Source organism: Palleronia salina, from assembly GCF_900141995.1.
Taxonomy (GTDB): Bacteria; Pseudomonadota; Alphaproteobacteria; order Rhodobacterales; family Rhodobacteraceae; genus Palleronia; species Palleronia salina.
The window spans coordinates 38392-148364 of record NZ_FQZA01000001.1 but is presented as its reverse complement, the minus strand read 5'-3'; the positions used below and the strand labels follow the sequence as shown (position 1 = coordinate 148364).

The window sequence follows — 109973 nt, the reverse complement described above, 5'->3', positions numbered from 1 at the left end:
TGACGAAATACAGGCTCTCGTCGACCCGCAGCGTGACCAGCGATGGATCGGTCTCGACGGTGTGGCGGTGGATGTTGCGGAAATGCTCGGTGCCGGGCACGCGCCCGACCTCGGCCACGTGGGGGCGCGATGTCTTGTAGAGATGCAGCAGCACCGAGATCGCCACGCCGGCCGCCACGCCGATCTCGACGCCCAGGCCCAGGGTCAGCAGGATCGTGACGGCCACCGCGCTGAAATCGGCGCGGCTATAGCCCCAGGTCTTCTTCAGGATCGACGGGTCCACGAGGCTCAGCACCGCGACGATGATGGTCGCGGCCAGCGTGGCGTTGGGCAGGAAATACACCAGCGGCGTCAGGAACAGCGCGGCGAAGGCAAGGCCGATGGCGGTGAAGGCCCCCGCCGCCGGCGTCTCGGCGCCCGCGTCGAAATTCACGACCGAGCGTGAGAAGCCACCGGTCACGGGAAAGCCACCGGTGAACGCCGCGCCCAGGTTCGCGGCGCCCAGGCCGATCAGTTCCTGGTCGGGATCGATGCGCTGGCGCTTCTTGGCCGCCAGTGTCTGGGCGACCGAGACGGATTCGACGAAGCCGATGACCGAGATCAGGATCGCCGGGACCAGCAGCGCGCCCAGAAGGTCGGGATCGAATCCCGGCAAGGTCAACGGTGGCAGGCTTTGCGGCACCTCGCCCACGATGCGCACGCCGCGGTCGGCCAGCCCCAGGGCCCAGACCGCGACGGTGGTCGCCACGACGGCCGCGACCGGGCCGGCCTTGGTCAGGATATCGGCCGGCAAGGACGGCACGCCCAGCCCGCGCAGGGTGGGCTTGAGGTTCTTGCGCGTCCAGAACAGGAACGCGGTGGCCGCTACGCCGATCAGGACGGTGATCCAGTTCACCTCGGACAGGTTCGAGAGCATCGAGCCCAGCATTTCGGGCAGCGTGTGCCCGTGCGCGGTGACCCCCAGAATGTGCTTGAGCTGGCTGGTGGCGATCAGAAGGCCCGACGCGGTGATGAACCCCGAGATGACGGGATGGCTGAGGAAATTGGCAAGAAACCCCAGCCGGAACAGACCCATCAGCACCAGGAACCCGCCCGACAGGAAGGCCAGCGTCAGCGCGGCGACGGCATAGCCCGCGGTCCCCTGCTCGGCCACCTGCCCCACGGCGGACGCGGTCAGCAACGACACCACCGCGACCGGCCCCACCGCCAGGGCGCGGCTCGTGCCGAAAATGGCGTAGAGCACGATCGGCGCGATCGAGGTGTAGATCCCGGCCTGCGGCGGCAGCCCCGCAAGCAGCGCGTAGGCCAGCGATTGCGGGATCAGCATGATCGTCACGATCACCGCGGCGATCAGGTCGTTCGACAGGGCGCGCCGGTCATAGCTCCGGCCCCAGTCGAGAATTGGAAGGTACTGTCGGAAACTCGGCATCGTGCACTCACAGTCTGTAAAGGGCGGTCAGGGGCGCGCAGGGCCCCCGACCGCCACGGTCGGGCCGCAAAGGGAGAGTCCGGCCCGAATGAAGGGGCCGGTCACTCGGCCGCGACGTTCAGTGGCTCGGGCCTGGCCATCCATTCCTTGCCCTTCAGCATCGCCTGCCAATAGATCGGCGGAAGCAGGCGCTCCTTCAGGAACCAGGCCGCGCGCGACGGCTTCGTTCCATCCAGAAGCGCCTTGGGGAAGGATGGCTTCAGCGCACCGCCATACCCGAACTCGGCCAGCACGATCTTGCCCCGCTCGACGGTCAGCGGGCACGAACCGTAGCCGTCATATTGCGCCACCGCCGAACGGCCCGCGATGTCCGCCACGATATTCGCGGCCACGGTCGGGGCCTGCTTGCGTGCGGCCGCGGCGGTCTTGGCATTGGGCGCGTTCATCGCGTCGCCCAGCGACCAGATGTTGTCGAACGCCTTGTGCCGGAGCGTCGCCTGGTCGACATCGACCCACCCGGCCGCATCGGCCAGGGGTGAGACGCGGATGAAATCGGGCGCCACCTGCGGCGGGCACACGTGGATCATGTCGAAATCGACCGTGACCTCGGCCGGCGCGGTTTCGGGCTTTGCCACGCGGAAGGTCGCCCGCTTGGCCGGTCCGTCGACAGCCACGAGGTCGTGGAAGAAATTCAGGGTCGCGTCGTATTTCTCGACGTAGCGCATGAGCGCGGGCACGTAATCCTTGACCCCGAACAGGACGCCGCCCGCGTTCATGAACTGGATGTCGATATCCTTCAGCACGCCCCGCCGGAACCAGGCGTCTCCCGACAGGTACATGGCCTTCTGCGGTGCGCCCGCGCATTTGATCGGCATGGGCGGCTGGGTGAAGATCGCCCGGCCCTGTCTCATGCTCTTGACCAGCTCCCACGTGTAGGGCGCGAGGTCGTATCGGTAGTTCGAGGTCACCCCGTTCCGGCCCAGCGTGTCTTCCAGCCCTTCGACCTTTTCCCAGTCAAGCTTGAGCCCCGGGCAGACGACCAGCCGGTCGTATTTCACCACGCGGCATCCGTCGAGGATGACGGCATCGTTTCCGGGCTCGAAGGCGGCGACGGCGGCCTTGATCCAGTGCACGCCCTTCGGGATCAGGCTGCCCATGGTCTTCGCCGTGCTTTGCGCGTCGAAGATGCCGCCACCCACCATGGTCCAGCCGGGCTGGTAGTAATGCACATCGGCGGGGTCGATCACCGCGATCTCCAGCCCCGGCTTCCGGGCCTTCAGGCTGGCGGCGACCGAGATGCCCCCGGCCCCTGCCCCGACGATGACCACGTCGAAATGCGCGTCGCCGGTGTCGGTGGGCGTCCTGCCGCCATTGGCGATCCGGCGGGCGACGCCGTTCATGTCGTAGCCTGCGGCCTTGGTCGCCGACAGGATCTCGGGCATGGGCCGCTTTCCGGCTTCGCGGAAGGACCAGAGCGTGGCCGACCGCGTGCCGCTGCGGCAATAGGCCAGCACGGGGCGCTGCAGCTCGGCCATGGCGGTGCCGAACGCGGCCACGTCCGCGTCGGTGACCATGCCCGACGGGACCGGGACATAACGGGCCTCGATCCCCGCCTCCCTGGCGGCCGCCGCGATTTCTTCGAACGACGGCTGATCCGCGCCCTCGCCGTCAGGGCGGTTGCAGATGATCGCGCGGATGCCCGCCGCCTTGAGGGCCGGCATGTCGCCGGTCGCGATCTGCGGGCTGACCGAGAACGTGTCGGTGATCTTATTCATGTCCATCTGGGGCTCCTCCGTGCCTGCCCGTGGCGGGGGTGAAAGGCCGCTCACCCGCCGGGACGGATGAGCGGCTGGCGGTCGCTTACAGGCCGTTGATCGGCACCTTCAGCATCGGGTTGCCGTCCTTGTCGCGCGGCACTTCGCCGGCGCGCATGTTCACCTGCAGCGACGGGATGATCAGCCTGGGCATGGCCAGCGTCGCGTCACGCTCGGTCCGGAACTTGACGAATTCTTCCTTCGTCTTGCCGCCACCCACGTGGATGTTGTGGGCCTTTTCGTCGCCCACCGTGGTCTCCCACTGGATGTCGCGGCCATTGGGGCCGTAATCGTGGCACATGAACAGCCGCATGGCGTCGGGCAGCGCCAGGACCTTCTGGATGCTGTCGTAGAGCTCGCCCGCGTCCCCGCCCGGGAAATCGGCCCGGGCCGATCCGCCGTCGGGCATGAACAGCGTGTCGCCCACGAAAGCCGCATCTCCCATGACATGCACCATGCAGGCCGGCGTATGGCCGGGCGTGTACATGGCGAAAGCGGTCATGTTGCCCACTTGGTAGGTGTCGCCATCCTCGAACAGCGCATCGAACTGCGATCCGTCGCGCTGGAACTCGGTGCCCTCGTTGAACACCTTGCCGAAGGTGTCCTGCACCACCATGATCTTCGATCCGATGCCGATCTTGCCGCCCAGCCTGGCCTGGATATAGGGCGCGGCGCTCAGGTGGTCGGCGTGGACATGGGTCTCGATGATCCACTCCAGGCTCAGCCCCTGGCGCTCGACCTGGCGGATCAGTTCGTCGGCGTGATCGTAGGTGATGCGCCCGGCGGCGTAGTCGATGTCCATGACGCTGTCGACGATGGCGCACGCGTTCGAGGACGGATCCTTCACGATATAGCTGATCGTGTTCGTGGCCTCGTCGAAGAAGGCCTGGACGTCCGGCTTGATGTCCATGTTCACGGGATAGGTGGTCATTTCATCTGCTCCTTCTTAGGCGGGCGGGCCGTTCTTGGCCCCTGCCCCTTTGCATCATCATGTCGTGGACCGCGGCCTCGCCGCCTGTCGCCTTCTTCATGCCGAGACCCTCCGGACGAATGGCGCCGTCGTGCCCCGCGCGATCAGGAGCCCCGCCACCACTGCGGCGACGAACAGGAAGACCTCGACCCGGCCGGTGCCAAGCGCGGGCAGCGAACCGCCCGGGCAGAATCCGGCGATGCCCCAGCCGATGCCGAAGACGGCCGCGCCGCCGACGAGTTTCGCATCGATGGCGCGCGCGGTGGGCAGGCTGAAGGCGCTGTCGAAGACCGGCGCCGCGCGGCCGAAGACCAGCTTGTAGCCCAGAAAGGTCGTCACCAGCGCACCGCCCATCACGAAGATCAGCGACGGATCCCACGCCCCGGCGATATCGAAGAAATTCAGGACCTTCGCCGGGTTGGCCATGCCCGAGATCGAGATGCCGACCCCGAAGACCAGTCCGACCAGGTATGTTGCGAGAAGTTTCATTCTCAGCCTCCGATCACGTGCCGCAGGACGAAGACCGTCGCGAAGGTGAACGCCATGAAGGTCACGGTTGCGACGATCGAGCGCGGGCTGAGACGGGCCATGCCGCATACGCCGTGCCCCGAGGTGCAGCCCGACCCCCAGGTCACGCCCATCCCGACGATGATGCCACCGATGACCAGCGCCCCCGTCGAGACGGGGACCTCGACCGCCGGCATCTCGCCCATCACCAGCCAGATGGCGGCCGGGCCGGAAACCATGCCGGCGAGCAGGGCCGCGCGCCACGCGAACTCGGCGCCCGAGGCCGGGAAGATGACACCCGACAGCACGCCGGTCGCGCCCATGACACGGCCGAGCGTCAGCATCAGCAGCGTCGCGGCCAGGCCGATCAGGACGCCGCCGGCCAGCGACGCCCACGGGGTGAAAACGGTCTCGATCATCAGCAGTCCCGGCAGGTCTTGAGCCCGACGACGCTGTAAAGCGGGCAGTTTCCGACAAGCGCCGTCAGCGTGAAGATGCCCGCGACGACGATGGCGCCCCAGAACAGGATCCCGTGGCCCAGCATCGGTGTGGCGAGGGCGAGGATCAGAAGGACGGCGGCAACGATCAGGCGTGCGCCGCGGTCGAGTTTTCCCATATTCGTGGACATGTCTCTCTCCATCCAGAATCGATGGAACAGACATGGCACGGGTCGGTCGTGATCCTTGGTGACTTGGTCACAGACTCCGGGAAAAAACCGGCCCGATCGCGCGTCAGACGTGCGCGCCCGCCGATTTCACCAGCCGCGCCAGCCCTTCCTTGCCGGTCAGATGGACCTCGCCGCGCGATTGCTCGACCCAGCCGCGGCGGTGGAATTCCGACAGCGTGCGCGAGATGACCTCGCGCGCCGTTCCCAGTTCCGTGCCGAGCGCGGCGTGTGTGGCGTGGACCACGCCCCTGTCATCCGCGAGCTCCAGCAGACGCGCCGCAAGGCGCACATCCATGCGCTGGAACACGATGTCGTCGATCAGGGTGAACAGGTCCGTGATGCGGCGCGAATAGGCGGTGAAGACGAACTCGCGGAACACGGGCGATTTGCCCACCAGGCTGTCGAAGGTCTTGCGCGGGATGGCGACGGCGCGGACATCGGTCTCGCTGATCCCCTCGGCCGCGTAATCCTCGAAGGCCAGCATGCAGGCCGTGGTCAGCACGCAGCTTTCGCCCGCATGGACGCGATACAGGAACACGTCCCGCCCCGTGTCGGATTTCTGCTGCACCTTCACCGTCCCGTCGAGCAGCAGCAGCAGGTTGTCGGCCGTCTGCCCCGGCGCGAAGATCTGCGCACCGGCGGGCGCCGTGACGATCTGGCTTCCGGCCTCGAGCTCGGCCCTTATATCGGCGGGAAGCCGGGTCAGGCCGGGGAACGTGTCGATCCAGGTGTCGGGCATGGGCGGCTTGTCCTCGGGCGGTGTGGGGGGCGGCGCGGCGGGCCGACAGGATCGGTCTCCATGCTGCACGCCGCGGGGCCGACTTCAAGGATCGGGATCATCCGCGTGGCGGTCTCGGCACCCTCCGCCGGCCGTCTCCGCGGACCCGCTCGCCATTAGCCACAAGGTTGATTGGCGGGCCACCCTTTCGACCACGGCAACCTCTTCCTACGTGAATCCATAGGCAAAGGAGGAGAGCATTGACCGACAATCCAACCCGACTCCCGCCCATCGACCCGGACCGCGCCGCCATCATCGCGCGCGCGGGCGGCACGATCGACGCCCTCGACCCGATCGGCGCCGCAGTTTCCGGCATCGACCTGACCGCCCCCGAGGCGATCCCGCCCGAGGTGGTCGAGGCGCTCGAGCACGAGATGGCCCATCGCGGCTTCATCGTCTTTCGCAACGAATCGGAACTGTCGCCCGACGACTTCCTGCGCGCCAGCGTCCTGTGGGGCGGGCGCGAGCTGCACAGCACCCACGGCGTCCACCCGCAGACCCCCGGCGGCAACCCGCATATCTTCCGGCTGTCCAACGACGAACGCCACGGCATCCCCGATGTCGGCCCGCAATGGCACAACGATGGCAGCTTCCTGCCCGCCACCTTCTCGCACGCGGGCTATCACATCATCCGTCCGGCCGAGAACGGCGGCGGCACCCATTTCGCGCACCAGGGGCTGGCCTTCGACGCCCTGCCCGCCGACAAGCAGGAGCGCTGGCAACGCCTGTTCTCGGTCAACTCGGCCTCGGGCGTCGTGCATCCGCTGGTGCACCGGCACCCGGTCTCGGGGCGCAACTCCATCTGGCTGCACCTGGGCATGACCGGCGCGGTGCTCGAGAAACTTCCCGACCAGGACGGCTTCCGCCTGCTGACGGCCGACGAGCTCACCGCGCTGTGCCAGGACTACAACGCCATCCTGAACGCGGGCTTCGAGAACGGCTATGCCGCCGCGTTCGAATACGGCGAGAACGATTGCGTCTTCATCGACAACCTCGCCGTGGCGCATCGCGCATCGCCCGAGGCGCATATGCCGGTGGAGCAACAGAGCCTGCGCATCATGCACCGCAGCACCGTCAAGGGCGCGCAGGACCTCGCCCCCCGCTTCGGCCTGCCCCAGCACGTGCCCATCGACGGCCCCACCCCCGACGCCCGCGGCGTGTGGCAGGGCGGCGGCGTCGGCTTCCGCTGGAGCGCCGACATCCCCATGCGGAACTGAGCGGGTGGGCGCAATTGGCGCGGGTGGACATTGGTAGGCTCGCCAAGGGCCATCCCGAGAGTCGATCGGACCTTAGTCAATAAGGCCGATCTAGATCGGCTCTGCGAAAGCTTGCTAGCTATTGAACCGGCTTGCTCTCCGCTGGCGGAAGCTGCTCTCATTCGCCTTTGGCGATAAGTTCTTTCTTGGACGCGGCTAGCTCTTCGATCTTAGCGAACGACACTCAGCACGCTATTGCACCAGCAGCCCGAAGGCTAGGTGACGCAGGTAGCTCGTTTAGTTGGAAAATTTGGCTCCGGCGGTAGGGATCGAACCTACGACCAATTGATTAACAGTCAACTGCTCTACCGCTGAGCTACGCCGGAACACGAGGGGGCGTATAGCAAGGGTGTTCGGGGGCGACAAGAGGTCCGGGAGGAAAAAGTCACGGGCGGTGGAACATCGTCTCGGCATGGATCGGCCCCTCGGCGGAGACCTCGTTTTTGCCATGCAGGTCAATCAGATGCGCGAGGACGTTGCGCGCGGCGGCCGGCAGAAGACGGGCGGGCGTGTCGGTATAGATGCGCGCGGCCAGCGTGGCGGCGGTCAGCGGCGCGGGCCCCAGCGCGTCGAGGATCTGCGCCTCGCGGCCCTTGCGGTGGGCGATGAGCCAGTCAAGCCGTTGGACCGGCGCCTCGACCGGGTCGCCGTGGCCCGGGTGGAACCGCGCCCAGGGGGTTTCGGCCAGCCGCGCGACGGACGCCATGAACTGGGTCATGTCGCCGTCGGGCGGCGACACGAGCGACGACGCCCAGCCCATCACCAGGTCGCCGGTGAACAGCGTGTCGCCCCAGGCGAAGCTCAGGTGGTTCGACAGGTGCCCCGGCGTCCAGAGCGCGCGGATCGTCCAGCCCTCGCCGCGAACGGTATCGCCATCCGCCAGCGTTTCGTCGGGCCGGAAGGCATGGTCCACGCCCTCGCCCCCGCCCAGATCGCCCAGCCGCTCCATCACCGGCGCGCGGCCCGCATGGGCGGGACCGAAGCCCAGGATCGGCGCGCCGGTGGCCTTCGCCAGCGCGCGGGACAGGGGCGAGTGATCCAGGTGGGCGTGGGTCACGAGGATGTGGCTCACCCCGTCGGGACAGGCGGCGAGGATCGCGTCCAGATGTGCGGGATCGTCGGGCCCCGGATCGATGACAGCACGCCTGCCCTCGCCCACCAGATAGGTATTGGTGCCCGTGTGGGTCATGGGCGACGGGTTCGGCGCGCGCAGCCGGCGCAGCCCGGGCCCGAGCGTGAACGGCGCGGCCATGGCCTTCCTCCTGTCTCGTGGACGCAGTAGCGTGGCCAGCATGACAGTCGATGGTCTCAAACGCTATGTCCCCCGGTCGCTCTACGGACGGGCCGCCCTGATCCTGCTGCTGCCGGTCATCACCATCCAGCTGGTCGTGTCGGTCGTCTTCATCCAGCGCCTGTTCGAGGACGTGACCGAGCAGATGACCACGAATGTCGCGCTGGAACTGTCGCGCCTCGTCACCCTGATCGAGGAAGCGCCGGACCTGGCGGAGGCCCGCGACCACGCTGGCCAGCTGGCGCGGTCGCTGAACATCGACCTGGTCCTGCCCGACCCCGACCCGGTGACCGAGGACGCGCGCCTGTTCTACGACCTGTCGGGGCGGTTGGTCCTTCCCACGCTCCACGACGATCTGCCGGGCATCACCGGCATCGACCTCGCGCGCGACGACGGCGCGGTGTTCCTCAGCATCGACACGTCGAAAGGGCCCGTGGGGCTGAGTTTCGACCGCGACCGCGTGTCGGCCGAGAACCCGCATCAGCTGCTGGTTCTTATGGTTGGCACGTCGATCCTGATGACGGTGATCGCCTACCTGTTTCTCAAGAACCAGCTCAGACCGATCAAGCGCCTCGCCGCGGCGGCCGAGGCCTTCGGGCGCGGCCGGCTCCAGCCCTATCGCCCCTCCGGCGCGACCGAGGTGCGGCAGGCGGGGGCCGCCTTCCTCGACATGCGCCAGCGGCTCGAACGGCAGATGGAGCAGCGGACGCTGATGCTGTCGGGCGTCAGCCACGACCTGCGCACGCCGCTGACCCGGATGCGGCTGAGCCTGTCGATGATGGACGATCCCGAGGCCCCTGCCCTGCTACGCGACGTGGACGAGATGCAGCGCATGCTGGACGCCTTTCTCGACTTCGCCCGCGACGGCACGCTGGACGATCCGACGCTGGTCGACCCAGCCCTGCTGCTCCAGGATCTGGTCGAGAACAGCCGCCGCGCGGGACAGGCCGCGCATATCCACCGCATCACCGGCTCGGGCGAGGCCCTGCTCCAGCCCGTGGCGATCAACCGCGCGCTGGAGAACCTCGTGGGCAACGCCGTCCGGTATGGCAGTCGGGCCGAGCTGTCGCTGTCGCTGACCCCCAAGGCGCTGGTCTTCACGGTTGAGGATGACGGCCCCGGCATCCCCGAGGCGGCCCGGGACGAGGCGATGCGCCCCTTCGCCCGGCTGGATGCCGCGCGCAACCAGAACGCGGGCGGCGGCGTGGGCTTGGGCCTGAGCATCGCCATGGACATCGCGCGACAGCACGGCGGCATCCTGCGGCTGGACCGGTCCGAGCGTCTGGGCGGGTTGAAGGCGGATATCGTCCTGGCGCGGTGAAATTTTAGGCGACTATCAATTCGAGAGAAAATGTATTATGTGATATTTATTCCAGTGGGGAGGAATGACCATGAAACTGATCTCGATTTTCGTTGCAGCCGTTCTCGCGTTCGGGGCGCCCATGGCGGTGGCCGAAACGCACAACAATTCTGCAAGCGAGCTTGCCCCGGGACAGAGGACGAAGGCGTCGCCGCGCGACGATAACGGCAAACGGTACGCGCCGGGGCAACGCGCCAAGAGAACGAAAGCCGACGACAACGGCTCGCGCTTCGCGCCCGGACAAGGCAAGTAGGCACTGCCTTACGCTCGCATCGCCCTCAGGAAACGAGGCCGGCACCCTTCCCGTGCCGGCCTCGACCGGTCAGCCGGGGACAGAGGATCGGCTTACGCGTGATGGGTCGCGGACGGCAGCCTAACCAGCGCCGCGAGTTGAAAATCGTCGAACGGGGTACGAAAGCCGGACTGATAAGCGCGCGGTGCTCGCGCAGGAAAACGGCGGGTTACCGTATCGAGCCAAGCCACGGCGACGGTCCGCTCCGACAGGGCGGGCGTTCGTTTTGACACCGAACTAGGGTCGGTATTCGCCAGCCGCGAGAGCGGCGCGCCTTGGGACGAGACCGCGCGCCAACTGCCCACGACCTCGTCGGTCGAGACGATCACGGCGAGCGGAGCGACCCTAGTCGACGCCGCGAAAGCCCTGCGCCACCACGAATTTCTCGGAACTGTCCGACCGGCTGCTGGGCGGTTTCATGTGGGCGACCTTGGCGAAGCGTTGTTTCAGGATCTTCTGCAGATCGCCCTCGGCGCCGCCGGCCAGCACCTTGGCGACGAAGGTCCCGCCCTCGTCCAGCACGTCGAAGGCCAGGTAGGCCGCGGCCTCGCACAGCGCGATGATGCGCAGGTGGTCGGTCTGCTTGTGGCCCGAGGACGCGGCCGCCATGTCCGACATGACCACGTCGGCCCGCCCGCCCAGCAATTCCTTGACCCGGTCGTCGGCGCCTTCATCCATGAAATCCATCTGGTGGATCTCGGCGCCCGGCACCGGCTCGACCTCTTGCAGGTCCACGCCGAGGATGCGGCCCTTGGGCTTGCCCGGCGTGTCCCCCAGCGCGTTGATGCGCGGCACGGCCACCTGCAACCAGCCGCCCGGCGCGCAGCCAAGGTCCACCACCCGCGCGCCGGGGCGCAGGAAGCCGTACTTGTCGTCCAGTTCCATGATCTTGAACGCCGCGCGGCCGCGATACCCCTCGGCCTGCGCGCGCTTCACGTAGGGGTCGTTCAGCTGCCGCTGCAGCCAGCGGGTCGACGAGGACCGCCGCCCCCGCGCCGTCTTCACCTTCACGGTCAGGTCGCGCGCGCCGCGGCCGCTGGTCTTCTTGGCCATGATCGCCATCCTTCCGCCCGCGCGGTCGCGCGAAACAAATCGTTGAAAATCGAACCCGGCCGGGCGTCCATGGGGATACCGCAGACGAAGGAGTTCGCACCATGCCGTATTTCGATCTTTTCGTGGCCGCCGTTCCCAGCGCCGACAAGCAGGCCTATACCGAGTTCTGCACCAAATCGCACGCCTATTTCCTGTCCATCGGCGCCACCGGGGCGGTCGATTGCTGGGGCGACGATGTCCCCGGCGGAGAGCTGACATCCTTGCCCATGGCCGTGAAATGCGGGCCGGACGAAACCGTCGCCGCGGGCTGGATCGTCTGGCCCGACAAGGCCACGCGCGACGCGGGCTGGAAGAAGATGATGGAGGACGATCCCGAGATGCAGATGCCCTTCGACGGCAAGCGCATGATTTTCGGCGGTTTCTCCGAGATCGCCACCAGCGCGGCCTGATCTGGGCGCCGGGTCAGTAGGGGCCGTCCTCCAGCACGCCGTCCGCCGACATCTGGGCGTAAAGCAACCCTTCACGCAGGCCGCGATCGGCCACGCTCAGCCGGTCGGTGGGCCAGACCCGCAGCAACGCCTGCAGGATCGCCGCACCGGACATGATCAGCGCGTGGCGGTCGCGTCCGATGCGCGGATCGGCGCGGCGCCCCTCGGGGCCGAGGGTCAGGTAATCGCGGATGACGGCGTCGATTTGCGCGCTGGTCATGCGCAGCCCGTCCACGCGGTTGCGGTCATAGCGACGCAGGCCCAGGTGGCTGGCCGCCACGGTGGTGACCGTCCCGCTGGTGCCGATGATCTGGAAGCCCTCGCGCTTCTGCTCGGTGGCGTAAGGCGCGAAATTCACGAGGTTTTCCTCGAAGAACCAGCTCATCAGCGCGAAGCGGGCGGCGTCGTTCTTCACGTCGTCGAATTGCTCGCGCAGGGTGGCGACACCCAGAGGCACGCTGATCCAGTCCACGACACGCGCCGCCGGGAAGGGCGATCCGTCCGCGGGCTTGAAGCCCGCGTGCAGCCGCATGATGGCGCGGGGCCGTTCCACCCGCGGCACGCGGGTCAGGTCGATCCAGACAAGCTCGGTCGAGCCGCCGCCGATATCCACGACCATCAGCTGTTCGGTCTTGGTGCTGACCAGCGGCGCGCAGGAGATCACGGCCAGCCGCGCCTCTTCCTCGGGCTCGATGATGTCCAGCCGTAGACCCGTCTCGCGCCGGACCATGCGGATGAAGTCGCCCGCGTTGGTGGCACGCCGGCACGCCTCGGTCGCGACCAGCCGCATGTGGCTGACCTTGTGCTTCTGCAGCTTCGACTGGCAGATCCGCAGCGCGTGCACCGTCCGGCGCATGGCGGCGGCGTTCAGCCGCCCGCTCGCCTCGAGCCCCTGGCCAAGCTGCACGGACTTGGCGAAGGAATCCACGACATGGAACTGGTTGCCCTTGGGCTGGGCAATCAGCATGCGGCACGAGTTCGTGCCGAGATCCAGCGCGGCATAAAGCGACGCGGGATCGGGTTTCTGGGTGCCGGGCGGCTCTACCGGTTTCGGGAACACGCCCGCACCTATGGGACGCTTGGGCGCCATTTTCACACGCCCTCCTTTACACTTACCGCAAGCGTAGGCCCCGCGCCCGCACCTTGCAAGCCTTCTCACCGGCCGCGCGCCGCCCTGGCCCGGCCGCACGCCTTCATAATCATGTTGAGCCGAATGACGCGCCCCGCCGCTGGCCATCCCGGTCGCTTGGGCTTACCTCAGGCCGCGTGAGCGACGGGCGCGTCGTCTTGTCCCGACAGGATGTCGAAAATCGGCATTCGGGCGGGGCTGGCGCGTCCTATCGGAAACGGGAAAGAGGAGATCCGACAATGGCCGAGGTGACCATCGTGTACTGGCGCGACATGCCCGCCCAGGTCATCGTCGGACGCGGGCGGCGGGCCACGAAGCTGGCGCTGCCCGAACGGTTCGAACAGGCCATCGACCGCGCCGCCATGAAATCGGGCGCGGCCTCCACCGATGACTACCTCGCCGAATGGCGCAAGGCCCCTCCCTACAGCGTGGACGGCGACGATGCCGATGTCGCGCGGGCCGAGGCCGACCGGATCGACGCCGAGTACGACACCGACCGCCTGAAGACCCTGATCGCCAAAGACGGTTGGGCCTGACCCCTGCCCCGTTTCCCTCGCTCGCTGGAGACCCTGATGTCGCTTCTGTCCTTCAAACGCCCGTCCCCCACCACCAGGCCCGCCCACGGTGCCATGGCGCCGTTCCTCGACGGCTTCTCGATCGAGGTGATGCCGCGCACCGCCGCCAAGATCGACGATTTCCGCGCGATCCTGCCCGAGGGCACCCGCGTCTACATCGCCCATATCGACGGCACGCCCATCGACGACATGGTCGCGACCGCCCGGCGCCTGGCCGACCAGGGCTTCCCGGTCATGCCGCACTTTCCGGCCCGGGTGATCCCCGACCGCGCGACGCTCGCGGACTGGATCGCGCGCTATCGCGGCGAGGCCGGCGTGGACCGGGCGCTGGTCCTGGCGGGCGGCCTGGCGACGCCCAACGGTGACTTCACTGACAGCATGCAGTTGCTGGAAACCGGCCTGTTCGGCGACTTCACCCGGATCCACGTCGCCGGCCACCCCGAGGGCAACCGCGACATCGACCCGTCGGGCGGCGCCGACAACGTGAGCGCCGCGCTGCGCTGGAAGCAGCGTTTCTCGGACACCACCGACGCGCGCATGGCCATCGCGACCCAGTTCTGCTTCGACGCGGCGCCGGTGATCGAGTGGGCCGACAGTCTGCGCGCGGGAGGCATCGACCTGCCCATCCATATCGGCGTGGCCGGTCCCGCCAAGTTGCAGACCCTGATCAAGTTCGCCATCGCCTGCGGCGTGGGCCCGTCTCTGTCGGTGCTGCAGAAGCGCGCCATGGACGTGACCAAGCTGTTGCTGCCCTACGAGCCCACCGACGTCGTGGCCGCGCTGGCCGCGCACAAGGCGCAACACCCCGAGTTCAACATCGAAAGCGTGCACTTCTTCCCGCTGGGCGGCATCACCGCCACGGCGGACTGGGCGCGCGACCACGGCGGCCAACGCGCCGCAGCCAGATAGGAAAGCCATGACCCGTACCGTTATCGAGTCGAAGACCAAGACCGTCACCATCGGTTTCGACGAGCCCTTCTGCGTCATCGGCGAGCGCATCAACCCCACCGGCCGCAAGAAGCTGGCGGCCGAGCTGGAGATGGACGACTTCTCGACCGTCGAGAAGGACGCGATCGAGCAGGTCGCCTGCGGCGCCATGGTGCTGGACGTGAACTCGGGCGCGGTCTTCACCAACAAGATGGCCGAGGATCCGCGCTACGCCGACAACAACTTCGTCGAGCCGCAGCTGATGCCGGAACTCGTGCGGCGGGTGCAGTCGCTGGTGGACGTGCCGCTCTGCATCGACAGCTCGGTCCCCGGTGCGCTCGAGAACGGGCTCGAAGCCGCCGAGGGCCGCCCGCTGCTGAACTCGGTCACGGGCGAGGAAGAGCGGCTGGAGCTGGTCCTGCCGCTGGTCAAGAAATACAACGTGCCGGTCGTCGCGATCAGCAACGACGACACCGGTATCAGCGAAGACCCCGAGGTGCGGTTCGCCGTCGCCAAGAAGATCGTCGAGCGTGCCGCCGATTTCGGCATCCCCGCCCACGATATCGTGGTTGATCCGCTGGTGATGCCCATCGGCGCCATGGCCACGGCCGGCCAGCAGGTCTTCACCCTGGTGCGCCGCCTGCGCGACGAGCTGGGCGTCAACACAACCTGCGGCGCGTCAAACGTGAGCTTCGGCCTGCCCCACCGCCATGGCATCAACGCGGCCTTCCTTCCCATGGCCATTGGCGCTGGCATGACCAGCGCCATCATGAACCCCATGCGCGCCGTCGAGATGGAGGCGATCCGCGCCGCCAATTTCCTGATGAACCACGACGACAATGGCTACGAGTGGATCAAGTTCTCGCGCGTGCTGGATGCGGTCGATGGCGGCGAAAGCTTCATCGAGGCCTCGAAGGCGGCGCAGGCCACCGGCGGGGCGCGCGGCGGACGGCGGCGGCGCCGCGGTTAAGCCAATGTTTACCATGCGCCGGTTCAGATCGGGGGATGATGCTATCCCCTCCCAGCCCGTTCGCGGATCATCACGTGGCCGAGTTGTTTTCGGCCAAGGCTGTCGCACGTGGCGGTGTGGTCCGACGGAACCGGGCCTGGGCGGATCGCGAGATCGGGCGCGGCCGGCTGATCGCCGAGGTGCGCAGCCGCGGCTTTCACATGATCGCCTGCGGCCCTCAATACGTGATCATCTGCAATCGCGGCGGCATCGACATGATCTGCTGACCCGAATTTGCGTCGCAAAATCTTCGATATTCTCGAACCTAAAATCGCTTTCCACGGGGAACACGCATGTCTGATCCCTTGGTCGTCTTCATGCCGTCGGGCAAGCGCGGCCGCTTCCCGGCCGGCACCCCCGTCCTGACCGCCGCCCGCCAGCTCGGCGTCGACCTCGACTCGGTCTGCGGCGGGCGGGGCATCTGCTCGAAATGCCAGGTCAGCCCCGGCAGCGGCGCCTTCCCCAAGCTGGGTCTCACGGTGCGCGAGGACGCGCTGAGCCCGTTCAACAAGGTCGAACAGCGCTACGACGACAAGCGCGGGCTGAAACCCGGCCGCCGCCTGGGCTGCCAGGCCCAGATCCAGGGCGACGTGGTCATCGACGTGCCGGCCGGCAGCCAGGTCCACCGGCAGGTCGTGCGCAAGGCCGCGGCCGCCCGCGACATCGTCATGGACCCGGCCACGCGCCTGATGGTGGTCGAGGTCGAAGAACCCGACATGCACACGCCCTCGGGCGATCTCGAGCGGCTGAAGCGCGCGTTGAAGGATCAGTGGCAGGTGGACGGCCTGACCGTGACCCTGCCGGTACTGTCCAAGCTCCAACCCGCGCTGCGCAAGGGCGAGTGGCAGGTCACCTGCGCCATCCACCAAGACCATTCGGGCGCGCCGCGCCTGCTGGACGTCTGGCCCGGCTTCTACGAGGGCGGGCTTTACGGCCTGGCGATCGACCTGGGCTCGACCACCATCGCGGCGCACCTGTGCAACCTGCAATCCGGCGAGGTCGTGCTGAGCACCGGCGTCATGAACCCGCAGATCCGGTTCGGCGAGGACCTGATGAGCCGGGTCAGCTATTCCATGATGAACCCGGGCGGCGACGCCGAGATGACGCGCTCCGTGCGAGAAGGGCTGTCGGGGCTGATCGAGGATACGCTGTCCGAGGCCGGTGTGCCCGCCCGCGCGGCGGTCGAGATCACCGTGGTCTGCAACCCCGTGATGCACCACCTGCTGCTGGGCATCGACCCGGTCGAACTGGGCCAGGCGCCCTTCGCGCTCGCCACCGCCGACGCGCTGACACTGGACGCGGCCGAGCTGGATATCGGCTGCGTGAACCCCGCCGCGCGGACCTACCTTCTGCCCTGCATCGCGGGCCACGTGGGCGCCGATGCCGCCGCCGTCGCGCTCAGCGAGGCGCCGGGCGCACAGGAGGACCTGACGCTCATCATCGACGTGGGCACCAACGCGGAAATCCTGCTGGGCGACCGCGACGGCGTGCTCGCCTGCTCCAGCCCCACCGGCCCCGCCTTCGAGGGCGCGCAGATCTCCAGCGGGCAGCGCGCGGCGCCCGGCGCCATCGAGGCCATCCGCATCGACCCCGAGACGAAGGAGCCGCGCTTCCGCGTCATCGGCTGCGATCTCTGGTCCGACGACCCGGGCTTCGCCGCGGCCACGAAGGACACCGGGATCACCGGCATCTGCGGTTCGGGCATCATCGAGGCCGTGGCCGAGATGCGGATGGCGGGCCTATTGGACGCGGGCGGCCTGATCGCCAATGCCGAACAGGCCGGCACCGACCGGATGCAACCCGACGGGCGCACGCAGGCCTACGTGATCCACGACGACGGCGACCGGCGCATCACGGTCACGCAAGGCGACATCCGGGCCATTCAGCTTGCGAAATCGGCGCTTTACGCCGGGGCGCGGCTTCTGATGGACGAACGCGGCGTGGACCGGGTCGGTCGCGTGGTCCTGGCCGGTGCCTTCGGCGCGCATATCAGCCCGCTGCACGCCATGGTGCTGGGCATGATCCCGGACGTCCCGCTCGACCGGGTGACCAGTGCCGGGAACGCGGCCGGCACCGGCGCGCGGATCGCGCTGCTGAACCTTGCAGCCCGGTCCGAGATCGAGTCGACGGTCCGGCGCATCCACAAGGTGGAAACGGCGATCGAGCCGCGCTTCCAGGAGCATTTCGTGGCCGCCAACGCTATCCCCCACGCCACCGACCCGTTTCCCGAGCTGCGCAAGATCGCGACCCTGCCCGACCCGAGCTTCAACACCTCGGGCCGCGAAGGCGGACGCCGCCGGGGCTGAGCCGTCCGGGGCCGCTTGACGGCGCGCCCGCTTTGGCGCATGGGATGGAGCAAGGCGGGTGTAGCTCAATGGTAGAGCAGGAGCTTCCCAAGCTTAAGACGAGGGTTCGATTCCCTTCACCCGCTCCAGCTTCCCAGATCCACGAGACTGCGACCGCTTGGCCGGTTCGCGCCGATTATTCGGCCCGCTCACTGGCGCGGAGGGATCGGCGCGCCTAGGTTTGTTGCGATAGCAATCCAAGGCGGGAGAACACCATGTCGTTGAAGAATATGGCCGTGAAAATGGCGCTGGCCTTCGCCGCCGCGAAGGGCGTGCAGGCCTACCAGCAGGCGGGCGGCATGGACGGCATCCGCCGCAAGCTCGCACAGCAGAAGGCACAGGGCGGCAGCGCGGGCGCGCCGTCCTCGACCGGCGGGCTCGACGGGCTTCTCGGCCAGTTGGGCCTTGGCGGTGGCGGCGGCAGCGCTGGCGGATCGTCCTCGCTGGGCGGGCTCCTGGGCGGGCTCGCCGGTGTCGCGGGCGGCAGCGCGGGCGCGGGCAAGATGAAGGGCCTGCTCGACACCACGCGCGAGACGCCCGCCGATACGGCCGAGGAAGAACAGGTCTCGGGCCTGATGATCCGCGCCATGATCCAGGCGGCCCGCGCCGATGGCGAGATCGACCAGGCCGAGCGCGCCACGCTGATGGAGATCATCGGCGACAGCGACCCGCAGGAGACGGCATTCATCCAGGCGCAAATGACCGCGCCCGTCGATCCCGAGGCGCTGGCCCGGGACACGCCGCAGGGCCACGAGATCGAGGTCTATACCTCCGCCGTGCTGGCCATCGACCCCGACAACCGCGCCGAGGCCGTGTTCCTCGACACGCTGGCCAAGGGCCTGTCGCTTGGCCAGCAGCAGGTGAACGACATCCACGACGCGCAGGGCAAGCCGCCGCTCTACACGGTCTGAACACGCGTGCCGGTTCCCTACCTCGTCTACGACGTCTTCACCGACCGCCCGTTCGGCGGCAACCCCCTGGCGGTTTTCCCCGATGCCAGCGCGTTGCCGCAGGACCGGCTGCAAACCATCGCGCGGGAGTTCAATTTTTCCGAGACGGTGTTCCTCTTCCCCGCGGAAGACGCCACCGCCCGGCTGCGTATTTTCACGCCCTTGCAGGAGGTGCCCTTTGCCGGGCACCCGCTGATCGGCGCGGCGGTCGCGCTGGGTGATGCGGGCCACGGGCCCCAGCTGTCCCTGGCCCTGCGGGATGGGACCGTGACGGCACAGGTTGCGGACGGGCGCGGGGAGTTCACCCGCACCACCCCGCTCGAGATCCTGCACCGGCCCGACCCGGCCCTGGTGGCCCGCTGCCTGTCGCTGCCGCCGCACTCGATCCGCGGCGCGGTCATGGCGTCGGTCGGGCTGCCTTTCGTGCTGGCCGAGATGACGTCGCTGCAATGTCTCGACGCCTGCCTGACCGACATGGACGCCTTTCGTCGCGGCCAGGCAGCCTATCCGTCTGACTTCGATTTCGCCGTCCTCGCCTACGTGCGCGATGGCGAGCGGGTGGACGCGCGGATGTTCGCGCCGCTCGACAACATCCCCGAGGACCCGGCCACGGGCAGCGCCGCGGCGGCCCTGGGCGCCTACCTGCGCGGCGACGCGGCCGAGCTCAGGCTCGAGATCCGGCAGGGCGAGGCCATGGGCCGGCCCAGCCGCATCGGCGTGGTCGCGACACCGCAGGGTGTCACGATCTCGGGCCGTGCCGTGCGGGTCATGGAAGGCCGGTTGCTGGTCTAGCGGCCGGATTTGCGGTGGTCGCCGATCGCAACCGGCGATAGACAGGGCACGCCTTGAGACGCCGGGGGCCGCATGTCAGACACCATCCTCGACCGTTGCGCCGCGCACGGTCTGCGCATGACCGAACAGCGCCGCACCATCGCGCGGGTGCTCGAGGACAGCCGCGACCACCCGGATGTCGAAACGCTGTACGGCCGCGCCGTCGAGGCGGATCCCAACATCTCGATCGCCACCGTCTACCGCACCGTGAAGCTGTTCGAGGAAAGCGGGATCCTGGAGAAGCACGAATTCGGCGACGGGCGCGCCCGCTACGAGGATGCCGAACGCGATCACCATGATCATTTGATCGACCTGCAATCAGGGGACGTGATCGAATTCGTCGATCCCGAGATCGAGGAACTGCAGGAACGCATTGCAAAGCGGCTCGGATACGAGCTGAAGGGCCACAAGCTGGAGCTCTACGGCGTGCGGCGCCGGAGCTGAGCCGGCCTGCCCCTCCGTTGACCGGGGGGCGGGCGTGAGCCACTGATGGCCATGCGGCGCGCGCGACAGTCGACGGCGCCGCCAGTCTTAACCGATCGACGGGGTCACGATGGACAATTTGCGCGCCATTGCGCTCATGTGCGTGGCCATGGCCTGCTTCGCGATCGAGGACATGGTCATCAAGATCGTCGCGCGGGACCTGCCGACCTGGCAGATCTTCGTGCTGATGGGCGGCGTGGGCCTTGTCATGTTCGCAAGCCTCTGCCGCCGCCATGGCCTGCCGTTGATCTCGCGCGCCTTCCTGCATCCCCTGGTCCTGGTGCGGAATACCGGCGAGATCATCGCCGCGCTGGGATTCGTCACGGCGTTGACGCTGGTCGAGCTGTCGCTGGCCACGGCGATCCTGCAGGGTACCCCGCTTGCGGTCACGGCCGCAGCGGCCCTGGTGCTGGGCGAACAGGTGGGCTGGCGCCGGTGGGTGGCGGTCGGGCTGGGCATGGTGGGCATTCTGATCATCCTCGACCCGTTCGGCGCGGATTTCCGGCCCGAGGCCCTGCTGGCGCTGCTGGGGGTCCTTGGCCTGGTGCTGCGCGATATCGCGACCCGGCGCATCCCGCAGACGATCCCCACCCCGCAGCTGACCTTCTGGGGCGTCTCGTCCTACGTGCTCTGCGGTGTCATCCTGTTCCCCTTCCAGCCCGGCGTGGTGGTGCCCGCGCCCGCGACCTGGGTGGCCCTGGTCGGCGGCGCGGTTATGGGCGCCAGTGGCTACTGGGCCCTGACCACGGCCACGCGCCTGGGCGAGGTCTCGGCCGTCGTGCCCTTCCGCTATACCCGCCTGATCTTCGCCATGGCGCTGGGGGTTCTGGTTCTGGGCGAACGACCCGCGGCCACGACCCTTCTGGGCGCGGCGCTGGTCGTGGGCACCGGCCTTTACACCGTGCTGCGCGAAAGACGGCTGGCCCGCGCGGCCGCCGCCCCCGCCTGTTAGCGCAATAGCTTTCATCGCCACCGGCCCTGCGCTAGGTATCGGGCAACGCAAGCCATACCGACAGGAGAGACCCATGAGCACGATCATCGACATCATCGGCCGCGAGATCATCGACAGCCGGGGCAACCCGACGGTCGAGGTGGACGTGGTGCTCGAGGACGGGACCATGGGCCGGGCCGCCGTGCCCTCGGGCGCGTCCACCGGCCAGCACGAGGCGGTCGAACGCCGCGACGGCGACAAGTCGCGTTACATGGGCAAGGGCGTGCTCGAAGCCGTGGCCGCCGTGAACGGAGAGCTGGCCGAGGGCCTGGTGGGCATGGATGCGACCGAGCAGCAGGCCATCGACGCCACGATGATCGAGATGGACGGCACCGACAACAAGGGCCGCCTGGGCGCCAACGCGATCCTCGGCGTCTCGCTGGCCACCGCGAAGGCCGCCGCCGAATATACCGGCCAGCCGCTGTTCCGCTACGTGGGCGGCACGGCCGCGCGGGTGCTGCCGGTGCCCATGATGAACATCATCAATGGCGGCGAGCATGCCGACAACCCGATCGACATCCAGGAATTCATGATCATGCCGGTGAGCGCGGGCAACATCCGAGACGCCGTGCGCATGGGCTCCGAGGTCTTTCACACACTGAAGAAGGAACTGTCGGCCGCCGGCATGTCCACGGGCCTGGGCGACGAAGGCGGCTTCGCGCCCGAGCTGGGCTCGACCCGCGACGCGCTGGATTTCATCCTGAAATCCATCGAGAAGGCCGGCTACGCCCCCGGTGACGACATCATGCTGGCGATGGATTGCGCCGCGACCGAGTACTACGAGAACAGCAAGTACGAGATGAAGGGCGAAGGCGCGACGCTGAGCTCGGAAGAAAACGTCGCCTACCTTGAAAAGCTGTGCAGCGACTACCCGATCCTGTCGATCGAGGACGGCATGTCCGAGGATGACTGGGACGGCTGGAAGATGCTGACCGACGCCCTGGGCGGCAAGGTGCAGCTGGTTGGCGACGACCTGTTCGTCACCAACCCCAAGCGGCTGGCGGACGGCATCAAGAAGGGCTGCGCCAACTCGATGCTCGTGAAGGTGAACCAGATCGGCACCCTTTCCGAGACGCTCAAGGCCGTCGACATGGCCCACCGGGCGCGCTTCACCAACGTCATGTCCCACCGCTCGGGCGAGACCGAGGATGCGACCATCGCCGACCTGGCCGTGGCCACAAATTGCGGTCAGATCAAGACCGGGTCGCTGGCACGCTCAGACCGGCTGGCGAAATACAACCAGCTCATCCGCATCGAGGAAATCCTGGGCGAAACGGCCGAGTTCGCCGGCAAGTCGATCCTGCGCTGATGCTGGGCGAAGGTCACCACGGCGTCCCGAAAGGCATGCTGGCGGCGGTGGTCACGCATCTCGTGTGCCACCGGCCCGCGCCGGCGCAGCCCGCCCCGGCGGGCGTGCGGTTGAGGCGCGAGACGCGGATGCCGGCGGCCACCTACCGCGACCTGTTCCGTCTGATCGGGCGCGACTGGCTGTGGACCAGCCGCCTGATGCTGGGCGACGACGACCTGCTGGACGTGATCCTCGACCCGAAGGTCGAGCTTTACCTCGTCGAAAGCGATAACGGCCCCCTGGGCATGGTCGAGCTGGACTTCCGCGAAGAGAACAACCCGCAGATCGCCTTTTTCGGGCTGACCCCCGCGGCCGTCGGGCGCGGCATCGGATCGTGGCTCATGCCCGAGGTGCAGCGCCGCATCTTCGACCGCGGCGCCAAGACCGTGCGGCTGAACACCTGCTCGCTCGACAGCCCGAAGGCGATCCCGTTCTACATGAAGCACAGGTTCGAGGCCGAGCGGCGCGAGGTCAACATCTTCCCCGATCCGCGCGCCATCGGCGTGCTGGATTCCGAGGCCGCGCCCATGGTTCCCGCGTTGTGAGCGCGCCCGCCGCGCTGATCTTCGACGTGTTCGGCACCTGCGTCGACTGGCGGGCCTCGGTGGCCCGCGACGTGGCGAACGCGATCCCGTCGGTCGATGCCTTCGCCTTCGCGGACGCGTGGCGCGGCGAGTATGACCCGGCGATGGAGCGGATCCGCTCGGGCGGGCGGGGCTACGTGCCGCTGGACGACCTGCACCGCGAGAACCTGGACATCGTGCTGGACCGGTTCGGGGCCACCTGCCCCGACCCGGACGCACTGAACCACGCGTGGGAACGGCTGGATCCCTGGCCCGACACGGTGGCCGGGCTGACGGCCCTGAAGGCGGGCCACATCATCGCACCCTGCTCGAACGGGTCGATTGCGCTGATGACGCGGCTGGCCAAGTGGGGCGGCCTGCCGTGGGATTGCATCCTCGGGGCAGAGATCGCGCGCGACTATAAGCCCAAGGCCGAAGTCTACCTTGCCTCCTGCGCCGCGCTGCGGCTGACGCCGGGCGAGGTGATGATGGTCGCCGCCCATAACGGCGACCTGCACGCGGCACGGGCGGCGGGGCTTCTGACCGCCTTCGTCCCGCGACCGACCGAGCATGGCACGTCTCAGACGACCGACCTCGCGGCCGAGGGCGACTGGAACCTCGTGGCGCGCGATTTCAACCACCTGGCCGAGCTGCTGTCATGACCGCAGACGAGATCATCGAACGGCTGGACCTGCGCCCTCATCCCGAGGGCGGGCATTACCGCCAGACATGGGAAGGCCCCGAGACGCCGCGCGCCAGCGGGACCTGCATCTACTTCCTGCTTAGGGACGGTGAGGCCAGCCACTGGCACCGGGTCGACGCCACCGAGATCTGGCATTTCTACGCCGGCGCGCCGCTGACCCTGTCCATCGCCGCCGACGAGGACGGCCCCGCCACCGACCATACCCTGGGCCCGGACCTGGCCGCCGGCGCCGCGCCGCAGGTGATCGTGCCACAGGACCACTGGCAGATGGCGCGGGCGCATGGCGGCTGGACATTGGTGGGCTGCACGGTCAGCCCGGGCTTCCGGTTCGAGGGTTTCACGCTGGCGGCGCCGGATTTCGATATTCCGCGCGGCTAACCTTCAGCACCCGAACGGAAAAAGGGCCCCGCGCGGGGGCCCTTCCTCAAGTCGTCTTTCGCAGGCCGGATCAGTTCCAGAAGCCTTCGTCGACGCCTTCAAGCTCTTCCAGCTCTTCTTCGCTGCGGTTGGTGACGTAGCCATAGGTGGCATCGTCCACCGCGACGAGGTTCACCTCTTCGACGGGGATCATCACCGTCTTGTCACCCACGTCGAGGAAGCCGCCGATCTCGGCCACGATGCCGATCATCTGGCCCGATTTGTTGAGGACCAGGTCCTCGATCTCGCCGATATTGGTCCAGTCGCCGCTGACGGCGTCATACATCGACCCTTCGACCCAGTCGTCCAGGCCGGCGGTGGTGTAGACATTGCCGCCGGTGATGTCGCGGCTGCGGATCAGGTCGGCGCTGTCGGCGTTGGCCATCTGGTTGTCGGTGGCGGTCATCGCGCCCTCCGACTGCATGCTGTCGCCGTTTTCCGAGCTGTGGTTCTCGGCGTGAACGCCGGTCGCTGCGAGGCCAAGGGCGAGTGCGGTGGTGGTCAGAATTTTCATTGCTAAACCCTTTCCTGTTTCGGTTTGCTGATCGACCAACGGGCACCCCGCCCGGGGCAGTTCCTGAGGAATCTGCCAAGACCCTGAGAAAAGGGGTTATTTTTCATAGAACCAGGCCCCGCGGCGCCGTCTCGACCCGGACAGGATGTCACAGGACATAATTCGCCGCCGCGCGGCATTGGCACGCGACACCGGCGCGCCCTGCCCTATCTGTCGCTGCAACGCAGAACTCCAAGGCAGCAAGAAAACATGAACGCACGACACACCGAATCCCGCGCCCTGATCCTCGGCGGCACCCAGGGCGTGGGCCTCGCCATCGCGAAGCGGCTGATGGCCGAGGGCTGCGAGCACGTGGTCATCACCGGCCGCGACGCGGACAAGGGCAAGCGCGCGGCGGACGAGATCGGGGCGACCTTCGTTCAGGCCGATCTCGAGGACGTGGCGGGGACCATCGACACCGTGGACCGCGCGGCCGAAATCATGGGCCGGGTGGATACGCTGGTGGTGGCCGGCGCGCTGACCGACCGGGGCACGATCCTCGACACCACGCCCGAGCTGTTCGACCGCATCCTGAAGATCAACACCCAGTCGCCCTTCTTCGCGCTGCAGCGCGTTGCCCAACGGGCGCGCGAGGCCGGCCACAAGGCGGCCTGCGTGAACATCCTGACCATCAACATCCACGGCGGGCAGTCCTTCCTCGCCCCCTACGCCGCGTCGAAATCGGCCCTGGCGCTCATCACCAAGAACGCGGCGTCGGTGCTGGCCAAGGACCACATCCGGGTGAACGGCATCAACGTGGGATGGATGGAAACCCCGGGCGAGGCCGAGGTGCAGAAGAAGTTCCACGGCGGCGACGACGACTGGGCGCAGAAGGCGGCCGAGGGGCGGCCCATGGGCAAGCTGGTGCAGCCCGACAGCGTGGCGGGGCTGACGGCCTACCTGCTCAGCGACGACGCCGGCGTGATGACCGGCGCGCTGATCGATTTTGACCAGGTCGTGCCCGGCATGTATCCCGAGTAGGCTTCCCAGCCGAAGGACCGCAGCCGATGAAGATCCTGGACGGACAGCACCCGTTCTTCCGTCCGCTCTGGCGGCGGGTGGTGGTCACCGCCATCTGCGGGGCGTGGACGGTCGTCGAGCTCGTTTCCGGGAACACGTTCTGGGCCGGGGTCTTCGGCGTCATGACGGCGCTGTGCGTCTGGGAATTCTTCGTGGCCTTCAAAGCCGACGACGCGGACGGCGGTCCGGACAAATAAAAAGGGCCCCCGCGGGGGCCCTGAGTTTCGTTGACCAGGCTCTGTCATTGCTGCTCGATATAAAATTTTTGCCTGTGGCCTGGCCGACGTCCAGGGCGAGCGCACCCGCCCCGTGACCTTACACGCCCGCGAGGGGCGTTGACCGGTGGCGGACACCCTGCCCGCCGCCGGAATTCCTCAGTCTCAGCTACACCCCGACGTTCCGCCGCAGGTGTTACACTTCATGCAGGTGCCGTTGCGCACCAGCGTGTAGTTGCCGCACTCGCCGCAGGGGTCGCCCTCGTAGCCCTGCATCTTGGCCTTGGCGCGGGCATCCATGGACACCGCCGGCTTGGTCTCGGTCGCCACGGCCACCGCCGCGTCCCCGGTGTCGAGCGCGCGCTCCTCGAAGGCCCCGCCCTGCAGGACCACGAAGTCCTTGGGCGCCCGGCCCCGCAGGTACCCGGTCGAGGCGACCTGCCGCAGCACGTCCAGCGGCGAGGCGCCGGCACTGTCGGGCACGTCCGAAAAGTTGCGCTTGCCCTCTTCCTCGCCCCGGCCCAGGTCGTCGAAGCTTTGACCTTCGGGCTTCACATGGGCCAGGTCGCTGCGGTCGAGATAGCTGACGGCCAGCTCGCGGAAGATGTAGTCGAGGATCGACGTGGCGTTCTTGATGCTGTCGTTGCCCTGCACCATGCCCGCCGGCTCGAACCGGGTGAAGGTGAAGGCGTCCACGAATTCCTCGAGCGGCACGCCGTATTGCAGGCCCACCGACACCGCGATGGCGAAGTTGTTCATCATCGCCCGGAAGCCGGCGCCTTCCTTGTGCATGTCGATGAAGATCTCGCCCAGGCGGCCGTCGCGGTATTCGCCGGTGCGCAGGTAGACCTTGTGCCCGCCGACGATGGCCTTCTGGGTATAGCCGCGGCGGCGTTCGGGCATCTTGTCGCGCCCGCGCGCCTTCTCGACCTCTTTCATCACCACGCGCTCGACGATCTTCTCGGCCAGCACCGTTGCCTTTTCCTGGGCGCTGCCGGTGGCGAGGGTTTCCTCGGCCTCGTCGTCATCGGCCACGAGGGCCGAGGCGAGCGGCTGGCTGAGCTTCGAGCCGTCGCGGTAGAGCGCGTTGGCCTTCACCCCCAGCGACCACGACAGCTCGTAGGCGCGCTGGCAATCCTCGATCGTGGCCGAGTTCGGCATGTTGATCGTCTTCGAGATCGCACCCGAGATGAAGCTTTGGGCGGCGGCCATCATGTGGATGTGGCTGTCGACGCTCAGGTACCGCTTGCCGGTCTTGCCGCAGGGGTTGGCGCAATCGAAGATGTGCAGGTGCTCATCCTTCAGGTGCGGCGCGCCCTCCAGCGTCATGGTCCCGCAGACATGGTCGTTCGCGGCGTCGATATCGGCCCGGCTGAAGCCCAGGTGGCGCAGCAGGTCGAAGGACGGATCGGTCAGCTTCTCGGCCGGGATGCCCAGCGTCTCGGTGCAGAAATCGGCCCCGAGGGTCCACTGGTTCATCACGAAGCGGATGTCGAAGGCGGACGGAAGCGCCGCCTCGATCTTGTCGATCTCGGCCTGGCCGAAGCCGTGGCCCATCAGCGACTGGTGGTTGATGCCCGGCGCGTTGCCCAGCGTTCCGTGGCCCACGGCGTGGCTGATGATCTGGCTGATCTGCGCGCTGCCGTAGCCGAGGTTTTCCAGAGCGTTCGGCACCGAGCGGTTGATGATCTTGAAGTAGCCGCCGCCGGCCAGCTTCTTGAACTTCACCAGGGCGAAGTCGGGCTCGATCCCGGTGGTGTCGCAATCCATGACCAGGCCGATGGTGCCCGTGGGGGCGATCACGCTGACCTGCGCGTTGCGGTAGCCATGGGTCTCGCCCAGCGACAGCGCCTCGTCCCAGGCCTGGGTCGCCAGCTCGACCAGCGTGGCATCGGGGCAGTTGTCGTGGTCCAGCGGGACCGGCTTGACCGCCAGCCCGTCATAGCCGCTGGCCTTGCCCTGCGCCGCGGTGCGGTGGTTGCGGATGACGCGCAGCATGTGCTGGCGGTTCTTGGCGTAGCCCGGGAAGGGCCCCAGCTCGCCCGCCATCTCGGCCGAGGTGGCGTAGCTCACGCCGGTCATCAGCGCGGTCAGCGCACCGCAGAGCGCCCGGCCCTGGTCGCTGTCGTAGCCCAGGCCCATGTTCATCAGCAGGCCGCCGATATTGGCATAGCCAAGGCCCAGCGTGCGGAAGTCATAGCTGCGCTGCGCGATTTCCTTGGACGGGAACTGCGCCATCAGCACGCTGATCTCGAGCGTCACGGTCCACAGGCGCGTGGCGTGCATGTAGTCCTCGGCCTGGAACACGCCGTCCTTCAGGAAGGTCAGCAGGTTCATCGACGCGAGGTTGCAGGCGGTGTCGTCCAGGAACATGTACTCGCTGCACGGGTTCGAGCCGCGGATCGGCCCGTCCTCGGGGCAGGTGTGCCAGGCGTTGACGGTGTCGTGGTACTGGATGCCCGGATCGGCGCAGGCCCAGGCGGCGTGGCCGACCTTTTCCCAAAGGTCGCGGGCCCGGACGGTCTTCGCCACTTCGCCCGTCGTGCGGTTCATCAGCTGCCAGTCGGCATCCTCCTCGACCGCCTTCAGGAAGGCATCCGTCACGCGGATCGAGTTGTTGGAATTCTGCCCCGAGACCGAGTTGTAGGCTTCGCTGTCCCAATCCGTATCGTAGGTGGGGAACTCGATACGGTCGTAGCCCTGGCGGCCGTAATCCAGCACGCGCTTGATATAGGTCTCGGGGATCGACACCCGCTTGGCCGCGCGAATAGCGGTCTTGAGGGCATCGTTCTGGGCCGGGTCATAGGCGTCTTCGGCCTTCCCGTCCCAGGATTTGAAGGCTGCGAAGATGTCGTTGAGATATTTCTCGTGCATCTTCGATCCGGCAACGATGCTGGCGACTTTCTGTTCTTCCAGCACCTTCCAGTCGATGAAGGCCTCGATGTCGGGGTGATCCGCGTCCACGATCACCATCTTCGCTGCTCGACGGGTGGTTCCGCCGGATTTGATCGCGCCGGCTGCCCGGTCACCGATCTTCAGAAAACCCATGAGACCCGACGACCGGCCACCGCCCGACAGCGGCTCGCCCTCGGCGCGCAGGCTCGAGAAATTGGTGCCGGTGCCCGAGCCGTACTTGAACAGCCGCGCCTCGCGGACCCACAGGTCCATGATGCCACCGTCGTTCACCAGGTCGTCGCTGACGGACTGGATGAAGCAGGCATGGGGCTGCGGGTGCTCGTAGCTCGACTTGGACTTGGTCAGCTTGCCGGACTTGTAGTCGACATAGTGGTGACCCTGCGCCGGGCCGTCGATGCCGTAGGCCCAGTGCAGGCCGGTGTTGAACCACTGGGGCGAGTTCGGCGCGGCCTTCTGGGTGGCCAGCATGAACCGCATCTCGTCGTAGTAGGCGCGCGCGTCCTCTTCGCTCGAGAAATAGCCGCCCTTCCAGCCCCAGTAGGCCCAGGCGCCGGCCAGACGGTCGAACACCTGCTTGGACGAGGTCTCGCCGCCCATGACGGCGCCGTCGTCGGCCTCGGAGCGCCACAGGAACTCGGGCACGCCACGCTCTTTCACGCGGCGCAGCTTGGACGGAACGCCGGCCTTGCGGAAATACTTCTGGGCGATGACGTCGCTGGCCACCTGGCTCCAGCTCGTGGGCACTTCGACCGCGTCGTTGTGGAACACCACCGTGCCGTCGGGATTGCGGATCTCGGACACCGTCTTGGTGAACTCCAGATCCGCGTAGGCGTCCTGCCCGGCCTTGGTGAATTTGCGGTCGATCTTCATGGTTGTTGCCCCGTCACTCTGGTTTGTCAGCCCGCGGTGATCCGCGTGATTTTTCGTGCAAGCCAGAGGACCGCCCCGGACATGAAGGGGGGTGTGGGCCGGGGATGTGTGCGCATCCGCTGCCCTATGCGTATCCACTATATCTGGTGGTCATCAGGCTTGCCCACACTTGGTGCAGTATCGGGCGTCCTCCGGTCAACGCAAAATTCGCCGTTATTCACAGCAAAAAATGCCAAGAACCTTGATGAATTCGACGACCGGACGGGACTGCCGGAGAAAACGCCGTGTTTATAATTAATTAGACCGAGTCCGTGCAACCCGGGCGGCGGGCCAATCGAATCGACAGGCGCTGCGGAGGGAACGCGGTCAAGGCCGAACTGTGGGGATAACTGCCAGATTTCGTGGCAGCCAAAAAACGCTCCACCAGATGTGGAAGGCGTGGTCGGGGCGATAGGATTCGAACCTACGACCTACGGTACCCAAAACCGCCGCGCTACCAGGCTGCGCCACGCCCCGACGCGGCCTGCATAGACCCACGCCCCAGTGATGGAAAGCGATTATCGCCGCGGCTCAGTCGGCGGAACAGGGCCACGCGGCCGCATCCTGCGGCAAGGCCGCATGGCGCATCTGCGTGCCGGGTTCGATACCGATCTGCCCGGCCATGCCGCCATTGATCTCCAGGACGCTCAGCACCCCGTCGCCCCCCGAGATCGAGGTCTCGTCCAGCGGCACGGCGTTCTCATGGACCCGGGTCACCGTGCCGGTTTCGTCGGCGAAGATGATGTCCAGGGGAATCAGCGTATTGCGCATCCAGAACGACGCGCGGCGCGGGCTTTCGTAGACGAACAGCATCCCTTTCCCGCGCGGCATGTCCTCGACGAACATGAGGCCGCGGGCGCGTTCTTCGGGGTCATCGGCCAGGTCCACCCGGAACGAGGCCTGCCCGAAATCGCCGCGCAGCTCGACCACGCCATCGCGGCAATCGGCAAGCGCGGCAGTGCCCGCCAGAAGCGAGGCGCCAAGCCCGAGGATCAGTCGTCCGAGTCGATTGCGCTTTCCCATAGGCTCACATGCGTCGCGAGACGCCCCCTTTCACCGGTGGCCACGCGAATGGCGACCGCTTCTCCGGGTTGCAGATCCGCCAGCGTCGACCGGTGCAGCACGTCCACGTGGATGAAAACGTCGTCGCTGCTGCCGAACTCGTTGGCGAAGCCGAACCCCTTGGACCGGTCGAACCACTTTACGCGGGCGGGCACAAGGGGGCCGCCTGTCTCGGGCACCGTGGGCTCGGAGCTGGGCGCACCCAGGGGATGGTCGGCCGGGTCCGGCGGTTCGATCTCCAGCACAGAATGGGCCTGCTTGCCGCGACTGGTCTCGATCATCCGGATCCGCACCCGCGCCCCCTCGGCGACCGAGCTCTGCCCGAAATTGCGCAGGACATTGGCGTGGAGGAGGATATCGCCGGCCACGTCGGAGGCGGTGACGAACCCGAATCCCTTCGACGTGTCGAACCACTTGACGTGGCCGATGACGACTTCGCCGTCCTCACCTGCGGTTTGAGTCATCATGTCAAAAGGCGGTTTCTCCGCCATCCCTAGAATTTCAGGTAATTCCCCACTGGTCACGGCAACAAACAAGTAAAGCGTTGGCAGATACTAAGGGAAAAGTCGCTGAGTCCGCCAGTCCCCCGCGCGCGACTCGCGGCTCCAGACTTCACGATCGTGAAGCCGGTGCGCGCCATCTGCCCAAAATTCAATCGTTTCTGGCCTCAGGCGGAAGCCGCCCCAGTGCGGCGGGCGATCCGGATTATCGCCAAGCGTGTTTCGCGCCTCCTCCACTCGCGCCTCAAGCGTTTCGCGGCTGTCGAGCGGGCGCGATTGCAGCGATGCCCACGCCCCCAGGCGCGAGCCGAGATCGCGCGAGGCGTAGTAGGCATCCGACTGCGCGGCCTCGACCCGCGAGACCGTTCCCCGCACGCGAATCTGCCGCCGGAGCGTTTTCCAGTGGATCGCGAAAGCGGCCTTGCCGGACTGCGCAAGCTCCTGCCCCTTGGTGCTGTCGTAGTTGGTGTAGAAGACGAAGCCGTCCTCCTCGATCTCCTTCAAGAGCACGATCCGCACGTTGGGCATGCCGTCCGGGTCGACGCTGGCCAGCGCGATGGCGTTGGGATCGTTCGGTTCGGACGCTTCGGCCGCGCTCAGCCAGTCGCGGAACAGCGCCATGGGATCGCTGGCGTCGAAGATGCTGCGGGTCTGGGTCATCGGAGCGGTCACCGGCGTCTTGAAGGGGTCTGGCAGATACCCTAAGCCTTTTTCGAAGCATAGGAAATGGCAGGGATGGCACCATGGCGAACGATCTGATGGCGGGCAAGCGAGGCCTGATCATGGGCCTGGCCAACGATAAATCCATCGCCTGGGGAATCGCCAAGGCGCTGGCCGACGCGGGCGCCGAACTGGCCTTCTCGTACCAGGGCGAGTCGCTGAAGAAGCGGGTGGGCCCGCTGGCCGAAAGCCTGGGCTCGGACATCGTCCTGCCCTGCGATGTGAGCGACGGCGCCAGCATCGACGCGCTGTTCGACGACCTGAAGGAACGCTGGGGCAAACTGGATTTCGTGGTCCACGCCATCGGGTTCTCGGACAAGTCCGAGCTGCGCGGCCGTTACGTCGATACCAGCCCCGAGAATTTCCGCATGTCCATGGACATCTCGGTCTATTCCTTCACGGCCGTCATGCAGCGGGCCGAGAAGATGATGACCGACGGCGGGTCGGCCCTGACGCTCACCTATTACGGCGCTGAGCGGGTCATGCCCCATTACAACGTCATGGGCGTGGCCAAGGCGGCCCTGGAAGCCTCCGTGCGCTACCTGGCCGAGGACCTGGGCAAGGACGGCATCCGCGTGAACGCGATCAGCGCGGGGCCGATCAAGACGCTCGCGGCCAGCGGCATCGGCGATTTCCGCTACATCATGAAGTGGAACGAATACAACTCGCCCCTGCGGCGCAACGTGACCATCGGCGATGTCGGCGGATCGGCTCTGTATCTGCTGAGCGAGCTGGGCGCGGGCACCACGGGTGAGGTTCTGCATGTCGACGCGGGCTATCACGTGGTGGGCATGAAGGCCGTCGACGCGCCCGACATGAGCAAGATGTAAGCCGCGCGCGGTGTCCCTGCTCGCCTTCCTCGGGGTCGCGCTGGCGCATCTGCTGGCCGCGATCAGCCCCGGCCCGTCCTTCGTTCTGTCGTTGCGCACTGCCATCGGCGAGGGGTTTCGCCCCGCCGCCGGTCTGGCCCTGGGGTTCGGTATCGGCGCAATGCTCTGGGCGACGGCGGCGCTGGCGGGCCTTGCCCTGGTGTTCGAAATCCTGCCGCCCGTTTTCGTGGCGCTGAAGGTCCTGGGCGGGCTGTTCCTGGTCTGGCTTGGCATCACCATGTGGCGCCATGCCCCTGCCCCCATGCCCAAGGTCGACGCGGGCCAGGCCCCGCGCGGCACCCTTGCCGCCATCCGGCTGGGCGTGGCCGCGATGCTGGCCAATCCGAAACCGGCGATCTTCTTCGGGGCGGTTTTCGTGGGCCTCGTCCCCGCAACCGCCGGGGCGTTGGACAAGGCGCTGGTCCTTTTCAACATCCTGTGGGTCGAAACGGCCTGGTACCTGCTGGTCGCCTGGGCGTTTTCGCAGCCTCGGGCGCGCGCGGCCTATGGCCGGGCGAAAACGGCGCTCGACCGCGGCTTCGGTGGACTCCTCGCCGCGCTCGGGGCAAAAGTCGCGCTAAGCTGAGCAAGGGTGACGCAATGACCGAACGACTGCCCCACGAAAAGGGATTCCACGTGTCGTGGGACCAGATCCACCGCGACAGCCGGGCGCTGGCCTGGCGGCTGGACGGGGCCGGCCCCGACGGCAACGCGGGCGACAAGGGGGGCGGCTGGCGCGCCGTGGTGGCCATCACCCGCGGCGGCATGGCGCCCGCGATGATCGTCGCGCGCGAGCTGGACATCCGCACGGTCGATACGATCAGCGTGAAAAGCTACGATCACCAGACCCGCTCGAAAGCCCACGTGCTGAAGGCGCCGGACGCCGAGATGATGGGCGACGGCACCGGCATTCTGGTGGTCGACGACCTGGTGGATTCGGGCAAGACGCTGGAGCTGGTGCGCGAGATGTATCCCAAGGCCCATTTCGCCACCGTCTACGCCAAGCCCAAGGGCCGCCCGCAGGTGGACACCTACATCACCGAGGTGAGCCAGGACACCTGGATCTTCTTCCCGTGGGACATGGCGATGCAGTACGTCCCGCCCTATCGCGGCACCGACTGAGGCCTTGGCCACGCTGCGCGACGCGCGCGACGACGACGCCGACGCGATTGCGCGGCTCTGGCTTCAGGGCTGGATCGACGCGCATGTGGGGCTGGTCCCAAGGGCGCTCGAGGCGACGCGCACCCTGCCCGAGTTCCGCGCCCGCACCCGCGGCCTCATCCCGCTGACGCGGGTCGCCTGGCACGACGGAGCCGTGGCCGGCTTCACGATGGTGAAGGACGACGAGCTTTACCAGATGTACGTGGGCGGTGCCAGGCGCGGCACGGGCATCGCGCAGGACCTGATCTACGATGCCGAGGCGCGTATCGCGGCGACGGGTCACAACGCAGCGTGGCTGAACTGCGCCATCAGCAACGAACGCGCCGCGCGGTTCTATCGGAAATGTGGCTGGATGTACGAGGCCCGCGTGATCGACCATGTCGACACGTCCGCGGGCCCCTTCGCCATGGATCTGTGGCGGTTCGTGAAGCGGCTGGACTAGGCGTCCAGCTCGGCCTTCACGATCTTCTCGATATCGTCGAGCTGGTGGTTGGTCAGGTTCTTGTCGATCTCGGCAATCACCTTGCTCTTGACCTCCTTGTGCAGGTCTTCGCGCAGCTTGCCGAGCACGTTGGGCGCCGCGACCAGAACGATATCCTTGAACGCGCCCTTGTGCGCCCGCTTGTAGAGCATGTCGGACAGGTCCGCGGCAAAGCGCTCCTTCGCCAGCTCGTGCCAGTCGGTATCCTCGAAGGCCGAGCGCTGACCGCCATTGCCGTCACCCGCCATCCCGTCGGCCATGCGGCCGCGACGGTTGGCCGACTGTTCGCGGTCGGGCGGATTCTCCTGCTCTTCCTTAGTGAGGACAGTCAGGTAGGGATCATCGTGGTCGGTCTGGTTCTCGAGGATCAGCGCCTTCTCGCCGTCGGCGATCAGCACCCAGGTGCCCTTGGTCATCCGTGCCATGTCAGTCGTCCTCCCCGGTGCCGTGGTGACCGCCGAGATTGCCCTCGCCCTTCTCGTCGGACTTGGTGACGCGGGTCGCGCCCTCGCCGTGCTTCACGGTGTCTTCCAGGTCGCGGGTGCCCACCTTGCGCTCGAGCTCGCCATCTGCGCGGCCGGAATGCGACGGGGTCGCGGCATCGCCGGTGAATTCTTCGGTCTCGCTTGTGCCGTCCTTGGAACGGTGCCGTTCGGCCATATCGGACTCCTTTATTTGTTCAGTGTATCAACCCTGAACACGGGCCGGAGTTCCGTGGATCAGCCTTCGCTGCGGGCCTTGTCGATCAGCCATGCCAGCGCGTCCGGCGCGCCCACCCGCGCCCGTTGCGCGCCGACTTTCAGGACCAGTGGCGCGGCCTCCTCGACCCGCTCCCACAGCCAATCGGCGGCCTCCGTGCTGTCGGCCTCGGGGGTGAGGATCAGGCTGGCGGTCAGGCGGAAGGCACCCACGCCGTCCAGCGCGGTCTGCATGTCCACCGGCTGGAACGCCACGCCGCCCGGCGCACGCATGGGGGCGCGCAGCACGGCCATGGTCTCGGCGTCGATGGATTCGAAGACGATCAGCATGGGCGTGGCCCTAGCATGGCGCGGAAAGAATGGCGACCGGCGGCCATGGTATGCCAGAGGGCCCCAACAAAAAACGGCCGCACCTCCGTCGGGAGATGCGGCCGCTGTTTTCTCACACCGTGTCGGTGCGGGGTCGTCACATGCGCGAAGCGACGTTTTCCCAGTTCACCAGGTTGTCGAGGAAGTTCGACAGGTAGGCGGGGCGCTTGTTGCGGAAGTCGATGTAGTAGGAATGCTCCCACACGTCGCAGCCCAGCAGCGCGGTCTGGCCGAAGCAGACGGGGTTCACGCCGTTTTCGGTCTTGGTGACCTTAAGGCTGCCGTCGCTGTCCTTGACCAGCCAGGCCCAGCCCGAGCCGAACTGGCCGGCGCCGGCGGCGGCGAAGTCTTCCTTGAATTTCTCGACCGAACCGAAGCTGTCGGACAGGGCCTTCTCCAGCTCGCCCGGCATCTTGCTGTCATCGCCCGACATCATTTCCCAGAACTGGTTGTGGTTCCAGAGCTGGCTGATGTTGTTGAAGATGCCCGACTGCGCGGTTGCGCTGGGGTCGTAGGTGCCCTTGATGATCTCTTCCATCGACTTGCCGTCCCACTCGGTCCCGGCGATGGCCTTGTTGCCATTGTCGACATAGGCCTTGTGGTGGATGTCGTGGTGGTATTCCAGCGTCTCGCGGCTCATGCCCTTATCGGCCAGCGCGTCGTGGGAATAGGGAAGATCGGGAAGTTCGAAAGCCATATCGGTTCCTCCGTTTGCTGTTATTCGTGGCGGCTGTCGGGTGAGCGTGCGGCATCCTGCCGCGGCCCGGCGTCTCATCCGACCAACGACATAGCCCAATCAGGGTTCCGGGAAACCCTCGAAATACCCGACGCGCCCCGCCGGGTCGGCGGCGGTCTTCAGCAGGTCGAAGACGTAGCGCGCGACCGACCGGAAACAGACCAGATCCGCCGTCTGCGCGTCGCGCAGGAAGAAGGCGCCCGGCACCTGCGCCAGCCGCGTGCGCCGCGCCATTCCGACCGGCAGCCCGGCGGGCGAAACATCGGCGGGTGTCAGCTTGGCCAGCGTGTCGCGCAGGGCGGGTCCGGTCAGGCGGAACAGGCTGCGAGCGTCCGACATGTCGTGGACGAGCGCATGGATCCCGGCGAGCTTGCCCTGCAAATCCCGCGCCGCACCGGCCGCATCCGCGTAGGACAGCAGGATCAAAAGCTCGTCCGGCGACATCCAGACGGTCGTCACCTCGCCGCTCCAGGCCGCGTGGAGCGGCGCGGGGATGTCGTGGCCGGTCAGCGCGCTCACCGCGTCGCGCAGGGTCGCGTCGCCTAGGTCACCGCGCAGCGCGATCATGCCCTGCCCCGTCAGCTCGGCCACGCGGATCGCGCCGTCGAAACTTGCGCCGTCCAGCGCCGTGTGCACGTCAAACATCCTGTTTCTCTCCGTTCGGGTCGAAGAACACGGGCGAGCAGATCCGGGCGGGAACCTCGGACCCGTCGGTCATGGCGAAATTCACGACCTCGCCGATCCGGTCCGGCCCGCGTTCGACCAGCGCCATGGCGATGCCGCGGCCCAGCGTGGGCGAATGGTAGGACGACGTCACGCGGCCCTGCATGTTGCGCTGCCCGTTGGCGTTCGTGCCCTCGGCCACCGCGTAGGCGCCATCGGGAAGGACCGATCCGTCGAGCGTTTCCAGCCCCACCAGGCGCCAGCGGTCGTCCGCGGCCAGGAAGCTGCGCTGTTGCCCGCGCTTGCCGATGAAGTCGTCCTTCTTCTTCGAAATCGCCCAGTCCAGACCCAGGTCCTGCGGGATCACGGTGCCGTCGGTCTCGTCGCCGATCATGATGAAGCCCTTCTCGGCCCGCATGATGTGCAGCGCCTCGGTCCCGTAGGGCATGACGCCAAGCGCCTCGCCCGCCTCGACCAGCTTGTCCCAGAGCGCCCGGCCCCGGTTGGCGGGCACCGCCACCTCGAAGCTCAGCTCGCCCGAGAACGAGATGCGGAAGACCCGCGCCGGGATGCCGGCGATGGTGCCGTCCGCCCAGCCCATGAAGGGCAGCGCGTCCTTCGACAGGTCCATGCCGCCAAGGCTGTGCAGCAGGTCCCGCGCCTTGGGGCCCACCACCGCGATCTGGGCGAACTGCTCGGTCGCGTTCAGGGTGAAGACCTTCCAGTCCCACCACTCGGTCTGGAGCCATTCCTCCATGTGGGCATGGATGCGGTCGGCCCCGCCGGTGGTGGTGTGGCACAGGAACGTGTCCTCATCCAGCCGCGCGACCACGCCGTCATCCACCAGGAATCCGTTCTCGTTGCACATGAGGCCATAGCGGCATTTGCCCGGCTTCAGCGTGGACATCAGGTTGGTATAGAGCATGTCCACGAAGCGCGCCGCGTCGGGCCCCTTCACGATGATCTTGCCCAGGGTCGAGGCATCGAGCAGGCCCACGTTCTGCCGCGTGTTCGTCACCTCGCGCTGGACCGCGTCGTGCACGCTTTCGCCCGACCGGGGGAAGGCATAGGGACGGCGCCAGTGGCCCACCGGTTCCCACGTGGCGCCGTGCGCCTCGTGCCAGTCGTGCATCGGCGTGCGGCGCAGGGGCTGGAAGATCTCGCCACGGGCCTCGCCCGCGATCGACGCCATGGAGATCGGCGCGTAGGGCGGACGGAAGGTGGTGGTGCCGACGTTCGGGATCTCTTCACCCAATTCCTGAGCAAGAATGGCGAGGCCGTTGATATTGCTCAGCTTCCCCTGGTCCGTCGCCATGCCCAGCGTCGTGTAGCGCTTGGTATGCTCGACCGAGACGAAACCTTCCTGCGCGGCCAGTTGCACGTCGCTGACCTTCACGTCGTTCTGGAAGTCCAGGAACATCTTTGACCGCAGCTCGTAGGACGCGCGCGCGGGCATCATCCAACACGCGGCCAGCGGCGCCTCGGCCGCGACCTCGACGGCCGGCGCATCCGCCGACACGTCCAGCAGCGCCGCCAGGCGGGCGGTGGCCGAGCCGAGCGCGACATCGCCCTGCAACGTGCCCGCCGCCGCGCCCACGGCAGTGACGAAGGCGGTACCGTCGGCGCCGGTGGGCGCGCGGTCGGGATCGGGGGCGAAATGGGCCTGCGCGGCGTCCCAGGTGTTCTTGCCGCCGCAATGGGACCACAGGTGCGGGACCGGCGACCAGCCGCCGGACATGGCGACCGCGTCGCAGGCGACCTCTTCGGTCACGGCGCCCTCGCCGTCCTGGGCGCAGATCGCCACGCCCTCGACCCGCTTGCCGCCCTTGACCTTGGCGATGGCGGTCCCGGCATCGACCCGGACGCCGCGCGCGCGGACCTGCTCGGGCAGCGCGCCGGTCACCTCGGGCCGCGCATCCACGATCAGCGGCACCGACAGCCCCGCGTCCAGCACCGCCAGCGCGGTGCGGTAGGCGTCGTCGTTGTTCGTGGCGATGACCGTGCGCTTGCCCGGCGCGACGCCGTAATTCACCACGAAATCGCGCAGGGCCGAGGCCAGCATGACCCCCGGCACGTCGTTGCCCGCGAAGGGGATGGGCCGTTCGATGGCGCCGGTCGCGGTCACGATATGGCCGGCGCGGATCCGCCAGAGCCGCTGGCGCGGCCCTTCAGGCACGCCGTGCGAGAGCGTCTCGTGGGCCAGGAGGTAGCCGTGGTCGTAGACGCCGGCGCCCATGGTCTCGCGCCGCATCTGCACGTTTTCCATGGCCGCGAGATCGGCCACGGCCGCGTCGATCCAGGCCTGCGCCGGGCCGCCGTCGATCAGGTCGCCGTCGACCGGCGCGCGGCCGCCCCATTGCGCCGTCTGCTCCATCAGCAGGACGGTCTTGCCCGCGCGGCCCGCGATCAACGCCGCCTGCAGGCCCGCGATGCCGCCACCGACGATGGCGATATCCACGTTGACGTTGAAATGCTCGTAACGGTCCGGGTCCGGCCCCTCGGGCGGACGACCCAAGCCGGCGGATTGCCGGATCACCGGTTCGAACACATGCTTCCAGGCGGGGCGCGGGAACAGGAAGGTCTTGTAGTAGAACCCGGCGGGCAGGAAGCGCGACAGCCGCGCGTTGATGGCGCCCACGTCGAATTCGAGGCTGGGCCAGTGGTTCTGGCTTTGGGCCGTCAGCCCACCCGTGAGCGGTTGTTGCGTGGCGCGCTGGTTCGGCTCGAACCGCTCGCCCCGGCCCACGCCCATCAGCGCGTTGGGTTCCTCCGGTCCGGCGGCCATGACGCCGCGCGGGCGGTGATACTTGAACGACCGCCCCATGAGCATCTGGTCGTTGGCCAGCAGCGCCGAGGCCAGCGTGTCGCCCTTCACGCCCTTCAGGTGCCGCCCGTTGAAGCGGAAGGACACGGGCGTGGCGCGGTCGATCAGCCGGCCGCCGGTGGACAGTCGCAAGCTCATGCCGTCTCTCCGAAGTTGCGCCAGGACCAGCCGGGATGCACGGCGCTGATGGCGTCGCGGATCTGCTGCGGCGGCTCGGTCGTCTGGGCCTTGTAGGTGCCGAAGACCCGCAGCGTCGTGGTCGAGCGGGCGGCGTGGAACCACTTGCCGCAGCCGTGGGAATGGCGCCAGCGCTCGAAATGCACGCCGCGCGGGTTCTCGCGCAGGAACAGGTATTGCTCGAACGTGTCCGCGTCGCTGCCGGGGCCGTGGCGGGTCAGGTGTGCCTCGCCGCCAGCGGTGAGCTCGGTCTCGTCACACTGGACGCCGCAATAGGGGCATTGGAGGGTCAGCATGGGATCAGGTCTCCGGCAGTCCGGGTGGGCGTAAATCGGGTCTCGACGGGCGGAACATGTATCAATGCGCCACCCCCGCCGCGACGCTTTCGTCGATGAAGCGGCCCTCGCGGAAGCGTTCCAGCCCGAAGGCGTCGGTCAGGGGCGAATGGCCCTTGGCCATCAGCTCGGCCATGGCCCAGCCCGAGCCGGGCGTCGCCTTGAAGCCGCCGGTGCCCCAGCCGCAGTTTATGAAGCAGCCGTCCAGCGGCGTCTTCGACAGGATGGGCGAGCGGTCGCCGGTCACGTCCACGACCCCGCCCCATTGCCGCAGCATCTTGAGGCGCGAGATCATCGGGAAGGTCTCGACCAGCGCGCGCACGGTCTCCTCGATATGGTGGAAGGATCCCCGCTGGGTGTAGTTGTTGTAGCCGTCGGTGCCGCCGCCGATCACCATCTCGCCCTTGTCGGACTGGCTCATGTAGCCGTGAACGGTGTTGGCCATCACCACCACGTCCATGCAGGGCTTGATCGGCTCGGAGACCAGCGCCTGCAGGGCGACGGATTCGATGGGCAGGCGGAAGCCCGCCATCTCGGCCAGCGCGCCGGAATGGCCGGCGACGACGATGCCCATCTTCTTGCAGCCGATATCGCCGCGATTGGTGGTGACGCCGGTGACGCGGCCGTCCTGCGACGTGATGCCGGTCACCTCGCATTTCTGGATGATGTGCATGCCCATGGCGCTGCACGCCCGGGCATAGCCCCAGGCCACCGCGTCGTGGCGGGCGGTGCCCGCGCGGGCCTGCCACAGCGCGCCCAGCACCGGGTAGCGCGGCCCGTCGATATTCATGATCGGGCACAGCTCTTTCACGCGCTTGGCGTCGATCCATTCGGTGGTCACGCCCTGCAGCGCGTTGGCGTGGGCCGTGCGCTTGTAGCCGCGGACCTCGTGCTCGGTCTGGGCCAGCATCATGACGCCACGGGGGCTGAACATGACGTTGTAGTTCAGGTCCTGGCTCATGGTCTCGTAGAGACTGCGCGATTTCTCGTACAGCGCGGCCGACGGATCCTGCAGGTAGTTCGAGCGAATGATCGTGGTGTTCCGCCCGGTATTGCCGCCGCCCAGCCAGCCCTTTTCCAGCACGGCCACGTTGGTGATGCCGTGGTTCTTGCCCAGGTGATAGGCCGTGGCGAGACCATGACCGCCGCCGCCCACGATGATGACATCGTAGCTCTTGCGCGGCTCGGGACTCTCCCAGGCGCGGTCCCAGCCCTTGTGCTGGCGAAACGCTTCGCGGGCGATGGCGAAGGCGGAATAACGTGTCATGGTGCGCACACCTTTGGGCTGGGGTCTGGCCCGCTATAGGACGGGCTTCGGGCCTTGTGCGGCAACCCAGCGGCACCTGCAATTCCATTTGCGACATGGCCCTCGCGACGCCGTGACGCGGGCCGGTGCGATCCGGGTTTTACCGGCGCGTGCGATTGGCTATGGAGACGCGGCAAGAAAGGTTCGAAGGAATTCCGTGACGCTGTTCTGGCTCATAACGGGCGCGCTGGTGGTGCTGACGCTGCTGCCGGTGGTCATGGCGCTGCTGCGGGGCGGCGGCGATGGCCGCGGCACGGACCTGGCCATCTATCGCGATCAGCTGGCCGAGGTCGAGCGCGACCTGGAGCGCGGCCTGCTGAGCGAGGACGAGGCCGCGCGCACCCGTATCGAGGTGCAGCGCCGGATGCTGGATGCCGACCGGCGCGAGCGGGGCGTGGTGTCGCGCCTGCCGCGCGGCACGGCGCTGGTCTTCGGCGGGGTGATCGCGCTGTCGGCCGCGGCGGGGACCTTCGCGCTTTATTCCCTGCTGGGCGCGCCCGGCTATCCCGACCTGCCGCTGGCCGAGCGTATCGCGCAGGCCGATGCCGCGCGCGACCGCCGCCCCAGCCAGGCCGAGGCCGAGGCGCAGGCCGCCCCCATGATGCCCGAGCCGCCCGAGCTCGACCCCGATTTCGACCGGCTGCTGACCCAGCTGCGCCAGGTGATGGACGAACGCCCCGACGACCTGCAGGGCTATCGCCTGCTGGCCCGGAACGAGGCCGCGATCGGCAATTTCCCGGCCGCCCGTGCCGCGCAGGAACGGCTGGTCGAATTGCTGGGACCGGACGTCACCGCCGAGGACCTGGCCATGTGGGGCGAGCTGATGGTGCTGTCGGCCGGCGGCTTCGTCAGCTCCGAGGCCGAGGCTGTGCTCGACCGGGCGCTGGCCGCCGACCCGCGCAACGGACGGGCGGCCTATTACAAGGGGCTCGCGCTGGCGCAGATCGGCCGGCCCGACCAGGCCTTCGCCATCTGGCGCGGCCTGCTGGAACGCGGACCGGAAGAGGCGCCCTGGATCGAACCCATCCGCGGCCAGATCGGCCAGGTCGCGGCCGCCGCCGGCATCCGCTACGACGCGCCCGCCCCCGCCGCCCCGCGCGGGCCCACCGCCGCCGACATGGAAGCCGCGGCCGACATGTCGCCCGAGGACCGGCAGGCGATGATCGGCAACATGGTCTCGGGCCTGTCGCAACGGCTGGCGACCGAGGGCGGACCGTCCTCGGACTGGGCGCGGCTGATCGTGGCGCTGTCGGTGCTGGGGCAGACCGACCGGGCGCAAGCGATCCTGGACGAGGCACGCGGCGTCTTCGCTGGCAGCCAGCCGGATCTCGACGCCATCGCCGCGGCGGCGGACCGGGCGGGGCTGTCCGAATGATCCACGACGCGATCGAGAATTTTGCCGCCGCCCTGCCGCCGCGGCGCGCGCTGGCGGGCCTGGACCTGGGCACCGCGACGCTGGGCGTGGCGGTGTCCGACGGGCTGCTGTCGGTGGCGACCCCGCTGCAGACGATCAAGCGCACCAAGTTCACCAAGGATGCCGACGCGCTGCTGGCGATCCTCGACGCGCGCGAGATCGGCGGCATCATCCTGGGCCTGCCGCGCAACATGGATGGCAGCGAGGGCCCCCGCGCCCAGTCGACCCGCGCTTTCGCCCGGAACCTGTCGAACCGCACCGACCTGCCCATCACCTTCTGGGACGAACGGCTTTCCACGGTCGCCGCCGAGCGCGCGCTGCTGGAAGCCGACACGTCCCGCCGCCGCCGCGCCGAGGTCATCGACCACGTGGCGGCGAGCTTCATCCTGCAAGGCGCGCTCGACCGGCTGCGCCACCTGAGAGACACGCCATGAAAGACGACATCCCGCGCCTGCGCAGCGGCATCGAAAGCCCCTGCATCAATATCTGCGTCATCCACCCGGCCGAGCGGATCTGCACCGGCTGCCTGCGCACCATCGACGAAATCGCGCAGTGGTCGCGCATGACCGATGCCGAGCGGCGCACGGTCATGGCCGAACTGCCCGACCGGGCCCTGCGCCTGAAGAAGCGTCGCGGCGGCCGCGCGGCGCGGATGGGCCAGCGCTGAACCCGGGCCGCGCGGGGGCTCTACCCTGCCCGCCCGCCCGCGGCTGGCCGAAAAAGGTATTTCGGGAAAGATGAAGATCGGCCCTACGCGGTTAATTCGCGCCTGTTAGCGTGCTGCAGTTGCCGTCCCCGACCGCTGGCCCTACTCCTATGCGCGACATCCAATCAGGGAGACGGCCATGAAGGCATCGCGCAAAGTCCAGAAGATCCTGTCCAACTACGAGGGCGAAAGCCCGGGCGTGAAGGGCAACCTCTGCCGCATGCTGATGGAGGGGCGCCTGAAGGGCACCGGCAAGATGATCATCCTGCCCGTGGACCAGGGGTTCGAGCACGGACCCGCACGCACCTATGGCCCCAACGCGCCGGCCTATGACCCGCATTACCACTACCAGCTGGCCATCGACGCGGGTCTGAACGCCTTCGCCGCGCCGCTGGGCATGCTCGAGGCGGGCGCCGACACCTTCGCGGGCCAGATCCCGACCATCCTGAAGATGAACTCGGCCAACTCGCTGATGTCGGGAACGGCCGGCAAGGACCAGGCGGTCACCGCCTCGGTCGATGACGCGCTGCGGCTGGGCTGCGCCGCCATCGGGTTCACCATCTATCCCGGCTCGGACGCGCAGCTGGGCATGTACGAGGAAATCGTCGAGCTGCGGCGCGAGGCCGCCAGCGTCGGCATCCCCACCGTGATCTGGTCCTACCCGCGCGGAGAGGCGATCAGCAAGGACGGCGAGACGGCGGTGGACGTGGCCGCCTACGCCGCGCAGATCGCGGCGCTGATCGGCGCGCATATCATCAAGATCAAGCTGAGCACCGATCACCTTGAGGTGCCCGAGGCCAAGAAGGTGTTCGAGGAGCAGAACATCGACATCTCGACCCAGGCCGCGCGCGTGGCCGAATGCATGCGATCGGCCTTCGACGGGCGCCGGATCGTGGTGTTCTCGGGCGGCGCCAAGAAGGGCGAGGACGCGGTCTACGACGACGCGCGGGCCATCCGCGACGGCGGCGGCAACGGCTCGATCATCGGGCGCAACAGCTTCCAGCGCGAGAAATCCGAGGCGCTGGCGATGTTCGACAAGCTGGTCGATATCTACAAGAACAACGCCTGATACATCCCTGCATCGCGGCCCCGATATGGGATTCACAGGGGCCGCGATCTGTGCTTATGTTTCGCCCAAGGCGTCGCGGCAAGACGGCGCCACTGCATGAGGCGACCGATGGCACATCCCCGCAAGCAGCCCGCGCTGGGCCTTCTGATCTATTTTATGCTGACCTTCGTGCTGGGGTTGTATTTCGCCTTCGCGTCGGTGCAGGGCGATTTCGGGCTGCTGCGCCGGATGGAGATCCAGGCCGAGCGCAACCAGCTTGAAACCGACTACGCTCAGCTGCGCGCGCAGGTTGCCGAGATGCGCAACAAGACGCGGCGCCTGTCCGACCGCTACCTCGACCTAGACCTGCTGGACGAACGTGCCCGCGACGTGCTGGGCATGGTGCGCAACGACGAGATCATCCTGCGCTGAGCGCGGGCGGGCTCAGCCGCCCGCGAACAGGTGATCCATCACCACCGACGGCTGGGCGCAACCGGCCTCGCCCACGATGCGCGCGGGTACGCCCGCCACGGTCTTCATCGGCGGAACCTCTTCCAGCACGACAGACCCCGCCGCGATGCGCGAGCAGTGGCCGACCTTGATGTTGCCGAGGACCTTGGCCCCCGCACCGATCAGCACGCCGTCGCCGATCTTGGGGTGACGGTCTTCCTCTTCCTTGCCGGTCCCGCCCAGGGTCACGGAGTGGAGCATCGAGACGTTGTCGCCCACGGTCGCCGTCTCGCCGATCACGATGGAATGGGCGTGGTCGATCATGATGCCCTTGCCCATGCGGGCCGCCGGGTGGATGTCGACGCCGAAGACCTCGGACACGCGCATCTGCAGGAAGTAGGCCAGGTCGCGACGCCCTTCTTTCCATAGCCAGTGGGCCACGCGGTGGGCCTGCACGGCCTGGTAGCCCTTGAAGTACAGGATGGGCTGCAGGAAGCGGTGGCAGGTCGGGTCGCGCTCGTAGGTGGCGACCAGGTCGGCGCGCCCGGCCTCGGACAGGCCCGGGTCCGAGGCATAGGCCTCGTCCGCGATCTCGCGCAGGATCTGCTCGGACATCTCGCCGGAGCTGAGCTTGAGCGACATGCGGAAGCTCAGCGCCGAGGCGATGGACTTGTGGTGCAGGATCGACGAGTGGAACAGGCCCCCGAGAACCGGCTCGTCCGCCGTGGCGGCCTCGGCTTCCGAGCGTATGCGTTCCCACACGGGGTCGATGGCGGTGATCGGGTTCGGTTTCAGGCTCATGCCGGGCCTTCCTTCGCAGCGGACGGTTCCATGCATATAGGAAGGCGGGCGCCGCGGGAAAATGATTTCTCGCGACGCGCCCGATCAAGGCACGCGATGGTTACCGCGCACTGGGTCTTCAGCCGGAGATGTCTAGCGCCGCGAAAGGCCCCGCCCCCCAGGCGCGCGACAGTTGTGCAACGCGGATCTGAGCGCGGCCGGGCCCGGCATCGGCGGCCCGCTCGGCGGCGCCGTAGGTCCAGCCAGGTGACGCTGTCTCGACGCGCCGCAGCACCGCGCCGTCGCGCAGGATTTCGACGGTGTAGGCTTCAGTCTCCTCGCCCAGCGGCACGTCGATGCCCTGCCAGCTGTCGCCGTCGATCCGCGTGCGCCGGGTCCAACTGATGTCGAGGTCGCCGTCCCGCTCGTGAAGGCGCAGGTGAACCGGGCTGAGCGGCCGCAACCCGATGCCCGAGAACGCACGGTTGGCCTGCCGGTAGCTGGGGTGGTCCAGAGGCCGCTCCACGGGACCCGCCCGGTAGTATTTGGGCAGACCGCGGTCCGACAGGGGAAGGTCCAGCTGCACCATCCGCGCGTTAAGCATCACCACCGCGCTGCCGGCGGGCCAGACCGGCGGCGTCACCGCGTCGGTGCCCCGCTGACCGCGCAGCCGGAACGACAGGTCCCACGTGCCCGGGCCGACCAACGTGGCGTCGCGGAATTGCAGGATCTCCCACAGGTCATCGTCGCCAGTCCCGATGGCCATGGCGTTCGCGCCGTTGAGAAACGCCTGCGGTGTGGCGCTGGACAGCTGCCCCCGCACCAGCCGCACGCGCAGCGCGGGGCCGCGGTCGGGCCGGCCCGATGGCGCCCGGGCGAGGTCGGTTTCGGTGACGCCCACCGTGGCGGGTTGTTCGACCGTGGTGTTCAGCCTGTAGCCCGTCTCCTCGCGCGAGGAATAGACGGCCAGCCCCTGCCCCCACGGCGCGGCGCTGGCGGCCAGCCATGGCGCGTGGGGCACGCTGTCTTCCTTCAGCAGCGGCAGGTCCAGCATCAGCAACACGGGCGGCGGCGGCGCGCGGTAGGGGCTGACCGTGACGGGCCCATCGACGATGTCGGAGGGCGCGTAGATCTCGGGCTCGACCCGGACGGCCTGTAGCAGTTGCAGGCCAGACTGCTCGACCCGGTCGATGCGATACTGCCCACCGGCCGTGGCGATGACGTCGCCCGCCCCGAGATCCAGCCGCGAGGGCGGCAAGGCCAGGCGCAGCCGGTCGCGGCCCACCCGCGCCTCGGCCAGCCAGCGTTCGGTGATGGCGCGCCCCTCTGCGCGGCTCAGCAGCAGGGGAAGTTCCGTCTGCGCCGTGCCGTGGCTGCGCGTGTCGGGAAAGACGGCCTCCGCCGTGGCGGCGTCGAAATCGCCGTCCGCCCCCACGAAGAGCAGCTTCAGCCGGCCGACACGCTCGGGCTCGGGCGCGCGCAGGGCCAGGATGTCGCCGGGCAATTCGGGCGTGACGGCGACCTCCTCCGCGGTCACGGTGGCCGTGGCGCTGCCCGTTCGGGTGCGGAACCGCAGCGCGCCGCCCCGCTCGATGGCGTCGAACCCGTAGGCGAGCATCGGCGGCTGCAGGGCCGACCGCGCGTCCGAGATGTCGGAGACGATGTATCCGCGCAGCACCCCTTGCAGCGCGGTGGTATCCAGGCGGTCCAGACCCGCCCGCGCGCAGATCTCGGTCACGACAGACGCGATCGTGCGGTTGCTGGACCGGCCGGTGATCCAGTGGCCCCGGTCATAGTTGGCCGCATCGGCCCACAGCGCCGCGTCGCCGGGAAAGGCCGGGAAGGGCCGCGCATCCCAGGCCCAGACATGGGCCCGCGACATGTCGACCATCGGCCCGCCGTAGAAGGGCGACACCGGGTTGTTCGCAGGGTCTTCCCAGAACGTGTGCATGGCGCGCAGGTACTGCACCTGGATGAAGTCATCGCGCTGCCCGTTCGAGAAATGCGGCAGGGCCGACTCGGACGATTTCGGGTCGAGGAACTTGTTGGGCTGGTTGGTGCCCTTGTCGATCGCCGCGCAACCCAGTTCGGTGAACCAGATGGGTTTGCTGCGGGCCACCCAGGCGGTCGGGGCCACCTGGCGCACACCGCCGATCCGTTCGTGATGCGACAGGCCCCACCAGTTCGCCAGGTCCTTGTAGCGGTAGACCCAGGGCTCGCCGAAGGTGCCGTCGGTGATCGGCGTGCGCTCCCGCGCGGCGCGCGCGTCGTCCGAGGCGTAGAACCAGTCGTAGCCCTCGCCGCCCTGCACGTTGGCCATGAGGTAGTCGACGTTGTAGATCGACCCGGCCGCCGCGTCGGCCTCACCCTCGGTGCCGCGCCAATCCGACAGCGGCATGTAGTTGTCGATGCCGATGAAATCGATGTCGTCGCTGGCCCAGAGCGGATCGAGGTGGAAATACACGTCGCCCGATCCGTCCTGCGGCTGGTACCCGAAATACTCGGACCAGTCGGCGGCATAGCTGATCTTGCAATCGGGCCCCAGGATCGCCCGCACGTCCGCCGCCAGCCGGATCAACTCGGCAACGGCGGGAAATCCGGCGGCGCCGCGGATCTGGGTCACCCCCCGCATCTCGGACCCGATGCAGAACGCGTCCACGCCGCCGGCCCGCACGCACAGATGCGCGTAGTGCAGGATGAAGCGGCGATAGCCCCAGGCATCCGGATCGGGCCCGAGATATTGGATCGGGTCGGCCTGCGGGTCGTCGGCCGGTTCCCCCTGGGCATAGGGATTGATCGGGACGAAGCCGCCGTCGAGCGGCGCGGTGGCGGCGGCCTCGGACGTCTGGTGGCCCCCGATCGAGAAATCCGAGGCTTCGGCCGTTCCGAAGAACGCGGCCACCGCGTCATCGGCGGCGGCGCTGCCATTGGGGCTGCCCGCCTGCCCGGGGGCCAGCGGCAGAGTGATGCGGCCTCGCCAGGGCAAGGCAGGCTGCTCGGCGGCCCCGTAGGGATCGGGCAGGCCGTTACCCTCGTCCTGGTCCATCAGGATGAAGGGATAGAAGGTCACCGCCTGCCTCGCCGCCCGCAGGGCGCGGATCGCCTCGATCACCGAGGCGTCGGCGGGCGTGCCGCCGTAGATCGCCTGCCCGTCGCGCCGGGCCAACACCTCCGCGTCGGACCGGCCGATGCCACCGGCGCGCCAGGCCAGCTCCTGCCCGTCCGCGGCGGCCTGGTCGACCTTGGGCCGGACCTCGCACCGATCGCAGCGCAGGTCGTTGCCGAACCACGACACCACCAGCGACGTGGCCGCGCAGCGCGGCAGCTCGCCCGTCAGCGCATCCAGCGAGGCGGCGAAATCGGTCTGTCCGGTGGGGGTGTTGACGTTGGCGTATCGGCTGGTGCCCGGATCGTTGCCGATCCGCACCGGCGTGGTGGCCAGCGCGTATTCCCCGGTGCCGGGCATTATCGCCACGGCGCGGACATGGCTGCTGAGGTCGCGGCGCGGGCCGTCGGCGTCCGCCTGCTCGGGGCGGATGACCTCGAAGCTGAACTGCGGGATGCGGTTGCCGAAGCGGCCCAGGGCCAGGTCCTCGATCACCACGTAGGCAAGGCCGCGATAGGCCGGCACGACATCCGGACCCAGCTCGGCCTGCATGCGGGGATCGGGCTGTTGGTCGGCGCCACCATCGTAGACCCGCATGGTCAGGCTGCCGGGCTCGATCTCCTGCCCGTCGGCCCAGATCCGCCCGACGCGCCCGATCACGCCCTCGCACAGGCCCAGGGCCAGCGACACGCTGTAGCTGTATTCGCGGACCTCGGGAGCCTTCGGCGCGCCCTTGCCGCCGCCGCCCGACACGTTCACGTCCTCGACGAAGTCCGAGCACCAGATCACCTGCCCGCCCACGCGCATCCGGCCGAAGACGCGGGGAATCGCGCTGCCGGACCCGGCGCCGGTCAGGCGGAGTCGGTCCACGCGCCCGGTCTCGACCGGCTCGCTGCCGCCGCCCAGGATCGACTGGTCGATGACCCGGCCCAGCGTGGCGCCCACCGCGCGGCCGATCACGACCGAGCTCAGGCCCAGCACGCCGCCGCCCAGCGACGCCCCGGCCGCCGCGCCCACCGCGGAAAGAACGATCGTCGCCATCAGGTGTCTCCTTCGGGAAAGGTGAAGCGCGCCACGACACGTCGACGCCACGGCGCGCTCAGCGCATTCTCGACCACCGCGTGGCCGGCAAAGGCATGGATGAAGGTCGGCGCCGCGCCGCCCTGCCCCACGATGCCCAGGTGCTTGGCCACGGCGCCGTCGCGCATGCGAAACAATAGGACTTGCCCCGGCGCCGGCGGTCCGGGCGGCGCATCCCGCAGATGGCGACGCGCCGCACGCCACAGATCCTCGCTGCGCTGCGGCTCGGACCAGTCGGCGGTATAGGGCGGCGGGACCAGCGGTTCGGCCCCGATCACGTCACGCCAGACCCCGCGGATGAGGCCGAGGCAGTCGGTGCCAGCCCCGCGGGTGCTGGCCTGGTGGATGTAAGGTGTCCCGATCCAGGCTCGGGCGGCCGCGACGATGGGCGCGCTCATGGGGATGTTCCTCCGCCACGCCGCGGATACGCCATCAGCCAATCCTCGCCGGGCAGGTGCGGGAAGCCCTGGAAGTTCACCAGGTTGTTGAATTTCACGCGGCAGGTCTCGGCTCGCTTGTCGCAGCCCGCCTCGAGCCGCACGCTGTCGCCGGGGGCGAGGCCCGGACCGATGCTGTCCCACAGCTCGATCTCGCGGCCCCTATCGGTGACGCTGTCGCGCTTCACGATGCGCACCGCGCCCGACGCCGCGCCGGAGAGCACCACCAGCCGCCCCCGCTCGAAGAAGCGCGGCGCGAAGCCGTCGAGATCGCCGGGACCAAGCAGCCGGCCGTTCGTGATCGTTTCGACGGTCGCCGCCACGGCCAGCCCCAGCGCGTCGAGATCCACCCGGCAGGTGGCGTCCCCCAGGACCGCCGGGCACGGCGCCTGGTAGGTGCGCCCCTGCGGCTGGTTCAGCGCCTCGGTCAGTCCGCGCAACTCGGCGCGGAAGGCGCCGCCCGACCGCTCGATCTCGCCCAATGTCCCGGCAAAGACGACCTGCCGCGCGCCGGTATCCGTCCAGTCCACCAGCCAGGCCTCCACCTCGGCCCCGTCGAACCGGCCCGCGAGGATATCCGCCGCGGTCACGCCCGCGTCGCTCAGAACACCGACCGCTTCGGAGTTGTCCACCGACAGCCCGGTGCTGTGCTCGAACGCGCGCGCCGACAGCCCGTCCGACGCCGCGAAGTCGGTTCCGTCGAAGGTCAGCGGCAGGTCATGGTCGGTGAAACCGAAGACCCGCCCGTCGCGGCGGATCACGCGCCAGCAGCGGCAGACGGTGCTGGCCCCGCCACGCAGGCTGGTTAGCAGATCGGGATTGAAGCCACTCATTGGCGCACCTCGATGACGGGAATATCCGGGATCTCTCCCGCCTCGAATGTCGCGACCGAGGTAACGATGCGGTCGGTATCGAAGCGTGCAGGCACGTCGAATGCGAAGCCGGCGGTGATCAGCGCGCCGGCGGGCGGCACGTCAAACAGGGTCACTGTGCCCGTCAGCGCGTCGAGCTCGAAATCGACGCCCTCGCGCAGCGGGTCGTGTTCCATTCCGACGGTCACGGTCCCCGGCACCGGCTTGGTGATCGGCCGGCGATAGGCCGCATCGCCCGCGCCGTACACCTTGCTCAGCTGAAAGACATTGCCCGCGCCATCGGCCACCGCCAGGTCCTGGTCCAGGTAATCGGGATCCTTCGAGGCCGGGCAGGACTTGAAGTCCGCCCAGTCCTTCCAGCGGAACGCCCTCAGCGGCCCGCGCCGCGCCTCGAAGAACGCAACGACCTCCTGCACGTCGTCCAGGGATCGCAGCCCGAGCCCTGCGTCATAGCGCCGGCGCGAATGGATCCACGGCGTGTTGCGTTCCTCGTGACCGTTGGCCAGCGTTGCGATCTCGGTGCGCCGCTCGGGGCCACACAAGGCGCCGAAGCTCAGCGAGACGGGAAATCGGACATCGTCGAAGGCCATGGGATCCTCTCATGCGGTCAGGTCGGACGGGATGTGCGCAGGGTGCACGGGGCCGGGTTGGCCCCGGGCTAACCCTGCGTGCGGAGGTCTCAGCGGTTGCGCTGACCCTGGGACAGGGCGCGGCCCATGCGGGCGGCGATCTGGCTCTGGCTGCGGCGGAATCCTTCGACATCGGGGGTGCTGACATTGATCGTCACCTGCACGGGGCGGCCGCCGCCGCTGGCCGCGACGCCCAGCCGTCCGTCGGCCCCACGGGTCAGCGGCATGATCGCCTCGGGCCCCGCCTCGCCCATCAGGCCGGCGCCGCCGCGCATGGGAAAGGCCGTGGCGCCGGACACGACCCCGCCGCCGGCCTGCGGCAGCGCGCGGCCCTGCGAGAAGGCGCCCCCTTCGGCAAAAGGCATCAGCCCCGTCACCATCCCCTCGACCCCCGTGGCCAGAACGCCGCCGACGTGCCTTGCCACGGGATTGATCGCGGCGTTGTAGGCGGCGTTCACCATGGACTGGGCCACGCCCTGCAACGCATCGCTCAGCTTGGCGCCGTCATACACCAGCCCCTCGAAATTGCGCTTCAGCCCGCGCGAGATGCCGCGCGACAGCGTTCCCACCTCGCGCGAGGTGTCGGCCACGGTGGACCCCATGGCGCGCAGTTCCGCGTCGAAGGCGGCCAGCACGGCACGGGTGCCGCCCACCGTGTCCTCGATGGACAGGAACATTTCCTCGATCTGGTCGGGGTCGGATCGGTAGGTCATGGGGACTCCTTCGGGTCATCGGGAAAGGCGGCGGAGAGCTCGGCCAGGCGGCTGCGCCCCAATGGCGCGGCCAGGCGGTCCTCGCCCAGCATCACCATCAGTTCGGCCGGGCTCAGCGCCCAGAACTCGGCGGGCCGCAGAGCCAGCCCGTGCAGTCCGGCGCGCATCAGACCCGGCCAGTCCAGCCGCGGCCCGCTCATGCGCCCGGCGCGCGGAAGGCGCGGGCCAGAAGTTGCCCGGCGGCGGTGGCGGCGGCCATGGGCCCGCCCTCGATCTCGACGGTCAGCAGGTCGCGCGCCTCGCCTTCCCAACCGCCGCCGCGCAGCCCCGCGGCGATCAGCGCCAGCGTGTCGCGGGACGAGAACGCCCCGCTTTCAAGCCGCGCCACCAGGTCCGGCAGGCTGTCGTCGCCCAGGGCCTCTTCCAGCTCGGCCAGCGCGCCCAGGGTCAGCTTGGCCACGTGGCGCCGGCCATCCAGGACCAGCGCGACTTCGCCCGCATGGGGGTTGGCCATCATAGCGCCGTGAACAGCAGGCTGCCCGCCGAGGCGAGGCTGATCTCGTAGGTCGCCTCGCCGTCGTAGCTGCCGGAATATTCGATCGCGGTGATCTGGAACTGTCCCTCGACCACCCCGAAATCCGGGATCACGATCTGGAAGCGCGGCGTCTCGCTGTCGAAGAAGACCTGGCGCGCACGTTCGTCGGTGGCGTCGTCCTTGAACACCCCCGCGCCCGAGATCGTGGCCGACTTGACCCCGGCCCCGCCGAGGATCTCGCGCCAGCCGCCGACGCTGTCCAGGGTGGTCACGTCCACCGTTTCGGCGTTGAAGGACATGCGCGTGGCGCGCAGGCCCGCGACGGTCTCGAATTGCGACTCGCCGTTCATGTCGAGTTTCAGAAGAAGGTCCTTGCCGTTCTGTGCAGCCATGGGATGTGCTCCGGTCGTCAGGGTTTCAGTTGTCTTCGGTGCGCGCGCGAAAGCGCAGGTCGATGCGGCGCTGGGTGTCGCTGCCGGTCCGCCGGGCCTGGGCGCGCAGGAACCACAGCCCCACGACGCGGCCCCGGCCCAGGCTCAGCGGCGACAGCAGAAGCGCGTCGGAAATCGCGGCCGCGGCGTCCTTGGCCGCGGCGAAGCCCGGCCTGTCCGACACGACGGTGATGGTGAAATCGTGCCGCGCGCCGCCGCCGTCGCGGTCGGACCGGTCGCGCGCGATCTCCTCGCCGATGGCGACGTACAGGGACGGGACGCTGCCGGGCGGCACGGCGTCGAAGACCGCGTCACCGACGATGGCGGCAAGCCCCGCGTCGCCGGACAGCCGCGCGAAGACCGCGGCCTGCAAGGGGGCGGACAGGGCATAGGTCATGGCGCGACCTCCTCGTCGGCGAAGATGTCCAGGTAAAGCGGGCCGTCGCGCGACTCGGTGACCGCGCGGATGTCGAAGACCCGCGTGCCGTCCCGCAGCCTCTGGCCGGCCAAGGGCCGCGACGCCGCACCCTGCGGGGCCGCGCGCACCGTGATGCGATAGCCCACGCGGCTCAGGCTCAGCTCGACGCCCGCGGCCAGCCGGCCGGTCCGGGGGGCCACCCGGGCAAACAGGTCGCCAAGGGCCACCCAGTTTCGGGCATAGCCGCCGCGCCCGTCTGCCGTGGTCTCGGGCGCTTCCAGCGTCAGGCGTCGGTCAAGGATCACGCCGCCCATGTCACATGCCCCCCAGCAGTCGGTGCGGGCGGTGCGGCGCCAGCAGCGCCTGCACCCCCGGCGGCACGGTGCCCTCGGCCGCCCGGTCCTCGTATCGCGCGGCCGCAAGGCTCAGCACGGCCAGGGCCAGGTCCGACGGTGCGTCATTCCAATCATCGGCAAAACCCGCGCGGAAGGTCACGGCCGCGCTGCCGCCCACGGGGATCTGCGGCAGAACGAAGCCCCGCGCCACCAGCGCCGGGCGCTGCGCGTCCCGGGCCACCCGGTAAGCGTCGGGCGCGCTGGCCTGCGCGCTGCCGTCGATATCGGTGATGGTCAGCCCCTCGACCGACACCAGCGGACCACGGGGCAGCACCTGCCGGCCCGGGTCCCGCTACGCATGGGTGGTCCAGACGAAGTCGCGGATCAGAACCGCCTTGGCGCAAAACCGCTCGACCTCGGCCAGGCTGGCGCGCAGCACCTGCTCGAGCAGGGCATCCTGCGCGGTGTCATCGGTGAAACCGGTGCCCAGGCGCAGATGCGCCCGCAAACCGGGAATGGGCAGCCGCGCGGTGCTGAGCGGCGTGGGCTCGACAAGGTACATCTGCTGTCTCCTGAAGATGGGGGCGCGGCGTCCGGCCGGTGTCGTAGGGTGCCCGCCCCTGCATCGCGCAGGGGCGGGCCGCCCGGATCAGGAGACCGCGAACTTCAGCAGCTTGATCGCCGCGAAGTCGCTTACGTCACCGCCCACCCGCTTGGTCGCGTAGAACAGCACGTGGGGCTTGGCGCTGAAGGGGTCGCGCAGGATGCGCAGGTCGGGACGCTCGGCCACGGTGTAGCCGGCCTGGAAGTCGCCGAAGGCCACGGCCATGGCGCCGCTCGAGATGTCGGGCATGTCCTCGGCCACCAGCACGGGGTAGCCCAGCAACCGCGCCGGCTCGCCCGCGGCCAGCCCGTCGGACCACAAAAAGCGGCCGTCGCCATCCTTCATCTTGCGCACGACGCCGGCGGTCTTCGAATTCATCACGAAGGTCGCGTTCGCGCGGTACTCGGCCCCAAGGGCATAGACCATCTCGACCAGCGCATCGGCATCGCCGAAGGCCCCGTCGACACCGGTGGCCACGTAGCCCAGGCTGTCCCAGGCCCACGATCCGTTCTCAACCGCCGCGTGGTCGAGGAAACCGCGCGGCTTGTCCACGCCGTCGCCGCTCACGAAGGCCGCCGCCTCGGCACGGGCGAACTTGTCGGCGATCTTGCCGGCCAGCCAGCCCTCGATATCGAAGGCCGCGTCGTCCAGCAGGCGCTGCGACGCCTTGGGCAGGGCCGACAGCTCGTGCAGGGGGATGGTGATGCGGTCGACCTGGGGCGTCGCCGTCTCGGACGGGCTGGCGGTCTCGGTCGACCAGCCCGCGCCCATGTCGGTGGTATCGACCAGCACGTCGAACGACGTCGCTTCGACGTTGACGACATTGGCGATCCGCCGCACCGACGCGGTGGAGCGCAGGACCGAACGGACCGTGTCGCTGGTCACCGGATCGACCAGGTAGCCGCCATCGCCGGCCACCGCCGTGTTCAGCGCCTTGCCCTCAAGCGCCAGTCCCCGCAGCGCGTCATCGTCGCCCGAGCGGACATAGGCCTCGAACGCCTTCTGGTGGGGCGCGGCCTCGTCGGCGGCGGTGGACAGGACGGGGCGGCCCGTCAGGCGGGTCTTGCGGTCAAGCTGGGTCATGCGGTCTTCCTGTTGTTGCATCCGGGTCGTCATCTGGGCCTGAAAGCCCCTGAGATCGCTGACGAAATCAGCCATCGCGCTTTTCATTTCGGTGGTGGCATCGGGCAAGGCGCTGCCCTGCCCGGCCGAAGCCGGGGTGTCGGTCTCGCTCATCTTTGGTCCTTTCCGGTGGGGTTTGGTTTACGGGGCCGTCCGGCCCAGGGCGGCCGAAGCGCCGCGCAGCACCTTGGCCATCTCGCGCAGCGGGTCGGACGTGGGGCCCTCGCCCTTCACGCCCGCGACCCGCGCCTCGGGCAGCATGGGGAAGGTCACCAGCGACACCTCCCACAGCTCGAGCTCGGACAGCAGCCGCCCGGCGGTGCCGTCCTTCGTGGCCCGCTTCGTGCGATAGCCGATCGACAGTCCGTCGATGGCCCCCGCGGCGATCAGCGCCGCCGCCTCGCGCCCGCGGTCCAGGTCGGTCAGGATCCGGCCTTTCACGAACAGCCCGACGGCGTCCTCGTGCACCTCGTCCCAGACGCCGATGGGCTGGGCCGGGTCGTGCTGCCACAGCATCTTCACCTGCCCGCCCCGCGCCGACAGCGCGGCCAGCGACGCGGCGTAGGCGCCGGGCGCCACGGTGTCTCCGCCCTGGTCGCGGGCCCCGAAGACCGAGGCATAGCCTTCGATCAGGTGCCCGTCCGTCAGTGTCATGCCGGTCGCGCCGGCGCAGAACTTGTGTTCCAGTGTCATCGCAGGATCCCCCTTCATTCCGCGGCCAGCCCCAGCAGCGCCCGTTTCTCGGCCTTGCTGAGGAAGTCGGCCTCGGCCACGCGGCGCCACTGCGCCTCGCGCTCCAGCGCCAGCGCCGGCACCTGGTCTAGATCCACGCGAAGCTCGGCCGCCTCGCCCGCGAAACCCGACAGCCAATGCCCCAACGCCCCCGCCACGCGGTTCGCCATGGGCAGAACGGTCAGGCGGAAAAAGGCGCGATTGGCCTCGGCGTAATTGGCGTAGGTCGCGTCGCCGGGAATCCCCAGCATCATCGGCGGCACCCCGAAGGCCAGCGCGATGTCGCGCGCCGCGGCGTCCTTGGTCTTGTGGAATTCCATGTCCGAGGGCGAGAAGCCCATGGGCTTCCAGTCCAGGCCACCCTCCAGCAGCATCGGCCGCCCGGCGTTGCGCGCGCCCTGGTGGTGCGCCTCCATCTCGGACACGAGGCGGTCATACTGGTCCGGCGCCAGCATCCCGTCGCCCCCCTGGTAGACGATGGCGCCCGAGGGCCGTGCGGCGTTGTCCAGCAGCGCCTTCGACCATCGTGCGGCGGCGTTGTGCACGTCCATCGCGGTGGCCGCGGCCTGCATCGGCGACAGGCCATAATGGTCGTCCTGCGGGTGGAAGGCCTTCACGTGGCAGACGGGCGAGACACCGTCCTCCACGCGGAACCGGTGCTTGCGGCCGCCCACAGCGTATTCGTAGGCAACGGGCCAGCCGTCGGCGCCGGGCACCACGCTCATCCGGTCCGAGCGCAGGACGTGCAGCTCGACCGGCAGACCGCCCTCGCCCACCGCCTCGACATAGCCGTCGCCCGACAGCAGCAGCTGGCCGAAAAGCGACTCGAGCCATTCCGACCGGCCCTGCGCCGCGTTGGGCCGTGCCACGAGCTCCAGCAGGGGGTGGCGGTCATACCGTCCGGCCGAACCGTGCAGCACCAGCGGCAGCGCTGCGGCCGCCTCGGCGATCAGCTTCACGCAGCGAAAGCCCACCGGGTTGCCGAGAAACCCGTTCCGCGTCAGCGACCCGGTGTCGCGCGGGCTCCAGGCCACCCGGCCCGCGCCGCCGTAGGCGATGCCGGGCGGGGTCAGGCCGCCAGTGGCGCTGGCCTTCGTGGCCCCGGGCGCATCCGCCGCGCGTTTGAGAAAGTCGAACATGGCGTCTCCTCGTCTGCTGTCCGGGCATGGCTGGCCCGCCGTCGCGCGGGGGCGTGCCCCGGCGACCTGTCATCGTCGTCGTCCTGTCTGCGGGTCGCGGGGTTCAGCCCCGGCGCGGGGCTAGACCGACCTCACCTGCGGCGTGGCACGCGGCTGTCCCAGCATCAGCTCGGTCAGCGCCCAGACCAGCGCGTCCACCCGGTCGGGGCTGCCCTGGCCGTGAAATCCCGATATCGCCATCTGGCACATCTGATCCTCCAATTCCGCGTGCAGACCCAGATGCGCCACGCGTCCCTGTTCGTAGAGGGCGGCCACCGGCTCGGCCCGAACAGACTTACCCCGGCTGGCGTGAACGCCGCGGTAACTCACCGTACGGTCCTCCTGGCGGATGATCTCCTCGACCATGTCGCCGCCCTGGTTGACCTCGGCCACCAGGCGGTCGGCGTCGTGGCGGTGATAGGCGGCAATGGCCGCGCGGGCCCAGCCATTGGGGCCAAGGCCCTGCACGCTGCAATCCTCGATCACCACGGCGGAGCCATCGGGCAGCACGCCGGCCACGACGATGCCGCAGGTATCCGCGTTGCGCCCGCCCGTCACCGGCGGGTCCACGGCGACCACGACACGGGCGGCTGCCGGGTGCTCGGACACGCGGGTCCCGTCGATCATCGCCCGCGTCCACAGCGCGCCGTCGACCTCGTCCAGAAGGCAGCCCTGAAGCTCCTGCTGGCCCAGCCGCGTGTCGCCATAGCGCGACAGGATCTCGTGCAGGAACGACGCCGCCAGGTGCGCGCGGTTGTCCAGCGTGGTGGCGTGGGTCGTCACCGTCGACGGCATGTTCAGAAGCCGTTTCAGCACGCCCACGTTGCGCGGTGTCGTCGTCACGCATTGGCGCGGGTCATCGCCCAGCCGCAGGCAGAATTGCAGCATGTCCCACGTCTCGTCCGCGCGGCGCCACTTGGCCAGCTCGTCCACCCAGGCCGCGTCGAATTGCGGGCCCCGCAGCGCCTCGGGCTCCTGCGCGGAATACGCCTTTGCCTCGGCGCCGTTGGGCCAGACCAGCCGCCGCTTGCCCGCCTCCCAGACCGGGCGGCGGTCGGGCGGCGCGCAGGCCAGGATGCCGCTGTCGCCGAACACCATCACGTCGCGCACCTGGTCGAAGGTCTCGCCGACCAGCGCCACGCGCCGGGCGCGCCCGGGGTCGGTCGCGCGGTTGCCCTCTACCTGCGCGCGCACCCATTCGGCACCCGCCCGTGTCTTGCCGGCACCACGCCCGCCCAGGATCACCCAGCTGCGCCAGTCGCCCTCGGGCGGCAACTGGTGGTCCATAGCCCAGAACTCGAACAGGTAGGGCAGCGCCAGAAGCGCCTCCTCGCCGAGATCAGCGAGGAAGGTCTCCTGCGTCTTGCGCGGACCGGATGCGATCAAGGCGGCGCCCGATTTCAGCGCGTGCGGCTTCCATGTCGAAGGAGCCGTCGTCGCCGGCTCCGGCCTGGCGTTTCCAGAAATCATCGAGTCGTTTCCTTTCGTCGTAGACGGTCTGCACCGAGCGCGAGACCATGGTGACCACCCGCCGGAACTCGGCCTCGGAGTAGCTTTCCGAGGCGCGAAGCGACGCCCGCATCTCGTGCAGGTCGAGGATGACATCCTCGTAGTTGGCCACCGCCACTTTCAGCAGACGCTCGGGGTCGATGTCGCAGCTGCCCGCGATGGACTCGCGATCCCGTGTGGCCATAGGGCTGTCTCCCGCGGTCTGGATCCCTGAACGCGAAACGGCGGCGAACCGATCAGGTCCGCCGCCGCCCATGCATCGCGTTCCTTGCGATCACACTCGCAAGAACTGTTTAAGAGGGGATGTCAGCTCCGCGCGGTCAGTTCGACTGCCGCTCGGCCTCGATGGCGCGCCAGCGCGCCACGTTCTCGTTGTGCTCCGCCAGGGTGCGGCCGAAGGCGTGCCCGCCGGTGCCGTCCGCCACGAAATACAGCAGGTCGGTTTCGTCGGGGTTCAGCGCCGCCTCGATGCTGGCCAGGCCGGGGTTCGCGATGGGCGTCGGCGGCAGACCGTCGATCTGGTAGGTGTTGTAGGGCGTCGCGGCATCCAGCTCGCTGCGGCGCAGGCCACGGCCCAGAACACCCTCGCCGTTGGTGATGCCGTAGATCACCGTCGGGTCGGTCTGAAGCCGCATCCCCTCGCGCAGGCGATTGACGAAGACGCTGGCCACCTGCCCGCGCTCTTCCGGAACACCGGTCTCCTTCTCGACGATGGACGCCATGGTCAACGCCTCGGCGGGCGTGTCGTAGGGCAGGCCCTCGGCGCGGTTTTCCCACGCGGTGGACAACCGGTCGCCCTGCCGTTCCTGCATCAGCGCCAACAGGTCCTCGCGGATGGCGCCCGGCCGCACCTCGTAGCTGTCGGGCGCCAGCATCCCCTCGGGCGGCACGCCCGCAACCTCGCCCGACAGGAAATCGGCGGCTTTCAGCGCCTCGACCACCTGCCACGAGGTCACGCCCTCGGCCATGGCGATGCGGAAGCGCGTGTCGTTGCGGTCGGCCACCTCGGTATAGGCTTCGGGCGCCTCGGCTTCGGCCGCCGGATCGAACTCGGCCACGATGTCGAACCGCCCCGTGGCCGGGTCCAGTTCGCGTACGCGGATCTCGCTCTCGGTCACGCCGATGCGGTACACGACCTCGGTCCCGCAGGTGCTTTGACCCTCGGCGGTGATCTCGCCCACGATATCGGCCATGGAGGCGCCTTCGCGGATCAAGAAGCTGCCCGCTTTTAGATCGTCCGACCGTTCGGTGTAGGTCGCGCCCAGCCGCATGATCTGCGGTGTGTCGACCGCACCGCGGGCCGCCAGCTCTTCGCTGACGCGGCGCATGTTCGATCCGGGCTCGACCCTTAGGCAGATCGCCTCGGCCAGGGGCCCCGGCTGCTCATAGGCGCGCTTGCCCCAGGCCACCACGCCACCCACCGCCAGAAGCGCGACGATCAGCAGCGACAATCCGTTGGCGGCGACGTGTTTCCACATCAGGCATCGACCTTTCGCATGATGAGGGCCGCGTTCGTGCCGCCGAACCCGAACGAGTTCGACAGGACGCAGTCGATCTTGCGTTCGACCTTCTTCAGCGGCGCCAGGTCGATCACGGCGTCCTCGGGGGGCGACTCGAGGTTCAGGGTCGGCGGAGCCACCTGGTCGCGCATGGCCAGGATGCTGAAGATCGCCTCGATCGCGCCGGCCGCACCCAGAAGGTGCCCGGTCGACGACTTGGTCGACGACATGGTGGCGTTCTTCGCCGCGTCGCCCAGCAGGCGCTGGACCGCGCCCATCTCGATCGTGTCGGCCATGGTGCTCGTGCCGTGCGCGTTGATGTAGTCGATCTGCGACGGGTCGATGCCCGCGCGCTTCACGGCCGCGCGCATCGCGCGCTCGGCGCCCTCGTGGTCGGGCGGCGGCGCGGTGATGTGGTGCGCGTCGCCCGACAGACCATAACCGATGACCTCGGCATAGATCTTGGCGCCCCGCGCCTTCGCCCGGTCGTAATCCTCCAGGACGACGACACCCGCGCCCTCGCCCATGACGAAGCCGTCGCGGTCGGCGTCCCAGGGGCGGCTGGCGCGCTCGGGGTCGTCCTTGTGCTTGGTCGACAGCGCCTTGCAGGCGTTGAACCCGGCGATTCCGATTTCCGAGATCGGGCTTTCGGTGCCGCCCGCGACCATGACGTCGGCATCGCCCAGCTGAATCAGCCGCGCGGCATCGCCGATGGCGTGCGCGCCGGTGGAACAGGCGGTGACGACGGCGTGGTTCGGGCCCTTGAAGCCATGCTTGATGCTGACCTGTCCCGAGACCAGGTTGATCAGCGCGCCGGGGATGAAGAACGGCGACACGCGGCGGGGGCCGCGTTCCTTGATCATCACGGCCGTCTCGGCGATGGATTGCAGCCCGCCGATGCCTGAGCCGATCATCACGCCGATATCCAGCTTCTCTTCGTCGCTGGCATCGCCGATTCCGGCATCCGCGATGGCCTGGTCGGCCGCCGCCACGCCGTAGAGGATGAAATCGTCGACCTTGCGCTGTTCCTTGGGCTCCATCCACGCATCGGCGTCGAAGGTGTCATCGGATCCGTCGCCGCGGGGGACTTCGCAGGCGTAATCGGTGGCCAGGTGCGAGGCGTCGAAGCGGCTGATCGTCCCCGCCCCCGACTGCCCGTCCAGCAGCCGCCGCCACGTGGGCTCGACCCCGCAGGCCAAGGGGCTGACCATTCCCAGTCCGGTCACAACTACGCGTCGCATGGGCGCTCCTCGATCGATCTTGCCGTATTTTTTGCCTGATACACGGCCCGTCTTCCCAAGGGAAGGGTCGCGGGCGATCCCCGCCGATCCCGGCTCAGGCTTGCCGGATGTCGTCAACAGACTGGGGGAAAACGCAAAACGCGCCCGCCGGAGATCCGGGCGGGCGCGCAAAGAATACGTTGGGCGACAAGCCTCAGACGGCTTCCTTGATGAACTTCACGGCGTCGCCGAAGGTCTGGATGGTCTCGGCCGCATCGTCGGGGATCTCGATGCCGAATTCCTCTTCGAACGCCATGACCAGCTCGACGGTGTCCAGGCTGTCGGCGCCCAGGTCATCGATGAACGAGGCGTTCTCGGTCACTTTTTCCTCTTCCACGCCCAGATGCTCAACCACGATCTTCCTGACGCGCGTCTCGATATCGCCTTCGCTCATACTGTATCCTCTTGTCCTTTTTCGGGGCGTCGCCCGCTTAGTGGTTTGGCCGCTTGCGGCCCTGGATGGGTTCAGGTCATTTCGCCGCATTGCCATGGGCGCCGCCGACCGGAAGGGCTCGAAGCCGCCTATAGCATAGGATATTTCCGAGGCAAACGCCTAAGCCGCGTGTGAAACCGCGGCTCAGACCATCGCCATGCCGCCGTTGACGTGAAGTGTCGCGCCCGTGACATAGGCCGCCTCGTTGCTGGCGAGGTACAGGACCGCGGCCGCGATCTCGTCCGGGGTGCCCATGCGGCCGACGGGAATCTGCGCCAGCATGCCCTCGCGTTGCTTGTCGTTCAGCTTGCCGGTCATGGCCGTCTCGATGAAGCCCGGCGCGACGCAGTTCACGGTGATCCCGCGGCTCGCGACCTCCTGGGCCAGCGACTTCGACATGCCCACCATGCCGGCCTTCGCGGCGGCATAGTTGGCCTGCCCGGGGTTGCCCGTCTCGCCCACGATGGACGAGATGTTGACGATCCGGCCCCAGCGCGCCTTCATCATGCCGCGCAGGCTGGCCTGGCTCAGCTTCATCACGGCGGTCAGGTTCACGTCCAGCACCTGCGCCCAGTCGTCGTCGCCCATGCGCATCATCAGACCGTCGCGGGTGATGCCGGCGTTGTTGACCAGGATGTCCAGCGATCCCATGGCCTCGGCCGCCTGCTTGGGCAGGGCCTTCAGCGCGTCGTCGTCGCCAAGATCGCACGGCAGGGCGAAAGCGCCCTCGCCCAGCTCGGCCGCCAGGTCGTCAAGCGGCCCCTGGCGCGTCCCGGACAGGCCGACCTTCGCACCGGCGCCATGCAGCACCCGTGCGATTTCGCCGCCGATCCCCCCGGAAGCGCCGGTCACCAGCGCCGCCTTGCCATTCAAATCAAACATCTCGTCCTCCCTCTTGCCTTCGGCAGAGCGTCAATTCCCCAACGCCGCCCCTACCTCGTCGGCGGTGCCGACCTGGCGCGTTTCAATGGCCCGGTCGATCCGCCGGATCATTCCCGAAAGCGCCTTGCCGGCACCCACCTCCCAGATTTCCGTCACGCCGTCGGCGCCCATCCGCTGAACGCTCTCGCGCCAGCGCACCGACCCGGTCACCTGCTCGACAAGCAGGCGGCGGATCTGGTCGGGATCCTGCACCGGCGCGGCGGTGACATTCGCAACGACCGGAACGGCCGGCGCCGCGATGCTCACACCCGACAGAGCGTCGGCCATGGCGTCCGCCGCGGGCTGCATCAGCGCGCAATGGAACGGTGCGGACACCGGCAGCAGCACGGCGCGCTTGGCGCCCGCCTCCTTGGCCAGCTCAACCGCGCGCTCGACCGCCGCCTTGTGGCCCGAGATCACGACCTGGCTGGGATCGTTGTCATTGGCCGCCTGGCAAACCTGGTCGCCCGCCGCCCGGTCGGCCACGTCACGCGCCGCCTCGAAATCCAGGCCCAGAAGCGCGGCCATGGCGCCCTCGCCCACCGGCACCGCCTTCTGCATGGCGGTGCCCCGCAGGCGTAGCAGCCGCGCGGCGTCGGCCACGCTGAGCGCCCCGGCCGCCGCCAGGGCCGAGTATTCGCCAAGCGAATGCCCCGCGACCATCGCGGCGCGGTCCATGGTGAAGCCCTCGGATTCCAGCGCGCGTAAGGCGGCCAGCGACGTGGCCATCAGCGCGGGCTGCGCGTTCGCGGTCAACGTCAGGTCGTCGGCAGAGCCGTTCCAAATCAGCTCGCTCAGCTTTTCCCCCAGCGCCTCGTCGACCTCGTCGAAGACCGCCCGCGCGGCAGGAAAGCTGTCGGCCAGGTCGCGGCCCATGCCCACCGTCTGCGCGCCCTGTCCGGGAAAAACCAATGCCAACGCCATGCAACTGCTCCGTTCCGCGATAATTCCGCACCGCATAAACGTTGCGTCACCCGGGCGCAATCATTGCCGATCCGCGCACAGACGCTCTGCGGTCGGGCGCGTTGCGCGCGCGGTGCAGGCGGCTAACTTCCCGGCAAACTTCGTTCGGAGCACCGAAATGCAACTGGCCAATACAGACGTTACCTACGGAACGATCACCAAGACCTTCCACTGGCTGATCGCCCTTCTGATCCTCACGAACATCCCGCTGGCGTGGTTGGGCGAGAATCTGCCGGACCAGACCTCGCAGGACATCGCCCGGCTGTCCGTGATCTGGTCCACGCACAAGACCATCGGCGTGGCCGTGTTCTTCGTGGCGCTTCTCCGCATCCTCTGGGCTTTGACCCAGCCCAAGCCCGCGCCGGTGCATCCCGACCGCCGGGCCGAGACGCTTCTGGCCGAAACCATTCACTGGTGCCTTTACGCCGCGCTGGTGGTGGTGCCGCTCTCGGGCTGGATCGGCCACGCCGCCAGCCAGGGCTACGCGCCCATCTGGTGGCCCTTCGGCCAAAGCCTGCCGCTGGTCCCCCGCTCGGACGCGGTGGAAGAGGCAGCGAAGCTCACCCACTGGCTCTTCACCTGGATCCTGATCGTGTCGCTGGGCCTGCATATCGCGGGCGCGCTGAAGCATGCGCTGATCGACCGCGACGGCACCCTGTCGCGCATGTGGTTCGGGCGGGCCGACCTTGGCCGCATCGCCCCGGCCGAGCATCCCGGCGCCGCCATGTTGCTGGCCGCCACGATCTACGTCTTCGGCGGCGTGTCGGTGCTGGCGCTGGCCTATGAACCCGTCGAGGCGCCCGAGGTCGCCGAAGCCGCCCCCGCCGCTGAAACGGGCGGCAACTGGCAGGTCGAAAGCGGCGATATCGGGATCACGGTCCAACAGATGGGGTCGGCCATTCAGGGCGGCTTCGCCGACTGGACGGCCGAGATCGACTTCACCGAAGAGGCGCAGGACGGCACCCACGGCACGGTGACGGTCGAGATCGACATCCCCAGCCTCACGCTCGGGTCGGTCACGTCGCAAGCGCTCGGGCCCGATTATTTCGCGGCCGACGACCACCCGGTGGCGGTCTTCGAGGCCGCGATCCTGCCGGCGGAGGATGGCTACCTCGCCGAGGGCACGCTGTCGCTCGCCGGGCAGGAATCGCAGGTCGACCTGCCCTTCACCCTGACCATCGACGGCGATACTGCCACGATGAACGGCACCACGACGCTCGACCGGCGCAACTTCGGGATCGGCGACAACCAGACCGATCCCGGCACGCTGGGCTTCACGGTCGATGTCGACATCGCGGTGACCGCCACCCGCGCCGACTGACGGCGGGACATGGCGGAGTCGAAAAAAGCCCGGCGAAATCGCCGGGCTTTCTTTTTTTGGAGCGATGAGCGCCGGTCTTACGACGCGCTGCCTTCGGCCTGCATCGCCTCGATCGAGATCTGCACCTGCACCTCGTCGCTCACATAGGGCGCGAACATGCCGACGTTGTAGTCGCTGCGCAGGATCGTCGTGGTGGCGTCGAAACCGGCCCACGGCTTGCCTTCCATCGGATGCTCGCCGGCCTGGTTCAGGGTGGCTTCCAGCACGACTTCCTTCGTCACGCCGTTCATCGACAGGTCACCGGTGATGTTGGCGGTGCTGTCGCCGGTCACCTCGATCCCGGTCGAGGTGAAGGTGACCATGTCGCCTTCCTCGGCGCCGAAGAAATCGTCGGACATGAAGTGCTCGAAACGGCCTTCCCAGCCGGTGAACATCGACCGGACGGGGAACGAGACCTCGACGCTCGAATTCGCGGGATCTTCCTGGTCGAACTGGATGTCGCCCTCGAAGCCCGAGAACATGCCCCAGGTGGTCGAGAAGCCCAGGTGCTCGTACGAGAACAGGATCTGGCTGTGGCTGCTGTCGAGCTCGTAGGCGACGGGCTCGGCGATGGCGGCGGGGGCGGCAAGGCCAAGGGCCAGCGCGGTCGTAGTCAGAAGACGGGTCATGAAAACCTCCTTGAATGGACGACGGTCTGTCGATGCACCGACAGCTAGTCGAAGCCGGGGGAGGCTCAATTCAGCATGGGATCACAAGTTCTGAGCGGTGGCGCACACTTATCAGCCGAAGCTGCGCGCCTCCCGTATCCGCGCGCGACCTACCAGCGATGTCAGCATGGCCTCGGTGGTCCGGACCGACGCGCCGCTCAGCTGCGCGTGCAGTCGTTCCAGCGCCGGGTCGTCGTCCGACCCCAGGTAGATCGCGTCGCGGCCCTCGGCCAGGCGGGCATACAGATGGCTGGCCGCCCGGCCCTCGCGCAGGATGAAGAAGCTTTCGATCCGGCATAGCGGGATCCGTTCGATCACCTGCGGGGCCCCGTTGAACGCCGATTGCACGATCTCCAGCCGACCGGCGCGCCGGTCGATCCGGGCCGCGACCTGCACGCCCTGGCGGGCGGCACGGGCCAGAAGGGCCGCGGCCCAAAGGCCGGCGATGCTGACTGCGGCCTTCAGCACGATCAGGGGCGCCTGCCAGACGGCACCCGGCAGCACCCACATGCCGATCGCCATGGCCCCGAGTCCCGCGGCCGCAACCAGCATGCCGCCCTCGACCATGCGTGCGTTCCGGGTGATCCAGGTGTCGCGATGCAGAACGACCGCCTCCTCGCATTTCTCAAGCCGCAGGTGTTCGACCATGCTGCGGTTGTAGTGTCTCTTGAGAAACGAAAGGATCATGCGCGCACCCCGACTGGTCACGCATCGGTTTTCCGCGCCAATTCGGGCGCAACTTTGACGGTCGCAAAGCTTTTGCAGGACGCCTGCCTCGGGCCTTGCATCGCGGGCCGAAGGGCTCTATGTCCCGGCCACTTCCGCGAAGACGATGAACGGCGCAGCCTCTCGTGTCCGGGGCGCGGAAGCCTCATATCCCGGACTTTGAAATGCGCCCGCAACAGAACTGGAAAGTCCATGCCCCTTTACGAGCATGTCTTCATTTCCCGTCAGGACCTGTCGAACGCGCAGGCCGAGGGACTCATCGAACATTTCGGCACCGTGCTGTCGGACAACGGCGGCAAGCTGGTTGATCAGGAATACTGGGGCGTCAAGACGATGGCGTTCAAGATCAACAAGAACCGCAAGGGCCACTATGCCTACCTGCGCACCGACGCCCCCGCCGAGGCCGTGCAGGAGATGGAGCGCCTGATGCGCATCCACGACGACGTGATGCGCGTCCTGACCATCAAGGTCGACGCCCACGAGGAAGGCCCCTCGATCCAGATGCAGAAGCGCGACGACCGCGACGACCGCCGGTCGCGTCGCTAAGCCCAGGAAAGGACAGAACACATGGCTGCAAAACCGTTTTTCCGCCGCCGCAAGGTCTGCCCCTTCTCGGGCGACAATGCACCCAAGATCGACTACAAGGACACGCGCCTGCTGCAACGCTATGTCAGCGAACGCGGCAAGATCGTGCCGTCGCGCATCACCGCCGTCTCGGCCAAGAAGCAGCGTGAGCTGGCCCGCGCCATCAAGCGCGCCCGCTTCCTCGCCCTGCTGCCCTACGCCGTGAAATAAGGAGGACGGACCATGGACGTTATTCTTCTCGAACGCGTGGCGAAGCTGGGCCAGATGGGCGACGTGGTGTCCGTCAAGGAAGGCTACGCGCGCAACTACCTGCTGCCGCAGAAAAAGGCGCTGTGGGCCTCCAAGGCCAACGTCGCCGCTTTCGAAGACCAGAAGGCGCAGCTCGAGGCCCGCAACCTCGAGACCAAGAAAGAAGCCGAATCGCTGGCGACCAAGCTGGACGGTCAGCAGTTCGTCGTCATCCGCTCCGCTTCGGACGGTGGCGCGCTCTACGGCTCGGTCTCGACCCGTGACGCCGCCGATGCGGCGACCGAGAACGGCTTCGACATCGACCGCAAGCAGGTCGCGCTGTCGGCCCCGATCAAGGAGCTGGGCCTGCACGACGTGATCGTGACCCTGCACCCCGAGGTCGAGGTGACGATTCAGCTGAACGTCGCCCGCAGCCCCGAGGAAGCCGAGCTTCAGGCCCAGGGCAAGTCGATCCAGGAGCTGGCTGCCGAGGAAGAGGCCGCCGCCGAGTTCGAAATCCAGGAGCTGTTCGACGACATCGGCGCCGCCCAGCTGGACGAGCTGGAAGAGCCGGTCGAGCAAGAGACCGACCAGCCCGCCACCCAGGACAAGGCCGAGCTGGACGAGAAGCTGAACGACGACGACTGATCGTCGTTCCTTCCGGAGTGACAACGCCGCGCGGGCCCTCCCGCGCGGCGTTTTCCGTTTCCGAGCAGCTGCTTAAAGGAAATCCACGATCCCGCCTTCCACGCGCAGGCTCGCACCCGTGGTGGCTGCGGCCTGCTCCGAGCAGGTGTAGACGATCATGTTCGCCACCTCCTCGACCGTGGCGGTGCGCTGGATGATCGTCGTCGGGCGTTCCTGCTGCGCGAACCGCGCGCCGGCCTCCTCGATGCTTTCCCCGGTTTCCTTCACGTTCTCCTCGATCATCGCCTTCACGCCGTCGGACAATGTCGGCCCCGGCAGGACCGAGTTGACCGTGACCCCCGTCCCGGCCAGCCGCTTGGCCAGCCCGCGCGCCAGCGCGATGTCGGCGGTCTTGGACACGCCGTAATGCACCATCTCGGTCGGGATGTTGAAGCCCGACTCGGACCCCAGCATCACGATGCGCCCCCAGCCGCGATCGACCATGCCCGGCGCCAGCGCACGCGACAGGCGCATGGCGCTCATCACGTTCACCTGCCAGTGCCGGTCCCAGATGGCGTCGTCGGTCTCGAAGAAATCGACCGGCTGAAAGATGCCGGCGTTGTTCACCAGGATATCGACACGCTCGACGTCGCTGATCAGCCGGTCGCACCCTTCGGCAGTGCCCAGGTCCGCGGCGTAGGCGCTGCCGCCGATCTCTTTCGCGCGGGCGTCGGCCTCGGCCGCGTCGCGGCCCGTCACGATCACGTGGGCGCCGGCGTTCGCCAGCCCCTGCGCCGTGGCCCAACCGATGCCCTTGGTCGATCCGGTCACCAGGGCGCGCTTGCCGTCCAGGGATATTTTCATGCTCCGCTCTCCGTTCTGACTGTCTTTGCAGCCCGACGTGGCGCGGTGGCGCGGTTTGCCAAGGCGAAGCGCGGCCCGGCAAGCAAAAAGGCGCGACCCAGCGGGCCGCGCCTTCTTGGATTCATCGAAGCGGTGTCGCTTACGCCGCGGCCTCCTCGGCCTCCAGCTGTTCGACCGCCTTCTCGAGCTCTTCCTTGCTGACCTCTTTCTCGGTCACGTCGGCCTGGTCGAAGACGTAATCGACGACCTTGTCCTCGAACAGCGGCGCCTGCAGCTGCTGGCGGGCCTGCGGGTTGTTCTGAACGAACTCGAAGAACTGGCGCTCCTGGCCCGGGTACTGCCGCGCCTGGTTCATGACGGCCTGCGTCATCTCGGCATCGGTGACCTGGATCTCGTGCTTGCGGCCCAGCTCGGCCAGCAGCAAGCCCAGGCGCACGCGGCGCTCGGCCAGCTTGCGGTGCTCGTCCGTGGGCTCGATCTTCTCGTGATCGTGGCCCTGCACGTCGGGGTTTTCCTCGTGCCACAGCTGGTGGGCGATCTGGTCGGCCTCGGCCTGCACCAGGCTCGGCGGCAGGTCGAAGGACACCTTGTCGTCCAGCTGGTCCAGAAGCTGACGCTTCATGACGGCGCGCGCGGCCTGCCCGTACTCGGCGCCCAGGCGCTCGCGGATCTGGCCCTTCAGCGATTCCAGGTCCTCGGCGCCGAACTGCTTGGCCAGCTCGTCGTTCACCTCGGCCTTGGCGGGCTTCTTCACCTCTTTCACGGTGCAGGCGAAGACGGCTTCCTTCCCGGCCAGGTGCTCGGCCTGGTAGTCGGCGGGGAAATCGACCTTCACCTCGACCTCTTCACCGGCCTTGGCGCCCTTCAGCTGATCCTCGAAGCCGGGGATGAAGCTGTTCGAGCCCAGCACCAGCGGGTAATCCTCAGCGGTGCCGCCTTCGAAGACCTCGCCATCGATGGAGCCGGAGAAGTCGATCACGACCTGGTCGCCATCGGCGGCCTTGCCCTTCTTGGTCTCGAAGCTCTGGGCGCTTTCGGCCAGCTTTTCCAAGGCTTCGTCCACGGCCGACTCGTCGGGGGTGACGACCATCTTTTCCAGCTTCAGCTCCGAAGCATCGAACTCGGGGATCTCGGGCAGCGCCTCGTAGGTCATCTCGACCTCGATATCGTCGCCTTCCTTCCAGTTCTCGTTGGTCATCTTGACGTCGGGCTGGGCGGCCGGGCGGTCGCCGCTTTCCTCGAAATGCTTGGACATGGCGCCGTCGACGGCTTCCTGCATGGCCTCGCCCATCAGGCGCTGGCCGAACTGCTTCTTCAGCAGCGCCATCGGCACTTTGCCCTTGCGAAAGCCCTTCATCTCGACTTCGGGCTGGGCTTCTTTCAGCTTCTCGTCGACCTTGGCGTTCAGCTCGTCGGCGGTCACGGTGATGTGGTAGCCGCGCTTGAGGCCCTCGTTCAACGTCTCGTTGACCTGCATTGTGCCTTTTTCCTCTTCCATGCTTCTGGTGCGGGTGAAGGGACTCGAACCCCCACGCCTTGCGGCGCTTGGACCTAAACCAAGTGCGTCTACCAGTTCCGCCACACCCGCAAAACAAGGGGGCAGCCGACACGGCGCCCCGCAAAATTCGCGTCTCTCTAGCAAAGGCGGTTTGCGGATGCGAGCGGAAAAAACGTACCGAAAAAGGGCCGCTCAACGAATTTTTGACACATTTGCGCGCAAGAGAGGGATCGAGGCAAGACAAAGGACAGTGACATGGCACACGAGATCCCAGGAAAAGCGGCCGGCAAACAGGCCCGGGCGGGATCCACGCAAGCCGGTCTGGCGGCAGGCACGCGCGTGATGACGTTGGACGGGATGATCCCCGTGGAATTCTTGACACCGGGCGACCGGGTCGTGACGCGCGATGGCGGCATCAGCGTGCTGCGCGGCGTGAAGGTGACCGTGCACACGGATGTGCGCCCGGTGACGATCTCGGCGTCGGTGCTGGGCCATGACCGCCCCGAGCGTGACATGACCGTCGCCCCCGATCAGCCGCTGCTGATCCGCGGCTGGAAGTCCCGCGCCCTCTACGCCGCCGACAGCTCGCTGGTCCCCGCGGCCCGCATGGCCGACGGCCAGTACATTACCGTCGCCGACGCGCCGCAGAGCCTGCGCAGCTTCCAGCTCGTCTTCGATGCCGAGCACATCATCTATGCCGAGGGCGTCGAGCTGGCGATGACCACCACCGTGGCCGACATCGCCGCCTGATCGGCGACCACGCTCCGGCTTGTTCCAACCCCGGCGCGCCGCCGGGGTTTTTGCCGTGTCGGGCGGTCCGGCGGGTCGACGCTTTCAGCCCCCGGCCCCCAGCGCCACGGCCAGATCCGACGGCATGGACAAGGTTCCGCCCCCCACAGGCGCGGGCACCCCGGTGGTGCCCGGCGCCGAGGTGGGCCATCCGCGCACCACCCGCACCCCCAGATAGGCGAAGGCCTGCGCCTCGAGCATGTCGCCGTCCAGCCCCACCGCCTCGACCGGCGCGACGGGGCAGTCGCACCCCGCCTCCAGCATCCGCATGAGCGTCGCGTTGTGCCGGCCGCCGCCGGTGACCAGCAACCGCGCGGGCGGGCTGGGACAGTGTTCGAGCCCCAGGGCGACCGACGCCGCGGCCGCGGCCGTCAGGGTCGCCGCCGCATCGGCATCGTCCAACGCGGCGACCGCGTCTCCCAGCCAGGCGAAATCGTTCCGGTCCAGCGATTTCGGCGGCACCTTGCGGAACCACCCGTGCGCCGCCAGCCGGTCCAGCACGCCCGCATCGGCGGTGCCCTGCGCGGCCAGGGCGCCGTCCTCGTCCAGGTCGACACCGCGACGCGCCTGCATCAGGTCGTTCAGCGGGGCGTTGGCCGGCCCGGTATCGAACGCCAGGCATGCGCCCGGGGCCGACGGGTTCTCGATCGACGGGTCGACCCAGCTCAGGTTGCCGACGCCGCCAAGGTTGACGAAGGCTAGCGGGGCCTCGGCCCTGGCCCATCGCGCGCAGGCGTGGTGGAAGAACGGGGCCAGCGGCGCGCCCTGCCCGCCCATCTCGACATCCGCGCTGCGGAAATCCCACACCACCGGGCAGTCCAGCACATGGGCCAGCAGCCGCCCGTCGCCGATCTGGCAGGTCCCGCGCCCGCCGGGGTCATGGGCCGTGGTCTGGCCGTGATAGGCCACCAGCTGCGCCCCGGTCATCTGCGACAGAAGCTCGGCATGGGCGGTCTCGACGATGGCCGCGGCGTCGTCCAGCCCGTCCCACCGGCCCATCGCGGCGCGCAGCACCGCGCGCTCGTCGGTGTCGTAGGGGCGGTAGTCGCTGTCGCCGAACTGGAAAATCCGTGCGCCGTCGGTCAGCACCATGGCCGCGTCCACGCCGTCCAGCGAAGTGCCCGACATCGCCCCCAGCGCCCAGAACGGCCCCTGCTTCAACGCCGACTTCAACATGGGTTTTCCTTCCGCAAGAGCCCCGATATACGAAGCCGTGCCGCCAAGGATGGAGCGATTTTTCATGACCTACCAGCCGAAATCCGACTTTCTGCAGGTGATGATCGCCCGCGGCTTCCTGGCCGATTGCACCGATTACGAAGGCCTGGACGACGCCCTGACGGCCGGCATCGTGCCCGCCTATATCGGCTATGACGCGACCGCCAAGTCGCTGCATGTCGGCCACCTGCTGAACATCATGATGCTGCGCTGGTTGCAGAAGACCGGCCACAAGCCCCTGACGCTCATGGGCGGCGGCACCACGAAGGTGGGCGACCCCAGCTTCCGCGCGGACGAACGCCCGCTGCTGGGCCCCGACCAGATCGACGCCAATATCGAGGGCATGAAGGGCGTGTTCGCCAAGTACCTCCAGTACGGCGACGGTCCGTCGGACGCGCTGATGCTCAACAACGCCGAATGGCTCGACGATCTCAATTACCTGGAATTCCTGCGCGACATCGGCCGCCATTTCAGCGTGAACCGCATGCTCAGCTTCGAAAGCGTGAAATCGCGGCTCGACCGGGAACAAAGCCTGTCCTTCCTGGAATTCAACTACATGATCCTGCAGGCCTACGATTTCCTGGAACTCAACCGCCGCTACGGCTGCCTGCTGCAGATGGGCGGCAGCGACCAGTGGGGCAATATCGTGAACGGCATCGACCTGACCCGCCGGGTCAGCGACGCGCATATCTTCGGCCTGACCTCGCCGCTGCTGACCACGTCGGACGGCCGCAAAATGGGCAAAAGCCAGGGCGGCGCGGTCTGGCTCAACGCCGACATGCTTTCGCCCTACGAATTCTGGCAGTTCTGGCGCAACACCACCGACGCCGACGTGGGCCGCTTCGCCAAGCTCTATACCGAGCTGCCGGTCGCGGAATGCGACCGCCTGGGCGCGCTGCAGGGCTCCGAGATCAACGAGGCCAAGGTCATCCTCGCCAACGAGGTCACCGCGCTCTGCCACGGGCGCGAGGCCGCCGAGGCCGCCCACGCAACCGCCCGCGAGGTGTTCGAGCGGGGCGGCGTCGGCGACGACCTGCCCACTCTCGCCCTGCCCCGCGCCGAGGCCGATGGCGGCATCTCGGTGGTGCAGCTGATCGTGCGGGCCGGGCTCGCCAAGTCCGGCAAGGACGCCAAGCGCCTGATCGCCGAAGGCGGCGCGCGCATGGACGACGCCCCGCTCAGCGACGCGGGCCTCATGCTCGACAGCGCCACGCTCGCCCGGCCGGTGAAACTCAGCGCCGGCAAGAAGCGCCACGCGCTCGTGACCATCGCGCCGTGACCGGCTTCATCTTTCCCCAAATACCTCCCAGGGGGGCGGCCGCAGGCCGCGGGGGGCAGGCAGCCCCCCTCCACCAGACCAGAAAGCGCTGAGATGCCCACCGTCCTCGACAAGATCAAAGCCTACAAGCTCGACGAGATCGCCGCCCGCAAGGCCGAGCGGGACCAGACCGCCATCGAGGACGAGGCCCGCTCCGCACCGCCCGTGCGCCCCTTCGCCCAGGCGCTCAGCGCGGCCACGCGCGAGGGCTACGGCCTCATCGCCGAGGTCAAGAAGGCCAGCCCCTCCAAGGGCCTGATCCGCCCCGATTTCGACCCGGCGGCCATCGCCGCCGCCTATGCCGAGGGCGGCGCCACCTGCCTGTCGGTCCTGACGGACGCCCCCAGCTTCCAGGGCCACGAGGACTTTCTGATCGAGGCGCGCAAGGCCTGCGAGCTGCCGGTGCTGCGCAAGGATTTTCTCTACGATCCGTGGCAGGTGGCCGAGGCCCGCGCCATGGGGGCCGACTGCATCCTGATCATCCTGGCCAGCGTCGATGACGGCCAGGCGGCCGAGCTCGAGGCGGCGGCGCAGGACTGGAACATGTCGGTCCTGATCGAGGTGCATGACCGCGCGGAGCTCGACCGCGCGCACAACTTGTCCTCGCCCCTCATCGGGATCAACAACCGCAACCTGCACACCTTCGAGACGACGCTCGACACCACCCGAGACCTGGCGCGGCGCGTGGACGCCGACCGGCTGATCGTGTCCGAATCCGGTCTCTTCACCCCGCAGGACCTGTCGGACATGGCCGAATACGGCGCCCGTGCCTTCCTGATCGGCGAAGCGCTCATGCGGCAGGACGACGTGGCGGCGGCGACCCGCGCGCTGCTCGCCGATCCGCTGACGGCGGGCACCCACTGATGGCGCTCACCCATTTCGACGGCGACGGCAACGCCCACATGGTCGACGTGTCCGACAAGCCGGCCACCGCGCGCGAGGCGCGCGCGACCGGGTGGGTCAGGATGACCCGCGAAACGCTGGACATGATCACCGACGGCCGCGCCAAGAAGGGCGATGTCCTGGGCGTCGCGCGGCTGGCCGGCATCATGGGCGCCAAGCGGACGTCCGACCTCATCCCGCTCTGCCATCCGCTGCCGGTGACCAAGGTCGCGCTCGACCTGGCACCCGATCCGGAACTGCCCGGCATCCGCGTCACCGCCACGGTCAAGACGGGCGGCCAGACCGGGGTCGAGATGGAGGCGCTGACGGCCGTGTCGACCGCCTGCCTCACCGTCTACGACATGGTGAAAGCGGTGCAGAAGGACATGGAGATCGGCGGCATCCACCTGACCTTCAAGGACGGCGGCAAGTCGGGGCGGTTCGAGGCCCAACCGTGATCAGCGTCGCCGAGGCGCTCGACCACGTCTTCTCGCTCGTCGCGCCGCTGCCGTCCGAGACCGTGGCCCTGCGTGACGCGCTCGGCCGCGTGCTGGCCGCGACGCTCAACGCTCGCCTGACCCAGCCGCCCTTTCCGTCCGCCGCCATGGACGGCTTCGCCATCGCGGGCGACACCGCCGCGCCCGGTGCCACCTATCGCGTGGTGGGCGAATCCGCCGCCGGACACGGCTTCGGGGGGACTGTCGGCGCGGGGGACTGCGTGCGCATCTTCACCGGCGCGCCGCTGCCCGACGGAACCGACCGCGTCATCATCCAGGAAGACGTCGCCCGCGACGGCGATCGCATCACGCTGGGCGACCGGCTGGACACGGGCCACCACGTCCGCGCCGCCGGCCAGGACTTCCGCCAGGGCGACGCGTTCCAGCCGCGCGGGGCCCTTCGCCCCGTCGACCTGGCCCTGATCGCCGCCATGGGCCACGGGCAGGTCACCGTGACCCGCCGCCCCGAGGTCGCGATCATCGCCACCGGGGACGAGCTCGTCGCTCCCGGGGAAACGCCGGGTCCCGACCAGATCGTGGCGTCGAACAACCTTGGCCTCGCCGCCATGATCGACCGCGCCGGCGGCCGGGCGCGGCTCCTGCCCATCGCGCGCGACACCACAGCCTCACTCGACACCGCGTTCGAACTGGCGCGCGGCGCCGACATGGTGGTGACCATCGGCGGCGCCTCGGTGGGCGACCATGACCTCGTGGCGCAGGTGGCCGAGGGTCGAGGATTGGAGCGGTCGTTCTACAAGGTCGCCATGCGGCCCGGCAAGCCGCTCATGGCCGGCCGGCTCGACGGCGCGCCGATGCTGGGACTGCCGGGAAACCCGGTGTCGGCGCTGGTCTGCGGCCAGGTCTTCGTCCTGCCGGCGTTGCGGGTGCTCATGGGCCTGCCCGCCGCGCCCGCGCCCCGGCAAACGGTCCCGCTGGGCACCGACCTGCCGGCTAACGGCCCGCGCGAGCACTACATGCGCGCCTCCTTGCAGGACGGACGCGCCCACGTGGCGGACCGGCAGGACAGCGCCCTTCTTTCGGTGCTGGCCGGGGCCGACGCGCTGGTGATCCGTCCGCCGGACGATCCGCCCCGCGGCGCGGGCGACACGGTCGAGATCATCGCGCTCTGACCGCGCGGCGAAACGTTGACACAAAGCGGGAACAGTATTAGAACTTTGGGGGAACAGGAAATTCACCCCAAGGATGCGCCCCGCCATGCTGACCCGCAAGCAACTGGAATTGCTCGATTTCATCAACAAGCGGGTGCAGCGCGACGGGGTGCCGCCATCCTTCGATGAAATGAAGGACGCGCTGGACCTGCGGTCGAAATCCGGCATCCATCGCCTGATCACCGCGCTGGAAGAACGCGGCTTCATCCGCCGCCTCGCCCACCGCGCCCGCGCGATCGAGATCGTCAAGCTGCCCGAGGCCTTGGAACAGGCTGGCGCGAAGGCGGACGACCCCGGTTTCCAGCCCCGCGTCATCGACGGCGACCGCCCCGACATCCCGCCGCCCGCCCGCGCCCAATCGGTCAGCGCCGCGGCGACCGAGCTGCCCGTCATGGGCCAGATCGCCGCCGGTGTCCCGATCGAGGCGATTTCCCACGCGTCCCACAACGTCGCCGTGCCCGGCCACATGCTGTCGGGCCGCGGCCAGCACTACGCGCTCGAAGTGCGCGGCGACTCGATGATCGAAGCCGGGATCAACGACGGCGACGTGGTGGTGATCCGCGAAACCGCGACGGCCGACAACGGCGACATCGTGGTCGCGCTGATCGAGGATGAAGAGGCGACGCTCAAGCGCTTCCGCCGCAGCTCGGGCCGCGTCGCGCTCGAGGCCGCGAACCCGGCCTACGAGACGCGGTTTTTCACCGAGGACCGCGTGCGCGTGCAAGGCAAGCTGGTGGGCCTGATCCGCACTTATTGAGCCGTTTTCGCCTCGATCCAAGCGATTTGCCCATCACGCGCGACGACAAGCTGACCGGCGGCCTCATGGCGTGATCTGCGCCTGGAGAGAACCTTCGTGTGCCGGACGCCCCAGTTCAGGAAGATCCTCCAACCACGCGCCACCACGGTTCCAGGGCCGCCGTCCGGTCACGTGGCGGGCCGCGACCAGTTGCGCGCCGCCCGCGTCCAGCCAGATCGCCAGCGCGCCGGTGCGGCGCAACAGGTCCTCGTCGATCACGCGGCATCGCCCGGGCAACCCTGGAATGGCGCGGCGCAGGACAACCACGTCGTCTCGCGCGCAAGCGGCGCGGGCCCGCGGGGGCGCATCGCGCCCCATGATCTGGGTGACCGCGAAGTCCGCGCGCCGGAACGTCACCGTGTCCGACGCGTCCCACAGGGCCGCGGCCTCCTGATCGGGAACCATGCCGTCATTCTCCAGCCAGGTCCGCGCGGCGAAGCCGTCGCCGCGCGGCTTGGACAGGATCCGCCCGTCCTCCTGCCAGGCCCCGATCAGCCCGCCCGTTGGCGCGATCAGGAAATCCGGACGCTCGGCCCCCGTCCACAGGATCATGGCCGCGACCGCTGGGACAAGGCCCGCGAAGCGCGCGCGGCCCTGCCACAGCACCAAGAACAGCATCCCGAGGCTCAGCAAGGGCAGCACTGCGCCCGGCGGCGCGATCACCCGCGACACGGCATGCGGCCAGTCCGAGACCGTCTGCGCGACCCACAGGATCCAGCCGATCGCCGGCGCCATGACCTCCAGCCCGACCCACGACAGCCCGAACGGCGCCAAAACCCCTGCCAGCAGGGCCGCAGGCATCACCACCGCCCCCATGAGCGGCACGGTAAGCACGTTCGCGACCAGCCCGTAATGGGGCACCATGTTGAAATGGCTCGCGGCATAGGGCGCGGTGGCCAGCCCCGCCACGCCCGAGGACAGCACCACGGCAACGGCGGCCTTGACCCACCGTCCCCCGCCGGACGGACCGTGGTCCCGCCACGCGCGGAAAGCCGCGACTAGCGCCGTTGTGGCGGCGAAGGACATCTGGAAGCCGGGCCGCGTCAGCGCCTCGGGCCGGAGGACGAGGATGATGGTCGCCGCGACGGCCACCGCGCCCAAAGTGATCGCGCGCCGGTCGAGGCACACGGCCAGCAGCATCACCGCCGCCAAGACGAAGGCGCGTTGCGTGGCGACGTTTCCGCCCGACAGCGCCAGGTAGAAGGCGCCGACGGCCAGCGCCCCGACGGCGGCGTATTTCTTGATCGGCCGGCGCAGCGCCAGGCCCGGCACGGCGGCAAGCAGCGCTCGGATCGCCGAGAAGGCGACGCCGGTCATCAGTCCCATGTGCAGCCCCGAGATCGCCAGCAGATGCGCCAGGTTGGCCTTGCGCAGGGCCTCGAGCGTCTCGGGCGGGATCGCGGCGCGGTCGCCGGTGGTGATGGTCGCGGCGAAGGCCCCCCGCGCGCCCGACAGGACCGCGCGGACATGTTCGGCGATGGCGTGACGCAGGCGCCCGACGGGCCGGTCACGCGCCGTGTCGTCCCACAGCAAGGCGGGCGTGCGCGCGTAGCCCACGGCGCCAAGCCCCTCGAACCAGGCCATGCGCTGGAAATCGAAGCCCCCGGGTTCGACCGGGCCCTGCGGCGGACCCAGGTGGGCGGTGACGAGCAGGACCTGCCCCGGCCGCGGATCGATCCAGCCCTGCTGCCCGTGGAGCGAGACGCGCACCCGGCGCGGCGTGTCCGCGGGCGCCACGCGCTCCAGCACGATCCGGTCCAGCGTCAGGCGCGGCTTGTCCGAGGCCGAGCGATCGATCTCGACGATCCGCCCTTGCACCGGCCCGTAATAGCGCCAGTCGAGCACCGGCGCGGCGACCGTGGCGCTGCGCAGGCCCGCAAGACAAAGGCCAGCCAGGACCAGCGCGACAGCGGCCAACCATGGAAATCGCCAGCCGCCGCGCCAGATGATCCACAGACATAACGCCAGCGCGCCCGCAAGACCGGCCCATCCTGTCACGCTTGGCTCGACCGGGAGGACGAAGTAGATCCCGACACCGACCCCCAGGAAAACGGGCACCCAGGGCATGAGAGCGCCGCGCTGGCCGTCCAGCCGTAGCACCGCCCACAGCCGATCTGTCGGGCCCGGCGCCACACTTGCCTCCAAATCTGCGATTGACTACACCGCCGCCAATGTCCCCCTAAAATGGTTTACCAATGGTTAACGCGTCACCGTCGACTGGTCCCGTGGTCACCCGCTTCGCACCCTCGCCCACCGGCTTCCTACATATCGGCGGCGGACGGACGGCGCTGTTCAACTGGCTTTTCGCCCGGGGCCGCGGGGGCAAGTTCCTGCTGCGCATCGAGGATACCGACCGCGCAAGATCGTCGGCCGAGGCGACCGAGGCGATCTATGCCGGGCTCCGCTGGCTGGGGCTCGACTGGGATGGCGAGCCGGTCAGCCAGGCGTCGCGCGCCGACCGCCACGCCGCAGTGGCGCAGGCGATGCTGGACAAGGGCAGCGCCTACAAGTGCTTCTCGACGCAGGAAGAAATCGAGGCGTTCCGCGAGCAGGCTCGTGCCGAGGGTCGCAGCACCCTGTTCCGGTCGCCCTGGCGCGACGCCGATCCCGCGACCCATCCCGACCAACCCTATGCCGTGCGCGTGAAGGCCCCGCTCGAGGGCGAAACGTTGATCGCGGACCGGGTGCAGGGCGATGTGACGATCCGCAACGACCAGCTCGATGACATGATTTGTTTACGTTCCGATGGCACGCCGACCTACATGCTGGCCGTCGTGGTCGACGACCACGACATGGGCGTCAGCCATGTCATCCGTGGGGACGATCACCTGAACAATACCGCCAGGCAGATGCTGGTCTATCGCGCCATGGGGTGGGACCTGCCCACCTTCGCCCACATCCCGCTGATCCACGGCGAGGACGGCAAGAAGCTGTCGAAGCGCCACGGCGCCCTGGGGGTCGAGGAATACGCGGCCATGGGCTATCCGGTCGCGGCCATGCGCAATTACCTGGCGCGGCTGGGCTGGAGCCACGGCGACGACGAGGTGTTCACCACCGCGCAGGCGACCGAGTGGTTCGACCTTGGCGGCATCGGCAAGTCGCCCGCGCGGCTCGACTTCAAGAAGCTCGGCCACATCTCGGGGCAGCACATGGCGATGCTGGAGGACGACGAGATCCTGCAAGGCGTGCGGGATTACCGGGCGGCCGCCGGGGAGCCGCCGCTGGACGACGACGCCATGGCCGACCTGGCCCGCGCCCTGCCCCTGACCAAGGGCAGCGCCAAGACCTTCCCCGAACTGCTGGAAAAATCGGCGTTTTCCATGATCCACCGTCCCATCGTGCCCGAGCCGAAGGCCGCGAAGGCGCTGGACACGGTATCCCTTGGCATACTGGCTGAATTGACGCCGCACCTGCAAACTGCTAGCTGGGAACGCGACACGCTCGAGGCGGTCGCCACCCGGATCGCGGAAGCGCACGGCGTGGGTCTGGGCAAGGTGGCCGGGCCCCTGCGCGCCTCACTGGCCGGTCGGACGGCCACCCCCAGCGTCTTTGACATGATGGTCGTGCTGGGCCGCGACGAAACGCTGGCCCGCCTGGACGAGGCCATCCAAAACGGACCGCAAGGCCCGGAAAAGAACGGTTGAACGATCGGCCCCATGGCCGATCCGCTCAATATAACAAAGGGAGTTCTGGCATTGGCAGACGAACAGAAAACCGCGAAGCTGACCCTGGGCGACAAGACGCTGGACCTGCCGGTGCTCAGCCCCACGGCGGGACCGGACGTGATCGACATTCGCAAGCTCTATGCGCAGGCGGGCGTGTTCACCTACGACCCCGGCTTCACCTCGACCGCGTCGTGCAGCAGCACCATCACCTTCATCGACGGTGACAAGGGCGAATTGCTGCACCGCGGCTATCCCATCGACCAGCTGGCCGGAAAATCCCATTTCCTCGAGGTCTGCTATCTCCTGCTTTACGGCGAACTGCCCTCGGCCCCGCAGCTCGAGGATTTCGAGCATCGCGTGACGCAGCACACCATGCTGCACGAGCAGATGATGAACTTCTTCCGCGGCTTCCGCCGCGACGCGCACCCCATGGCGATCATGGTGGGCGTGGTCGGCGCCATGTCGGCCTTCTACCACGACAGCACCGATATCGGCGATCCGTGGCAGCGCGAGGTCGCGTCGATCCGGCTGATCGCCAAGATGCCGACGATCGCGGCCTGGGCCTACAAATACTCCATCGGCCAGCCCTTCGTGTACCCGCGCAACGACCTGGACTATGCGTCGAACTTCCTGCGCATGTGCTTCAGCGTGCCGGCCGAAGACTACGTGGTGAACCCGATCCTCAGCCGCGCGATGGACCGGATCTTCACGCTGCACGCCGACCACGAGCAGAATGCCTCGACCTCGACGGTCCGCCTGGCGTCGAGCTCGGGCGCGAACCCCTTCGCCTGCATCGCCGCCGGCATCGCCTGTCTCTGGGGTCCGGCCCATGGCGGCGCCAACCAGGCCTGCCTGGAAATGCTGCGCGAGATCGGCACCCCCGACCAGATCCCCGAATACATCGCGCGGGCCAAGGACAAGAACGACCCGTTCCGCCTGATGGGCTTCGGCCACCGCGTCTACAAGAACTTCGACCCGCGCGCGCGGGTGATGAAGGAATCCGCGGACGAGGTGCTGGACCTGCTGGGGATCGAAGACAACCCGACGCTCCAGGTCGCCAAGGAGCTGGAAAAGGTCGCGCTGGAAGACCCGTATTTCGCCGACAAGAAGCTCTATCCCAACGTGGACTTCTACTCGGGGATCATCCTCGACGCGATGGGCTTCCCCACCGCGATGTTCACCCCGATCTTCGCCCTGGCGCGGACCGTGGGCTGGATTTCCCAGTGGAAGGAACAGATCAGCGATCCGCAGCTCAAGATTGGCCGCCCGCGGCAGCTGTATCTGGGCGAAACGGCACGCGACTACACCAACGTCGAGAACCGCTGAGCCCGCGCCTATGGGCGCCTGGGCGCGAAATTGTCGCGAGAACGGCGGCCTTGCCGCGAAATCGTTGCTTATGATCCCATGGGCGCCTTCGTGGCGCCCATTTCGTGACCGGTTTGGGCACCAGCCTGCGCGCAGTTCAACAAACTGCGGAGCACGCGATGTCAGACACTTCCCGAAGCATGACCTTCACCATCGAGGGTGATGTGAGCGTCCGGATCACCGTGACCGAAGATGGCGCCGGCGGCCTCGTCTTCGATCTTGCCGTGATCGACGACACCGGCCTGACCGCCGACCTGAACGGCCTGTTCTTCGATTTCGGCGACGCGGCCCTGGTCGACGGGCTGCTGGCCGACGGTGCCGAGATCACGAAAACCGCGTTCGAGTACGACGGCGTCGACAACCTGGGCGGCGGGGTGTGCATCAAGGGCGACCTGGTCAACGACACGGACCTCTACGATGCGGGCGTCCGGCTGGGCACTTCGGGCATGGCCAAGGACGACATCCAGACCACCAGCTTCACCCTGACCCACGAGACCGACGCGCTGACCCTGGAGGACGTGGCGAACATGGACTTCGCTGTCCGCCTGACCTCGGTGGGCGAAATCGATGGTGACCGCGACGGGTCGCTCAAGCTGGGCGGCACCTCGCCCGATGCGCCGGCGGATGACAGCGGTGTCGGTGACGGCGGTGGCGATTACTCCGGAGACGATACGCTGCCCGACGATCCCGACACGTTTCCCGACTTCCCCGATGACGGCGGTGAGCTCGGCGCGGATGACGAGTTTCTCTTCGATGATGGCGGTGAACTCGACGGTGGCGATCCGTTGCTCGACGGGCCGGGTGACGATGGGCCGCTTCAACCGCCGGCCGACGACCCGCTTCTGTCCGACCCCGCGCTGACGGACCCGGCGCTCGAGGATGGCGGGATGTATTACGAGGACATCTCGATCCTCTGAAACGCGGAAACCGGCCCCAACTGGGCCGGTTTCCTTTTGCCGGGGCACCTGCCCCAGGGGATCAGGGCCGCTCAGGCGGCCTTGTCCTGCGCGTCGATATCGGTGCCGTCGGGCAGGAACGGGTAGTCGATATAGCCCCGCTCGTCCCCGCCGTAGAAGGTATCGGGATCCTGCGCGTTCAGCTCGGCGCCCACGCGGAACCGCTCGGGCAGGTCGGGATTGGCGATGAAGTCGCGCCCGAAGGTCACGGCGTCGCAATGGCCCGACGCGATTTGCGCGATGGCGTTGTCCTTATCGTAGCCGCCATTCCCGATGTAGAATCCGTCCCACAACTTCCGCAGGCGCTTCAGCGCCTCGAACGTCTCGTCGGCGACATCGGCCCCCGGGAACTGCTCGACCACGTGGATATAGGCCAGGCGCTTGTCGTTCACCATCTTGTAGACGGGGGTGAAATGCGCCTCGGGGTCGCTGTCGGACAGGTCGTTGGTCTTGCCGAAGGGCGACAGGCGGATACCGATGCGGTCGCGCGGCCAGACGGTGGCCACCGCGTCGATGACTTCCGACACGAAGCGCATCCGCTTCTCGGGGCTGCCGCCGTAGTCGTCGTCGCGATCGTTGATCCCGTCTTTCAGGAACTGGTCCAGCAGGTACCCGTTCGCGGCGTGGATCTCGACGCCGTCGAATCCGGCCTCTTTCGCCCGCTCGGCCCCGTCGCGGAACTGCTCGACCGTCTCGCGGATCTGCTCGATGGTCATGGCCTGCGGCTCGGAGCAATCCTCGAACCCATTCTCGGTGAAGGTCTGCTGCTGGGCGCGGACAGCCGACGGGGCCAGTGGCTTGGCGTTGTCCGGCAGAAGCGAGCTGTGGCTGATCCGGCCCACGTGCCAGAGCTGCAGGAAGATGCGGCCGCCCTGGGCATGGACGGCGTCCGTGATCTTGCGCCACTCGCGCACGTGGGCGTCGGTGTGGATACCGGGCGTGTCCTTGTACCCCTTGCCCATGACCGAGACCTGCGTCGCCTCGGCCAGGATCAACCCGGCGCTGGCACGCTGCTTGTAATAGGTCTGGGCCCAGGCATTCGGGGTGCCGTCGGCCTGGCTACGGTTGCGGGTCAGCGGCGCCATCAGCACCCGGTTGGGCAGCTCGATCGCACCCATGGTGGCGGGATCGAACAAGGTTCGTGATTCGGCCATGGTCATCGGTCCTTTCGATGATTAGAAAAGCTTCACGCAAGGAACGTTGGCCACCGCGTGCCGTTCCCAACAGACCACTGCACTGACCGCGCAAGCGATCTGCGAAAATCCACATATATCTTCGTGAAAGGGCCACGATGCGCCTGAACGTCAACGCCCATCTGGATTATGGCATAGACACGCCCGCCGACCTGCTGGTCCAGATCGAGGCGGCCAACCTGCCCGGCCAGTCGGTCATCGATCCGGTCTTCGATCCGGGCGAGACGGGCCACCTCCACCGCATCGCCGCCGAGGACGATATCGGCACCCGTGTCTGGCTGCATTGCCGCCAGAGGCTGCGCTGCCAATACACCGCCACGGTCGAGATCGACCGCGCCATTCCCGACCTGCCGTCGCTGCAACAGGACCCCGTCCACACCCTCCCGCACGAGGCCGTGCGCTATCTCATGTCGTCGCGGTTCTGCCCTTCGGACGAGTTCCAGAGCTACGCCGCCGACACGTTCGGCCACCTGCAGGGCGGCGCGGCCATCGCGGCCATGTCGTCGTGGATCCAGGAAAAGTTCATCTACACGCCCGGAGCATCGTCGGCGTCGACCACCGCGGTGGACACGTTCGTGCAGCGCCGCGGCATCTGCCGCGACTACGCCCATGTGCTGGTCGCGCTGGCCCGTGCGGCGGCGATCCCCGCGCGCATGGTCAGCTGTTACGGGCTGAACGTGACGCCCCCCGATTTTCACGCCACGGTCGAGGTCTGGCTGGACGGCGGCTGGCACCTGGTGGACCCGACGGGCATGTGCCGCCCCGACGAGATCGCCATCATCGGCGTGGGCCGCGATGCCGCCGACATCGCGTTCCTCACCAGCTACGGCTGGGTCAACCTGATCTCGCAGGGCGTGTCGGTCACGACGGCCTAGCGACCCTCGTAATCCGGCGCGCGTTTTTCCAGGAAGGCCATCACGCCCTCCTGGAAATCGCGGGTCACGCCGCATTCACCCTGCAGCGATGCCTCGAGGTCCAGTTGCTCGGCCAGGCCGTTGTCGTATGTGGCGCGCAGGGCCTTCTTCACGTTGCGATAGGCCACGGTCGGCCCGCTGGCCAGGTGCGCCGCACGGCCCCACCAGTGGTCGCGGAACCCTTCATCCGGGACTGCTTCCCAGATCATGCCCCAGTCGGCCGCCTGCCGCGCGCCGATCGGCTCGGCGAACAGGGCCGCGCCCATGGCCTTGGCGAACCCCATCTGGCGCGGCAGCCAATAGGTGCCGCCCGCGTCCGGGATCAGCCCGATCCGGGTGAAGGCCTGCAGGAAGACAGCCGAGTCCGCGGCGATGACCACGTCCGCCGCCAGCGCGAGGTTCGCCCCCGCGCCCGCCGCCGGACCGTTCACCGCGCTGATCGTGGGCAGCGGGCAGTCGTAGATGGCCTTTAGCATCGGCTCGTACTCGTCGCGCAGCACGCGTTCGAGGTCGGCCTGGTTCAGGTTCACCCGGTCGCCCAGGTCCTGCCCCGAGCAGAAGGCACGCCCCTGCCCGGTCATGACGATCGCCCGCGCGTCTTCGCCCGGGTTGCGGAAGGCGTGCAGAAGCTCGGCCCGCATCTGAGAGTTCAGCGCGTTCATCTTGTCGGGACGGTTCAGCGTGATGACGGCGACGCCGTCGCGCAGGGACAGGCGGATGGTCTGGTAGTTCATGGCGGCTTCCTCGGGCGTGTCGCGTCCTTGATGGCACGGCGCGTCAAAGGGGGGAAGTGTGACGCCCGGTCAGAGCCTGCGGTTGTCCCCCATGAGCGCGTCCAGCCGCGCCTGTTCCTCGGGGCTCAGCGCCTCGGGGGGCGCGGCATCCTCGGGGCGGCGCCGGCGCAGGTAGCTCACGGCGATCAGTCCGCCGCCCAGCACCATCACCGGCCCTGCGAGCCACAGCACGAGGTTCGCGCCCCGGAAGGTCGGCTTCAGCAGCACGTACTCGCCGTAGCGGGTCACGAGGTAGTCGATGACCTCTTCGTCGCTGTCGCCCGCCACCAGCCGTTCGCGCACGGCGATGCGCAGGTCCCGGGCCAGATCGGCGTTGGATTCGTCGATATTCTCGTTGCGGCAGACGAGACAGCGCAGCCCCTTGGACAGCTCGCGCGCCCGCGCCTCGAGCGCGGGGTTCTCCAGAACCTCGTCGGGCTGCACGGCCAACGCGGGCAGCGGTGGCATCAATGCCAGCCAGACCAGGACGACAAGCCGCTTCATTCCGCGGGAACCCCGGCAGCGGGCGCCCGGGCGGCCCCCGCGGCGACACGGTGGCGCCGGTCCGACAGGCTCAGGCAGCCGCCCAGGGCCATGATGATGCATCCGGCCCAGATCCAGTTCGCGAAGGGCTTGATATAGGTGCGCACGGCCCAGCCACCGTCCTCCTGCGGATCGCCGATCACGACGTAGATGTCGCGAAGGATACCGTTGTCGATGGCGGCTTCGGTCGTCGGCATCTGCGCCACGGGATAGAACCGCTTCTCGGGTTGCAGCGTCGCGATGGTGCGATCCCCGCGCGAGACCTCGATGGACGCCATGGTGGTCTGGTAATTCGGGCCGCGCCCGCCCCGGACCTCGTCCAGCGCGATGGTGTAGCCGGCAACGTCGTAGGTGTCACCCACATCGGCCACGCGGATATCCTCGACCTGCCACGCGGTCAGCGCGCAGATCCCGAACAGCGTCACGCCAAAGCCCGCATGAGCCACCGACTTGCCCCAGTCGGCGCGCGGCAGTCCCTTCAGGCGGCGCAGCTTGGCCGAAAGGTCGCGGCCCTTGCCCGCGCGCTGCCACAGGTCCGCAACGACCCCGAGACCGACCCACGCGGCCAGCACCGCGCCGATCGGGGCCAGCATCGAGCCGCCGGTCTGCAACACCCACACCAAGGCCCCCAGCGCCACCGACAGGGCCAGAGCGCCCCAGAGCGGCGCCATCACCCGGTCCATCCGGGCGCGTTTCCATGGCATGAGCGAACCCAGCGGCAGCAACATGGCCAGCGCCACCATGAAGGGCGTGAAGGCCGCGTCGAAGAACGGCGCGCCGACGCTCAGCTTGCGGTCGAAGGCCATCTCGGCCACCAGCGGCCAGACCGTGCCCACGAAGACCACGAAGGCGGAGACCGCCAGCAGGACATTGTTGGCAACCAGCGCCGCCTCGCGGCTGGCCAGCGCGAAGACGCCCTTCGCCTCGAGCACCGCCGCCCGCGCGGCGTAAAGCGTCAGGGCGCCGCCCATGAACAGCCCGGTGATCATCAGCAGGTACACGCCCCGCTCGGGGTCGTTGGCGAAGGCATGCACGCTGGTCAGCACGCCCGAGCGCACGATGAACGCCCCGATCAGCGAGAAGCCGAAGGCGAGGATCGCCAGCAGGATGGTCCAGCTTTTCAGCGCCTCGCGCTTTTCGACCACGATGGCCGAGTGCAGCAGCGCCGCCGAGATGAGCCACGGCATGAAGCTGGCGTTCTCGACCGGGTCCCAGAACCAGAAGCCGCCCCAGCCCAGCTCGTAATAGGCCCACCACGAGCCCAGGGCGATGCCCACGGTCAGGAACAGCCACGCGGCCAGCGTCCAGGGCCGCACCCAGCGGCCCCACGCGGCATCGACGCGCCCCTCGATCAGGGCGGCCACGGCAAAGCTGAACGCCATGCTCAGCCCCACGTACCCGAGGTAAAGGAACGGCGGGTGGAACGCCAAGCCGGGATCCTGCAGAAGGGGGTTCAGGTCCTGCCCGTTCATGGGCGGCGTCGCCAGCCGCGAGAACGGGTTCGACGTGAACACCAGGAAGCTCAGGAACGCCACGCTGATCGCGCCCTGCACCCCGATGACGCGGGCCCGCAGGCTGGGCCGCAGGTTGCCGCCGAACACCGCCGCCATGGCCGCGTAAAGCGCGAGGATCACGCACCACAGCAGCATGGACCCCTCGTGGTTCCCCCAAACGCCGGTGATCTTGTAGATCAGCGGCTTGTCGGTATGGGAATTGGCCGTCACCAGCCGCAGCGAGAAGTCCGAGGTCACGAACCCGTAGGTCAGCGCCGCGAAGGCGAACGCGAGACACAGGAACTGTCCGTTGGCGGCGGGTCCCCCGGCGGCCATGGCACCGGGCCAGTTGCGCGAGGCGCCCACCAGCGGAACGACCGTCTGAACACAAGCCAGCACGAGGGCCAGAATCAGGGCGAAGTGACCGAGTTCGATAATCATGGCCGGACCATACAGATGGCCGGGGCCAAGGCCAATGCGGCACCCACGCCGCAGGGATCAGATCACCGTGTGGACCAGGCCCGCGAGCGCGACAGAGAGTAGCGGGATAGCGATGGCCAGCCCCTGCGGCAGCTTCAGCGACCGCCCGATGACCAGGAAATGAAGGACCGCGCCCGAAATGTGCAGCGCGACGCCAAAGGCGAGGCCGGGATGATCGGGGATCGGGCCCGCGGCCCCCCACTGCGCCGCGCTCCACCACCACAGCAGGGTGCCCGCGGTCCCGGACCAGCTCAGCACCATGCCCAAGGCCAGGGGCGTCGCGTTCGAGCGCCACAGCCACGCGAAGGTGACGGCGATCAGCGCGGCCATCAGCGCCATGGCGCCGCCGACCAGCAGGTAGGCGGCGCCATCACCAAGGGCCGCCCTGCCTACGGACAGCAAGACCAGCACGGTCAGGACGAGAAAAGCGGCGGATTTCATGGTCTCGTCACCTCGCGCAGCGCCCGGTCCAGCCGCTCGGCGGCGGCGCGGTTCCGCTCCAGATCGCGCGTCAGCCGCCAGCCCCGCAGAAGCGCGCGCAGCCACCGACGCATCACAGGCCACCCTTCGCGCCCAGGACCGTCCCCCGCACGAGGGCCGTCATCTCGACCAGCACCGCGGTGTTCTTGTTCAGCACCTGTCGCGTGGCGGCGTCCTTCTGCCCGTCGCGGTAGAGCAGGTAGAACACCAGCACGACCCACGGGCCGTCCTCGGCGATGAGCTTCATCATCAGCTCAACCGGCACGGGCGGCCCGCCAGTCGTCCAGCGCGGCGTTCCCCTCGGGCGCGGGCGTTCGAGCGGCCGCGGCACGCAGCAGGGACCGCCGGAATTGCTGCCCCTTCACCTGGTGGCGCGCGCCGAAATAGAACGACACGATCGCCCCCAGCAGCCACCATAGCGGTTCGGGCACGGAGGCAAGCCCCGCCATCCGGGCCGAGAACCAGACCGGGTCGATCATGGCGGCCACGAACAGCCCCAGCGTGCCCAGCGCCATGGCGGGGCGCGGCACGCGGTTCACGCCGTCCATGAACCGGTCGAAACCGCCAGACGCCTCGCGGTCGAACTCGGCCGAGAACTGCTCCAGTACGGCGCGGCGATGGTCGGCGTCGCGGGTGGCGCGGCCCTCGGCGTTTTCGCGAAAGACCTCGATCGTGTCGCGCAACGCGTCGTTGCCCGCACCGAACAGCAGGCTCATGGCGCGGTCGATCATGCCCATGACGCCACCCGTGCGCGGTGCTCCGCGTCGCTGAGGTGATAGCGGGGCGAGACGAAGTGCTCGGCCCGCGTGATCCAGCCGCCCTTGCCGCCGTCGCGCCGTCGCGCGAACTTGCGCAGCGACGGCCGCGCGTCCCCCAACCCGTAGTAGTAATTCCGCCGCGCGATCCCGTAGGCATCGCGCAGGTGGTGGGGCGCCTGCGCATGCGCCAGCGCGGCAGCGGCCGCCGTGCGCGGGCCGATGATGCCGTCCACCGCCACCGGGTGCCCCATGTCGCCGAGCAGCCGTTGCAGGATCTTCACCGCGTTGGCGCCCGCGTTGACCTGCATGTCGAACACGGTCGCCTGCAGGCTTTCGGGCAGCCGGTCGAGACCCGGTTTCGCGAAATAGTCCCGCAGGAAGATCTGGCGCGCCTGGTCCCGGCCCACGGCACGGACGTCAACGGCATCCACGTCGCCGTCGCCGTCCAGGTCAAGCCCCAGCCGACGGAGCGTGCCGATGGTCACGCCATGCTTGGTGGCGCCGCCGGGATCGTCCGGGTCGTTCACGAAGCCGCCTTCGCGGGCCACGATCTCGTCTGCGATGTCATGTATGCTGCGCATGGGCTGTCCTCGATCAGGTCGGGACAGACCATCGCGCGGCCCGGGTTAATTCGTGGCGACGCCTGCGTTCGGATCCTGGTAGACGCCCTGTTCCTTCAGCGCATCGACCACTTCCTTGGGCATGTAGGATTCGTCGTGCTTGGCCAGGATCTCGGTCGCCTGGAAGGTGCCGTCGACGAAGCGGCCCGTGCCGACCATACCCTCGCCCTCGCCGAACAGGTCGGGCAGCACGCCGGTATAGGCCACGGGGATCGTCGCGGCGCCGTCGGTCACTGCGAATGTGATGGTCTCGCCCTGCCCGCGCAGCAAGCTCCCGTCGGCCACGAGGCCGCCGATGCGGAACACCTCGTTCGGGGCCGGCGGCGCCTCAGCCACCTGGCTGGGCGAGCGGAAGAAATTGATCCCGTCGCGCATGGCATAGCCGATCAGCGCCGTGGACACCACGAGCGCCATCATCCCGATGGCGATCACCTGGATGCGGCGCTTCTTCTTCAGCGTGGTCAGGGCCATGTGCGTTCCTTCACCGGATTGATCTACGATATAACCCTCGAAGGGCGCCCGTGGAAGAGTCCGGCGCAGGGTCGCGACATCATGGACCGGGTGACGGGCCCGTCAGGGAAACACCGCGGGCGCGGTCAGGCCCTCGGTCTCTGGCAGACCCAGCATCAGGTTGGCGTTCTGGAGCGCCTGGCCAGAAGATCCCTTCGCCAGGTTGTCGAGCGCGCAGAACACGATGGCCCGGCCCGCGCGGCGGTCGGGGACCACCGAGATATGGGCGTAGTTCGACCCGCGGACGTGCCGTGTGGACGGCAGCTCGCCCATGGGCAGGACGACCAGGAACGGCTCGTCCGCATAGGCGTCGGTGAAGGCGGCGTGCAGCGCCGCGGCGTCGCCCTTCACGTAGACGGTGGCGAGGATACCGCGGTTCATGGGGATCAGGTGCGGCGTGAACTGCACCTGCACCGGGCGGCCGGCGATGGCGCTGAACTCCTGGTCGAATTCGCCCAGGTGGCGGTGCGTGCCGCCGGCGCCGTAGGCATGGGTGCCCTCGCTCAACTCGGCGTGCAGCAGGATCTCCTTGGGCGACCGCCCCGCCCCGCTGACACCGGCCTTCAGGTCGATCACGATGTCGTCGAGATCGATCAGCCCCCGTTCGATCAGGGGCCGAAGCGCGTATTGGCCCGTGGCGGCGTTGCAGCCCGTGCCCGCCACCAGCCGCGCGTCACGGATGGCGTCGCGGTAGAACTCGGTCAGGCCATAGACGGCGGTCTCCTGCAGGTCTGTCGCGTCGTGCGGCTTGCCGTACCATTTCTGGTACTCGGCCGGATCGCGCAGACGGAAATCGGCGCTGAGATCCACGACCTTCACCCCCGCCGGCAGGGTCCGGATCACGGCCTGCGACGTGGCGTGTGGCAGCGCGCAGAAGACCAGGTCGATGGTGTCGAAATCGATCTCGTCGATCGTGACCAGGTCGGGCAGGTCCAGGTGGCGCAGGTGCGGGAACACGGCGCCCATGGGCTGCCCCGCCTTGCGGTCGGCGCTGAGCGCGGCGATCTCCAGCCCCGGATGGGTGGCGATCAGCCTGACGAGTTCGGCGCCGGTATAGCCCGAGGCGCCCAGGATGGCGATCTTGTGGCTCATGTGGTGGTCTCCAGGTCTTCGGGACTGCGCTCGGCGGTCCCCGTCGGATCATCGCGGATGATCTCAGGCCGCTTCGAAGGTGATCTGTCGCTTCAGGAACTGGGTGGCGCGGCTCGACACCCGGCGCGGATCGCCGGTGGTCAGGAACCGGGCCGCCCCGGTGCCCGCCATGCCGGGATGACGCTCCAGGTAGTCGGCCAGACTTTCGGCCACCAGGCTGGCCTGGCTGAAGACCGACACGTCGGGGCCCAGCGCATCCTGGAAGGTCTCTTCCATCAGCGGGAAGTGGGTGCAGCCGAGGATCGCCGCCTGCGGGCGGGGCATCTTGCGTTTCAGCGCGTCCACGTGGCTGCGCACCAGCGCCTCGGCCAGGATCATGTCGCCGTCCTCGATGGCGTCCACGACGCCGCCGCAGGCCTGCGCCTCGACATCCACGCCGATGGCGCGGAAGGCCAGTTCGCGCTGGAAGGCACGGCTGCTGACGGTGGCGGGCGTGGCGAACAGGGCCACGTGCTGCACCGCCACCTCGCGCGGGGGCGAATTGTCGCCCCACTGCCGTTCGGTCAGCGCCTCGATCAGCGGGACGAAGACGCCCAGCACGCGCTTGTCCTTGGGCAGCCAGGTCTCCTGCATCCGGCGCAGCGCGGCCGCCGACGCGGTGTTGCACGCCAGGATGACCAGATCGCAGCCCTCGTCGAACAGCCTCTGGGTCGCCGCGGTGGTCAGCTCGAAGATGTCGTCCGAGTCGCGCACGCCGTAGGGCGCGTGGGCACTGTCGGCGAAGTAGACGAAGGGCACCTCGGGCAGGCGTTTCTGCACGACGTCCAGGACGGTCAGCCCGCCGATGCCGCTATCGAAGATCCCTACCGCCATGGGGCTTTGCCTTGTATCGTGTCTCGAACTCGTAGCCGTATCCGCGACTGCGCAGCGGCCGTGGCGACAGGGCATAGGTGCTGTCCCGGAGAAAGTCCATCATCGCCCGCGGGTCGCCCGCCCGCGCGTCCAGCTCGTGGCGCGGGATGGGCCGGCCGACGCTGATCCGGCACGGGGCATCCACCCGCGACCGGAACTCCTTGATCAGCAGCGCCAGCCGCAGCGTGGGATGAACGTGGCTTGCCAGCTGGAACAGCCGCGAGTTGGTCCCGTCGAAATAGATCGGCACCACGGTCGCCTGCGACTTGGCGATCATCCTGGCCGTGAAGCTGCGCCATTGGGGATCCATGGGCGCGCCCAGCGGCCGCGCCGAGGTGGCCACCGTGCCGCCCGGAAACACGCCGATGGCCCCACCCTCGGCCAGGTAGCGCAGCGCCTCTTTCCGCGTGGCGATGTTGACGGCCTGGGCATCCTTGGTCTCGTCGAAGGACACGGGCAGGATGACGCGATCCAGCGCCTCGGCGCGGCGGAACACGCGGTTGGCCAGGATGCGAAAGTCGCCGCGAATGCCTGCGAGGATGTGGCCCATCATCAACCCGTCGAGAATGCCGAAGGGATGGTTCGCCACGACGATCAGCGGCCCCACGCGGGGAATGTCCTCGAGCGCGCCCTGGACGACCTCCAACGACAGGCCGTAGCGGTCCACCATGACCTGCCAGAAGTCCCGGCCCGCGGCGACGTCGTCACCGTATCCCTTGGCCCGGCGAATCAGCGACAGCCGCCCGGTCGCGTTCTCGATCGTTCGCACCAGCGCCCGCGCGCCGCGCGACCGGACGGAACTGGCATAGGAAATGTCGCGCGTCACCTCGCGCCGGTCGGTCCTGCTGTGCTGCGACACGCCTGGATGTCCTGCTCTGCCCGCGACCCTTATTGCGCCGCATGCTGCACTGGGGCGGCACCCTTGGCAATGGCCTCCAGCAGCGCGTCACGGGTCGCCTCGGCGCGGGTGGCGTTCGCCTCCTTCACCGGGCCGAAGCCGCGGATTTCAAGCGGCAGGCGCGCCAGGGCGATCACCGCGTCGCGGGAGGTTTCGAGCTTCGGAAGCACCCGGTCCAGGTCCGCCTCGTACTGCTTGATCAGCCGCCGTTCCATCCGCCGCTCGGCGGTATAGCCGAACGGGTCCAGCGGCGTGCCCCGCAGGACCTTGCCACGCGCGAGCATCGGGTAGACCCGCTCGATCCAGTCCCCGAAGGCGCGCTTGCCGGGGCGTCCATCGTGGCCCTGCTTCGCCACCAGCGGCGCGGCAAGGTGATAGGTCGGCTGGGCCTTGTCCCCGAACTGCGCGCGCACCTTGGCGCGCGTTCCCGACAGCAGGCGCGCGACCTCGTATTCGTCCTTGTAGGCGAGAAGCTTGTGATAGCCTTCGGCCACGGCCTCTTTCAGGCCGCGGTCGGTGATCCCCTCCAGCCGCTTCAGGTATCGCCGCGCCAGCCGCTCGCCCTGGTAGGCGCGGAGGTGGTCGGCGCGGAAGGCGATCCGCTCGTCCAGCGATTTGGGCTTTTCCACGACGTTGGGCCGCAGCACCCGCGCGACGCCGTCGGGGTTCAGGGCGGCCCACCGACCCAACGCGAAGGCCCGAAGGTTGTCGTCGACCGCGGCGCCGTTCAGACGGATGGCCCCCTCGATGGCGTCCAGCGCGATGGGAAGGCGCCCGCGCTGCCAGGTCGCGCCGAATACCATCATGTTGGAATAGATGCTGTCGCCCATGAGCGCCGCGGCCAGCGCCGTGGCGTCGAACATCTGCACGTCGTCGCCCAGCCGCCGCGTGAGCGCGAGGCCCAGGTCCTCGCCCGGGATGCGAAACCCCGGGTCGCGGGTGAAATCGCCGGTGATTATCTCGTGGCTGTTGACGACACCGCCCGTCCGGCCGGTGCGCATGAGGCCCAGCGTCTTGGCCCCCGCGCTCACCACCAGGTCGCCACCGATCAGCGCGTCCGCCTCGCCCGCCGCCACGCGGATGGCGCTGATGTCGCCGGGCGTGTTGCCAAGGCGGCAGTGGATATGTACCGCGCCACCCTTCTGGGCGAGGCCGGCCATCTCCATCATCCCCGCGCCCTTGCCGTCCAGATGCGCGGCCATGGCCAGCACCGCGCCGATGGTGACGACGCCGGTGCCCCCCACGCCGGTGATGACCACGTTCCACGTCCCGTCGATGGCGGGCAGATCGGGGGCAGGCAGATCGCCGATCTCGACCTCGGCCGTCGCCTCGCGCCGGATCTCGGCGCCCGAGACGCTGACGAAGGACGGGCAGAACCCCTGCAGGCAGCTGTAATCCTTGTTGCAAGAGGACTGGTCGATGGCGCGCTTGCGGCCCAGCTCGGTCTCGACCGGGACGATCGAGACGCAGTTCGACTGCACGCCGCAATCGCCGCAGCCTTCGCACACGTCGGTGTCGATGAAGATGCGGGTGTCGGGATCGGGAAACAGGCCCTTCTTGCGGCGACGCCGCTTTTCGGCCGCGCAGGTCTGCACGTAGACGATGGCGCTGACGCCCCTGGTCTTGCGCATCCGCTCCATGACCTCGGGCATGGCGTCGCGTTGGTGCCAGCCGATGTTTTTCGGGAAGGCGTCGCGCGCCGGTTCTTCCTTGGGGTCGAAGACCACGTCGATGGTCTTCACGCCCGCGGCCTGCAACTCGCGCACGATCCTGTCGGGGCCAAGGCCGCCGTCGTTGCCCTGCCCGCCCGTCATGGCCACGGCGTCGTTGTATAGGATCTTGTAGGTGATGTTCGTGCCGGCCGCGACGGCCGCGCGGATCGCCATGATACCCGAGTGGTTGTAGGTGCCGTCGCCCAGGTTCTGGAACACGTGCTCGGTGGTCGAGAACGGCGCCTCGCCGATCCAGTTGGCGCCCTCGCCCCCCATATGGGTGAAGCCGCTGGTGTCGCGGTCCATCCACTGGACCATGAAATGGCAGCCGATCCCGGCATAGGCGCGGCTGCCCTCGGGCACCTTGGTGGACGTATTGTGCGGGCAGCCCGAGCAGAAATACGGCAGCCGCGACGCGAGCTCTTCCGCGTTGTCGGCACGCCGGCTGTCCTTCAGCATCCGCATCCGGCCGCGCAGCTCGTCGCTGTCGCGCCCTTCCTCGATCAGCACGTCGCCCAGGATCGTGGCGATCTGCACCGGCTCCAGAGCGTATTCGACCGGGAACAGCTCGACCCTCTGGCCGTGCTCCCAGCTGTCGCTTTTGTGCCAGCCATAGACCCGGCGGCCGCGGCGGTCGTCGAACAGCGCTTCCTTGATCTGGACCTCGATCAGCTTGCGCTTTTCCTCGACCACCACGATCAGGTCCAGCCCCTCGGCCCAGTCGTGGAACCCCGCCATGTCCAGCGGCCATGTCTGCCCGACCTTGTAGGTGGTGATGCCCAGCGCCTCGGCCCGCCCGGCGTCGATACCCAGCAGGCCCAGCGCATGGGTCAGGTCCAGCCAGTTCTTGCCGGCGGCGACCAGCCCGATCTTCGCGCCCAGTTTGCCCCAGACGCGGTGGTTCATGCGGTTGGCGTGGGAAAACGCCTCGGCCAGCCGCCGCTTCCAGTGGATCATGCGGTGTTCCTGCGCGATCCAGTGGTCGCCCAGCCGGATGTTCACCCCGTCCTCGGGCAACTCAAGGTCCGGGGTGACGAACCGCATCCGGTCCGGCCGCCCGTCGATCACCGACGTGACCTCGACCGTGTCCTTCATCAGCTTCAGCCCCGCCCAGACGCCCGCGTAGCGCGACAGCGCGAAACCGTAGAGCCCGAAGTCCAGTATCTCCTGCACACCCGCCGGCGACAGAACCGGCATGTAGGCGTCGACCATGGCGAAGTCGGACTGGTGGCAGGTCGTCGAGGATTCGCCCGTGTGGTCGTCGCCCATGGCCATGATCGCGCCGCCATGGGGCGATGTGCCGGCGAAATTGGCGTGGCGCATCGCGTCGCCCGACCGGTCCACGCCCGGACCCTTGCCGTACCACAGTCCGAAAACGCCGTCGTACTTGCCCTCGCCGCGCAGTTCGGCCTGCTGCGCGCCCCATAGCGCGGTGGCGGCCAGGTCCTCGTTCAAACCAGGCTGGAAGACGATGTCGTTCTGGCCCAGAAGCTTGCCCGCCCGCGACATCTGCATGTCCACGGCCCCGAGGGGCGACCCGCGATAGCCGGTGACGTAACCGGCCGTATTCAGACCCGCCGCCCGGTCGCGGGCCTTCTGGGTCAGCATCAGCCGCACCAGCGCCTGCGTGCCGTTCAGAAGCACATCGCGCTTGGTCAGATCGTATCGATCCTGCAAAGTCACATCGTGACGCATGAGCGGCCCTCCCTGCCTCATTTTAAGCTTAGGTCAAGAAATCTGACCCAACAATTCACATTTCGTGGTTCAATAAGATTGATAAAGCCCTGCCTCCGGACCTAGTTGAGGCGCACATGAATACATCGTTCTGATAGGATCCCCACCATGATGGACTGGGACAAACTGCGCGTCTTCCACGCCGTCGCCGATGCGGGCAGCCTGACGCACGCGGGCGACGTGCTGCATCTCAGCCAGTCCGCCGTGTCGCGCCAGATCCGGTCGCTGGAAGAGGCATTGGATACCACCTTGTTCCACCGTCACGCCCGGGGCCTGATCCTGACCGAACAGGGCGAGCTTCTGCACGACGCCACCTCGTCCATGAACCGCCGCCTGGAAACGGCCGCCGCCCGCATCCGCGACAGCCGCGAAGAGGTCTTCGGCGAACTGCGGGTCACCACGACCACGGGCTTCGGCACCCTTTGGCTGGTGCCGCGCCTGCCCAAGCTCTATGCCCAGTATCCCGAGCTGAAGATCGACCTGATGCTCGAGGAACGCGTGCTGGACCTGCCCATGCGCGAGGCCGACCTGGCCATCCGCATGAAAGAGCCCAGCCAGGCGGACCTGATCCGCAAGCGGCTGAACACCGTTCGGATGCGGCTCTATGCCATGCCCGACTACCTTGAACGGGTGGGCACGCCCGAGACGCTGGACGACCTGCCAGACCACCGCCTGATCTCGATGCACAACACCGCCACGCAGGTCGCCGCGGGCGAGGTCCTCGTCCAGAGCCTGATGTCCATCGGCATCCCGTCGACGCTGACGGTGAACAACTACTTCGGCGTGTTGCAGGGCGTGCTGGCCGGACTGGGGATCGGCGTGCTGCCCGATTACGTCATTGCCGATTTTCCCGCCATCAAGCGGGTGCTTCCCGATGTGGAGTCGGCCGAGATCCCGGTTTATCTTGCGTATCCGGAAGAATTGCGTAATTCCAAGAGGATCGTCGCCTTCCGCGACTTCGTGCTCGAGGAGCTCGCGCTCAGCGCCAAGGTTCTGGAAAGCATGGGTGCGCAGCTATGACCTGACGTCATAGCGGCAATGCAATCTCGCCTTTCAATATGTTCTTGCCGGGTGCCGTCACCCGGCCTAGATGCCGTTCTGAAAGCAGCGACGATATGCTCTCGCTTCTTTTACCTCCCTGTTGGACTGGCCGGGCTTTTCAGCCCGGCCTTTTTTTGTGCGCTTGGGCCTGTGGGCCGCTCCCGCTGGAATTGCGCTGTCCGCCAGACATGCCGCCATGGGATGATCGATCCCCGGTAGATGCGACCCCAGTGCAAGTAACGATTTCCACCCGAAAGCTGCGCCGAGACGCCATCCTGTGGGACGCCATACTCGAGCCAGATGAAACGATGGTGTGGTCTGGCCGGCCGGATTACGGCCGAAAACTGCACCAGGCGATCGGGGACGAACGGGTTTTGCACGGATCGATCGCTGTCGGCATCGCAGTGATTTGGGCCGTCCTGCCCCTTCTTCCCGAGGGCGGCCACGTCGGACAGAGAGCCGCTATCGGGATCTGCGCGGTATCAACCTTGCTGATGTTATTGTTTGCGCTTGCTGTCGCGGTAGGGCGTACCGACCATCTGGGCCGGGTCCATTACGCCGTGACAGACTGTCGGGCGATCGTGTGTCACGACGTAAAAACCTTGACGCTGACACGACGCGCCCGTTTGATCTGCTGCGCATTGTCCCAAACTTTTACCTACCCGATCTCCGACACGCGGCCCCATGCGTCGGTGCGAGTCGGGTCGGAATTTGCGAGACATCCGACAAGATATTCGGGCGTAGAGCCAATCCTGTTCGAGCAGGTCGCAGATGCTGAGCACGTCCGCAGCGTTCTTTTCGCTGCCTCCGAGGCTTCAGCGCGAAGAGGAGGCTGATCGCGAGCGTGGCGCGCCCAGGCCACATCCTGCCGCGCCTCCCGCTTTTCACGGCGACACAGATGACATAAACACCCGCCAACCGCCGCGGAGACCCCATGCCCGAGCCTGCCATCACCCCCGATCTCGTTGCCGCCCATGGGCTGAAGCCCGATGAATACGACCGAATCCTCGACATCATCGGGCGCGAGCCGACCTTCACCGAGCTCGGCATCTTCTCGGCCATGTGGAACGAGCACTGTTCCTACAAGTCGTCCAAGAAATGGCTCCGCACCCTGCCGACGACCGGCGAGCAGGTGATCTGCGGACCGGGCGAGAATGCGGGCGTCGTGGATATCGGCGATGGCCAGGCCGTGGTCTTCAAGATGGAAAGCCACAACCACCCCTCGTATATCGAGCCCTACCAGGGCGCGGCGACAGGCGTTGGCGGCATCCTGCGCGACGTCTTCACCATGGGCGCGCGGCCCATCGCGGCGATGAACGCGCTCAGCTTCGGGATGCCCGACCATCCCAAGACCCGCCAGCTGGTCCACGGCGTCGTGGAAGGCATCGGCGGCTACGGCAACTGCTTCGGCGTGCCCACCGTGGGCGGCGAGGTTCGGTTCGACCCCTCCTACAACGGCAACTGCCTGGTGAACGCGTTCGCCGCCGGCCTGGCCGATGCCGACAAGATCTTCTACTCGGCCGCCAGCGGCGTGGGCATGCCGGTGGTCTACCTGGGCGCGCGCACGGGCCGTGACGGCGTGGGCGGCGCCACCATGGCGTCGGCCGAGTTCGACGACACCATCGAGGACAAGCGCCCCACGGTGCAGGTGGGCGATCCCTTCACCGAGAAGTCGCTCATGGAGGCCTGCCTCGAGCTCATGCAGACTGGCGCCGTGATCTCGATCCAGGACATGGGGGCCGCGGGCCTCACCTGCTCGGCCGTGGAAATGGGCGACAAGGGCAAGCTGGGCATCAAGCTGAACCTCGACGCCGTCCCGGTGCGCGAGGCGAACATGACCGCCTACGAGATGATGCTGTCGGAAAGCCAGGAGCGGATGCTCATGGTCCTGCGCCCCGAGAAGGAGGCCGAGGCAAAGGCCGTCTTCGACAAGTGGGACCTGGATTTCGCCATCGTGGGCGAGACCATCGCCGAGGACCGGTTCCTGGTCATGCATGGCGGCGAGGTGAAGGCCGACCTGCCGCTGGCGACCCTGTCGGGCAGCGCCCCGGAATACGACCGCCCGTGGGAGGAAACGCCCCCCTCAACGCCGCTGACCGACGCGCCCAAGATCGACCCGATCGAAGGGCTGCGCGCGCTGATCTCGCACCCCAACTATGCCGCCAAGCACTGGGTCTACGAGCAGTACGATACCCAGGTGATGGCCGACACCGTGCGCGGCCCGGGCCTGGGCGCGGGCGTGGTGCGGGTGCACGGCACCGACAAGCTGCTGGCCTTCACCTCGGACGTCACCCCGCGCTACGTGGTGGCCGACCCGGTCGAGGGCGGCAAGCAGGCGGTGGCCGAGGCCTATCGCAACCTCGTCTCGGTGGGCGCGCGGCCGCTGGCCACCACCGACAACATGAATTTCGGCAACCCCGAAAAGCCCCGCATCATGGGCCAGTTCGTGGGCGCCATCAAAGGCATCGGCAAGGCCTGCGCCGCGCTGGACATGCCCATCGTCTCGGGCAACGTGTCGCTTTACAACGAAACCGACGGCAAGGGCATTTTGCCCACGCCCACCATCGGCGCCGTCGGGCTGATCGATCACGAGGATGACCTTATCGGCGGCGTGGCCCAGGCGGGCGACCTCGTGCTGTCGCTGGGCAAGACCGAAGGGCACCTGGGCCGCTCGGCGCTGCTGGCGACGGCCTTCGGCCGGCACGATGGCCCGCCGCCGCCGGTGGATCTGAAGACCGAGCGCAAGAACGGCGATTTCATCCTGCAGAACCGCGACTGCATCACCGCCTGCCAGGACGTCTCGGACGGCGGCATCGCCCTGGCCGCCTTCGAGATGGCCGAGGCCGCCGGCATCGGCGTGACCATCGACAAGAAACGCCGCACCGCCGGGTTGTTCGGCGAGGACCAGGGTCGCTACCTGCTTGCGTGCAGCTTCGACCAGGCCGAGGCGCTGATGACGCGGGCCTACAAGATGCAGGTCTGGCTGACGGTGATCGGCAAGTTCGGCGGCGACCAGGTCACCCTGGGCCGCGCCTCGGCGCCCCTGGCCGAGCTCGCCGCGATCTATCGCGGCGCCTTCGCCGACACCTTCGCCTGAGCCTTGCTTGCGACCACGGCCCGCCCCACTTACGTGATAGAAGAACAACCGACCAAGGACGCCGCCATGCCCATCGACGCCCACCAGATCGAAACCATGATCCGCGAGGCCTTTCCCGAAGCCAAGGTCACCGTCCAGGGCGACGACGGGGCCCATTTCGCGGCCGAGGTGATCGACCCGTCCTTCGCCGGCATGAACCGCGTGCAGCAGCAGCGTGCCGTCTACGCGGCGCTGAAGGGCAAGATGGACGGCCCCGCGGGCGAGCTGCACGCGCTGGCCCTGACAACGCGGGCGCCGTGAGCGCGGGACCCTATACCCTTTCCGCCGTGCTGGGCCTCCTGATCCTGGCGATCCTCGCGGTGCGCGCGTTCATCGTCATGCGCGCCGAGCGCGACGACCGGCGCGGATCGGACCCCGGCACCGGCTACCACGTTCTGAAATCCGAGTATTTCTCGGGCATGGGCGGCGGCCAGTCCCGCGAATACAAGGTGCCGCGCGATCCGCAGGAATACGCCCGGCTGTTCGTCCCCAAATCCAAAGACACCCAAGACCCAAAGGACACCTGACATGACTGCCGAAACCCAGATCAAGGAAACCGTCACCAACAACGACGTGGTGCTGTTCATGAAGGGCACCAAGTCCATGCCGCAATGCGGGTTCTCCAGCCGCGTCGCGGGCGTTCTGAACTTCATGGGCGTCGATTTCGCCGACATCAACGTGCTGGCCGACGAGGAACTGCGCCAGGGCATCAAGGACTATTCCGACTGGCCGACCATTCCCCAGCTTTACGTGAAGGGCGAGTTCGTGGGCGGCTGCGATATCGTGACCGAGATGACCCTGTCGGGCGAGCTGGACGAGCTGTTCCAGAAGGAAGGCGTCAGCTTCGACAAGGCCGCGGCCGACAAGATCCGCGAAGCCAACACCTGATCGGCCTGGCCCGGGGCCGATGCCCCGCGAATGCAAAAGCCCCCGCCGGCCATCACGCCGCGGGGGCTTTTTCACTTCGGGAAACCGCGCAGTCTCAATCCTCGGGCGCGGCCTTGGTCTCGACGGCGTCCGCCAGGGCTTCCGAACGGGCGGCAAGCTCGGCCATGGTTTCCAGCACCGAGGTGGGGATCACCGGGACCTCGACCTTTTCGGCCGCGGGCGGCGGCGCGCTTTTCAGGGCGGCCAGTTCGGCGCGCAGTGCTTCGATCTCGGTGTCGCGGGCGCGCATCTGCTCGTCCAGCCCGGCGGTCTTGTCGGCCAGCATCAGTCCCGCCATCAGAAGCATGCGCGACTCGGGCAGCCGACCCGCCTGCGCGCTGAGCGTGCGCGCCTCGGTATCCAGCATCTCGGCCGCCGCGTGCAGGAATCCCTCTTCGCCGGGCTGGCAGGCAACCTCGTAGTCGCGGCCGCCGATCGTGACTTTTTCCTCAGGCATTGTGTGCGGCTTCCTCTGTCGCGGTGGTTTCGGACAGGGCGGGCTCGAGCAGGCGCACGATGGCGTCCAGCTCGGCACGGTCGCTGGCGCGCACCTGCCGCAGGGCGTCAAGCTCGGTCTGCAGCGCCGTGTTGACCAGCGAGTCGTCCCCCATGGCCTTTTCGTTCGCCTCGCGCAGGGCCGCGTTGCTGTCGCGCAGGGCGTCGTTCACGGCCTTCAGCTGCGCGCGATCCTCCTCGGTCTTGCGCAGGAGGGTCCGCAGCTCCTCGAGCTCGGCCCTGAGCTTTTCCTCCTGCGCCTCCGAGCGGTCGCGATTGGCCTGGATACGCTCCTGCAGCTGGGCGTTCAGCGCGCGCTCGGATTCGAGCTCGCCCTGCGCTGCAAGCAGCTCGGGGCTCGGGCCCTCGTCGGCGGGCTCGGGATCGGGACGCGCGGCGTCCAGCTTGTCCAAGCCCGCGCCGATCCGCCCCAAGGCAGCCGTGATCCGCCGCTGAAGCTCGGTTACGTCCTGCATGGCACGCGGTCCTTTCTGCTCGTCCGCCGGTGTCGGCGCTATTTTGCGATTCGGGCGCTTGGGTTCAAGTAAATCGCATAAGTCGCCGGGAATCAGCCCCAAAAGGCGCCCATGCCCCCCTGCCCACGCTTGATCTTGCCCCCGGTGCTGGTATCGATGCGCCGACTGCACGCCCAGACGCCGATAGGAGGACACCCATGGATCTCGACACGCTGCGCGACGCCCACCCCGATCACTGGAACCGGGCCGCCGCCCTGCGCTTCCTGGCGATGGACGCGGTCGCCGCCGCGAATTCGGGCCACACCGGGATGCCCATGGGCATGGCCGACGTGGCCACGGTGCTGTTCTCGAAGCACATGAAGTTCGATGCGAAGGCGCCCGACTGGGCCGACCGCGACCGCTTCATCCTGTCCGCGGGCCACGGCTCGATGCTGCTTTACGGGCTGCTCTACCTGACGGGCTACGAGGACATGACCCTCGATGAGCTGAAGAATTTCCGCCAGTGGGGCTCGAAAACCGCGGGGCACCCGGAATACGGCCACGCCAAGGGGATCGAGACCACGACCGGCCCGCTGGGCCAGGGCATCGCGACCTCGGTGGGCTTCGCCATCGCCGAGGAAAGCCTGCGCGCCAAGTTCGGCAAGAAGATCGTCGACCACCATACCTATGTCATCGCCGGGGACGGCTGCCTGATGGAGGGTGTCAGCCAGGAAGCCATCGCGCTGGCCGGTCACCTGAAGCTGTCGAACCTGATCGTCTTCTGGGACAACAACGACATCACCATCGACGGCAAGGTCAGCCTGGCCGACAGCGTCGACCAGGTGAAGCGGTTCGACGCCGCCGGCTGGCACACCCAGTCCATCGACGGCCACGACCCCAACGCCATCCACGCCGCGATCCAGGCCGCGAAGAAGGCCGGCAAGCCGTCGATGATCGCCTGCAAGACCCATATCGCGCTGGGCTCGTCCGCGCAGGACACCGCCAAGGGCCACGGCGCGCTGACCGACGAGAAGCTCATCGCCGACACGCGCGAGGCCTATGGCTGGAGCCATGCGCCCTTCGACATCCCCGCCGACATCAAGTCGTGGTGGGAAGAGGTCGGCCGCCGCGGCGCCGCCGAGCGCGAGGCCTGGAACGACCGCGTCGAAAGCCTGGGCGCCGGCAAGCGTGCCACGTTCGACCGGATGATGTCGGGCGAGATGCCGAAGAAGCTCGCCGGCACCATCCGCGCGCTGAAGAAGCAGGTCAGCGAGACCGCCCCGAAGGTCGCCACCCGCAAGTCCAGCGAGATGGTGCTCGAGGTCATCAACCCCGTGGTGGGCGAGACGCTGGGCGGATCGGCCGACCTGACCGGCTCGAACAACACCCTGACCGCCGACCTGGGCATCTTCACCGCCGAGGACCGCAAGGGCCGCTACATCCACTACGGCATCCGCGAACACGGCATGGCCGCGGCCATGAACGGCATCGCGCTGCACGGGGGCCTGCGCCCCTATGGCGGCACCTTCTTCGTCTTCACCGACTACGCCCGCCCCGCCGTGCGCCTGTCGGCGCTCATGGGCAACCCGGTGATCTACGTGATGACCCATGACAGCATCGGGCTGGGCGAGGACGGCCCGACCCACCAGCCGGTCGAGCACCTGGCCACGTGCCGCGCCACGCCGAACACGCTGGTCTTCCGCCCTGCCGACACGGTCGAGACCGCCGAGGCGTGGGAGCTGGCGCTGACCACCACCGACAAGCCGTCGATCCTGGCGCTGACCCGGCAGGGCCTGCCCACGGTGCGCACCGACCACAAGACCCGCAACCTCGTGGCCCAGGGGGCCTATGTCCTGGCCGAGGCAGAGGGCAAGCGCCAGGCGGTTCTGCTGGCCTCCGGCTCGGAAGTGTCCGTCGCCATGGCCGCGCGCGAGGCGCTCCAGGCCGAGGGCATCGGCACCCGCGTGGTGTCCGTCCCCTGCATGGAGCTGTTCTGGCAGCAGGACGACGCCTATCGCCGCAAGGTGCTGCCCGCATCCGCCGTGCGCGTCGCGGTCGAGGCCGGCGTGCGCCAGGGCTGGGACGGCATGCTGCTGGGCGAGCGCGGGCGCGAGGCAAAGGCCGGCTTCGTCGGCATGGACAGCTTCGGCGCGTCCGCCCCGGCGGGCGAGCTGTTCGAGAAGTTCGGTATCACCGCCGATGCCGTGGCCGAGAAGGTGAAATCGCTGCTCTGAGGGCGGCAGGGCCCCTGGCCGGGCGTCATGGGACCCATACTGCGCAAAAAGGAGAAGGTCCCGGTCACCGCGCCGGGGCCTTTTTCGTCTGCAACGGCCCGTCGGCGATCGGGCCGCCCCTCACGCTTGCGTCAGAACCGCACCAAACGGGTGGTCCGCGCCGTGCATCGCCTAGATGCTGACCCAAGCTTGGAGGAGCCTTATGCGACACACCCTGACCCTCGCGACGCTCGGCGCCGCGTTCGCCCTGCCCCTGGCCGCGGCCGAGATCCCGTTCGACGACCAATGGCGCGAGCAGACCTTCCCCTTCCAGCCCGCCAACGAATACGCGCTGAACGGCGACACGCTGGGGGTGAGTTCGGAGGGGACGGTGTCATTGGTCTATCGCCGCACGCCGGAGGTGCCCGACGCGACCGGCGCCAGCTGGTCCTGGACCGTGACCGAAGGCGTGCCGGCCACCGACCTTGCGCAGAAGGGTGGCGATGATCGCAACCTGGCGCTCTATTTCGTGTTCGCCGACGACGCCACGGCCGAGGCCCTGCAGGGCGCCAGCCTGCGTCGCCTGCTGGGCGCCGAAGCCGCGCGGATCCTCGTCTACGTGCGCGGCGGCGACGTCGCGCCGGGCACGATGCAGGACAGCCCCTACCTGGGCGAACGGGGCAAGACCATCGTGCTGGCGGAAACCGGCACCGGCAGCCAATCGGAACGGGTGGATTTCGACGCCGACCTGCAAAAGGCGTTCGGCACCCGGCCGCCGCGCCTGCTTGGCGTGGCCGTCAGCGCCGACAGCGACGACACCGACAGCGTGATCGACGCCACGATCTCGGGGCTGTCGCTGGAGTGAGACCGGCATGGGGGCTCTGCCCCCGTCCGCTGCGCGGACTCCCCCGAGGTATTTCGGGAAAGATGAAGCAGGGGCGAGACGGCTGATCGGCCGCGCCCCCCGGGATGGTCGTCAGGCGCCGTGGCGCTGAAGCCAGCCGACCAGCGACGCGGTGGAGGCGTCCTTGTCGTCGGCCGACGTCTCGCCCGCCACGACGGGCTCGAGCGCCTTGGCGAGTTCCTTGCCGAGCTCCACGCCCCACTGGTCGAAGGAATTGATGCCGAGCAATACGCCTTCGACGAAGACCCGGTGCTCGTAAAGCGCGACGATGGCGCCCAGGACCTCGGGGGTGAGCTTGGGATAGACCAGCATGGTCGAGGGCCGGTTGCCGGGGAACACCCGGTGGCGCGCCTGGCGTTCGAGCTCGTCGCCCGAGAACTTGTCCTTGATGAGCGCCTTTGCCTCGTCCAGCGAGCGGCCCTTCATCAGCGCCTCGGCCTGGGCCAGGCAGTTGGCGATGAGCAGGCGGTGCTGGTGCGGCAGTTCGTGCTCGAACCCTTCGGCGCCCACCATGAACTCGCAGGGGATGATGCGCGTGCCTTGGTGGATCAGCTGGTAGAAGGCGTGCTGGCCGTTGGTGCCCGGCTCGCCCCAGACCACGGGGCCCGAGTCGACCGGCAGGTCGGCGCCGTCCATGGAGACGCGCTTGCCGTTGCTCTCCATCTCGAGCTGCTGAAGGTAGGCCGGCAGCCGGTTCAGCCGCTGCTCGTAGGGCAGGACCGCGCGCGTGGCGTGGCCGCAGCCCTGGTTGTGCCACAGGCCCGTCAGCGCCAGCATCACCGGCATGTTTTCCAGCGGGTCGGCGGACTTGAAGTGGATATCCATGGATTCGGCCCCGCGCAGGAAGGCGCGGAAGGCTTCGGGGCCGATGGCGATCAGCAGCGACAGGCCGATGGGCCCCCACATGGAGTAGCGCCCGCCGACCCAGTCCGCGAAGCCGAACACCCGGGTCTCGGAGATGCCGAAGGCCGCCGTCTTGTCCTGGGCCGTGCTGAGGGCCGCGAATTGCGCGGCCGGGTCGCGCACCCGCTCGGCCATCCAGGCCTTGGCGGTGGCGGCATTGGTCATGGTCTCGATCGTGGTGAAGGTCTTGGACGCCACGATGATCAGCGTCGTCTCGGGGTTCAGCGGGCCGAGGATGTCGGCGATATGGGCGCCGTCCACGTTGCTGACGAAATGGCAGCGCGGCCCGTCGTGGTAGGGCGCCAGCGCCAGCGTCGCCATGGCCGGGCCCAGGTCCGAGCCGCCGATGCCGATATTGACCACGTCGGTGATCGCCCCGCCCTGCCCGCGGAAATTGCCCTCGCGCACGGCGCGGGCGAAGCCTTCCATGCGGGCGAGCGTGCCCAGCACCCGTGGCATGACGTCCTGCTCGTCGATCATGACGGCGCCGCCAGACAGGTTGCGCAGCGCGGTGTGCAGCACGGCGCGTCCCTCGGTCTCGTTGATGGCGCGGCCCTCGAACATGGCGCGCCGCTTGTCCGAAAGACCCGCCGCATCGCACATGGCCAGGAGGTGGTCGCGATCCGCATCGGTCATGGCCGTCTTGGAATAGTCGAAGCGCATGCCGCAGGCCTCGACCGCGTAGCCGTCGGCGCGCTCGGCGCTCATCAGTTCGGGAATCGATCGCCCGGCGGCCGCCTGGCCCTTCTGGGCCAGCGTGCTCCACATGTCCTTCATGTCTTTCAGTCCTCAGCCCAGTGAACGGTTGCGTCGCGCAGGATGGTGGCGATGGGTGCCTCGCGCGGGGACAGCCGCGCGGCCTTGTCCAGCGCGCGGCGTTTCTCGGGCCCCGTGATCAGCACGTGGGTCGACAGCGCCCCGCGCAGCACGGGCCCGGTCAGCGTGATCCGCGGCTCGAGCCCCTCGGGCGCGTCGACCTCCATCACCGGCGGCGCGTCGGGCGCCAGCGCGGCGTCGAGCTGCGGCGCGCCGGGGAACAGCGACGCGCAATGCATGTCGGCGCCCATCCCCAGCACCAGGATCGACAGCGGAAGCTCGGGCGCGATGCGCCGCGCGAGGTCATCCATGCTGGTGTCTTCGTCGGGCACGAGGCGCACGAACGTGGCGCGCGCGGCCTTGTCGGTCAGCAGGCGCGAGCGCAGCAGCCGCTCGTTCGAGCGTTCGTGATCGGGCGGCACGCGGCGTTCGTCGGTCAGCAGCACGTGCACCCGGTCCCAGTGCAGATCGGCGCCGGCCAGCGTGTCGAAGGCCGGTCCGGGCGTGCTGCCCCCCGGCACGGCGAGCGAGACGTGGTCATGGGCGGCGAGGCAATTGCTGATCTCGCTGGCGAGCTTGTCGGCCAGCGTCATCATCATCATCTCGGCGTCTTGATACTCGATCAGATCCATGGGGCATCCTTTCAGCTGCAAAGCTAGCAGGCTGGGTCGGGCGATCCAATGGGGCGCGCGGAGATCGCCCGGCGGGTCCACGCTGTTTCGCGTCGGGTGCCGTCTTGTCGAGGGCACGAGCGGCGATCGCCGGCCGCGCCGGGCCGGGGGGCTCCGCCCGTTCGCCCCGCGATCGCTCCACCGAAGCGATCGCCGGCTGCGCCGGACCGGGGGGCTCCGCCCGTTCGCCCCTCGATCGCTCCACCG

General features: G+C 68.2%; 117 protein-coding genes, 4 tRNA genes and 1 pseudogene (1 of these 122 running past the window's edge). 50 read left to right on the top strand and 72 right to left on the bottom strand.

What is annotated here, in order from left to right; genetic code table 11:
* The 7 genes from BUB76_RS00790 to BUB76_RS00760 all read right to left on the bottom strand — a co-directional run.
* Positions 1–1429 carry the 5' portion of a SulP family inorganic anion transporter gene (locus BUB76_RS00790; RefSeq protein ID WP_073125628.1) on the bottom strand. Its footprint begins 299 nt before the window's first position, so only the first 1429 of its 1728 coding nucleotides appear in the window; it begins with the start codon at positions 1427–1429; the stop codon falls past the left edge of the window.
* A gap of 101 nt (positions 1430–1530) precedes the next feature.
* Positions 1531–3210, bottom strand: coding sequence for a bifunctional protein tyrosine phosphatase family protein/NAD(P)/FAD-dependent oxidoreductase (locus tag BUB76_RS00785; protein WP_073125624.1), 1680 nt, complete (start codon positions 3208–3210; stop codon positions 1531–1533).
* A gap of 79 nt (positions 3211–3289) precedes the next feature.
* Positions 3290–4174 (bottom strand): MBL fold metallo-hydrolase, encoded by an 885-nt coding sequence (locus BUB76_RS00780; RefSeq protein ID WP_073125622.1) that lies wholly within the window; start codon positions 4172–4174, stop codon positions 3290–3292.
* A 96-nt stretch (positions 4175–4270) separates the two neighbouring features.
* Entirely contained in the window at positions 4271–4702 is a 432-nt protein-coding gene (locus BUB76_RS00775) for a DUF6691 family protein (protein WP_073125619.1), read from the bottom strand.
* 2 nt (positions 4703–4704) lie between these two features.
* The gene (locus tag BUB76_RS00770) at positions 4705–5139 is read right to left on the bottom strand and encodes a YeeE/YedE family protein (protein WP_073125616.1); all 435 of its coding nucleotides are present in this window, start codon (positions 5137–5139) and stop codon (positions 4705–4707) included.
* The gene (locus BUB76_RS00765; RefSeq protein ID WP_073125612.1) at positions 5139–5348 is read right to left on the bottom strand and encodes a YgaP family membrane protein; all 210 of its coding nucleotides are present in this window, start codon (positions 5346–5348) and stop codon (positions 5139–5141) included. Before BUB76_RS00765 ends, BUB76_RS00770 begins: the two co-directional genes overlap by 1 nt.
* A gap of 103 nt (positions 5349–5451) precedes the next feature.
* Complete coding sequence (locus tag BUB76_RS00760) at positions 5452–6126, bottom strand: Crp/Fnr family transcriptional regulator (RefSeq protein WP_073125607.1); 675 nt, start codon at positions 6124–6126, stop codon at positions 5452–5454.
* 239 nt (positions 6127–6365) lie between these two features.
* Between BUB76_RS00760 and BUB76_RS00755 the strand changes: the two genes are divergently transcribed.
* The gene (locus BUB76_RS00755) at positions 6366–7382 is read left to right on the top strand and encodes a TauD/TfdA dioxygenase family protein (protein ID WP_073125604.1); all 1017 of its coding nucleotides are present in this window, start codon (positions 6366–6368) and stop codon (positions 7380–7382) included.
* Positions 7383–7672: 290 nt separating this feature from the next.
* Here BUB76_RS00755 and BUB76_RS00750 read toward each other — a convergent pair.
* Both BUB76_RS00750 and BUB76_RS00745 read right to left on the bottom strand, forming a co-directional pair.
* A tRNA-Asn gene (locus tag BUB76_RS00750) sits at positions 7673–7747 on the bottom strand.
* 59 nt (positions 7748–7806) lie between these two features.
* Complete coding sequence (locus BUB76_RS00745; protein WP_073125601.1) at positions 7807–8673, bottom strand: MBL fold metallo-hydrolase; 867 nt, start codon at positions 8671–8673, stop codon at positions 7807–7809.
* Between the two features lie 40 nt (positions 8674–8713).
* Here BUB76_RS00745 and BUB76_RS00740 point away from each other — a divergent pair, with 40 nt between their 5' ends.
* Together BUB76_RS00740 and BUB76_RS00735 are read left to right on the top strand one after the other, a co-directional pair.
* Entirely contained in the window at positions 8714–10033 is a 1320-nt protein-coding gene (locus BUB76_RS00740) for an ATP-binding protein (protein ID WP_073126480.1), read from the top strand.
* A 70-nt stretch (positions 10034–10103) separates the two neighbouring features.
* Entirely contained in the window at positions 10104–10325 is a 222-nt protein-coding gene (locus tag BUB76_RS00735; protein ID WP_073125597.1) for a hypothetical protein, read from the top strand.
* Between the two features lie 384 nt (positions 10326–10709).
* Here the strand turns inward: BUB76_RS00735 and BUB76_RS00730 are convergent, their stop codons facing one another.
* Positions 10710–11417: an RlmE family RNA methyltransferase gene (locus BUB76_RS00730; protein ID WP_073125594.1), complete on the bottom strand. Its 708-nt coding sequence runs from the start codon at positions 11415–11417 to the stop codon at positions 10710–10712.
* A gap of 101 nt (positions 11418–11518) precedes the next feature.
* Between BUB76_RS00730 and BUB76_RS00725 the strand changes: the two genes are divergently transcribed.
* Positions 11519–11866, top strand: coding sequence for a DUF1428 domain-containing protein (locus tag BUB76_RS00725; RefSeq protein ID WP_073125590.1), 348 nt, complete (start codon positions 11519–11521; stop codon positions 11864–11866).
* A 13-nt stretch (positions 11867–11879) separates the two neighbouring features.
* On the opposite strand, the gene BUB76_RS00720 is transcribed toward BUB76_RS00725, so the two are convergent.
* Positions 11880–12995, bottom strand: coding sequence for a Ppx/GppA phosphatase family protein (locus tag BUB76_RS00720; RefSeq protein WP_073125589.1), 1116 nt, complete (start codon positions 12993–12995; stop codon positions 11880–11882).
* 278 nt (positions 12996–13273) lie between these two features.
* On the opposite strand from BUB76_RS00720, the gene BUB76_RS00715 reads away from it, so the two are divergent.
* The 14 genes from BUB76_RS00715 to BUB76_RS00650 all read left to right on the top strand — a co-directional run bounded on the left by BUB76_RS00715 (position 13274) and on the right by BUB76_RS00650 (position 24137).
* A complete protein-coding gene (locus BUB76_RS00715; RefSeq protein WP_073125585.1) occupies positions 13274–13570 on the top strand; it encodes a virulence factor in 297 nt (98 codons plus the stop codon).
* Positions 13571–13606: 36 nt separating this feature from the next.
* Positions 13607–14518 carry a methylenetetrahydrofolate reductase gene (locus tag BUB76_RS00710; protein ID WP_073125582.1) on the top strand — a complete coding sequence of 304 codons (912 nt, stop codon included), beginning with the start codon at positions 13607–13609 and terminating at the stop codon, positions 14516–14518.
* A 7-nt stretch (positions 14519–14525) separates the two neighbouring features.
* Positions 14526–15506: a methyltetrahydrofolate cobalamin methyltransferase gene (locus tag BUB76_RS00705; RefSeq protein ID WP_073125579.1), complete on the top strand. Its 981-nt coding sequence runs from the start codon at positions 14526–14528 to the stop codon at positions 15504–15506.
* Positions 15507–15580: 74 nt separating this feature from the next.
* Positions 15581–15772: an N-(5'-phosphoribosyl)anthranilate isomerase gene (locus tag BUB76_RS00700; RefSeq protein ID WP_139250741.1), complete on the top strand. Its 192-nt coding sequence runs from the start codon at positions 15581–15583 to the stop codon at positions 15770–15772.
* Positions 15773–15838: 66 nt separating this feature from the next.
* Positions 15839–17851, top strand: coding sequence for an ASKHA domain-containing protein (locus BUB76_RS00695; RefSeq protein ID WP_073125572.1), 2013 nt, complete (start codon positions 15839–15841; stop codon positions 17849–17851).
* A 54-nt stretch (positions 17852–17905) separates the two neighbouring features.
* Positions 17906–17979: transfer RNA gene (locus BUB76_RS00690), tRNA-Gly, on the top strand.
* Between the two features lie 126 nt (positions 17980–18105).
* Entirely contained in the window at positions 18106–18801 is a 696-nt protein-coding gene (locus BUB76_RS00685; RefSeq protein ID WP_073125569.1) for a DUF533 domain-containing protein, read from the top strand.
* Positions 18802–18807: 6 nt separating this feature from the next.
* Positions 18808–19632 (top strand): PhzF family phenazine biosynthesis protein, encoded by an 825-nt coding sequence (locus BUB76_RS00680; protein ID WP_073125566.1) that lies wholly within the window; start codon positions 18808–18810, stop codon positions 19630–19632.
* Between the two features lie 72 nt (positions 19633–19704).
* Positions 19705–20115 carry a Fur family transcriptional regulator gene (locus tag BUB76_RS00675; RefSeq protein ID WP_073125563.1) on the top strand — a complete coding sequence of 137 codons (411 nt, stop codon included), beginning with the start codon at positions 19705–19707 and terminating at the stop codon, positions 20113–20115.
* A gap of 109 nt (positions 20116–20224) precedes the next feature.
* The gene (locus BUB76_RS00670) at positions 20225–21106 is read left to right on the top strand and encodes a DMT family transporter (RefSeq protein ID WP_073125560.1); all 882 of its coding nucleotides are present in this window, start codon (positions 20225–20227) and stop codon (positions 21104–21106) included.
* Between the two features lie 73 nt (positions 21107–21179).
* Positions 21180–22454: a phosphopyruvate hydratase gene (gene eno / locus BUB76_RS00665; RefSeq protein WP_073125556.1), complete on the top strand. Its 1275-nt coding sequence runs from the start codon at positions 21180–21182 to the stop codon at positions 22452–22454.
* Positions 22454–23038, top strand: a complete 585-nt coding sequence (locus BUB76_RS00660) for a GNAT family N-acetyltransferase (protein ID WP_073125552.1) — start codon at positions 22454–22456, stop codon at positions 23036–23038. Before eno ends, BUB76_RS00660 begins: the two co-directional genes overlap by 1 nt.
* Positions 23035–23718 carry a haloacid dehalogenase type II gene (locus BUB76_RS00655; RefSeq protein WP_073125549.1) on the top strand — a complete coding sequence of 228 codons (684 nt, stop codon included), beginning with the start codon at positions 23035–23037 and terminating at the stop codon, positions 23716–23718. Before BUB76_RS00660 ends, BUB76_RS00655 begins: the two co-directional genes overlap by 4 nt.
* Positions 23715–24137, top strand: coding sequence for a cupin domain-containing protein (locus tag BUB76_RS00650; protein ID WP_073125545.1), 423 nt, complete (start codon positions 23715–23717; stop codon positions 24135–24137). The genes BUB76_RS00655 and BUB76_RS00650 overlap by 4 nt, the downstream gene beginning before the upstream one ends.
* Positions 24138–24207: 70 nt before the next feature.
* Here the strand turns inward: BUB76_RS00650 and BUB76_RS00645 are convergent, their stop codons facing one another.
* Positions 24208–24690 carry a PRC-barrel domain-containing protein gene (locus BUB76_RS00645; protein WP_073125542.1) on the bottom strand — a complete coding sequence of 161 codons (483 nt, stop codon included), beginning with the start codon at positions 24688–24690 and terminating at the stop codon, positions 24208–24210.
* A gap of 249 nt (positions 24691–24939) precedes the next feature.
* On the opposite strand from BUB76_RS00645, the gene BUB76_RS00640 reads away from it, so the two are divergent.
* Together BUB76_RS00640 and BUB76_RS00635 are read left to right on the top strand one after the other, a co-directional pair.
* On the top strand, positions 24940–25710 hold the full coding sequence (locus BUB76_RS00640; protein ID WP_073125539.1) for an SDR family oxidoreductase: 771 nt from the start codon (positions 24940–24942) through the stop codon (positions 25708–25710).
* A gap of 26 nt (positions 25711–25736) precedes the next feature.
* Entirely contained in the window at positions 25737–25946 is a 210-nt protein-coding gene (locus BUB76_RS00635; protein WP_084140483.1) for a hypothetical protein, read from the top strand.
* A gap of 183 nt (positions 25947–26129) precedes the next feature.
* On the opposite strand, the gene BUB76_RS00630 is transcribed toward BUB76_RS00635, so the two are convergent.
* The 5 genes from BUB76_RS00630 to pdxH form a co-directional block, all read right to left on the bottom strand.
* Positions 26130–29750, bottom strand: coding sequence for a vitamin B12-dependent ribonucleotide reductase (locus BUB76_RS00630; RefSeq protein WP_084140482.1), 3621 nt, complete (start codon positions 29748–29750; stop codon positions 26130–26132).
* Positions 29751–30189: 439 nt separating this feature from the next.
* Positions 30190–30266: transfer RNA gene (locus BUB76_RS00625), tRNA-Pro, on the bottom strand.
* 54 nt (positions 30267–30320) lie between these two features.
* Positions 30321–30812 carry a DUF192 domain-containing protein gene (locus BUB76_RS00620; protein WP_073125536.1) on the bottom strand — a complete coding sequence of 164 codons (492 nt, stop codon included), beginning with the start codon at positions 30810–30812 and terminating at the stop codon, positions 30321–30323.
* Positions 30782–31318 (bottom strand): cold-shock protein, encoded by a 537-nt coding sequence (locus BUB76_RS00615; RefSeq protein WP_073126474.1) that lies wholly within the window; start codon positions 31316–31318, stop codon positions 30782–30784. Before BUB76_RS00615 ends, BUB76_RS00620 begins: the two co-directional genes overlap by 31 nt.
* A gap of 87 nt (positions 31319–31405) precedes the next feature.
* Positions 31406–32011 (bottom strand): pyridoxamine 5'-phosphate oxidase, encoded by a 606-nt coding sequence (gene pdxH / locus BUB76_RS00610; protein WP_073125532.1) that lies wholly within the window; start codon positions 32009–32011, stop codon positions 31406–31408.
* Between the two features lie 83 nt (positions 32012–32094).
* Here pdxH and fabI point away from each other — a divergent pair, with 83 nt between their 5' ends.
* From fabI to BUB76_RS00590, 4 genes are read left to right on the top strand one after another with little or no spacing between them, the layout of a single operon-like run.
* Complete coding sequence (fabI, locus tag BUB76_RS00605; protein WP_073125527.1) at positions 32095–32901, top strand: enoyl-ACP reductase FabI; 807 nt, start codon at positions 32095–32097, stop codon at positions 32899–32901.
* Positions 32902–32911: 10 nt separating this feature from the next.
* Positions 32912–33526: a LysE family translocator gene (locus tag BUB76_RS00600; protein WP_073125524.1), complete on the top strand. Its 615-nt coding sequence runs from the start codon at positions 32912–32914 to the stop codon at positions 33524–33526.
* A gap of 14 nt (positions 33527–33540) precedes the next feature.
* The gene (gpt, locus tag BUB76_RS00595; RefSeq protein WP_073125521.1) at positions 33541–34062 is read left to right on the top strand and encodes a xanthine phosphoribosyltransferase; all 522 of its coding nucleotides are present in this window, start codon (positions 33541–33543) and stop codon (positions 34060–34062) included.
* 4 nt (positions 34063–34066) lie between these two features.
* Entirely contained in the window at positions 34067–34543 is a 477-nt protein-coding gene (locus tag BUB76_RS00590; protein ID WP_175550244.1) for a GNAT family N-acetyltransferase, read from the top strand.
* On the opposite strand, the gene BUB76_RS00585 is transcribed toward BUB76_RS00590, so the two are convergent.
* The 8 genes from BUB76_RS00585 to BUB76_RS00550 form a co-directional block, all read right to left on the bottom strand.
* Entirely contained in the window at positions 34540–35007 is a 468-nt protein-coding gene (locus BUB76_RS00585; protein WP_073125517.1) for a host attachment family protein, read from the bottom strand. The two genes, BUB76_RS00590 and BUB76_RS00585, sit on opposite strands and share 4 nt — an antisense overlap.
* A gap of 1 nt (position 35008) precedes the next feature.
* The gene (locus tag BUB76_RS00580) at positions 35009–35242 is read right to left on the bottom strand and encodes a hypothetical protein (RefSeq protein WP_073125513.1); all 234 of its coding nucleotides are present in this window, start codon (positions 35240–35242) and stop codon (positions 35009–35011) included.
* 59 nt (positions 35243–35301) lie between these two features.
* On the bottom strand, positions 35302–35610 hold the full coding sequence (locus BUB76_RS00575; protein ID WP_073125509.1) for a hypothetical protein: 309 nt from the start codon (positions 35608–35610) through the stop codon (positions 35302–35304).
* 136 nt (positions 35611–35746) lie between these two features.
* Positions 35747–36346, bottom strand: a complete 600-nt coding sequence (locus tag BUB76_RS00570) for a superoxide dismutase (RefSeq protein WP_073125505.1) — start codon at positions 36344–36346, stop codon at positions 35747–35749.
* Between the two features lie 99 nt (positions 36347–36445).
* Positions 36446–37030: a sarcosine oxidase subunit gamma gene (locus tag BUB76_RS00565; RefSeq protein ID WP_073125501.1), complete on the bottom strand. Its 585-nt coding sequence runs from the start codon at positions 37028–37030 to the stop codon at positions 36446–36448.
* Positions 37023–40010, bottom strand: coding sequence for a sarcosine oxidase subunit alpha family protein (locus BUB76_RS00560; protein ID WP_073125498.1), 2988 nt, complete (start codon positions 40008–40010; stop codon positions 37023–37025). The genes BUB76_RS00565 and BUB76_RS00560 overlap by 8 nt, the downstream gene beginning before the upstream one ends.
* Complete coding sequence (locus BUB76_RS00555; RefSeq protein WP_073125493.1) at positions 40007–40345, bottom strand: sarcosine oxidase subunit delta; 339 nt, start codon at positions 40343–40345, stop codon at positions 40007–40009. The genes BUB76_RS00560 and BUB76_RS00555 overlap by 4 nt, the downstream gene beginning before the upstream one ends.
* Before the next feature lie 61 nt (positions 40346–40406).
* Positions 40407–41651 (bottom strand): sarcosine oxidase subunit beta family protein, encoded by a 1245-nt coding sequence (locus BUB76_RS00550; RefSeq protein WP_073125490.1) that lies wholly within the window; start codon positions 41649–41651, stop codon positions 40407–40409.
* Between the two features lie 196 nt (positions 41652–41847).
* Between BUB76_RS00550 and ccmI the strand changes: the two genes are divergently transcribed.
* The 5 genes from ccmI (at position 41848) to BUB76_RS00525 (ending at position 45290) form a co-directional block, all read left to right on the top strand.
* Positions 41848–43065, top strand: coding sequence for a c-type cytochrome biogenesis protein CcmI (ccmI, locus tag BUB76_RS00545; protein ID WP_073125487.1), 1218 nt, complete (start codon positions 41848–41850; stop codon positions 43063–43065).
* Complete coding sequence (gene ruvX, locus BUB76_RS00540; RefSeq protein ID WP_073125484.1) at positions 43062–43538, top strand: Holliday junction resolvase RuvX; 477 nt, start codon at positions 43062–43064, stop codon at positions 43536–43538. The genes ccmI and ruvX overlap by 4 nt, the downstream gene beginning before the upstream one ends.
* On the top strand, positions 43535–43771 hold the full coding sequence (locus BUB76_RS00535) for a DUF1289 domain-containing protein (RefSeq protein ID WP_073125480.1): 237 nt from the start codon (positions 43535–43537) through the stop codon (positions 43769–43771). The genes ruvX and BUB76_RS00535 overlap by 4 nt, the downstream gene beginning before the upstream one ends.
* 178 nt (positions 43772–43949) lie before the next feature.
* Positions 43950–44879 carry a class I fructose-bisphosphate aldolase gene (locus tag BUB76_RS00530; protein WP_073125476.1) on the top strand — a complete coding sequence of 310 codons (930 nt, stop codon included), beginning with the start codon at positions 43950–43952 and terminating at the stop codon, positions 44877–44879.
* 108 nt (positions 44880–44987) lie between these two features.
* Positions 44988–45290, top strand: coding sequence for an FtsB family cell division protein (locus tag BUB76_RS00525; protein ID WP_175550243.1), 303 nt, complete (start codon positions 44988–44990; stop codon positions 45288–45290).
* 12 nt (positions 45291–45302) lie between these two features.
* On the opposite strand, the gene cysE is transcribed toward BUB76_RS00525, so the two are convergent.
* The 23 genes and pseudogenes from cysE to fabD form a co-directional block, all read right to left on the bottom strand.
* Positions 45303–46109, bottom strand: coding sequence for a serine O-acetyltransferase (gene cysE / locus BUB76_RS00520; RefSeq protein ID WP_073125473.1), 807 nt, complete (start codon positions 46107–46109; stop codon positions 45303–45305).
* A 118-nt stretch (positions 46110–46227) separates the two neighbouring features.
* Positions 46228–50235, bottom strand: coding sequence for a baseplate multidomain protein megatron (locus BUB76_RS00515; protein ID WP_073125469.1), 4008 nt, complete (start codon positions 50233–50235; stop codon positions 46228–46230).
* Entirely contained in the window at positions 50235–50672 is a 438-nt protein-coding gene (locus BUB76_RS00510) for a C40 family peptidase (protein ID WP_073125466.1), read from the bottom strand. Before BUB76_RS00510 ends, BUB76_RS00515 begins: the two co-directional genes overlap by 1 nt.
* Positions 50669–51544, bottom strand: coding sequence for a phage/gene transfer agent baseplate hub protein (locus tag BUB76_RS00505; RefSeq protein WP_073125462.1), 876 nt, complete (start codon positions 51542–51544; stop codon positions 50669–50671). Before BUB76_RS00505 ends, BUB76_RS00510 begins: the two co-directional genes overlap by 4 nt.
* On the bottom strand, positions 51541–52173 hold the full coding sequence (locus BUB76_RS00500) for a DUF2460 domain-containing protein (protein ID WP_073125458.1): 633 nt from the start codon (positions 52171–52173) through the stop codon (positions 51541–51543). The genes BUB76_RS00505 and BUB76_RS00500 overlap by 4 nt, the downstream gene beginning before the upstream one ends.
* A gap of 89 nt (positions 52174–52262) precedes the next feature.
* A complete protein-coding gene (locus BUB76_RS00495) occupies positions 52263–52925 on the bottom strand; it encodes an RcGTA-type gene transfer agent tail tape measure protein (protein ID WP_073125455.1) in 663 nt (220 codons plus the stop codon).
* Positions 52922–53125 (bottom strand): rcc01693 family protein, encoded by a 204-nt coding sequence (locus tag BUB76_RS00490; protein WP_073125452.1) that lies wholly within the window; start codon positions 53123–53125, stop codon positions 52922–52924. Before BUB76_RS00490 ends, BUB76_RS00495 begins: the two co-directional genes overlap by 4 nt.
* Positions 53122–53439, bottom strand: coding sequence for a gene transfer agent family protein (locus BUB76_RS00485; protein ID WP_073125447.1), 318 nt, complete (start codon positions 53437–53439; stop codon positions 53122–53124). Before BUB76_RS00485 ends, BUB76_RS00490 begins: the two co-directional genes overlap by 4 nt.
* The gene (locus tag BUB76_RS00480; protein ID WP_073125445.1) at positions 53439–53852 is read right to left on the bottom strand and encodes a phage major tail protein, TP901-1 family; all 414 of its coding nucleotides are present in this window, start codon (positions 53850–53852) and stop codon (positions 53439–53441) included. Before BUB76_RS00480 ends, BUB76_RS00485 begins: the two co-directional genes overlap by 1 nt.
* A gap of 25 nt (positions 53853–53877) precedes the next feature.
* Positions 53878–54288 carry a DUF3168 domain-containing protein gene (locus BUB76_RS00475; protein ID WP_073125441.1) on the bottom strand — a complete coding sequence of 137 codons (411 nt, stop codon included), beginning with the start codon at positions 54286–54288 and terminating at the stop codon, positions 53878–53880.
* The gene (locus BUB76_RS00470; RefSeq protein ID WP_073125438.1) at positions 54285–54623 is read right to left on the bottom strand and encodes a head-tail adaptor protein; all 339 of its coding nucleotides are present in this window, start codon (positions 54621–54623) and stop codon (positions 54285–54287) included. Before BUB76_RS00470 ends, BUB76_RS00475 begins: the two co-directional genes overlap by 4 nt.
* A 1-nt stretch (position 54624) precedes the next feature.
* A pseudogene (locus BUB76_RS17290) lies at positions 54625–54984 on the bottom strand (head-tail connector protein); the annotation flags it as partial.
* 12 nt (positions 54985–54996) lie between these two features.
* The gene (locus BUB76_RS17285; protein ID WP_084140478.1) at positions 54997–55206 is read right to left on the bottom strand and encodes a head-tail connector protein; all 210 of its coding nucleotides are present in this window, start codon (positions 55204–55206) and stop codon (positions 54997–54999) included.
* An 87-nt stretch (positions 55207–55293) separates the two neighbouring features.
* Complete coding sequence (locus tag BUB76_RS00460; RefSeq protein ID WP_073125434.1) at positions 55294–56484, bottom strand: phage major capsid protein; 1191 nt, start codon at positions 56482–56484, stop codon at positions 55294–55296.
* 27 nt (positions 56485–56511) lie between these two features.
* Positions 56512–57063 (bottom strand): HK97 family phage prohead protease, encoded by a 552-nt coding sequence (locus BUB76_RS00455; protein ID WP_073125431.1) that lies wholly within the window; start codon positions 57061–57063, stop codon positions 56512–56514.
* 14 nt (positions 57064–57077) lie between these two features.
* Positions 57078–58241, bottom strand: a complete 1164-nt coding sequence (locus BUB76_RS00450; protein ID WP_073125428.1) for a phage portal protein — start codon at positions 58239–58241, stop codon at positions 57078–57080.
* 120 nt (positions 58242–58361) lie between these two features.
* Entirely contained in the window at positions 58362–59684 is a 1323-nt protein-coding gene (locus BUB76_RS00445; protein ID WP_073126468.1) for a DNA-packaging protein, read from the bottom strand.
* Positions 59620–60045, bottom strand: a complete 426-nt coding sequence (locus tag BUB76_RS18080) for a hypothetical protein (protein ID WP_236737823.1) — start codon at positions 60043–60045, stop codon at positions 59620–59622. Before BUB76_RS18080 ends, BUB76_RS00445 begins: the two co-directional genes overlap by 65 nt.
* Before the next feature lie 64 nt (positions 60046–60109).
* Positions 60110–61267, bottom strand: a complete 1158-nt coding sequence (gene mltG / locus BUB76_RS00440; protein ID WP_073125425.1) for an endolytic transglycosylase MltG — start codon at positions 61265–61267, stop codon at positions 60110–60112.
* Entirely contained in the window at positions 61267–62529 is a 1263-nt protein-coding gene (gene fabF / locus BUB76_RS00435; protein WP_073125421.1) for a beta-ketoacyl-ACP synthase II, read from the bottom strand. Before fabF ends, mltG begins: the two co-directional genes overlap by 1 nt.
* A gap of 193 nt (positions 62530–62722) precedes the next feature.
* Positions 62723–62962, bottom strand: coding sequence for an acyl carrier protein (locus tag BUB76_RS00430; protein WP_073125418.1), 240 nt, complete (start codon positions 62960–62962; stop codon positions 62723–62725).
* Between the two features lie 183 nt (positions 62963–63145).
* Complete coding sequence (gene fabG / locus BUB76_RS00425) at positions 63146–63883, bottom strand: 3-oxoacyl-[acyl-carrier-protein] reductase (RefSeq protein ID WP_073125415.1); 738 nt, start codon at positions 63881–63883, stop codon at positions 63146–63148.
* Positions 63884–63913: 30 nt separating this feature from the next.
* Entirely contained in the window at positions 63914–64846 is a 933-nt protein-coding gene (gene fabD, locus BUB76_RS00420) for an ACP S-malonyltransferase (RefSeq protein ID WP_073125412.1), read from the bottom strand.
* Between the two features lie 157 nt (positions 64847–65003).
* Between fabD and BUB76_RS00415 the strand changes: the two genes are divergently transcribed.
* Positions 65004–66206, top strand: coding sequence for a cytochrome b/b6 domain-containing protein (locus tag BUB76_RS00415; protein ID WP_073125409.1), 1203 nt, complete (start codon positions 65004–65006; stop codon positions 66204–66206).
* A 77-nt stretch (positions 66207–66283) separates the two neighbouring features.
* Here BUB76_RS00415 and BUB76_RS00410 read toward each other — a convergent pair whose 3' ends face one another.
* Together BUB76_RS00410 and BUB76_RS00405 are read right to left on the bottom strand one after the other, a co-directional pair.
* Positions 66284–66874: a YceI family protein gene (locus BUB76_RS00410; protein ID WP_073125406.1), complete on the bottom strand. Its 591-nt coding sequence runs from the start codon at positions 66872–66874 to the stop codon at positions 66284–66286.
* Positions 66875–66985: 111 nt separating this feature from the next.
* The gene (locus tag BUB76_RS00405) at positions 66986–67600 is read right to left on the bottom strand and encodes a hypothetical protein (protein ID WP_073125403.1); all 615 of its coding nucleotides are present in this window, start codon (positions 67598–67600) and stop codon (positions 66986–66988) included.
* 231 nt (positions 67601–67831) lie between these two features.
* Between BUB76_RS00405 and rpsF the strand changes: the two genes are divergently transcribed.
* The 3 genes from rpsF to rplI are packed head-to-tail and all read left to right on the top strand — an operon-like array spanning position 67832 to position 69100.
* Positions 67832–68185: a 30S ribosomal protein S6 gene (gene rpsF, locus BUB76_RS00400; RefSeq protein WP_073125400.1), complete on the top strand. Its 354-nt coding sequence runs from the start codon at positions 67832–67834 to the stop codon at positions 68183–68185.
* Positions 68186–68206: 21 nt separating this feature from the next.
* Entirely contained in the window at positions 68207–68434 is a 228-nt protein-coding gene (gene rpsR, locus BUB76_RS00395) for a 30S ribosomal protein S18 (protein WP_058310770.1), read from the top strand.
* 12 nt (positions 68435–68446) lie between these two features.
* Positions 68447–69100, top strand: a complete 654-nt coding sequence (gene rplI / locus BUB76_RS00390; protein ID WP_073125396.1) for a 50S ribosomal protein L9 — start codon at positions 68447–68449, stop codon at positions 69098–69100.
* Between the two features lie 72 nt (positions 69101–69172).
* Here rplI and BUB76_RS00385 read toward each other — a convergent pair whose 3' ends face one another.
* The 3 genes from BUB76_RS00385 to BUB76_RS00375 all read right to left on the bottom strand — a co-directional run bounded on the left by BUB76_RS00385 (position 69173) and on the right by BUB76_RS00375 (position 71531).
* Positions 69173–69943 (bottom strand): SDR family NAD(P)-dependent oxidoreductase, encoded by a 771-nt coding sequence (locus tag BUB76_RS00385; RefSeq protein WP_073125393.1) that lies wholly within the window; start codon positions 69941–69943, stop codon positions 69173–69175.
* Positions 69944–70082: 139 nt separating this feature from the next.
* Positions 70083–71420 (bottom strand): trigger factor, encoded by a 1338-nt coding sequence (gene tig, locus BUB76_RS00380; RefSeq protein ID WP_073125390.1) that lies wholly within the window; start codon positions 71418–71420, stop codon positions 70083–70085.
* Between the two features lie 26 nt (positions 71421–71446).
* Positions 71447–71531 (bottom strand) — tRNA-Leu (locus tag BUB76_RS00375).
* 165 nt (positions 71532–71696) lie between these two features.
* On the opposite strand from BUB76_RS00375, the gene BUB76_RS00370 reads away from it, so the two are divergent.
* On the top strand, positions 71697–72191 hold the full coding sequence (locus BUB76_RS00370; RefSeq protein ID WP_084140477.1) for a Hint domain-containing protein: 495 nt from the start codon (positions 71697–71699) through the stop codon (positions 72189–72191).
* An 84-nt stretch (positions 72192–72275) separates the two neighbouring features.
* Here the strand turns inward: BUB76_RS00370 and BUB76_RS00365 are convergent, their stop codons facing one another.
* Complete coding sequence (locus tag BUB76_RS00365) at positions 72276–73406, bottom strand: anhydro-N-acetylmuramic acid kinase (RefSeq protein WP_073125387.1); 1131 nt, start codon at positions 73404–73406, stop codon at positions 72276–72278.
* A 64-nt stretch (positions 73407–73470) separates the two neighbouring features.
* On the opposite strand from BUB76_RS00365, the gene tyrS reads away from it, so the two are divergent.
* The 5 genes from tyrS to lexA all read left to right on the top strand — a co-directional run bounded on the left by tyrS (position 73471) and on the right by lexA (position 78068).
* Positions 73471–74724 (top strand): tyrosine--tRNA ligase, encoded by a 1254-nt coding sequence (gene tyrS, locus BUB76_RS00360; protein ID WP_073125384.1) that lies wholly within the window; start codon positions 73471–73473, stop codon positions 74722–74724.
* Between the two features lie 93 nt (positions 74725–74817).
* Positions 74818–75627, top strand: coding sequence for an indole-3-glycerol phosphate synthase TrpC (trpC, locus tag BUB76_RS00355; RefSeq protein ID WP_073125381.1), 810 nt, complete (start codon positions 74818–74820; stop codon positions 75625–75627).
* Positions 75624–76103, top strand: coding sequence for a cyclic pyranopterin monophosphate synthase MoaC (gene moaC, locus BUB76_RS00350; RefSeq protein ID WP_139250739.1), 480 nt, complete (start codon positions 75624–75626; stop codon positions 76101–76103). Before trpC ends, moaC begins: the two co-directional genes overlap by 4 nt.
* A complete protein-coding gene (locus tag BUB76_RS00345; protein WP_073125374.1) occupies positions 76100–77272 on the top strand; it encodes a molybdopterin molybdotransferase MoeA in 1173 nt (390 codons plus the stop codon). The genes moaC and BUB76_RS00345 overlap by 4 nt, the downstream gene beginning before the upstream one ends.
* A gap of 85 nt (positions 77273–77357) precedes the next feature.
* On the top strand, positions 77358–78068 hold the full coding sequence (gene lexA, locus BUB76_RS00340) for a transcriptional repressor LexA (RefSeq protein WP_073126463.1): 711 nt from the start codon (positions 77358–77360) through the stop codon (positions 78066–78068).
* A gap of 63 nt (positions 78069–78131) precedes the next feature.
* On the opposite strand, the gene BUB76_RS00335 is transcribed toward lexA, so the two are convergent.
* Entirely contained in the window at positions 78132–80207 is a 2076-nt protein-coding gene (locus tag BUB76_RS00335; protein ID WP_308417652.1) for a ComEC/Rec2 family competence protein, read from the bottom strand.
* 95 nt (positions 80208–80302) lie between these two features.
* Here BUB76_RS00335 and gltX point away from each other — a divergent pair, with 95 nt between their 5' ends.
* From gltX to BUB76_RS00320, 3 genes are all read left to right on the top strand, one after another.
* Entirely contained in the window at positions 80303–81751 is a 1449-nt protein-coding gene (gene gltX / locus BUB76_RS00330) for a glutamate--tRNA ligase (protein WP_073125368.1), read from the top strand.
* A 51-nt stretch (positions 81752–81802) separates the two neighbouring features.
* Positions 81803–83098, top strand: a complete 1296-nt coding sequence (gltA, locus tag BUB76_RS00325; protein WP_073125365.1) for a citrate synthase — start codon at positions 81803–81805, stop codon at positions 83096–83098.
* Between the two features lie 179 nt (positions 83099–83277).
* Positions 83278–84054, top strand: a complete 777-nt coding sequence (locus BUB76_RS00320) for a hypothetical protein (protein ID WP_073125362.1) — start codon at positions 83278–83280, stop codon at positions 84052–84054.
* A gap of 71 nt (positions 84055–84125) precedes the next feature.
* Here the strand turns inward: BUB76_RS00320 and BUB76_RS00315 are convergent, their stop codons facing one another.
* Positions 84126–85247 (bottom strand): alkene reductase, encoded by a 1122-nt coding sequence (locus tag BUB76_RS00315; RefSeq protein WP_073126461.1) that lies wholly within the window; start codon positions 85245–85247, stop codon positions 84126–84128.
* A gap of 137 nt (positions 85248–85384) precedes the next feature.
* Between BUB76_RS00315 and BUB76_RS00310 the strand changes: the two genes are divergently transcribed.
* On the top strand, positions 85385–86161 hold the full coding sequence (locus BUB76_RS00310; RefSeq protein WP_073125358.1) for a transglutaminase-like domain-containing protein: 777 nt from the start codon (positions 85385–85387) through the stop codon (positions 86159–86161).
* Here the strand turns inward: BUB76_RS00310 and BUB76_RS00305 are convergent.
* The 12 genes from BUB76_RS00305 to BUB76_RS00250 form a co-directional block, all read right to left on the bottom strand.
* Entirely contained in the window at positions 86158–86934 is a 777-nt protein-coding gene (locus tag BUB76_RS00305; protein ID WP_073125355.1) for an enoyl-CoA hydratase-related protein, read from the bottom strand. The genes BUB76_RS00310 and BUB76_RS00305 overlap by 4 nt on opposite strands.
* A gap of 69 nt (positions 86935–87003) precedes the next feature.
* The gene (locus BUB76_RS00300) at positions 87004–87477 is read right to left on the bottom strand and encodes a cytochrome c-type biogenesis protein (RefSeq protein WP_073125352.1); all 474 of its coding nucleotides are present in this window, start codon (positions 87475–87477) and stop codon (positions 87004–87006) included.
* Positions 87474–89450, bottom strand: coding sequence for a heme lyase CcmF/NrfE family subunit (locus BUB76_RS00295; protein WP_073125347.1), 1977 nt, complete (start codon positions 89448–89450; stop codon positions 87474–87476). Before BUB76_RS00295 ends, BUB76_RS00300 begins: the two co-directional genes overlap by 4 nt.
* A 57-nt stretch (positions 89451–89507) precedes the next feature.
* The gene (locus BUB76_RS00290) at positions 89508–89930 is read right to left on the bottom strand and encodes a hypothetical protein (RefSeq protein ID WP_073125344.1); all 423 of its coding nucleotides are present in this window, start codon (positions 89928–89930) and stop codon (positions 89508–89510) included.
* 112 nt (positions 89931–90042) lie between these two features.
* A complete protein-coding gene (locus tag BUB76_RS00285; protein WP_236737046.1) occupies positions 90043–90219 on the bottom strand; it encodes a hypothetical protein in 177 nt (58 codons plus the stop codon).
* Positions 90220–90223: 4 nt separating this feature from the next.
* Complete coding sequence (locus tag BUB76_RS00280) at positions 90224–90706, bottom strand: holin family protein (RefSeq protein WP_073125337.1); 483 nt, start codon at positions 90704–90706, stop codon at positions 90224–90226.
* Positions 90697–91308, bottom strand: coding sequence for a holin-associated N-acetylmuramidase (locus BUB76_RS00275; protein WP_073125334.1), 612 nt, complete (start codon positions 91306–91308; stop codon positions 90697–90699). Before BUB76_RS00275 ends, BUB76_RS00280 begins: the two co-directional genes overlap by 10 nt.
* A 45-nt stretch (positions 91309–91353) precedes the next feature.
* The gene (ccmE, locus tag BUB76_RS00270) at positions 91354–91818 is read right to left on the bottom strand and encodes a cytochrome c maturation protein CcmE (RefSeq protein WP_073125330.1); all 465 of its coding nucleotides are present in this window, start codon (positions 91816–91818) and stop codon (positions 91354–91356) included.
* Positions 91819–91920: 102 nt separating this feature from the next.
* On the bottom strand, positions 91921–92949 hold the full coding sequence (gene argC / locus BUB76_RS00265; RefSeq protein WP_073125327.1) for an N-acetyl-gamma-glutamyl-phosphate reductase: 1029 nt from the start codon (positions 92947–92949) through the stop codon (positions 91921–91923).
* A gap of 63 nt (positions 92950–93012) precedes the next feature.
* Complete coding sequence (locus BUB76_RS00260) at positions 93013–93822, bottom strand: glutamate racemase (protein WP_073125324.1); 810 nt, start codon at positions 93820–93822, stop codon at positions 93013–93015.
* Entirely contained in the window at positions 93800–94720 is a 921-nt protein-coding gene (locus BUB76_RS00255; RefSeq protein WP_073126459.1) for a lysophospholipid acyltransferase family protein, read from the bottom strand. Before BUB76_RS00255 ends, BUB76_RS00260 begins: the two co-directional genes overlap by 23 nt.
* A gap of 29 nt (positions 94721–94749) precedes the next feature.
* A complete protein-coding gene (locus tag BUB76_RS00250) occupies positions 94750–98166 on the bottom strand; it encodes an indolepyruvate ferredoxin oxidoreductase family protein (protein ID WP_073125321.1) in 3417 nt (1138 codons plus the stop codon).
* A 150-nt stretch (positions 98167–98316) separates the two neighbouring features.
* On the opposite strand from BUB76_RS00250, the gene BUB76_RS00245 reads away from it, so the two are divergent.
* The 5 genes from BUB76_RS00245 to grxD all read left to right on the top strand — a co-directional run bounded on the left by BUB76_RS00245 (position 98317) and on the right by grxD (position 103270).
* Positions 98317–99225, top strand: coding sequence for a LysR family transcriptional regulator (locus BUB76_RS00245; protein WP_073126457.1), 909 nt, complete (start codon positions 98317–98319; stop codon positions 99223–99225).
* A gap of 955 nt (positions 99226–100180) precedes the next feature.
* Positions 100181–102343, top strand: coding sequence for a phosphoribosylformylglycinamidine synthase subunit PurL (purL, locus tag BUB76_RS00240; RefSeq protein WP_073125318.1), 2163 nt, complete (start codon positions 100181–100183; stop codon positions 102341–102343).
* 66 nt (positions 102344–102409) lie between these two features.
* The gene (locus BUB76_RS00235; RefSeq protein ID WP_073125315.1) at positions 102410–102643 is read left to right on the top strand and encodes a BolA/IbaG family iron-sulfur metabolism protein; all 234 of its coding nucleotides are present in this window, start codon (positions 102410–102412) and stop codon (positions 102641–102643) included.
* Complete coding sequence (locus BUB76_RS00230; protein ID WP_236737822.1) at positions 102640–102909, top strand: hypothetical protein; 270 nt, start codon at positions 102640–102642, stop codon at positions 102907–102909. The genes BUB76_RS00235 and BUB76_RS00230 overlap by 4 nt, the downstream gene beginning before the upstream one ends.
* Before the next feature lies 1 nt (position 102910).
* The gene (grxD, locus tag BUB76_RS00225; RefSeq protein WP_073125312.1) at positions 102911–103270 is read left to right on the top strand and encodes a Grx4 family monothiol glutaredoxin; all 360 of its coding nucleotides are present in this window, start codon (positions 102911–102913) and stop codon (positions 103268–103270) included.
* 94 nt (positions 103271–103364) lie between these two features.
* Here the strand turns inward: grxD and BUB76_RS00220 are convergent, their stop codons facing one another.
* On the bottom strand, positions 103365–103766 hold the full coding sequence (locus BUB76_RS00220) for a cell division protein ZapA (RefSeq protein WP_073125309.1): 402 nt from the start codon (positions 103764–103766) through the stop codon (positions 103365–103367).
* Entirely contained in the window at positions 103759–104280 is a 522-nt protein-coding gene (locus BUB76_RS00215; protein WP_073125306.1) for a hypothetical protein, read from the bottom strand. Before BUB76_RS00215 ends, BUB76_RS00220 begins: the two co-directional genes overlap by 8 nt.
* Positions 104281–104477: 197 nt before the next feature.
* On the opposite strand from BUB76_RS00215, the gene tkt reads away from it, so the two are divergent.
* Together tkt and BUB76_RS00205 are read left to right on the top strand one after the other, a co-directional pair.
* On the top strand, positions 104478–106493 hold the full coding sequence (tkt, locus tag BUB76_RS00210; RefSeq protein WP_073125302.1) for a transketolase: 2016 nt from the start codon (positions 104478–104480) through the stop codon (positions 106491–106493).
* Between the two features lie 202 nt (positions 106494–106695).
* The gene (locus tag BUB76_RS00205) at positions 106696–107337 is read left to right on the top strand and encodes a DUF3047 domain-containing protein (protein WP_073125299.1); all 642 of its coding nucleotides are present in this window, start codon (positions 106696–106698) and stop codon (positions 107335–107337) included.
* Between the two features lie 111 nt (positions 107338–107448).
* Here the strand turns inward: BUB76_RS00205 and pgi are convergent, their stop codons facing one another.
* Together pgi and pgl are read right to left on the bottom strand one after the other, a co-directional pair.
* Positions 107449–109047, bottom strand: coding sequence for a glucose-6-phosphate isomerase (gene pgi / locus BUB76_RS00200; protein WP_073126452.1), 1599 nt, complete (start codon positions 109045–109047; stop codon positions 107449–107451).
* A 14-nt stretch (positions 109048–109061) separates the two neighbouring features.
* On the bottom strand, positions 109062–109727 hold the full coding sequence (gene pgl / locus BUB76_RS00195) for a 6-phosphogluconolactonase (RefSeq protein ID WP_073125297.1): 666 nt from the start codon (positions 109725–109727) through the stop codon (positions 109062–109064).
* Positions 109728–109973: the final 246 nt, after the last annotated feature.

Excerpts from the sequence above, each read along its gene's own strand:
- BUB76_RS00260 (WP_073125324.1), bottom strand. The coding sequence starts at position 93,822 with ATGGCGGTAGGGATCTTCGATAGCGGCATCGGCGGGCTGACCGTCCTG.
- BUB76_RS00460 (WP_073125434.1), bottom strand. The coding sequence starts at position 56,484 with ATGAGCGAGACCGACACCCCGGCTTCGGCCGGGCAGGGCAGCGCCTTG.
- cysE (WP_073125473.1), bottom strand. The coding sequence starts at position 46,109 with ATGAGCCTGAAACCGAACCCGATCACCGCCATCGACCCCGTGTGGGAA.
- rpsR (WP_058310770.1), top strand. The coding sequence starts at position 68,207 with ATGGCTGCAAAACCGTTTTTCCGCCGCCGCAAGGTCTGCCCCTTCTCG.
- BUB76_RS00250 (WP_073125321.1), bottom strand. The coding sequence starts at position 98,166 with ATGCGTCACGATGTGACTTTGCAGGATCGATACGATCTGACCAAGCGC.
- BUB76_RS00215 (WP_073125306.1), bottom strand. The coding sequence starts at position 104,280 with ATGCAGGACGTAACCGAGCTTCAGCGGCGGATCACGGCTGCCTTGGGG.
- BUB76_RS00295 (WP_073125347.1), bottom strand. The coding sequence starts at position 89,450 with ATGATTATCGAACTCGGTCACTTCGCCCTGATTCTGGCCCTCGTGCTG.
- BUB76_RS00525 (WP_175550243.1), top strand. The coding sequence starts at position 44,988 with ATGGCACATCCCCGCAAGCAGCCCGCGCTGGGCCTTCTGATCTATTTT.
- BUB76_RS00245 (WP_073126457.1), top strand. The coding sequence starts at position 98,317 with ATGGACTGGGACAAACTGCGCGTCTTCCACGCCGTCGCCGATGCGGGC.
- BUB76_RS00535 (WP_073125480.1), top strand. The coding sequence starts at position 43,535 with ATGAAAGACGACATCCCGCGCCTGCGCAGCGGCATCGAAAGCCCCTGC.
- BUB76_RS00275 (WP_073125334.1), bottom strand. The coding sequence starts at position 91,308 with ATGCGCAGCATACATGACATCGCAGACGAGATCGTGGCCCGCGAAGGC.
- BUB76_RS00585 (WP_073125517.1), bottom strand. The coding sequence starts at position 35,007 with ATGGCACGGATGACCAAGGGCACCTGGGTGCTGATCGCCGACGGCGAG.
- BUB76_RS00565 (WP_073125501.1), bottom strand. The coding sequence starts at position 37,030 with ATGTTTGACGTGCACACGGCGCTGGACGGCGCAAGTTTCGACGGCGCG.
- BUB76_RS00715 (WP_073125585.1), top strand. The coding sequence starts at position 13,274 with ATGGCCGAGGTGACCATCGTGTACTGGCGCGACATGCCCGCCCAGGTC.
- fabD (WP_073125412.1), bottom strand. The coding sequence starts at position 64,846 with ATGGCGTTGGCATTGGTTTTTCCCGGACAGGGCGCGCAGACGGTGGGC.
- BUB76_RS00220 (WP_073125309.1), bottom strand. The coding sequence starts at position 103,766 with ATGCCTGAGGAAAAAGTCACGATCGGCGGCCGCGACTACGAGGTTGCC.
- rpsF (WP_073125400.1), top strand. The coding sequence starts at position 67,832 with ATGCCCCTTTACGAGCATGTCTTCATTTCCCGTCAGGACCTGTCGAAC.
- BUB76_RS00695 (WP_073125572.1), top strand. The coding sequence starts at position 15,839 with ATGTCTGATCCCTTGGTCGTCTTCATGCCGTCGGGCAAGCGCGGCCGC.
- mltG (WP_073125425.1), bottom strand. The coding sequence starts at position 61,267 with ATGTGGAAACACGTCGCCGCCAACGGATTGTCGCTGCTGATCGTCGCG.
- BUB76_RS00735 (WP_073125597.1), top strand. The coding sequence starts at position 10,104 with ATGAAACTGATCTCGATTTTCGTTGCAGCCGTTCTCGCGTTCGGGGCG.
- BUB76_RS00470 (WP_073125438.1), bottom strand. The coding sequence starts at position 54,623 with ATGGGCGGCGTGATCCTTGACCGACGCCTGACGCTGGAAGCGCCCGAG.
- BUB76_RS00365 (WP_073125387.1), bottom strand. The coding sequence starts at position 73,406 with ATGTTGAAGTCGGCGTTGAAGCAGGGGCCGTTCTGGGCGCTGGGGGCG.
- pgi (WP_073126452.1), bottom strand. The coding sequence starts at position 109,047 with ATGTGGAGCACGCTGGCCCAGAAGGGCCAGGCGGCCGCCGGGCGATCG.
- BUB76_RS00730 (WP_073125594.1), bottom strand. The coding sequence starts at position 11,417 with ATGGCCAAGAAGACCAGCGGCCGCGGCGCGCGCGACCTGACCGTGAAG.
- argC (WP_073125327.1), bottom strand. The coding sequence starts at position 92,949 with ATGAGCCACAAGATCGCCATCCTGGGCGCCTCGGGCTATACCGGCGCC.
- BUB76_RS00235 (WP_073125315.1), top strand. The coding sequence starts at position 102,410 with ATGCCCATCGACGCCCACCAGATCGAAACCATGATCCGCGAGGCCTTT.
- BUB76_RS00780 (WP_073125622.1), bottom strand. The coding sequence starts at position 4,174 with ATGACCACCTATCCCGTGAACATGGACATCAAGCCGGACGTCCAGGCC.
- BUB76_RS00370 (WP_084140477.1), top strand. The coding sequence starts at position 71,697 with ATGGCACACGAGATCCCAGGAAAAGCGGCCGGCAAACAGGCCCGGGCG.
- rplI (WP_073125396.1), top strand. The coding sequence starts at position 68,447 with ATGGACGTTATTCTTCTCGAACGCGTGGCGAAGCTGGGCCAGATGGGC.
- BUB76_RS00300 (WP_073125352.1), bottom strand. The coding sequence starts at position 87,477 with ATGAAGCGGCTTGTCGTCCTGGTCTGGCTGGCATTGATGCCACCGCTG.
- pdxH (WP_073125532.1), bottom strand. The coding sequence starts at position 32,011 with ATGACCCAGACCCGCAGCATCTTCGACGCCAGCGATCCCATGGCGCTG.
- BUB76_RS00505 (WP_073125462.1), bottom strand. The coding sequence starts at position 51,544 with ATGAGTGGCTTCAATCCCGATCTGCTAACCAGCCTGCGTGGCGGGGCC.
- BUB76_RS00485 (WP_073125447.1), bottom strand. The coding sequence starts at position 53,439 with ATGGCCAACCCCCATGCGGGCGAAGTCGCGCTGGTCCTGGATGGCCGG.
- BUB76_RS00740 (WP_073126480.1), top strand. The coding sequence starts at position 8,714 with ATGACAGTCGATGGTCTCAAACGCTATGTCCCCCGGTCGCTCTACGGA.
- BUB76_RS00405 (WP_073125403.1), bottom strand. The coding sequence starts at position 67,600 with ATGATCCTTTCGTTTCTCAAGAGACACTACAACCGCAGCATGGTCGAA.
- tkt (WP_073125302.1), top strand. The coding sequence starts at position 104,478 with ATGGATCTCGACACGCTGCGCGACGCCCACCCCGATCACTGGAACCGG.
- ccmE (WP_073125330.1), bottom strand. The coding sequence starts at position 91,818 with ATGGCCCTGACCACGCTGAAGAAGAAGCGCCGCATCCAGGTGATCGCC.
- tyrS (WP_073125384.1), top strand. The coding sequence starts at position 73,471 with ATGACCTACCAGCCGAAATCCGACTTTCTGCAGGTGATGATCGCCCGC.
- BUB76_RS00515 (WP_073125469.1), bottom strand. The coding sequence starts at position 50,235 with ATGGCGACGATCGTTCTTTCCGCGGTGGGCGCGGCGGCCGGGGCGTCG.
- BUB76_RS00765 (WP_073125612.1), bottom strand. The coding sequence starts at position 5,348 with ATGTCCACGAATATGGGAAAACTCGACCGCGGCGCACGCCTGATCGTT.
- BUB76_RS00770 (WP_073125616.1), bottom strand. The coding sequence starts at position 5,139 with ATGATCGAGACCGTTTTCACCCCGTGGGCGTCGCTGGCCGGCGGCGTC.
- BUB76_RS00620 (WP_073125536.1), bottom strand. The coding sequence starts at position 30,812 with ATGGGAAAGCGCAATCGACTCGGACGACTGATCCTCGGGCTTGGCGCC.
- lexA (WP_073126463.1), top strand. The coding sequence starts at position 77,358 with ATGCTGACCCGCAAGCAACTGGAATTGCTCGATTTCATCAACAAGCGG.
- trpC (WP_073125381.1), top strand. The coding sequence starts at position 74,818 with ATGCCCACCGTCCTCGACAAGATCAAAGCCTACAAGCTCGACGAGATC.
- BUB76_RS00315 (WP_073126461.1), bottom strand. The coding sequence starts at position 85,247 with ATGGCCGAATCACGAACCTTGTTCGATCCCGCCACCATGGGTGCGATC.
- fabG (WP_073125415.1), bottom strand. The coding sequence starts at position 63,883 with ATGTTTGATTTGAATGGCAAGGCGGCGCTGGTGACCGGCGCTTCCGGG.
- BUB76_RS00555 (WP_073125493.1), bottom strand. The coding sequence starts at position 40,345 with ATGCTGACCCTCCAATGCCCCTATTGCGGCGTCCAGTGTGACGAGACC.
- BUB76_RS00710 (WP_073125582.1), top strand. The coding sequence starts at position 13,607 with ATGTCGCTTCTGTCCTTCAAACGCCCGTCCCCCACCACCAGGCCCGCC.
- BUB76_RS00660 (WP_073125552.1), top strand. The coding sequence starts at position 22,454 with ATGCTGGGCGAAGGTCACCACGGCGTCCCGAAAGGCATGCTGGCGGCG.
- BUB76_RS00495 (WP_073125455.1), bottom strand. The coding sequence starts at position 52,925 with ATGACCTACCGATCCGACCCCGACCAGATCGAGGAAATGTTCCTGTCC.
- BUB76_RS00580 (WP_073125513.1), bottom strand. The coding sequence starts at position 35,242 with ATGGCCGAACGGCACCGTTCCAAGGACGGCACAAGCGAGACCGAAGAA.
- BUB76_RS00500 (WP_073125458.1), bottom strand. The coding sequence starts at position 52,173 with ATGGCCTTCGACGATGTCCGATTTCCCGTCTCGCTGAGCTTCGGCGCC.
- BUB76_RS00685 (WP_073125569.1), top strand. The coding sequence starts at position 18,106 with ATGTCGTTGAAGAATATGGCCGTGAAAATGGCGCTGGCCTTCGCCGCC.
- BUB76_RS00575 (WP_073125509.1), bottom strand. The coding sequence starts at position 35,610 with ATGCTGATCGTCTTCGAATCCATCGACGCCGAGACCATGGCCGTGCTG.
- BUB76_RS00760 (WP_073125607.1), bottom strand. The coding sequence starts at position 6,126 with ATGCCCGACACCTGGATCGACACGTTCCCCGGCCTGACCCGGCTTCCC.
- pgl (WP_073125297.1), bottom strand. The coding sequence starts at position 109,727 with ATGGATCTGATCGAGTATCAAGACGCCGAGATGATGATGATGACGCTG.
- BUB76_RS00645 (WP_073125542.1), bottom strand. The coding sequence starts at position 24,690 with ATGAAAATTCTGACCACCACCGCACTCGCCCTTGGCCTCGCAGCGACC.
- grxD (WP_073125312.1), top strand. The coding sequence starts at position 102,911 with ATGACTGCCGAAACCCAGATCAAGGAAACCGTCACCAACAACGACGTG.
- purL (WP_073125318.1), top strand. The coding sequence starts at position 100,181 with ATGCCCGAGCCTGCCATCACCCCCGATCTCGTTGCCGCCCATGGGCTG.
- BUB76_RS00775 (WP_073125619.1), bottom strand. The coding sequence starts at position 4,702 with ATGAAACTTCTCGCAACATACCTGGTCGGACTGGTCTTCGGGGTCGGC.
- BUB76_RS00720 (WP_073125589.1), bottom strand. The coding sequence starts at position 12,995 with ATGGCGCCCAAGCGTCCCATAGGTGCGGGCGTGTTCCCGAAACCGGTA.
- BUB76_RS00285 (WP_236737046.1), bottom strand. The coding sequence starts at position 90,219 with ATGATGAAGCTCATCGCCGAGGACGGCCCGTGGGTCGTGCTGGTGTTC.
- BUB76_RS00615 (WP_073126474.1), bottom strand. The coding sequence starts at position 31,318 with ATGATGACTCAAACCGCAGGTGAGGACGGCGAAGTCGTCATCGGCCAC.
- BUB76_RS00490 (WP_073125452.1), bottom strand. The coding sequence starts at position 53,125 with ATGAGCGGGCCGCGGCTGGACTGGCCGGGTCTGATGCGCGCCGGACTG.
- BUB76_RS00560 (WP_073125498.1), bottom strand. The coding sequence starts at position 40,010 with ATGAGCTTGCGACTGTCCACCGGCGGCCGGCTGATCGACCGCGCCACG.
- BUB76_RS00675 (WP_073125563.1), top strand. The coding sequence starts at position 19,705 with ATGTCAGACACCATCCTCGACCGTTGCGCCGCGCACGGTCTGCGCATG.
- BUB76_RS00640 (WP_073125539.1), top strand. The coding sequence starts at position 24,940 with ATGAACGCACGACACACCGAATCCCGCGCCCTGATCCTCGGCGGCACC.
- eno (WP_073125556.1), top strand. The coding sequence starts at position 21,180 with ATGAGCACGATCATCGACATCATCGGCCGCGAGATCATCGACAGCCGG.
- fabI (WP_073125527.1), top strand. The coding sequence starts at position 32,095 with ATGGCGAACGATCTGATGGCGGGCAAGCGAGGCCTGATCATGGGCCTG.
- BUB76_RS00745 (WP_073125601.1), bottom strand. The coding sequence starts at position 8,673 with ATGGCCGCGCCGTTCACGCTCGGGCCCGGGCTGCGCCGGCTGCGCGCG.
- BUB76_RS00480 (WP_073125445.1), bottom strand. The coding sequence starts at position 53,852 with ATGGCTGCACAGAACGGCAAGGACCTTCTTCTGAAACTCGACATGAAC.
- BUB76_RS00310 (WP_073125358.1), top strand. The coding sequence starts at position 85,385 with ATGCGCCTGAACGTCAACGCCCATCTGGATTATGGCATAGACACGCCC.
- BUB76_RS00705 (WP_073125579.1), top strand. The coding sequence starts at position 14,526 with ATGACCCGTACCGTTATCGAGTCGAAGACCAAGACCGTCACCATCGGT.
- BUB76_RS00385 (WP_073125393.1), bottom strand. The coding sequence starts at position 69,943 with ATGAAAATATCCCTGGACGGCAAGCGCGCCCTGGTGACCGGATCGACC.
- BUB76_RS00650 (WP_073125545.1), top strand. The coding sequence starts at position 23,715 with ATGACCGCAGACGAGATCATCGAACGGCTGGACCTGCGCCCTCATCCC.
- fabF (WP_073125421.1), bottom strand. The coding sequence starts at position 62,529 with ATGCGACGCGTAGTTGTGACCGGACTGGGAATGGTCAGCCCCTTGGCC.
- ruvX (WP_073125484.1), top strand. The coding sequence starts at position 43,062 with ATGATCCACGACGCGATCGAGAATTTTGCCGCCGCCCTGCCGCCGCGG.
- BUB76_RS00510 (WP_073125466.1), bottom strand. The coding sequence starts at position 50,672 with ATGAGCGCGCCCATCGTCGCGGCCGCCCGAGCCTGGATCGGGACACCT.
- gltX (WP_073125368.1), top strand. The coding sequence starts at position 80,303 with ATGGTTAACGCGTCACCGTCGACTGGTCCCGTGGTCACCCGCTTCGCA.
- gpt (WP_073125521.1), top strand. The coding sequence starts at position 33,541 with ATGACCGAACGACTGCCCCACGAAAAGGGATTCCACGTGTCGTGGGAC.
- BUB76_RS00455 (WP_073125431.1), bottom strand. The coding sequence starts at position 57,063 with ATGACACTGGAACACAAGTTCTGCGCCGGCGCGACCGGCATGACACTG.
- BUB76_RS00290 (WP_073125344.1), bottom strand. The coding sequence starts at position 89,930 with ATGAAATCCGCCGCTTTTCTCGTCCTGACCGTGCTGGTCTTGCTGTCC.
- BUB76_RS00670 (WP_073125560.1), top strand. The coding sequence starts at position 20,225 with ATGGACAATTTGCGCGCCATTGCGCTCATGTGCGTGGCCATGGCCTGC.
- BUB76_RS00785 (WP_073125624.1), bottom strand. The coding sequence starts at position 3,210 with ATGGACATGAATAAGATCACCGACACGTTCTCGGTCAGCCCGCAGATC.
- tig (WP_073125390.1), bottom strand. The coding sequence starts at position 71,420 with ATGCAGGTCAACGAGACGTTGAACGAGGGCCTCAAGCGCGGCTACCAC.
- BUB76_RS00630 (WP_084140482.1), bottom strand. The coding sequence starts at position 29,750 with ATGAAGATCGACCGCAAATTCACCAAGGCCGGGCAGGACGCCTACGCG.
- BUB76_RS00475 (WP_073125441.1), bottom strand. The coding sequence starts at position 54,288 with ATGACCTATGCCCTGTCCGCCCCCTTGCAGGCCGCGGTCTTCGCGCGG.
- BUB76_RS00410 (WP_073125406.1), bottom strand. The coding sequence starts at position 66,874 with ATGACCCGTCTTCTGACTACGACCGCGCTGGCCCTTGGCCTTGCCGCC.
- BUB76_RS17285 (WP_084140478.1), bottom strand. The coding sequence starts at position 55,206 with ATGTACCTTGTCGAGCCCACGCCGCTCAGCACCGCGCGGCTGCCCATT.
- BUB76_RS00415 (WP_073125409.1), top strand. The coding sequence starts at position 65,004 with ATGCAACTGGCCAATACAGACGTTACCTACGGAACGATCACCAAGACC.
- BUB76_RS00305 (WP_073125355.1), bottom strand. The coding sequence starts at position 86,934 with ATGAACTACCAGACCATCCGCCTGTCCCTGCGCGACGGCGTCGCCGTC.
- BUB76_RS00550 (WP_073125490.1), bottom strand. The coding sequence starts at position 41,651 with ATGACACGTTATTCCGCCTTCGCCATCGCCCGCGAAGCGTTTCGCCAG.
- BUB76_RS00530 (WP_073125476.1), top strand. The coding sequence starts at position 43,950 with ATGAAGGCATCGCGCAAAGTCCAGAAGATCCTGTCCAACTACGAGGGC.
- BUB76_RS00430 (WP_073125418.1), bottom strand. The coding sequence starts at position 62,962 with ATGAGCGAAGGCGATATCGAGACGCGCGTCAGGAAGATCGTGGTTGAG.
- BUB76_RS18080 (WP_236737823.1), bottom strand. The coding sequence starts at position 60,045 with ATGGGCGGCGGCGGACCTGATCGGTTCGCCGCCGTTTCGCGTTCAGGG.
- BUB76_RS00280 (WP_073125337.1), bottom strand. The coding sequence starts at position 90,706 with ATGGGCATGATCGACCGCGCCATGAGCCTGCTGTTCGGTGCGGGCAAC.
- BUB76_RS00725 (WP_073125590.1), top strand. The coding sequence starts at position 11,519 with ATGCCGTATTTCGATCTTTTCGTGGCCGCCGTTCCCAGCGCCGACAAG.
- BUB76_RS00320 (WP_073125362.1), top strand. The coding sequence starts at position 83,278 with ATGACCTTCACCATCGAGGGTGATGTGAGCGTCCGGATCACCGTGACC.
- BUB76_RS00450 (WP_073125428.1), bottom strand. The coding sequence starts at position 58,241 with ATGTTCGACTTTCTCAAACGCGCGGCGGATGCGCCCGGGGCCACGAAG.
- BUB76_RS00635 (WP_084140483.1), top strand. The coding sequence starts at position 25,737 with ATGAAGATCCTGGACGGACAGCACCCGTTCTTCCGTCCGCTCTGGCGG.
- BUB76_RS00570 (WP_073125505.1), bottom strand. The coding sequence starts at position 36,346 with ATGGCTTTCGAACTTCCCGATCTTCCCTATTCCCACGACGCGCTGGCC.
- BUB76_RS00205 (WP_073125299.1), top strand. The coding sequence starts at position 106,696 with ATGCGACACACCCTGACCCTCGCGACGCTCGGCGCCGCGTTCGCCCTG.